The 113,523-nt window shown below is 62.6% G+C and carries 107 protein-coding genes, 2 tRNA genes and 2 pseudogenes (1 of these 111 only partly in view); 37 read left to right on the top strand and 74 right to left on the bottom strand.

Features of this window, described 5'->3' with window-relative positions; all coding sequences use genetic code 11:
• On the bottom strand, positions 1-148 hold the start of the coding sequence (locus IB262_RS14275; RefSeq protein ID WP_192356777.1) for a flagellin. 803 nt of this gene lie to the left of the window's left edge; 148 of the gene's 951 nt are visible here — the first part of the coding sequence; it begins with the start codon at positions 146-148; the stop codon falls past the left edge of the window.
• 288 nt (positions 149-436) lie between these two features.
• Entirely contained in the window at positions 437-1,381 is a 945-nt protein-coding gene (locus tag IB262_RS14270) for a flagellin (protein ID WP_192356775.1), read from the bottom strand.
• A 371-nt stretch (positions 1,382-1,752) separates the two neighbouring features.
• Between IB262_RS14270 and IB262_RS14265 the strand changes: the two genes are divergently transcribed.
• A complete protein-coding gene (locus IB262_RS14265) occupies positions 1,753-3,672 on the top strand; it encodes a glycosyl transferase (protein WP_348646537.1) in 1,920 nt (639 codons plus the stop codon).
• Between the two features lie 212 nt (positions 3,673-3,884).
• On the opposite strand, the gene fliP is transcribed toward IB262_RS14265, so the two are convergent.
• From fliP to IB262_RS14195, 14 genes are all read right to left on the bottom strand, one after another.
• Positions 3,885-4,622: a flagellar type III secretion system pore protein FliP gene (gene fliP / locus IB262_RS14260; protein WP_034796894.1), complete on the bottom strand. Its 738-nt coding sequence runs from the start codon at positions 4,620-4,622 to the stop codon at positions 3,885-3,887.
• Between the two features lie 8 nt (positions 4,623-4,630).
• Positions 4,631-5,125: a flagellar basal body-associated FliL family protein gene (locus IB262_RS14255; protein WP_112975997.1), complete on the bottom strand. Its 495-nt coding sequence runs from the start codon at positions 5,123-5,125 to the stop codon at positions 4,631-4,633.
• An 18-nt stretch (positions 5,126-5,143) separates the two neighbouring features.
• Positions 5,144-5,857 (bottom strand): flagellar basal body L-ring protein FlgH, encoded by a 714-nt coding sequence (flgH, locus tag IB262_RS14250; RefSeq protein ID WP_034796898.1) that lies wholly within the window; start codon positions 5,855-5,857, stop codon positions 5,144-5,146.
• The gene (locus IB262_RS14245) at positions 5,854-6,393 is read right to left on the bottom strand and encodes a MotE family protein (RefSeq protein ID WP_034796899.1); all 540 of its coding nucleotides are present in this window, start codon (positions 6,391-6,393) and stop codon (positions 5,854-5,856) included. The genes flgH and IB262_RS14245 overlap by 4 nt, the downstream gene beginning before the upstream one ends.
• Positions 6,390-7,505 (bottom strand): flagellar basal body P-ring protein FlgI, encoded by a 1,116-nt coding sequence (locus tag IB262_RS14240; RefSeq protein ID WP_043613025.1) that lies wholly within the window; start codon positions 7,503-7,505, stop codon positions 6,390-6,392. Before IB262_RS14240 ends, IB262_RS14245 begins: the two co-directional genes overlap by 4 nt.
• Entirely contained in the window at positions 7,502-8,011 is a 510-nt protein-coding gene (gene flgA, locus IB262_RS14235; RefSeq protein ID WP_112975999.1) for a flagellar basal body P-ring formation chaperone FlgA, read from the bottom strand. The genes IB262_RS14240 and flgA overlap by 4 nt, the downstream gene beginning before the upstream one ends.
• A gap of 17 nt (positions 8,012-8,028) precedes the next feature.
• On the bottom strand, positions 8,029-8,817 hold the full coding sequence (gene flgG / locus IB262_RS14230) for a flagellar basal-body rod protein FlgG (protein WP_034796905.1): 789 nt from the start codon (positions 8,815-8,817) through the stop codon (positions 8,029-8,031).
• 11 nt (positions 8,818-8,828) lie between these two features.
• Entirely contained in the window at positions 8,829-9,170 is a 342-nt protein-coding gene (locus tag IB262_RS14225) for a flagellar hook-basal body complex protein FliE (protein WP_034796908.1), read from the bottom strand.
• Positions 9,170-9,589 (bottom strand): flagellar basal body rod protein FlgC, encoded by a 420-nt coding sequence (gene flgC / locus IB262_RS14220; protein WP_034796910.1) that lies wholly within the window; start codon positions 9,587-9,589, stop codon positions 9,170-9,172. Before flgC ends, IB262_RS14225 begins: the two co-directional genes overlap by 1 nt.
• Before the next feature lie 5 nt (positions 9,590-9,594).
• Complete coding sequence (gene flgB / locus IB262_RS14215) at positions 9,595-9,975, bottom strand: flagellar basal body rod protein FlgB (protein ID WP_034797574.1); 381 nt, start codon at positions 9,973-9,975, stop codon at positions 9,595-9,597.
• Between the two features lie 179 nt (positions 9,976-10,154).
• Entirely contained in the window at positions 10,155-10,709 is a 555-nt protein-coding gene (locus tag IB262_RS14210; RefSeq protein ID WP_060581897.1) for a hypothetical protein, read from the bottom strand.
• Complete coding sequence (gene fliI / locus IB262_RS14205; RefSeq protein WP_192493678.1) at positions 10,709-12,100, bottom strand: flagellar protein export ATPase FliI; 1,392 nt, start codon at positions 12,098-12,100, stop codon at positions 10,709-10,711. Before fliI ends, IB262_RS14210 begins: the two co-directional genes overlap by 1 nt.
• An 18-nt stretch (positions 12,101-12,118) precedes the next feature.
• Positions 12,119-12,844 carry a flagellar basal-body rod protein FlgF gene (gene flgF, locus IB262_RS14200; protein WP_034796916.1) on the bottom strand — a complete coding sequence of 242 codons (726 nt, stop codon included), beginning with the start codon at positions 12,842-12,844 and terminating at the stop codon, positions 12,119-12,121.
• A 2-nt stretch (positions 12,845-12,846) separates the two neighbouring features.
• Complete coding sequence (locus IB262_RS14195; RefSeq protein WP_112976000.1) at positions 12,847-13,626, bottom strand: DUF1217 domain-containing protein; 780 nt, start codon at positions 13,624-13,626, stop codon at positions 12,847-12,849.
• Positions 13,627-13,808: 182 nt separating this feature from the next.
• Here IB262_RS14195 and motA point away from each other — a divergent pair, with 182 nt between their 5' ends.
• The 6 genes from motA (at position 13,809) to IB262_RS14165 (ending at position 19,078) form a co-directional block, all read left to right on the top strand.
• Positions 13,809-14,687 carry a flagellar motor stator protein MotA gene (gene motA, locus IB262_RS14190; RefSeq protein WP_034796921.1) on the top strand — a complete coding sequence of 293 codons (879 nt, stop codon included), beginning with the start codon at positions 13,809-13,811 and terminating at the stop codon, positions 14,685-14,687.
• Between the two features lie 4 nt (positions 14,688-14,691).
• Positions 14,692-15,627 carry a FliM/FliN family flagellar motor switch protein gene (locus IB262_RS14185; protein ID WP_034797578.1) on the top strand — a complete coding sequence of 312 codons (936 nt, stop codon included), beginning with the start codon at positions 14,692-14,694 and terminating at the stop codon, positions 15,625-15,627.
• A 60-nt stretch (positions 15,628-15,687) separates the two neighbouring features.
• Positions 15,688-16,296, top strand: coding sequence for a flagellar motor switch protein FliN (gene fliN / locus IB262_RS14180; protein WP_034796923.1), 609 nt, complete (start codon positions 15,688-15,690; stop codon positions 16,294-16,296).
• A 29-nt stretch (positions 16,297-16,325) separates the two neighbouring features.
• Positions 16,326-17,357, top strand: a complete 1,032-nt coding sequence (fliG, locus tag IB262_RS14175) for a flagellar motor switch protein FliG (RefSeq protein WP_034796925.1) — start codon at positions 16,326-16,328, stop codon at positions 17,355-17,357.
• 198 nt (positions 17,358-17,555) lie between these two features.
• Positions 17,556-18,632 carry a flagellar biosynthesis protein FlhB gene (gene flhB, locus IB262_RS14170; protein WP_034796927.1) on the top strand — a complete coding sequence of 359 codons (1,077 nt, stop codon included), beginning with the start codon at positions 17,556-17,558 and terminating at the stop codon, positions 18,630-18,632.
• 5 nt (positions 18,633-18,637) lie between these two features.
• Positions 18,638-19,078 carry a hypothetical protein gene (locus IB262_RS14165; RefSeq protein ID WP_043613045.1) on the top strand — a complete coding sequence of 147 codons (441 nt, stop codon included), beginning with the start codon at positions 18,638-18,640 and terminating at the stop codon, positions 19,076-19,078.
• 106 nt (positions 19,079-19,184) lie between these two features.
• On the opposite strand, the gene IB262_RS14160 is transcribed toward IB262_RS14165, so the two are convergent.
• From IB262_RS14160 to IB262_RS14100, 13 genes are all read right to left on the bottom strand, one after another.
• Positions 19,185-19,931 carry a helix-turn-helix transcriptional regulator gene (locus tag IB262_RS14160; RefSeq protein WP_060522253.1) on the bottom strand — a complete coding sequence of 249 codons (747 nt, stop codon included), beginning with the start codon at positions 19,929-19,931 and terminating at the stop codon, positions 19,185-19,187.
• Between the two features lie 12 nt (positions 19,932-19,943).
• Positions 19,944-20,684 carry a helix-turn-helix domain-containing protein gene (locus IB262_RS14155; RefSeq protein ID WP_034796931.1) on the bottom strand — a complete coding sequence of 247 codons (741 nt, stop codon included), beginning with the start codon at positions 20,682-20,684 and terminating at the stop codon, positions 19,944-19,946.
• A gap of 842 nt (positions 20,685-21,526) precedes the next feature.
• Positions 21,527-23,197 carry a flagellar basal-body MS-ring/collar protein FliF gene (gene fliF / locus IB262_RS14150; RefSeq protein WP_192493677.1) on the bottom strand — a complete coding sequence of 557 codons (1,671 nt, stop codon included), beginning with the start codon at positions 23,195-23,197 and terminating at the stop codon, positions 21,527-21,529.
• Positions 23,198-23,556: 359 nt separating this feature from the next.
• A complete protein-coding gene (locus tag IB262_RS14145) occupies positions 23,557-23,949 on the bottom strand; it encodes a hypothetical protein (protein WP_034796935.1) in 393 nt (130 codons plus the stop codon).
• Positions 23,950-24,022: 73 nt separating this feature from the next.
• Positions 24,023-24,577: a chemoreceptor glutamine deamidase CheD gene (cheD, locus tag IB262_RS14140; RefSeq protein WP_034796938.1), complete on the bottom strand. Its 555-nt coding sequence runs from the start codon at positions 24,575-24,577 to the stop codon at positions 24,023-24,025.
• Entirely contained in the window at positions 24,574-24,963 is a 390-nt protein-coding gene (locus IB262_RS14135) for a response regulator (protein WP_025425902.1), read from the bottom strand. Before IB262_RS14135 ends, cheD begins: the two co-directional genes overlap by 4 nt.
• Positions 24,963-26,021, bottom strand: a complete 1,059-nt coding sequence (locus IB262_RS14130; RefSeq protein WP_034796943.1) for a chemotaxis response regulator protein-glutamate methylesterase — start codon at positions 26,019-26,021, stop codon at positions 24,963-24,965. The genes IB262_RS14135 and IB262_RS14130 overlap by 1 nt, the downstream gene beginning before the upstream one ends.
• Complete coding sequence (locus IB262_RS14125; RefSeq protein ID WP_060581896.1) at positions 26,018-26,926, bottom strand: protein-glutamate O-methyltransferase; 909 nt, start codon at positions 26,924-26,926, stop codon at positions 26,018-26,020. Before IB262_RS14125 ends, IB262_RS14130 begins: the two co-directional genes overlap by 4 nt.
• On the bottom strand, positions 26,923-27,393 hold the full coding sequence (locus IB262_RS14120; RefSeq protein ID WP_034796948.1) for a chemotaxis protein CheW: 471 nt from the start codon (positions 27,391-27,393) through the stop codon (positions 26,923-26,925). The genes IB262_RS14125 and IB262_RS14120 overlap by 4 nt, the downstream gene beginning before the upstream one ends.
• Before the next feature lie 5 nt (positions 27,394-27,398).
• On the bottom strand, positions 27,399-29,690 hold the full coding sequence (locus tag IB262_RS14115) for a chemotaxis protein CheA (RefSeq protein ID WP_060581895.1): 2,292 nt from the start codon (positions 29,688-29,690) through the stop codon (positions 27,399-27,401).
• 19 nt (positions 29,691-29,709) lie between these two features.
• On the bottom strand, positions 29,710-30,075 hold the full coding sequence (locus IB262_RS14110) for a response regulator (RefSeq protein WP_025425897.1): 366 nt from the start codon (positions 30,073-30,075) through the stop codon (positions 29,710-29,712).
• A 4-nt stretch (positions 30,076-30,079) separates the two neighbouring features.
• A complete protein-coding gene (locus IB262_RS14105) occupies positions 30,080-30,373 on the bottom strand; it encodes an STAS domain-containing protein (RefSeq protein ID WP_034796954.1) in 294 nt (97 codons plus the stop codon).
• Between the two features lie 41 nt (positions 30,374-30,414).
• Positions 30,415-32,031 (bottom strand): globin-coupled sensor protein, encoded by a 1,617-nt coding sequence (locus tag IB262_RS14100; protein ID WP_060581894.1) that lies wholly within the window; start codon positions 32,029-32,031, stop codon positions 30,415-30,417.
• A gap of 395 nt (positions 32,032-32,426) precedes the next feature.
• On the opposite strand from IB262_RS14100, the gene IB262_RS14095 reads away from it, so the two are divergent.
• Positions 32,427-32,669 (top strand): hypothetical protein, encoded by a 243-nt coding sequence (locus IB262_RS14095; RefSeq protein WP_162728773.1) that lies wholly within the window; start codon positions 32,427-32,429, stop codon positions 32,667-32,669.
• 51 nt (positions 32,670-32,720) lie between these two features.
• Here IB262_RS14095 and IB262_RS14090 read toward each other — a convergent pair whose 3' ends face one another.
• The 7 genes from IB262_RS14090 to IB262_RS14060 all read right to left on the bottom strand — a co-directional run bounded on the left by IB262_RS14090 (position 32,721) and on the right by IB262_RS14060 (position 40,100).
• Positions 32,721-34,109 carry an FGGY-family carbohydrate kinase gene (locus IB262_RS14090; protein ID WP_112976002.1) on the bottom strand — a complete coding sequence of 463 codons (1,389 nt, stop codon included), beginning with the start codon at positions 34,107-34,109 and terminating at the stop codon, positions 32,721-32,723.
• Positions 34,110-34,113: 4 nt separating this feature from the next.
• On the bottom strand, positions 34,114-34,428 hold the full coding sequence (gene rhaM, locus IB262_RS14085) for an L-rhamnose mutarotase (protein WP_112976003.1): 315 nt from the start codon (positions 34,426-34,428) through the stop codon (positions 34,114-34,116).
• Positions 34,429-34,435: 7 nt separating this feature from the next.
• Entirely contained in the window at positions 34,436-35,440 is a 1,005-nt protein-coding gene (locus IB262_RS14080) for an ABC transporter permease (protein ID WP_060522257.1), read from the bottom strand.
• On the bottom strand, positions 35,440-36,420 hold the full coding sequence (locus IB262_RS14075) for an ABC transporter permease (RefSeq protein ID WP_060581892.1): 981 nt from the start codon (positions 36,418-36,420) through the stop codon (positions 35,440-35,442). Before IB262_RS14075 ends, IB262_RS14080 begins: the two co-directional genes overlap by 1 nt.
• The gene (locus IB262_RS14070; protein ID WP_112976045.1) at positions 36,417-37,913 is read right to left on the bottom strand and encodes a sugar ABC transporter ATP-binding protein; all 1,497 of its coding nucleotides are present in this window, start codon (positions 37,911-37,913) and stop codon (positions 36,417-36,419) included. The genes IB262_RS14075 and IB262_RS14070 overlap by 4 nt, the downstream gene beginning before the upstream one ends.
• A 267-nt stretch (positions 37,914-38,180) precedes the next feature.
• A complete protein-coding gene (gene rhaS / locus IB262_RS14065) occupies positions 38,181-39,170 on the bottom strand; it encodes a rhamnose ABC transporter substrate-binding protein (RefSeq protein WP_060522260.1) in 990 nt (329 codons plus the stop codon).
• A gap of 117 nt (positions 39,171-39,287) precedes the next feature.
• Positions 39,288-40,100 carry a DeoR/GlpR family DNA-binding transcription regulator gene (locus IB262_RS14060; protein WP_112976004.1) on the bottom strand — a complete coding sequence of 271 codons (813 nt, stop codon included), beginning with the start codon at positions 40,098-40,100 and terminating at the stop codon, positions 39,288-39,290.
• Positions 40,101-40,303: 203 nt separating this feature from the next.
• Here IB262_RS14060 and IB262_RS14055 point away from each other — a divergent pair, with 203 nt between their 5' ends.
• From IB262_RS14055 to IB262_RS14025, 7 genes are all read left to right on the top strand, one after another.
• Entirely contained in the window at positions 40,304-42,403 is a 2,100-nt protein-coding gene (locus tag IB262_RS14055) for a bifunctional rhamnulose-1-phosphate aldolase/short-chain dehydrogenase (RefSeq protein ID WP_112976005.1), read from the top strand.
• A 14-nt stretch (positions 42,404-42,417) separates the two neighbouring features.
• The gene (gene rhaI, locus IB262_RS14050) at positions 42,418-43,713 is read left to right on the top strand and encodes an L-rhamnose catabolism isomerase (protein WP_112976006.1); all 1,296 of its coding nucleotides are present in this window, start codon (positions 42,418-42,420) and stop codon (positions 43,711-43,713) included.
• Between the two features lie 156 nt (positions 43,714-43,869).
• Positions 43,870-44,124, top strand: coding sequence for a GlsB/YeaQ/YmgE family stress response membrane protein (locus IB262_RS14045; protein ID WP_034796969.1), 255 nt, complete (start codon positions 43,870-43,872; stop codon positions 44,122-44,124).
• 127 nt (positions 44,125-44,251) lie between these two features.
• Entirely contained in the window at positions 44,252-44,440 is a 189-nt protein-coding gene (locus IB262_RS14040) for a hypothetical protein (RefSeq protein WP_034796970.1), read from the top strand.
• 89 nt (positions 44,441-44,529) lie between these two features.
• Positions 44,530-44,991: a YbaK/EbsC family protein gene (locus IB262_RS14035; RefSeq protein ID WP_034796972.1), complete on the top strand. Its 462-nt coding sequence runs from the start codon at positions 44,530-44,532 to the stop codon at positions 44,989-44,991.
• 121 nt (positions 44,992-45,112) lie between these two features.
• Positions 45,113-45,499, top strand: a complete 387-nt coding sequence (locus IB262_RS14030; protein ID WP_034796975.1) for a DUF930 domain-containing protein — start codon at positions 45,113-45,115, stop codon at positions 45,497-45,499.
• Between the two features lie 470 nt (positions 45,500-45,969).
• Complete coding sequence (locus IB262_RS14025; RefSeq protein ID WP_112976046.1) at positions 45,970-47,217, top strand: glycosyltransferase family 2 protein; 1,248 nt, start codon at positions 45,970-45,972, stop codon at positions 47,215-47,217.
• Positions 47,218-47,322: 105 nt separating this feature from the next.
• Here IB262_RS14025 and IB262_RS14020 read toward each other — a convergent pair whose 3' ends face one another.
• From IB262_RS14020 to IB262_RS13990, 8 genes and pseudogenes are all read right to left on the bottom strand, one after another.
• Positions 47,323-47,544: a hypothetical protein gene (locus IB262_RS14020; RefSeq protein ID WP_034796981.1), complete on the bottom strand. Its 222-nt coding sequence runs from the start codon at positions 47,542-47,544 to the stop codon at positions 47,323-47,325.
• A 254-nt stretch (positions 47,545-47,798) separates the two neighbouring features.
• Positions 47,799-48,053 (bottom strand): annotated as a pseudogene (locus IB262_RS36695) (flagellin); the annotation flags it as partial.
• Between the two features lie 1,113 nt (positions 48,054-49,166).
• A pseudogene (locus tag IB262_RS36690) lies at positions 49,167-49,562 on the bottom strand (flagellin); the annotation flags it as partial.
• Positions 49,563-49,738: 176 nt separating this feature from the next.
• On the bottom strand, positions 49,739-50,785 hold the full coding sequence (locus IB262_RS14010; protein WP_034796993.1) for an acyltransferase: 1,047 nt from the start codon (positions 50,783-50,785) through the stop codon (positions 49,739-49,741).
• A gap of 194 nt (positions 50,786-50,979) precedes the next feature.
• Positions 50,980-52,485, bottom strand: a complete 1,506-nt coding sequence (locus IB262_RS14005; RefSeq protein ID WP_112770557.1) for a tripartite tricarboxylate transporter permease — start codon at positions 52,483-52,485, stop codon at positions 50,980-50,982.
• Position 52,486: 1 nt separating this feature from the next.
• On the bottom strand, positions 52,487-53,008 hold the full coding sequence (locus IB262_RS14000) for a tripartite tricarboxylate transporter TctB family protein (RefSeq protein WP_082566601.1): 522 nt from the start codon (positions 53,006-53,008) through the stop codon (positions 52,487-52,489).
• A gap of 1 nt (position 53,009) precedes the next feature.
• A complete protein-coding gene (locus IB262_RS13995) occupies positions 53,010-53,990 on the bottom strand; it encodes a tripartite tricarboxylate transporter substrate binding protein (RefSeq protein ID WP_246802645.1) in 981 nt (326 codons plus the stop codon).
• Between the two features lie 54 nt (positions 53,991-54,044).
• The gene (locus tag IB262_RS13990) at positions 54,045-55,115 is read right to left on the bottom strand and encodes a 4-oxalomesaconate tautomerase (RefSeq protein WP_090294987.1); all 1,071 of its coding nucleotides are present in this window, start codon (positions 55,113-55,115) and stop codon (positions 54,045-54,047) included.
• Between the two features lie 98 nt (positions 55,116-55,213).
• Here IB262_RS13990 and IB262_RS13985 point away from each other — a divergent pair, with 98 nt between their 5' ends.
• Entirely contained in the window at positions 55,214-56,113 is a 900-nt protein-coding gene (locus IB262_RS13985; protein ID WP_034796999.1) for a LysR family transcriptional regulator, read from the top strand.
• A gap of 77 nt (positions 56,114-56,190) precedes the next feature.
• On the opposite strand, the gene IB262_RS13980 is transcribed toward IB262_RS13985, so the two are convergent.
• From IB262_RS13980 to IB262_RS13935, 10 genes are all read right to left on the bottom strand, one after another.
• Positions 56,191-56,266 (bottom strand) — tRNA-Phe (locus IB262_RS13980).
• A 341-nt stretch (positions 56,267-56,607) separates the two neighbouring features.
• Positions 56,608-56,856, bottom strand: a complete 249-nt coding sequence (gene yacG / locus IB262_RS13975; RefSeq protein ID WP_051659366.1) for a DNA gyrase inhibitor YacG — start codon at positions 56,854-56,856, stop codon at positions 56,608-56,610.
• Positions 56,825-57,445 (bottom strand): Maf-like protein, encoded by a 621-nt coding sequence (locus tag IB262_RS13970; RefSeq protein WP_034797002.1) that lies wholly within the window; start codon positions 57,443-57,445, stop codon positions 56,825-56,827. The genes yacG and IB262_RS13970 overlap by 32 nt, the downstream gene beginning before the upstream one ends.
• 147 nt (positions 57,446-57,592) lie before the next feature.
• Positions 57,593-57,811 carry a translation initiation factor IF-1 gene (gene infA, locus IB262_RS13965; protein ID WP_004435948.1) on the bottom strand — a complete coding sequence of 73 codons (219 nt, stop codon included), beginning with the start codon at positions 57,809-57,811 and terminating at the stop codon, positions 57,593-57,595.
• 271 nt (positions 57,812-58,082) lie between these two features.
• Complete coding sequence (locus IB262_RS13960; protein ID WP_034797006.1) at positions 58,083-58,550, bottom strand: low molecular weight phosphatase family protein; 468 nt, start codon at positions 58,548-58,550, stop codon at positions 58,083-58,085.
• Between the two features lie 14 nt (positions 58,551-58,564).
• Positions 58,565-59,041, bottom strand: a complete 477-nt coding sequence (locus IB262_RS13955; RefSeq protein ID WP_034797007.1) for a UPF0262 family protein — start codon at positions 59,039-59,041, stop codon at positions 58,565-58,567.
• Entirely contained in the window at positions 59,038-60,342 is a 1,305-nt protein-coding gene (gene hisD, locus IB262_RS13950) for a histidinol dehydrogenase (RefSeq protein ID WP_060522280.1), read from the bottom strand. The genes IB262_RS13955 and hisD overlap by 4 nt, the downstream gene beginning before the upstream one ends.
• A gap of 43 nt (positions 60,343-60,385) precedes the next feature.
• The gene (locus tag IB262_RS13945; RefSeq protein WP_034797590.1) at positions 60,386-60,826 is read right to left on the bottom strand and encodes a DUF2948 family protein; all 441 of its coding nucleotides are present in this window, start codon (positions 60,824-60,826) and stop codon (positions 60,386-60,388) included.
• Between the two features lie 106 nt (positions 60,827-60,932).
• Positions 60,933-62,225 carry a UDP-N-acetylglucosamine 1-carboxyvinyltransferase gene (gene murA / locus IB262_RS13940; RefSeq protein WP_060522281.1) on the bottom strand — a complete coding sequence of 431 codons (1,293 nt, stop codon included), beginning with the start codon at positions 62,223-62,225 and terminating at the stop codon, positions 60,933-60,935.
• A gap of 260 nt (positions 62,226-62,485) precedes the next feature.
• A complete protein-coding gene (locus IB262_RS13935; RefSeq protein ID WP_210333152.1) occupies positions 62,486-62,731 on the bottom strand; it encodes a hypothetical protein in 246 nt (81 codons plus the stop codon).
• A 157-nt stretch (positions 62,732-62,888) separates the two neighbouring features.
• Here IB262_RS13935 and IB262_RS13930 point away from each other — a divergent pair.
• Positions 62,889-62,963, top strand: a tRNA-Thr gene (locus tag IB262_RS13930).
• Between the two features lie 325 nt (positions 62,964-63,288).
• Positions 63,289-64,002: a DNA helicase gene (locus tag IB262_RS13925; protein WP_060522316.1), complete on the top strand. Its 714-nt coding sequence runs from the start codon at positions 63,289-63,291 to the stop codon at positions 64,000-64,002.
• Positions 64,003-64,348: 346 nt separating this feature from the next.
• Here the strand turns inward: IB262_RS13925 and pncB are convergent, their stop codons facing one another.
• From pncB to IB262_RS13910, 3 genes are all read right to left on the bottom strand, one after another.
• Positions 64,349-65,653 carry a nicotinate phosphoribosyltransferase gene (pncB, locus tag IB262_RS13920; RefSeq protein ID WP_034797014.1) on the bottom strand — a complete coding sequence of 435 codons (1,305 nt, stop codon included), beginning with the start codon at positions 65,651-65,653 and terminating at the stop codon, positions 64,349-64,351.
• A gap of 45 nt (positions 65,654-65,698) precedes the next feature.
• Positions 65,699-66,298: a bifunctional nicotinamidase/pyrazinamidase gene (pncA, locus tag IB262_RS13915; RefSeq protein WP_112976047.1), complete on the bottom strand. Its 600-nt coding sequence runs from the start codon at positions 66,296-66,298 to the stop codon at positions 65,699-65,701.
• A 181-nt stretch (positions 66,299-66,479) separates the two neighbouring features.
• A complete protein-coding gene (locus IB262_RS13910; RefSeq protein WP_112976033.1) occupies positions 66,480-67,661 on the bottom strand; it encodes a polysaccharide biosynthesis/export family protein in 1,182 nt (393 codons plus the stop codon).
• 408 nt (positions 67,662-68,069) lie between these two features.
• On the opposite strand from IB262_RS13910, the gene IB262_RS13905 reads away from it, so the two are divergent.
• The 5 genes from IB262_RS13905 (at position 68,070) to IB262_RS13885 (ending at position 80,949) form a co-directional block, all read left to right on the top strand.
• Positions 68,070-75,581, top strand: a complete 7,512-nt coding sequence (locus IB262_RS13905; protein WP_112976034.1) for a type I polyketide synthase — start codon at positions 68,070-68,072, stop codon at positions 75,579-75,581.
• Complete coding sequence (locus IB262_RS13900; RefSeq protein ID WP_060522318.1) at positions 75,578-76,993, top strand: aminotransferase class I/II-fold pyridoxal phosphate-dependent enzyme; 1,416 nt, start codon at positions 75,578-75,580, stop codon at positions 76,991-76,993. The genes IB262_RS13905 and IB262_RS13900 overlap by 4 nt, the downstream gene beginning before the upstream one ends.
• 84 nt (positions 76,994-77,077) lie before the next feature.
• The gene (locus IB262_RS13895) at positions 77,078-77,917 is read left to right on the top strand and encodes an SDR family oxidoreductase (RefSeq protein WP_112976035.1); all 840 of its coding nucleotides are present in this window, start codon (positions 77,078-77,080) and stop codon (positions 77,915-77,917) included.
• 97 nt (positions 77,918-78,014) lie between these two features.
• Complete coding sequence (locus tag IB262_RS13890; protein WP_034797021.1) at positions 78,015-79,607, top strand: LTA synthase family protein; 1,593 nt, start codon at positions 78,015-78,017, stop codon at positions 79,605-79,607.
• Positions 79,608-79,620: 13 nt separating this feature from the next.
• Positions 79,621-80,949, top strand: a complete 1,329-nt coding sequence (locus tag IB262_RS13885; protein WP_089043257.1) for a capsule biosynthesis protein — start codon at positions 79,621-79,623, stop codon at positions 80,947-80,949.
• Between the two features lie 21 nt (positions 80,950-80,970).
• On the opposite strand, the gene IB262_RS13880 is transcribed toward IB262_RS13885, so the two are convergent.
• A complete protein-coding gene (locus IB262_RS13880) occupies positions 80,971-82,158 on the bottom strand; it encodes an MFS transporter (protein ID WP_192356774.1) in 1,188 nt (395 codons plus the stop codon).
• 48 nt (positions 82,159-82,206) lie between these two features.
• On the opposite strand from IB262_RS13880, the gene IB262_RS13875 reads away from it, so the two are divergent.
• The gene (locus tag IB262_RS13875) at positions 82,207-82,731 is read left to right on the top strand and encodes an Lrp/AsnC family transcriptional regulator (protein WP_112976037.1); all 525 of its coding nucleotides are present in this window, start codon (positions 82,207-82,209) and stop codon (positions 82,729-82,731) included.
• Positions 82,732-82,767: 36 nt separating this feature from the next.
• On the opposite strand, the gene IB262_RS13870 is transcribed toward IB262_RS13875, so the two are convergent.
• The 8 genes from IB262_RS13870 to IB262_RS13835 all read right to left on the bottom strand — a co-directional run bounded on the left by IB262_RS13870 (position 82,768) and on the right by IB262_RS13835 (position 91,995).
• A complete protein-coding gene (locus IB262_RS13870; RefSeq protein ID WP_192493675.1) occupies positions 82,768-83,778 on the bottom strand; it encodes a KpsF/GutQ family sugar-phosphate isomerase in 1,011 nt (336 codons plus the stop codon).
• Positions 83,779-83,922: 144 nt separating this feature from the next.
• A complete protein-coding gene (locus tag IB262_RS13865) occupies positions 83,923-84,375 on the bottom strand; it encodes an Rrf2 family transcriptional regulator (RefSeq protein ID WP_034797035.1) in 453 nt (150 codons plus the stop codon).
• 233 nt (positions 84,376-84,608) lie between these two features.
• Positions 84,609-84,821, bottom strand: coding sequence for a hypothetical protein (locus IB262_RS13860; protein ID WP_034797039.1), 213 nt, complete (start codon positions 84,819-84,821; stop codon positions 84,609-84,611).
• Between the two features lie 513 nt (positions 84,822-85,334).
• On the bottom strand, positions 85,335-87,875 hold the full coding sequence (gene secD / locus IB262_RS13855; RefSeq protein WP_112974862.1) for a protein translocase subunit SecD: 2,541 nt from the start codon (positions 87,873-87,875) through the stop codon (positions 85,335-85,337).
• Positions 87,876-87,986: 111 nt separating this feature from the next.
• Complete coding sequence (locus IB262_RS35960) at positions 87,987-88,394, bottom strand: hypothetical protein (RefSeq protein ID WP_226020653.1); 408 nt, start codon at positions 88,392-88,394, stop codon at positions 87,987-87,989.
• Positions 88,395-88,559: 165 nt separating this feature from the next.
• Entirely contained in the window at positions 88,560-90,167 is a 1,608-nt protein-coding gene (locus IB262_RS13845) for a 5-guanidino-2-oxopentanoate decarboxylase (protein WP_112974861.1), read from the bottom strand.
• A complete protein-coding gene (locus tag IB262_RS13840; RefSeq protein ID WP_112974871.1) occupies positions 90,164-91,354 on the bottom strand; it encodes a pyridoxal phosphate-dependent aminotransferase in 1,191 nt (396 codons plus the stop codon). Before IB262_RS13840 ends, IB262_RS13845 begins: the two co-directional genes overlap by 4 nt.
• Positions 91,355-91,371: 17 nt before the next feature.
• Complete coding sequence (locus tag IB262_RS13835) at positions 91,372-91,995, bottom strand: TetR family transcriptional regulator C-terminal domain-containing protein (RefSeq protein ID WP_060581878.1); 624 nt, start codon at positions 91,993-91,995, stop codon at positions 91,372-91,374.
• 285 nt (positions 91,996-92,280) lie between these two features.
• Between IB262_RS13835 and IB262_RS13830 the strand changes: the two genes are divergently transcribed.
• The 8 genes from IB262_RS13830 to IB262_RS13795 all read left to right on the top strand — a co-directional run bounded on the left by IB262_RS13830 (position 92,281) and on the right by IB262_RS13795 (position 100,148).
• Positions 92,281-93,054 (top strand): ABC transporter ATP-binding protein, encoded by a 774-nt coding sequence (locus IB262_RS13830; protein ID WP_112974860.1) that lies wholly within the window; start codon positions 92,281-92,283, stop codon positions 93,052-93,054.
• A 36-nt stretch (positions 93,055-93,090) separates the two neighbouring features.
• On the top strand, positions 93,091-93,873 hold the full coding sequence (locus tag IB262_RS13825) for a transporter substrate-binding domain-containing protein (protein ID WP_034797062.1): 783 nt from the start codon (positions 93,091-93,093) through the stop codon (positions 93,871-93,873).
• A gap of 104 nt (positions 93,874-93,977) precedes the next feature.
• The gene (locus IB262_RS13820; RefSeq protein WP_034797065.1) at positions 93,978-94,703 is read left to right on the top strand and encodes an ABC transporter permease; all 726 of its coding nucleotides are present in this window, start codon (positions 93,978-93,980) and stop codon (positions 94,701-94,703) included.
• Positions 94,700-95,524 carry an ABC transporter permease gene (locus IB262_RS13815; protein WP_112974859.1) on the top strand — a complete coding sequence of 275 codons (825 nt, stop codon included), beginning with the start codon at positions 94,700-94,702 and terminating at the stop codon, positions 95,522-95,524. The genes IB262_RS13820 and IB262_RS13815 overlap by 4 nt, the downstream gene beginning before the upstream one ends.
• Before the next feature lies 1 nt (position 95,525).
• The gene (locus IB262_RS13810) at positions 95,526-96,695 is read left to right on the top strand and encodes a M20 aminoacylase family protein (protein WP_112974858.1); all 1,170 of its coding nucleotides are present in this window, start codon (positions 95,526-95,528) and stop codon (positions 96,693-96,695) included.
• 271 nt (positions 96,696-96,966) lie between these two features.
• Entirely contained in the window at positions 96,967-98,394 is a 1,428-nt protein-coding gene (locus IB262_RS13805; RefSeq protein ID WP_112974857.1) for a cytochrome ubiquinol oxidase subunit I, read from the top strand.
• Positions 98,384-99,388: a cytochrome d ubiquinol oxidase subunit II gene (cydB, locus tag IB262_RS13800; RefSeq protein ID WP_034797073.1), complete on the top strand. Its 1,005-nt coding sequence runs from the start codon at positions 98,384-98,386 to the stop codon at positions 99,386-99,388. The genes IB262_RS13805 and cydB overlap by 11 nt, the downstream gene beginning before the upstream one ends.
• Before the next feature lie 451 nt (positions 99,389-99,839).
• Positions 99,840-100,148, top strand: coding sequence for a chorismate mutase family protein (locus IB262_RS13795; RefSeq protein WP_034797078.1), 309 nt, complete (start codon positions 99,840-99,842; stop codon positions 100,146-100,148).
• 32 nt (positions 100,149-100,180) lie between these two features.
• Here IB262_RS13795 and IB262_RS13790 read toward each other — a convergent pair whose 3' ends face one another.
• Positions 100,181-101,347: a pyridoxal phosphate-dependent aminotransferase gene (locus tag IB262_RS13790; protein ID WP_090295003.1), complete on the bottom strand. Its 1,167-nt coding sequence runs from the start codon at positions 101,345-101,347 to the stop codon at positions 100,181-100,183.
• Positions 101,348-101,552: 205 nt separating this feature from the next.
• Entirely contained in the window at positions 101,553-101,981 is a 429-nt protein-coding gene (gene mscL, locus IB262_RS13785; protein WP_034797082.1) for a large conductance mechanosensitive channel protein MscL, read from the bottom strand.
• A 261-nt stretch (positions 101,982-102,242) separates the two neighbouring features.
• On the opposite strand from mscL, the gene IB262_RS13780 reads away from it, so the two are divergent.
• The gene (locus tag IB262_RS13780; RefSeq protein WP_112974856.1) at positions 102,243-105,746 is read left to right on the top strand and encodes a PAS domain-containing hybrid sensor histidine kinase/response regulator; all 3,504 of its coding nucleotides are present in this window, start codon (positions 102,243-102,245) and stop codon (positions 105,744-105,746) included.
• Positions 105,747-105,809: 63 nt separating this feature from the next.
• Here the strand turns inward: IB262_RS13780 and IB262_RS13775 are convergent, their stop codons facing one another.
• Together IB262_RS13775 and IB262_RS13770 are read right to left on the bottom strand one after the other, a co-directional pair.
• Positions 105,810-106,460, bottom strand: coding sequence for a response regulator transcription factor (locus IB262_RS13775; protein ID WP_034797087.1), 651 nt, complete (start codon positions 106,458-106,460; stop codon positions 105,810-105,812).
• 81 nt (positions 106,461-106,541) lie between these two features.
• Positions 106,542-106,961, bottom strand: coding sequence for a hypothetical protein (locus IB262_RS13770; RefSeq protein WP_112974855.1), 420 nt, complete (start codon positions 106,959-106,961; stop codon positions 106,542-106,544).
• Positions 106,962-107,130: 169 nt separating this feature from the next.
• Here IB262_RS13770 and IB262_RS13765 point away from each other — a divergent pair, with 169 nt between their 5' ends.
• Both IB262_RS13765 and IB262_RS13760 read left to right on the top strand, forming a co-directional pair.
• The gene (locus tag IB262_RS13765) at positions 107,131-107,478 is read left to right on the top strand and encodes a DUF952 domain-containing protein (RefSeq protein WP_112974854.1); all 348 of its coding nucleotides are present in this window, start codon (positions 107,131-107,133) and stop codon (positions 107,476-107,478) included.
• Positions 107,475-108,560, top strand: a complete 1,086-nt coding sequence (locus IB262_RS13760; RefSeq protein WP_060522330.1) for a quinone-dependent dihydroorotate dehydrogenase — start codon at positions 107,475-107,477, stop codon at positions 108,558-108,560. Before IB262_RS13765 ends, IB262_RS13760 begins: the two co-directional genes overlap by 4 nt.
• Here the strand turns inward: IB262_RS13760 and IB262_RS13755 are convergent.
• From IB262_RS13755 to IB262_RS13745, 3 genes are all read right to left on the bottom strand, one after another.
• On the bottom strand, positions 108,536-109,891 hold the full coding sequence (locus IB262_RS13755) for an MATE family efflux transporter (RefSeq protein ID WP_034797107.1): 1,356 nt from the start codon (positions 109,889-109,891) through the stop codon (positions 108,536-108,538). The genes IB262_RS13760 and IB262_RS13755 overlap by 25 nt on opposite strands.
• A 308-nt stretch (positions 109,892-110,199) precedes the next feature.
• Positions 110,200-110,703, bottom strand: coding sequence for a CAP domain-containing protein (locus IB262_RS13750; protein WP_112974853.1), 504 nt, complete (start codon positions 110,701-110,703; stop codon positions 110,200-110,202).
• A gap of 2 nt (positions 110,704-110,705) precedes the next feature.
• Positions 110,706-110,972 carry a DUF6460 domain-containing protein gene (locus IB262_RS13745; RefSeq protein ID WP_034797119.1) on the bottom strand — a complete coding sequence of 89 codons (267 nt, stop codon included), beginning with the start codon at positions 110,970-110,972 and terminating at the stop codon, positions 110,706-110,708.
• A 162-nt stretch (positions 110,973-111,134) separates the two neighbouring features.
• Between IB262_RS13745 and IB262_RS13740 the strand changes: the two genes are divergently transcribed.
• Entirely contained in the window at positions 111,135-112,088 is a 954-nt protein-coding gene (locus tag IB262_RS13740; protein ID WP_112974852.1) for a methyltransferase, read from the top strand.
• Positions 112,089-112,194: 106 nt separating this feature from the next.
• Entirely contained in the window at positions 112,195-112,830 is a 636-nt protein-coding gene (locus tag IB262_RS13735; protein WP_034797123.1) for a YitT family protein, read from the top strand.
• A gap of 96 nt (positions 112,831-112,926) precedes the next feature.
• On the opposite strand, the gene IB262_RS13730 is transcribed toward IB262_RS13735, so the two are convergent.
• Positions 112,927-113,391 (bottom strand): carboxymuconolactone decarboxylase family protein, encoded by a 465-nt coding sequence (locus IB262_RS13730; RefSeq protein WP_034797125.1) that lies wholly within the window; start codon positions 113,389-113,391, stop codon positions 112,927-112,929.
• Between the last annotated feature and the right edge of the window lie 132 nt (positions 113,392-113,523).

The following is a 113,523-nucleotide window of genomic DNA, read 5'->3' as shown; positions in this document are numbered from 1 at the left end:
CGATCGACCAGTAAGCAGCGTTGTCAGCTGCGGTGCCGACGCGCAGACCCGACGAAATGCGCTCCTGGGTGGTTTCCATCGAGGAGTTGATCGAACGCAGGGTGGCGAGTGCGCCCATGGCGGAAGAGTTGGTCAGAATGCTCGTCATTGGCTGAGTGCCCCTTGTTGGCAAAGATGGAATGGAAAGGGACATTCCGGGATTACCGGGAAACGACGGTCAGCCTCATGCCTGCTGACGCTTTAATCTGTTCGGGTCAACCCGTCGTTTCGATGGTTACAACAAACACCATCGTGGTTAACGAACCCTAAAATCCGCAGAAACTTTTCGAAGATTTCTCAGTGCATTGGCGACAAAGAAAAACCGCGCCTCTTGCGAAGCGCGGTTTCGTATCTTGCATCGAGGGCGGGCCGTAACCCGCCCTTCTCAACCTGCCGATTAACGGAACAGCGACAGGATGTTCTGCGAGTTCGAGTTGGCGATCGAGAGCGCCTGGATGCCGAGCTGCTGCTGCGTCTGCAGAGCCTTCAGGCGGGTCGATTCCTCGTTCATGTCGGCATCGACGAGACGGCCAACGCCCTTCTCGATCGAGTCCGAGAGGTTTTCGACGAAGCCCTTCTGCAGATCGATACGGCTGTTGAGCGCACCGAGGTCGGCAGCTGCGTCGGTCATCTGGGTCAGGACCGAGTCAACACCCGACAGAGCCTGCGACAGAGCGCCGGTCGTCATGTTGGTGATGTCGAGCGTCAGGACGCTGAAGGACAGCGATACGGTCGCGCCGGTCGTGTCGGAATAGGAGATATTGCTGGAGAGCAGGCCCGTGCCGGCCGTCGATGCATAGTTGCCGGAGGCGTCGACTTCGATCAGCGAGCTCTTGTTGGTGTCGTACTGCAGCGTCGTCAGGCTGACATTGCCCTTGGCGTCTCGGTTGAACGAACCGACAACCGACTTCGTGCCGGCAGCGTTGTTCGGGTCGGTGTAAACCCAGTTTTCGCCGGAGAACGAAGCCGACTTGGCAATGCTCACGAGCTGGTTCTGAAGCTCCTTGATTTCCTTCTGGATCTTGCTCTTGTCAACGCCCGGCTCGCTGGCGGTTACCAGCTTCTTCTTGATTTCGTCGACGACGTCCTTGGAGTTTTCCATGGCCGACGAAGCAACGTCGGTCTTGGCAGCGCCGAGGCCGAGGGCGTCCTGAACGGCCGAGAGGGCCTTGTTGTCCGAACGCATGGTGGTCGCGATCGACCAGTAAGCAGCGTTGTCAGCCGCGGTGCCGACGCGCAGACCCGACGAAATACGCTCCTGGGTGGTTTCCATCGAGGAGTTGATCGAACGCAGGGTGGCGAGTGCGCCCATGGCGGAAGAATTGGTGATGATGCTCGTCATTAGAGTGTCCCTTGATTACTTTAGACGATTTAGGGGACATACCGGACTTCCCGGTGATGGCGGATCGGCTTCATGCCACTCGGTTCCAACTATCTCGGAAGAAACCAAACCCGTCATGTGAAAGGGACTATCGCCGGCAAAGCTTGCAAATTGATTAAGCGCGATCGGGCAATCGAGCCGAGGTCATCTATACTTAACAAGACTTTAACTCAGCGTTCAGGTACGCTTTCGCCCCGCTTGATGTGGCACGGACGGACACCGCCGAGCGCGGGATCTCTCATGCCTGAGGCAAGCTCCCCCGGGTAGGCTCGACGGCAAACAAGGTCTAGCAAGCCGGCGCCGGTCGCCGCGCAACTTCGACGGAGCCCTGAGTGAACGCCCAAGCCATTTTTTCGACAGCTTCCCGTCACTACCAGAAAGGGCAGTACACGGACGCGCTCAATCAGTTGAACGCCCTGATGGAGCTTAACCGCGACTCCAAGACCTATGTGCTCCTGGCAAAGGTACTCTCCAAGCTGGGCTTCAAGCCGGAAGCGGCGCGCGCCTACCAGCTCGCTGGCGAGGCCGGCGGCTCACGCGCAGAAGACTACCTGACGGAGGCAATGAAGCTATACTTCGCCAACGGAAACGAAGACGAGGCGCTGAGCATCGGCCTGCCGCTCCTGGAGAAGGCAAAGACCGACCCCGACATCGCCTTCATCATTGCATCGATTTTCCTCAAGCGGGGTGAAAAAGCGATCCTCGCCCTCTTCAAGGCGCCCCTGACGCTCAGCACCAACCGCGTGCACAACGCGCTTGCCTACAAGCTGCTGACCGCAGAGATCAACGACCTGCAGGATCGTGATGCGCTCGCCAATCTCTTCCGCAACAATCCGAAAAACGCGACGTTGCGGTCGGCCTATCTCGTCTATGCGCGCGAAGCCAATGATTTTGCCGATGTCGAGAAACATGATCGCGACATCCAGAAAGCGCTGAAGGCAGGGCAGACCGATTTTCTCGCCGCCGAGGCGCCGTATTATCATGCGACCTGGTGCGGCGACGAACGCCTGAACCGCCTTGCCGGCGCCCAAGTGAATCCATTTCCCACGGGCCTGACGGAAACGCGCCGCAGTGCGCCGCACAGCTGGAACAAACGCATCCGCATCGGCTACGTCTCCTCAGACTTCTGGGACGAACACGCAACGATGAAGCTTCTGAAGTCGGTGCTGATGGCGCATGACAAGAGCCGCTTCGAGGTAACCCTGTTTTGCCATACCGGCAGCGTGCACGCGATCCGCGACAAGGAGATCCGCGAAAAATGGGGCCGGGTCGTCGAGATCGGTGATCTCAGCGACGAACAGGTGGCCGAGGTCATTCGCCAGGAAAACATCGACATCCTCGTCGACCTAAAGGGCCATACGCTGGACAGTCGCGTTTCGATCTTCAATCACCTGGCGGCCCCCGTCCAGGTCGGATGGCTCGGCTTTCCCGGAACGACCGTCAACGTCGATCTCGACTACATCATCGGCGATCCATACGTCCTTCCTGATGCCAGCAAGGCGTTCTACCGCGAGAAATATTGCCGCCTGCCGGAGACCTACCAGCCGAACGATCCCTACGAACGGCCGCGTGCCGGTTCCATCTCCATCACCCGGCAGATGGTGGGCCTTCGCGAAGATGCGTTTGTCTTTGCGTCCTTCAACACAAACCGCAAGATCTCTCTGCAGACGATCAATCTCTGGATCGACATCCTCCGCCAAACGCCGGACAGCCTGCTGTGGATCATGTGCGACCGCAAGGATGCGCGCGCGAACCTCTTGGCCAAGTTCAAGAGCGGCGGCATCGACACCAAACGCATCATCCTGTGCAACAAGGCGCAGTACCAGGAGCATATCAATCGTATTCCGCTCGCCGACGTCGGCCTCGACACCTACCCTTACAACGGCCACACCACCACATCCGAACAGCTCTGGGCAGGCCTGCCGGTGCTGTCCTTCAAGGGCACGAACTTCGCTTCACGCGTGAGCGAGAGCCTGCTGAACGCCATCGGCGTGCCGGAACTCGTGGCCACGGGGCCGGAGGACTATGTCAAGGAAGCTGTCGCGCTCTACAACAACCGTGACAAGATCGCCGACTATCGAAAGAGGCTGGACGAGAACCGGTTCCGGATGCCGCTATTCGATGCGGAGCGTTTCTGCCAGCACCTGGAAACGGGCTACGAAATGATGGCCGACCGCGCCAAGCGCGGACTGGCACCTGATCACATCGACGTTCCGGCATTGCCGCCGCGCATCGGGTCGTTCGAACGCTGAACGGCGATCATCCCGGAAAGACAAAAGGCAGCGCCGCGGCGCTGCCTTTTTTGTTGTCCCGTTTCGAGGATCGCAAAGCCCGATGGCGCGGATGATCCGGAGCGCCATGCGCCGAGGGCAAGCGCATCGCGGTTTTCGGGATGCGCGTCTTCTCTTTGAGCTTTTGATTTGTCGCCGTCGCTAGCGCGCCGCGCACTCTCCGTGCGACAGCTCTAACTGAAGGAGCGCACCAGACTGCCGACGAGGAGGTTCCAGCCGTCAATCAAGACGAAGAAGAGAATCTTGAACGGCAGCGAGATCGCCGTCGGCGGCAGCATCATCATACCCATGGCCATGGTGATGGTAGCGACGATCAGATCGATCACCAGGAACGGCAGCATGATAAGGAAGCCGATTTCGAAGCCGCGGCGAATTTCCGAGATCATGAAGGCCGGCACGACCGCGCGCAGATCGACCTTGTCGTCGACGACGACCGTCTGGCCCTTTTCCTTGGCGATGTCGATGAAGAGCTGCAGGTCCTTGTCGCGCGTGTTGGCGAGCATGAAGTCGCGGAAAGGCTCGGTGATCCGGGGGATCGCCTCCGCCTCGGTGATCTGGTTCTTCATCAGCGGGTCGATGCCGTCCCGCCAGGCGCGATCGAAGGTCGGCCCCATGACATAGAAGGTCATGAACAGCGCCAGCGAAACCATGATCATGTTGGATGGCGTGGTCGCCAGGCCCATGCCGGTGCGCAGGATCGCAAAGGCGATCACGAAGCGCGGAAAGCTGGTGACCATGATCAGGATGCCGGGGGCCACCGACAGCACGGTCAGAAGACCGAAGGTGCGGATGATCCACGAGGCGGCAGAGCCGTCGATAGGCGTATTCAGGATATCAGAGGGGAAGCTCTGGGCGCCGGCAATACCGGACATCGCCATCATGGCAACTATAAAGGCGACTAGCCGGACCATTTATCGAATCATTGGATGACGAAGGTTCTGAACATCACATTGGTTACGCGCCCATCGGAGCGCAGGTCAACCCGCTCCTGGATGTCATCCCGGAGATATTGAAAGCCGCGTGGTCCCTGGATTTGTTGCAGGGAAACGGTCTTCAGGTAGGCGGCGATATCCTGGTGGATCTGCTCGGCGAGTTTGGGGTCAGGCACACCGTCGAACTGCAGCGCCACTTCCAGGCGGATCCAGTTTTCAGAGGGATAGGCAAGGTTGGTGGTGATCGGGTCGAGCTGGACGACGCCGTTCGCTTCGGTCGCTACCTTCGGCAGGCCTTCTTCGCCGGTCGCATTGGCGGCCGGCTCCTTGGTCGCTTCCACCTGCTCCTTCGGAGGCGGTGGTGCGAGCAGGCCGCCGACCAGCCAGCCGCCGCCGCCGGCAACCAGCGTCAGCACGGCGATGGCCGCGACGGTCAGCACCTTCGACGGCGGCTTCGGAGCGTTGGAATCGAGTTCTTCCATCTTGCCGTTCCCTGCCGATCAGATCGGCGAAAATAGATCCATGAACTGCTGGCCGTAGGGCGGCTGCTGCACTTCGGTCAGGCGACCACGGCCGCCATAGGAGATGCGCGCCTCGGCAATGCGGTCGTAGGAGATGACGTTGTCGGCATCGACGTCCCGCGGCCTGACGATACCGGCGACGTTCAGGATGCGCAGCTCGTGGTTGACGCGCACTTCCTGCGAACCGCTGATCAACAGGTTGCCGTTTTCGAGAACACCGGTGACAACGGCGGCAACGAGCACCCGCAGCTTTTCCGAACGCTCCGTCGTGCCGTCACCTTCGGTCTTGGTATTCGAGCCGTATTTCAGGTCGCCGGACCAGCCGAAATCGCTCGTCTGAGACTTGCCGCTGGCGCCGACGTTGAAGCCACTCGAGTTCTTGCGGCTACGGTCCGTCTTGTTGTCGAAGGTTGCGCCTTCGTTGATCTTGATGTCGACCGTCAGGATATCGCCGACATTGATCGCGCGCGCGTCCTTGAAGAGCGCTGCCTGCTGGTCGTTCCACAACGAATAGCCATTCACCATCTGGCGCGGCTGCTTCGGATACATGGCGAGCTGCGGCGTCTGCGAATATTGCAGACCGCTGCCGATCGGGCTCATCGACGGCGCGCGGCCGATTTCGTTGAGCGCTTGGTTCTGACATCCCGCAAGGAGGGCGGCCCCGGTCAGTATAGCCGTTAGACGCGTTTTCATGATGGTTCCTTCGAGGTGTTCGGGTCGCTGGCGCTCGAGATGATGTTGGTAAGGATCGCCGCCTTCTCATCGCTCATTTCGCTCAGGATCAGCGATGACTGGCGCGGTGGCAGCTGCATGACGATGGCGGCGGCAATCTCGGGCCTCACCATCTCAAGCTTGCCGGCGGCTGCGTCCGGCTTCATCGTCTTGTAGATACCGACGAGGTTGAGTTCCGCCTGTTTCAGGAAATCGTTGCGGCGGTTCAGCCAGTCTTCGTATTCCTCGCGGCGCTTTTCGAGCGTGGCGATGCGCTCGTCGATGCTTGCCTGCAGCGTTTCGAGATCCTTGCGCTGCAGCACATAACGCTGGTCGCGCGCGGCGTCGGCGATGTTGGTGCAGAACTGCTGGATCTCGTTCTGGGTCGCGTCGCTTGCGGGCGGCGCCGTGACGTCCTGGGCAAAGGCGCCCGGCATCGAAAGCATGGACGCGACAGCCGCCGCAGCGAGCAGCAGCCTGCGGGTCCGGCCGAGAGAATGATTGTCGTTTGCGATCATTGCAGCACGAGCTCCGCCTGGAGGGCACCGGCCGTCTTGATGCTCTGCAGGATGGCGATGATGCCGTCCGGCTTGACGCCGATGTTGTTGAGGCCGGCGACGAGCGAGCGAAGGCTCGAACCGTTGAGGATCGCCACCGTGCCGCCGTCGGACTGCGCGTTGATCGTCGTGTTCGGTTCCATCGCCGTCTGCCCGCGCGAGAAGGGCAGCGGCTGCACCACTGTCGGCGTCTCGCTGACTTCCACGGTCAATGTTCCGTAGCTGACCGCCACCTCGTTGACCCGGACATCCTGGCCGATGACGATCGTGCCCGTGCGTTCGTTGATGACGACGCGCGCAGGCACGTCGGTCTCGATGACGATGTTTTCGATGTCGGCCATCAGCCGCGCGAGGTCCGCCATCTTCGGCTTTTCGACGAGAACGGCCTGGCTGTCGCGCGCTTCCGCAATGCGACCGCCATATTGCTGGGCCGCGTATTTGTTGATCGCTGCGGCCATGCCGACGGCGGTCGAGAAATCAGGATTGCGCAGCTGCAGCACGAGGTTGAAGCCGTCCTTGAACTTCGACGGCAGCTCGCGCTCGATGATGGCGCCGTTCGGCACGCGACCGGACGTCGTGACACCCTGGTTGAGGGTTGCGGCGTCGCCCTGCGCGTTGAAGCCGGTGACGACGACGGAGCCTTGCGCGACCGCATAGATCTGGCCGTCCGCACCCGAAAGCGAGGTCATGACCAGCGTGCCGCCGCGCAGCGACGTGCTGTCGCCGAGCGAGCCGACGGTCACGTCGACGCGGCTGCCGGGGCTGGCGAAAGGCGGCAGGTTCGCCGTCACCAGTACGGCCGCGACGTTGCGCGTCCGGGACTCGCCGCCCTGGGTGGAGATGCCGAGATTTTGCAGCATCGCGCGGATCGACTGGTCGGTGAACGGCGACGAGCGCAGGCTGTCGCCCGTGCCCTGCAGGCCGACGACGAGGCCGTATCCGATAAGCTGGTTGTCACGTCCCGCCTGAAGCGAGGCGACGTCCTTGATCCTGGATGCGCCGAAGGCGGGCGTCAGCGCCATGGAGAACGCGACAGCCAGCGACAGGAACCATTTGCATGCAAGCATTTTCATTTCGCCACCACATGGACAGTGCCGTCTGCCATCACCGTTCCGGAAACGATGACGCCGGTATCGATGTTGCGCGCCCGGATCAGTTCGCCGACGGCGGCGTCCTGGAGCGGCGATCCGGCAGCGCTGATGGTCAGGCCGCCATTGCTAAAGACGAGGCGCACGGTCGAACCGCGCTCGACGGCATATTGCTCGCGAAGCGCGCTCGCGAGGATCACCCGGCCGGGAAGAAGCGTGCGCTTGGTGACCTTGCCGTCGATCTCGCCCAGGGTTCTGATGTAGCCGTCGGCGAGATCAGGGTTGGTGACGTCGACGACTTCGACGCGGCTCGCATCGACGGTTTCGCCCGGATAGATGGTCTGCGTGGGGATCACCGCCGTCAACCGTTCCGCATAACCTGCCAAAGGCAACAGGAAAGCGGCGGCGAAGAGCGCGCCAGCCACCAGCCGCCGCGCGCTGGCGCGGCCGGCCTTCGAAGCCTTGATGTCTGCGGATCGGCGAAACGTCATGTTTGCCCCCTCTTTCGTTACCTGAGGTTCTTGCTCACCGTGGCCGCCATTTCATCGGCGGCCTGAATGATCTTGGAGTTCATCTCGTAGGCGCGCTGCGCAGAGATCAGGTCGGTGATTTCCTTGACCGGATCGACGTTGGACGCTTCGAGATACTTCTGCTTGATCTGCGCGAAGCCCGGATCGGCAGGCGTACCGACGATCGCGTCGCCGGAGGCCGGCGTCTGCTTGAAGAGGTTTTCGCCCTGCGGCTCGAGGCCCGCCTCGTTGACGAAGTTGGCGATCGTCAGCTGGCCAATTTCCTGCATGGCGGGGTCGTTGCCGATGCGCACCATCACCTGGCCGGAGCTCGTGAAGACGATGTCGGTCGCGTCCTGCGGAACGGTGATGCCCGGAACAACGGTGTAGCCGTCGATCGTCACGAGCTGGCCTTGCGCATTCTTGTTGAAGGCGCCGGCACGGGTATAGACCGTCTCGCCATCGGGCGTCTCGACCTGGAACCAGCCGCGACCGATCAGCGCCAGGTCGTACTCGTTGCCGGTCGAAACCATGCTGCCCTGGATGTGAAGGTTGCGTACGGCCGCCGTCTGCACGCCGAGACCGATGATCGCGCCTTCCGGAACGATCGCCTGGTTGGAGCGGTTCGGCACGCCCTGGGCGCGTTCGGTTTGATAAAGCAGATCGGAGAACTCGGCGCGCGCGCGCTTGTAACCCGTCGTGTTGATGTTCGCGATGTTGTTCGCGATGACTTCGAGGTTCAGCTGCTGGGCGTTCATGCCAGTGGCGGCAATGGAAAGGGCCTTCATGTCTCGTTCCTTCAGATCTGCATGCGCGCGATTTCGAGGTAGGCGGTGACCACCTTGTCGCGGATCGCGATCGCGGTCTGCAGCGACTGTTCGGCGCTCATCACCGCATCGACGACCTCACGGGTGTTTGCCTGGCCGCGAATGCCGTCGAGTGACATGCCTTCGGCCTTCTTCATGGCGCCGATGGCGTCGCTCGCCATGTCGCCGAGAACCGAAGCGAAGCTCTGCCCCTGCGGCACGCCCTGGGTGGCGGCCGGCATGCCGAAGATCGACGACGAGGATGACGTGGAGTGGGTGCCGTCGGTCTCTTTGGTGACCGAGAAGGCGCCGAGGGATTTAACTGCATCGATCATTATTGCGAGGCTCTCAACAGGTCGATTGTCTGGGAAATCAGGTCGCGCGACTGCTTGATGGTCTGGAGGTTAGCCTCATAGGCGCGGTTGGCTTCGCGCATATCCGCCATCTCCACCAGGATGTTGACGTTCGGCAGCTTGACCATGCCCTTTTCGTTGGCGGCCGGATTGCCCGGATCGAACTCGATGTTGAAATCCGAATCGTCCGTGCCCTGCCGCTCGATCTCGACCAACGAGGCGCCGCTTGCGCGGTCCACTTCGGCAGCAAAGCTGATGGTCTTGCGGCGATAGGGATCCGCGCCCGGCGTATCGCCGGTGGAGCGGGCGTTGGCGATGTTTTCGGAGACGATGCGCAGGCGGGTCGATTCCGCCTGCAGGCCGGAGGCCGATACCTTGAGGGCCGAGGTCAATGGATCCATGGTTCTTACTTCCGTACCGCCATTAGCATCATTCGGTGAAAGGCCTTCACAAGGCCGGCGGAGAGCTCGTAGTCGCGCTTGATTTCGCCGGTCTTCATCATTTCCTGCTCGATCGCGACGCTGTTGCCGGATTGCTGGATCTGCACACCGTCGACCATGCCGACTTCAGCCACCTGAGAGGCTGCGAGGCCGTCCGTGAAGTGCATCTTGTTGGTCGCCGCCATCTGGATGCCGGCGTCCTGCAGCACGCTTTCGAACGGCTTGACGTCCTTGGCCTTGTAGTGCGGCGTATTCGCATTGGCGATGTTGCCGGCCACCACGTTCTGGCGAACGGTCAGCCACTGGGCCTGCCGGGACGCGAGTTCGAAAAGCTGAATCGGTTGCATCAAAAGCTCCATGCTTGGTGATGCGAACCTAGGCCGGTAATCTTGCGTGGGACTTTCGTCGGAAAGCGATGCCCAAGGGATCGGGGCCTCTGCTGCCGGAGATTGCCTGCAAAAGACGGAAAGCCGCGTCATCCGTCAGAGATGGCGCGGCGGTCACGGGCAAGGAATGCGGGTCTACGTCAGTTGGCCTGGTACATTTCGCCGGACGAGGTGATCATGACCCAATGGCCATCCCGCTGCTCGAGCGTGGCAAGACGCGTGTTGTCGGGCAGAACCGAGCCGATGCGCACGATATACATGCCGCTCGCATCCTCGATCAGCGCCCGGCCGTTGGCGACATGCATCAGCTTGAAGCCGGACTTGCCGGGAAAGGGCTGCGACAGCCCCTCTTCGGCAGCCGTACCTTCCGGTCCCGGACCAGCGCCGATGCCCGGCACGGTCGCCGTCGTCAACTGGTCGATGGCGGCCACGGTGTCGCCGTCCGCGTCGGGCATGGCGAGCGGAGAAACCGAGACGACGTTGCGCGCGGCGCGTTCCGGCAGATCACGGGTCGAGCCCTGCCACAAAGGCGGCATGGTGAACTTGTCCTGGTGGAAGAAGGCATACCAGGGAAAGAAGGTCGCGAAAGCGGCAAGCGCCACGCCGGTCGCGGCCAGGAACTTGTCGGTCATCGGCATGCGGCTGCGCTTGCGCTGATGCACCATCTCGTCCGCATCATAATCGGTCATGGTCATCACCTCGCTCTCGCACCCGGCTGATTGCCCATCGCCGCCGCCTTCAGCGCGTTGGCGAGATCGGAAAAGGCATCCTGTGCCGGGCGCTCACCGGCGGTCTGCGTCAGTACCTCGTAGATGACCGGCACCTGCTTGATCGCCATGTCGAGATCCGGATCGCCACCCGGGCGATAGCCGCCGATCAGGCGAAGGTCGCGGGTCTCTTCGAAGCGGTGGATCAGCGCCTTCAGGCGCGAGACCAGCTTCTCCTGGTCGGGGGTCCAGGCCTTGCGCGCCAGGCGCGAGATAGAGGCGAGCGGATTGATCGGCGGATACCGCCCCTCCTCCGCAAGACTGCGCTCGAGCACGATGTGCCCATCGAGGATACCGCGCGTCGAGTCGGCGACGGGATCGTTGTGGTTGTCGCCGTCGACGAGGATGGAGATGATCGCCGTGATCGTGCCGGCGCCTTCGGTGCCGGGGCCGGCGCGCTCCAGAAGGCGCGGCAGTTCGGTGAAGACCGAGGCCGGATAGCCGCGCGCGATCGGCGGCTCGCCGGACGCGGTTGCGACCTCGCGAATCGCGTGGGCGAAGCGGGTGACGCTGTCGACGATCAGAAGAACATTGTCGCCGTTGTCACGATAATGCTCGGCGATGGTGACGGCGGTCAGCGGCGCCATCTTGCGCAGCATCGGGCTTTCGTCGCTGGTCGCGACGACCGCGACGGACTTCGCCAGATTATCGCCCAGCGTATCCTCGATGAATTCGCGCACTTCACGGCCACGTTCGCCGACCAGCGCGATCACCACCTTGTCGAAGGCATCGGCGCGCGCCAGCATGGAGAGCAGCGTCGACTTACCGACGCCCGAACCGGCAAAGATGCCGAGACGCTGGCCAAGGCAGAGCGGCGAAAAAATGTCGATCGCGCGCACGCCGGTCAGGAAGCCCTTTTCGACTCGCTTGCGCGTCATCGACGGCGGCGCGGTATTGGTGATCGAGCGGCGCAGGTCGCCCTGCTGGAGAGGTCCGAGACCATCGATCGGCTCGCCGAGCGCATTGATCGCGCGGCCGCACCATTGGTCGGTCGGCGCGACACGGAAGGCGCCCTTGCGGATGACCGTGTCGTGGATGCCGATCGGATCGCCGGGCTCGATCGGGCAGACGACCACCCGCTCCGGCTCGACCCGAACGACCTCGCCGAGATGGGCTCCGGTGACGCTCTTGTGGGCGACGAAATCGCCGAGCCGGACATGCCGCGACAGGCCAGTCACCGTATAGTGGCCAGGCGAGATCGTCTGGACGTGACCGCCGGGCGCGATCGAGAATTCGGGTTTGGCATAGCGTTCGACCAGGCCGGCAAGTGCCGCCAGAGATGTCGATCCTGTGCTCGTTTTCTGGCCTTCGCTTTGCATGCCGATGTCCGTCACAGATTAGCGGCTGCCGCCAAGCGTCTTGACCGCTTCTTCGAGCGATCCTTCGCTGTCGCGCAGCAGGGCGGTGATGTTGTCGAAGGCGCGGGTGACCATGATCAGCTGCGACATTTCCTGAATGGCATTGACGTTGGACTCCTCGAGGAAGCCCTGCATGACGCCGACATCGAAACGGTCGACGACCGGCTCGACCTGTGCCGCCGGCTGAACGGCGCTGTTGTCGAGACGGATGAAACCCTTGCTGAAATCGGCCTCGTAAAGGCCGAGCGAGGCGACCGCGACACCGTTCTGGTGAAGCGCACCATCGGCGCCGACGGTGATGTCGCCGCCGTTGCCGTTGAGCTGGATCGGCGCGCCGCCGGCGTCGAGCACCGGATAGCCGCGAATGGTGACGAGTTCGCCGGTATCCGTCAGCGTGAACCGCCCGTCGCGCGTCAGCGCCGGGCCGGCGGGCGTCTCGATCTGGAACCAGGCATCGCCCTTGACGGCGAAGTCGAGCGCCGAGCCGGTGCGCGTCAGCGAACCGTTGCTGGTGTTCAGGAACTCCTCGCCCTTGTTGACGTAGGCAACCTTGGTCGGCTTCGTGTCGCCGAGCATCTCGTTGAACTTCACCTCGGTGCCGCGGAAGCCGACGGTGTTGGCGTTCGCGATGTTGTCGGCAAGCGTATTGAGGCGCTTTTCAAGCGCCATCTGCGACGAAATCGCGACGTAAAGACCGGTTTGCACGCTCAGTTTCCCCCGAGTTTCAGGCTGTTGATGGACAGGAGAAGATCGGAAGAAATGCCGTAGCCGCTCGATGAGCCGAAGACCGCGAGCGGATCATAACCGTCCGTTGAATTTTTGGTTTCCCAGAGCGCGGTGAACCGGTCGAGAAACTCGGCTACCTTGGTCGGGTCCTGGAAGTCCTTGAAATCGAGCGCCTGTTCATAGGTCTCGGCCTGGCGATCGACATTGGTCGCTGCGAATTCGTCGGGCAGCTGCAGCGCCGTGCGCGCCACCTGGGCAATCGCCTCATCGGCGATGATGGCGTAGCCGCTGCCGATCGTCGGCGCCATGCGCGAAAAATAAAGGGCAAGCCTGACGCCGGCATTCTCTTCGCCTGCGTCCTGTTCCAGGGTCTGGCGCGTGTATTTTTCTGCGACGCCCTTCTGCGCACGGTCGAAGGATGTGGCGGCCGCGCCGTGGGCGGCAAAATTCAGCGATTCGACGAGCTGCTTGTAGCGGTTGTCGGTCAGCTTGTTGGCAAAGGCATCTTCGTTGTCGACGCCTTCGGTCAGCACCTTGCGCATGAAGGCCTTGGCATAGGCCATGTCTTCCAGGCCATGCGCCTTCATCGCGTAATTGTAGAGGCGGGTATCGGCAAAGAAGTCGTCGATCGTTTTGACGTCGCCGATCTTCGACAGATAGTACGCGGTCTCGCGCGCCACATCCGGCTGCTCGGCAACGCGGGCCAGCGACTTCGTCAAGTCGGCCGTAATCAGCTTGTAGCTCGTATAGGTCGTGGTCACGATCGCTCCGCCCCTGCCGGAATGAGACAGGCAGCCCCTGAGCCTGCCCTGACAAATCCTGACCGGACAGCCTTGCGCGAACCTGTTCCGCCAGGTGGCCTTGTCGCCAGGACCGGCCAGCCTCACGCAAGGATGAAACCGTATCCCGTTAGCGGAAAATAAGATCGCGGCAGGTATCGAAAATGAATATCATCATCGGGCTTCTTGTGACGTTCGGCTGTATCCTCGGCGGCTATCTGGCGATGGGCGGCCACATGGAAGTCCTCAACCAGCCCTTCGAACTGTTGATCATCGGTGGCGCCGGCGTCGGCGGTTTCATCATGGCCAACTCCATGAAGGTGGTGAAGGATACCGGCAAGGCGCTCGGCGAAGCCTTTCGCCACAAAGTGCCGAAAGAGCGCGAATATCTCGACACGCTCGGCGTTCTCTATTCGCTGATGCGCGACCTGCGCACCAAGTCGCGCAACGAGATCGAAAGCCACATCGACAACCCCGAGGAATCTTCGATCTTCCAGTCGGCCCCGACGGTTCTGAAGAACAAGGAACTGACCGCTTTCATCTGCGATTACGTGCGCCTGATCATCATCGGCAACGCCCGTTCGCACGAGATCGAAGCGCTGATGGACGAGGAAATCCAGACCATCACCCACGACAAGATGAAGTGCTATCACGCGCTGAACACGATGGGCGACGCCTTCCCGGCGATCGGTATCGTCGCAGCCGTTCTCGGCGTCATCAAGGCGATGGGTGCTATCAGCGAGGCGCCGGAAGTTCTGGGCGCCAAGATCGCGGCTGCCCTCGTCGGCACCCTGCTCGGCGTGTTTCTCTCCTATTCGATCGTCGCGCCGCTGGTCGCCAACGTCAAATCGGTGCGCGAAAAGCAGAACCGCCTCTACATCATCGTCAAGCAGACGCTGCTTGCCTACATGAACGGTTCGGTTCCGCAGGTTGCTCTCGAATATGGCCGCAAGACCATCTCGGCCTACGAGCGTCCGTCGATCGACGCAGTCGAGCAGGAAATGATGAACCCCGGTGGCGGCGGCGAAAGCAAGGCGGCTTGATCTGATGACCTCCAACGTTCACGCATTCGACCGTAAACTTCTGGCGCGCATGACCGGCGCGCTCGGCGACGACCGGGTGATCGGCCGATTGGCCCTCGAACTCGGCCAGGTCTTCGGCGAATTCCTGCCGGATATCTGCCGAGCGGAGACGGGTCTCGACATCACCATCGGCTATGCCGGCCATCGGACAGGCATGCGCCGCGAATTGATCGCGTCGATGGGCACCGGCGTGCTCATCAGCGAAGTTTCGCTGCGTAACTGGTGCACGGACTTTCAGATCGGCTGCGACAGCCCGATCATCATCGCTCTGGTGGAGGCGCTGCTCGGCGCCGAGCCCGCCGGCATCGAAGAGCCGCAGCCGCGCGCGCTCTCCCAGATCGAGATCGACGTGGCCGTGCCGCTGTTCGAGAAGATCGCCGACGTGCTCAGGACCGCCGTCAATGCCCCCGGCGGTTTCGAGCCGATCGTCGAACGCCCGCTCAACAGCGTGGCGCGCGCCAAGCCCGATCCGATGATCGAGGACGTTCACGCCGGCGCCATCGACATGACGATCGGCTTCGGCCCCGTGCTTTCCACCTTCTCGATCATCGTTCCGCAAAGCGTGCTTCTGAAGACAACGATCGTCTTCCCCAAGGGAAGCGGACAGCAGCGCAAGGCGAAGGCCGAGTGGACGGAGCAGCTGGAAGAACAGGTTCGCCGTTCGGCGGTGACGATCGAGGCGCGCATCCGGCTCGAAAGCCTGACGCTCGACACGATCAGCCGCCTGCAACCGGGCGACGTCATTCCCTTCCTCGACGCCCAGGACGTTCGCGTCGACGTCAACGCCAATGGCCGCGACCTCTATGTCTGCGAATTCGGGCGCGCCGGATCGAAATACACGGTTCGGGTCAAGGATACGCACGGATCCGAACAGGACATCCTTCGCCACATCATGAGTTAAATCGGCCTGCCGCGCGCTCGCAGCATGCCTGAGGCAAGCTTCAACTGGAATAGTTCTCACATGGCACCCAAAAAAGCACCCATCAACGAACAGGCCGAAGTCGCTGTCGGAGACATGGAACTCGACCAGGCGATCAATGACCTGCGCGGTGTCCTGAAGCAGGATTCCGACACGCCTGATGCTTTCGGCTCCGAATTCGGCGCCGAAACGCTTGGCACGACCGATTTCGGCAGTGATTTTGGCGCACCGGCCGCTGGCGGCCTCGACGCATTCGGCGGCGATTTCGGCTCCAGCGACTTCGGCGCCGACCTCGGCGGCGCGGCCGCGACGAGCGACTTCGGCGGCACGGATTTTGCCGCGACGTCCTTCGACAGCGCTGATGTGGCCGTCGATACACCGCCCGGCAGCGGCATGAACGCCAATCTCGACCTGATCATGGACATTCCGATCGACGTCCAGATCGTGCTCGGCTCGAGCCGGATGCAGGTTTCGGGCCTCATGAACCTCAGCGAAGGCGCAACGATCGCGCTGGATCGCCGCATCGGCGAGCCGGTGGAGATCATGGTCAACGGTCGCGTGATCGGCCGTGGCGAAATTACCGTTCTCGAAGGCGACGATACCCGCTTCGGCGTCAAACTCATCGAGATCAAGGGCAATAAGAAGTCGTAGGGCCCAATGATTGGGCGAAGGATGAATCCATGATGGATTTCGAAAGTTTCGAGGCTCAGGCGCTATCAAGGCCGCTCAGCCAGACGGACAAGGCAGCGGCCGTTCTGCTTGCCATGGGCAAGGGCGTCGCCAGCAAGCTGTTGAAGTTCTTCACCCAGAGCGAGCTGCAGTCGATCATCGCCTCGGCGCAGTCGCTGCGCGCCATTCCGCCGCATGAGCTCGAAGCGCTCGTCAACGAGTTCGAAGACCTCTTCACCGAGGGTGCCGGCCTCATGGACAACGCCAAGGCGATCGAGAGCATTCTCGAAGAAGGCCTGACGCCGGACGAAGTCGATGGCCTGCTCGGCCGACGCGCCACCTTCCAGTCCTACGAAGCCAACATCTGGGATCGCCTGCAGGAGTGCGACCCGGTTGCCGTTTCCGTCCAGCTTGCCAAGGAACATGCGCAGACGATCGCTTACGTGCTGTCGATGATGCCTTCCAGCTTCGGCGCCAAGGTGCTGCTGCAGCTGTCGGAAGAACAGCGCCCGGACATCCTGAAGCGCGCCGTCAACATGAAGGACGTCAACCCGAAGGCCGCTGCGATCATCGAAAACCGCGTCATGGAAATGATCGGCGAGATGGAAGCGGAACGCAATTCGGCGGGCCCGGCCAAGATCGCCGAGGTGATGAACGAACTCGACAAGCCGCAGGTCGATACGCTGCTCGCCTCGCTCGAATCCCTCAGCACCGCCTCCGCCAACAAGGTACGCCCGAAGATCTTCCTCTTCGATGACGTGCTCTACATGCCGCAGCGCAGCCGCGTTCAGCTCTTCAACGACGTGTCGACCGACATCATCACGATGGCGCTGCGCGGCTCGACGTCGGAACTGCGCGAATCGGTACTCGCCTCGATCGGCGCGCGCCAGCGCCGCATGATCGAGTCCGATCTCGCCATGGGCGATGCCGGCATCAACCCGCGCGATATCGCCATCGCACGCCGCTCGATCACGCAGGAAGCCATCAGGTTGGCTGCGAACGGACAGCTCGAGCTCAAGGAAAAGGACGTGCAGGCGGCCTGAGGCCTGCCTCCGTCTGACGAGCCGCACAAAGCGGCCGGGCTACCGCTCCCCAAAGGGTAATTTCTGTTGAGCCCCGGCGAATGCCGGGGCTCAACTCTTGCCTGGTTCCCGCGCTCGGTCCACTACAGGAGGCACAATGCAGGGCGTATGTCCGCCGGACGCGCGTCGCTGTAGAGGAACCGGGAGCCGTCCTGTCTCATGTCGGACGATCAGGATAAAGACAGCAAAACAGAAGCCCCGTCAGAGAAGAAGATCTCCGACGCCGCCGAAAAGGGTAACGTGCCCTTTTCTCGTGAAGCCACGATGTTCGCATCGACGCTCGCGATCTACATTTTCTTCGTCTTCTTCCTGACCGACGGCGTCGCCACCCTCACCGAGGCGCTCAAGGATATCTTCGAGCAACCGGAGGCCTGGCGGCTGGAAAACGCCACCGACGTCGTGGCACTGATCACCCATCTTATCTGGAAATCGACAGCCCTGGTTGTCCCGGCTTTCGTCCTGCTCATCGTCTTCGGCGTCGGCGCCTCCATCTTCCAGAACCTGCCCGTGCCGGTTCTCGACCGCATCCAGCCAAAGCTCAATCGGGTTTCGCCGATGGCGGGGCTCAAGCGGATCTTCGGCATCCAGGGCCTGGTCGAATTCGGCAAGTCGCTGTTCAAGATCATCATCGTGTCAGTCGTCGTCGTTCTGGTGCTCTGGAACGACTATTTCGCCACGCTCGACCTGATGTTTTCCGATCCGGTCACGATGTTCTCGACGATGGCGAGCGACCTCAACGAGATCATGATCGTCATTCTGCTGTCGACCGCTGTGCTGGCGATCGCCGACCTCTTCTGGTCGCGGCACCATTGGTACACCGAACTGATGATGACCAAGCAGGAAGTGAAGGAGGAAATGAAACAGGCGCAGGGCGACCCGATCGTCAAATCGCGCCTGCGCTCGATGCAGCGCGACCGGGCGCGCAAGCGCATGATCTCGTCTGTGCCGCGCGCCACGCTCGTCATCGCCAACCCGACCCACTATGCCGTCGCCTTGCGTTATGTCCGCGAGGAGAGCGACGCCCCCGTGGTCGTCGCAATGGGCCAGGACCTGGTTGCCCTCAAAATCCGTGAAATTGCAGAGAAAAACGGTGTTCCGGTCTTCGAAGATCCGCCGCTTGCACGCTCCATGTTTGCACAAGTCTCGGTCGATAGTGTGATTCCACCGGTGTTTTACAAGGCTGTTGCCGAACTCATTCACCGGGTGCATGCGTCGCAACCAAAACGGATGACATAACTCCGATGAAAAAGTGCGAATTCTCCGAGAAGCGGGAACAGATCGTAGCTGAAGCAATTCGCCCCGTGGCGACCGAACTGCGTCTCATCGACGCCGCCGATTTCATCGCGCTATTGCGGTTCGAGTCCTATGCCAGCCTCGCTGACCTCGTCGAATCGGCAGCGGAGCTCTATTTTCTGCCCGGCACGGTCAATTTCGGCCTCGGCGGCAACTACAATCTGGATTGGGACAGCGAGCCGGAAATCGTGCTCGACCTCGAACTGAAACCCCGCGGCGTGACCATCTATGTCCGCCTGTCGCTCGGCAACGAGACGGCCGGGATCGAGATCAGCCACATCAATTTCCAGAACCCCTCGTCCGACCCGGACGAGAACACGGCCTTCCTGGCTCGGAGCCTGGCAGAGGCGAAATTCATCAAGTCCTATGAGTTGCCGCTGGCGAGCTGAAAGCACCGCTCGGACGGGTCTCGTGCGGACGTGCGATTGACGCTGGCAGGTTAAATTCCGTCGGCGCCGCTGCTCAAAAGGCCGGAGCGATCCGTCTAGTTCAGAGTCAGCTGATGTAGCCGAGGCGGATTGCCTTGGCGATCGCCTGGATGCGGTTGACCGAATCGAGCTTCGTCGTCGCCGCGCCCAGATAGGCGTTGACCGTGTGGACCGAAAGTCCCATGCGCTCGGCGATCTCTTCGCTGATGTGACCGTCGCCCGCCATCTGCAGGCAGGCGATCTCGCGGTCGCTCAAGGTTTCCGCCGGTGCGACACGCTTCTCGTCGGCCGCCAGCAGATCGGTCATGATCATGCAGCTGCGGCCGTGCAGATCGACCACCTGCTCGGTGGAGGCATCCACATAACTGCCTGCGAAGACGACATAGCCGTTGCCCTGGGCGCCGAGCCTGACGGGAAAGGCGATGCCGGAATAGGGAAGCTTGCGGCCCTTCAGGCGATGCGCGAAAGGCGCCAGCTCGGAAAGCTCTGCCGCCTGGTGCTCGCCGGCGCCGTCCCAAAGGACCGGCAGCAGCGACTGGTCGAGATGAGCGACGAGTTCTTCGCCATAGGCATTGACGAGATCATGGGCGTTCGCTTCGGCAGCGACGCCCCAGTTGTCGAGGACGCAAGTGAGCTTTCGGGCGCTGCCGGTTCCCTTGCCGTTGAGCCGCAGGACTGCAAAGTGCTTGGCGTTGATCTGACGCTGCATGGCTTGCAGGCGCGTGACCAAGGTGGCCGCTCGCGCGGCGCGGTTGCCGTTCCTCGCGAGCTTCTGCTCGTCCTCGATCCGCCCGCCGCCAAGAAAATGCGTCATCGCGCCCGTCCCTTACACAAGATTGTTGCGCACCGCGTAGGCAATCGCTTCCGACCGCGTCCTGGTCGCAGTCTTGCGCATGACGCTGGTGATGTAGTTGTTGATGGTGTTGCGCGAAATGCCGAGGATCACCGCGATCTCTTCGCTCGTCTTGCCTTCGGCAATCCAGAACAGGCACTCGAGTTCGCGCTCCGTAAGCTCGAAATCGCGGTCATGGCGGACTTCGGCGCGCGTGGTGAAGCTTGCAAGATAGCCCGCCAGCAACGTCACGTCACGCAGGCTCTCCTGCGACAGGATCACGTCTTCCGGGACCAGGAGCATCAGGGAGAAACGCAGGCGCCCGACATTGAAGGTGATCGCGCAATATTCGCGGCTGATGCCGCGCGGAAGCTCGGTATTGTCTGGCAGCGCATGAAAACACGGCTGCAACACCGCGAGGCACTTTTCCAGTTCGGTGGTCTTGGCATGAAGCGCGGTGATCACGCCGGAAAGCCGCCGGACGACGTCGAAAGGCCAGTCCGAGCAGACCACATGGTCGAGACCGCTGTCCTGTGACAGATCATAGCGCGCCAACAGATAATGGCTTGCGCCGACATATTCCGTCAGCGCCGAAAGGCCGCTTCCGAGAGCACCGCGCCCGGCGACTTCGCCCAGTCGTCGCAAAAGCTGCTCGCGCGAAAACCCGCCGCCGCGTGCGCGTGTCGGTGCCGTCGGCAAAGGCCAGACAGCAATGTCTGCTTGCGAAATGTCCATGAGTTCAGCCCCTGTGCCGGATCCACATCCCGGAACTGCATTTGCGCTGCCGCCGCCAACAGCCGGCCGAAGCCGAATATCACCACCAGTCGCAGATCAGGACACGAATCAACTGCTAAAAATGTACATCGACGCGAGAAAAAAAACATCGCCGTCTTCTGGCTATTTACTTCGTGCCGCTGGCATGTCGCGATTCGCGATCAGTCACCCCTGCCAACGCCCCTGCGCCACTGCCAGAACCGGCGCGGCATCGCAACACATTGAAAAACAGAGATTTTTCTCCTGAAAATCCGCAATTTCCGCGCCTCAGGCGGGATCCAATGCAGCGTTGCAAGTGGAAAATACCGGAATTTCATCCCAAAAAAGGACGGTTCTTCGCGTACAGAGAATTTCGAATTCGCGCGATATTATACTTTGTTTTCATAGCTGTTGCTCAAATGCACCAGCCTATTTTCAGACAACGCTCATTTTACCGATATATAAATTGTGAAGGACATAGAATTAATTTCGACCATAACAAAGATATATTTCGATTGAACTCTGTATTGCTCGAATCCGTCATAGTAGATGACACAGCACAATGCACGTCATGCGGGCGCGCGGAATCTATAAATTAAGATATCGTTAAAATATTACCATCCGGGATTCCACCGGGACTCACGCGAGCTCCCTTCGAAACTTGAAGCAATTTTGAAGCCAGATGAAAACCGGCGGCCGGACTCCCGCAATATTTGCTCCGAACATCGAAATCCACCGCAAGCGCGATCACAGGCAGCGGGGACAAGAAAAATCCCGCCACGAGGGCGGGATTTGCAAGAAATTCCAAAGCTGTTTTCTGAGTGTCAGGCCGCCTTGTCGAGTGCCCACTTGCGCAGGATCTTCGCCGCGCGCTCTTCGCTGATCTCGACCATGCGGGCCAGGCGCCGCTCCGGCCCTTCCTTGACGCGGCGGTTGAAGCCGCCGCTGTCGTCGCCCATGCTGAGCAGGTCGTCGGTGCTGTCGAAGCCGAAGTCCGAGCCGAAGCCGTCCATGAGCGCGCCACCGGCACCGGCATTGGCCGGAGAGAAGTCGGGCAGTTCGAGGCCGGCTGCTTCGCCCTGGATCTGACCGGCACCGAGACCGAGCTGGCGTGCCAGCGGCCGCATGCCCATCCAGACCACCAGGAAGGCGACGACGATGAAGGCGAGCGCGTTGATGATACCGCCGAGATTGCGAGTGAGCGTCTCCATCACACCCGGACCGGCAACCGCCTGGTCGAGCAGCTGCGTCTCGACGAAGTCCATGGCGGTCAGGGTCACGACGTCGCCGCGGTTGGTATCGAGTCCGGCAGCCGAAGCGACGATCTTCTGCATGTCAGCGAGATAGGCGTCGATCTTGGCCTGATCGGCCGGTTCGCCGACCATCGCTGCCAGGCGGCCGCGGTTGACGACGACGGCAACGGAGAGCCGCTCGACCGTATAGCTGTTCTTGACGGTGGCGATCGTCTTGCTGTTGATCTCGTAGTTGGTCTGCTCTTCCTTCTTCTCGGCCTGGTCGCTCGACTGCGGGCCGGCACCGCCCTTCGGGGCGGCCTGAGGAATGTTCTGCTGCACCGTCGCTGCATTGTCCGGTTGCTGCTGGCTGGACTTCTGCTCTTCCTTGGTCACGCGGGTAGAGCGTTCGACCCGCGATTCCGGATCGAACACCGTTTCCTGGATCTGCTGCGTGTCGGTGTTCAGACGTGCCGTGACGCTCGAACGGAAGTTGTCCATGCCGAGGAACGGAGCGAGCGCGTTGTCGATCTTCTTCTCAAGCTCGGTCTGGACGTTCTGGACGACGCCGAGCGACTGGTTGAGGGCGCTGTTGGCCGGATCGTCGCCCGATGCGAGAAGCTGCCCGGTCGAATCGAGCACGGTCACGTCATCGACGTCGAGCCCCGGCACGGACGAGGCGACGAGATGACGGATCGAAGCGGCGGCGCTGCGGCCGACCGTGGCGCTGGCGCGAATCATGACCGAGGCGGTGGGGTTCTGGTCTGCCTTGCGGAAGCTGCCGCGCTCCGGCATCACGATGTGGACGCGGGCGGCGGCGATACCGGAAATCTGCTGGATGGTGCGGCCGATTTCGCCTTCGAGGGCACGCACGCGGGTCACTTCCTGCATGAAGGAGGTGAGGCCGAGCGAGCCGACATTGTCGAAGAGTTCATAACCGGCATTGGCGCTGCTCGGCAGGCCACGCTCGGCGAGCAGCAGGCGCGCCTTGCTGGTCATGCCAACGGGAACCTGCAGACTAGCGCCGTCAGCCCCGACATTGAAGTCGATGTTGGCCTCGGCCAGCGCGATGCTGATCTGGGTGACATCACTGCGTTCGAGCCCGACATAGAGCGTCTCGAACGAGGGTCTGTTGACGTAAATTCCGGCCCCGAGCACCATGCCGACCGCGACAATGCCAGCCGCCGCCAACGCGATAAGCTTGCCTTGCCCGAGACTGCTCAGGTTCTTCGTGAACGTCGAGAGTTGATCCAACAGACTCATTCTGTTTCCGCACCCAGTATCGCAAGGTCAACGGGCCGATCATCGGCCGAGCGCCCTGCGCAGTTCCAACATTCGGGTTTTCTGGGTATCGACATGCCGAGTATCGACTTCCAATGCGCGCGAATCCACCAGTCCCGATCCGGACCGTAGGAAACGAAACTTGCGCGAACTTGGCTTGATGCGCCCGACCGAAGCGGCGGAGGCGCCGCCGCAAAACTTATCCACTGGGGCGAAAAGGACCGTCGGACGCAGCCAAACCTGCGCGCAAAGTCGCGGCCGCGTCAGAATTCTGTACAGCAAGCCATTGATTTTAATAGGATGTTTCTTGAACCCGCGTCCTGCGAGGCTCTCTGGGAGCGTCAGAACGCTTCGAAATCACCGGCCGCCTTCGTCAGCGGTTGGGAGTGGCCGTGGCGCAACATGCCGTTGCCAAGTGCCTTTTTCATATCGGCAAGCTTTACCAGATTGACGGCCGTGGTGACGTCGACCATCCAGGCGTCCGGGATCGATGCGGTAATCGTGTCGATGAACTCGGCCAGCCCGCGGGTCTTCTGCACGGCAAGGTCGATGCCCTGCAGCACCATCATCTTGTCGGGATTGGCAAGCGCATCGGCGCCGTGGTCACCGGCCAGTTGCGGCTCGATCCGCTCGATCAGATAGGCGACGTCATGCAATTCGGTGACGATGCGCATCAGCACTTCGGGGAGCGCTTCTTCCACGTGCGGCATGTGGCCCAGGTAGTCGGTCTGCATGTGTATGTCTCACGTGGCTCGGGGCTGCGGTAGAAGTCGTATTTCAGGCCTGCGAGGCGTCTGCCTCGCAGCATCAGAAGAATTCGATGGAGCTTTCGGCCGGCTTCGGCGCGACGATCGGGCGTTCCTCCAGTTGCACCGTGCGCTGCGTCTCGACGCCGGTCAGGGCGTATTGCCGGGCGCGGCCAGACGACGGCCAGTATTCGAGCTTGCGGCCGTGCTCGCCGCCCGTGCTCTCGCCGACGATGCGTATGCCCTCGTCGAGCAGGAACTGGCGCGCGAAGGCGGCGTTCTGTTCGCCGACATTGGAAAACCGCGCGATCGTCTTGGCGCCGCCGAAGATCTTGGCTTCGAGACGATCTCGCCGGGCGCCCTGTTTCAGGAGACCGTTGATGAGCAATTCCATGAGGTGGACCCCGTAGCGGGTCGCGTCGCCGCCGGACATGGGCGACGTCGCGGAACCTGGCAGCAGGAAGTGATTCATGCCGCCGACGCCGGCCACGGGATCGCGCATGCAGGCTGCCACACAGGAACCGAGAATGGTCGACAGCACGATGTTCGGATCGTTGAAGACCTTGTACTCACCCTGGATGACATGCACGCGCTTGCCGGCGGCTTCCATGTTCATTTGAGCGCCCCGAATACGGCTTCGATCGCAGCCTTCATCTTTTCGATGGTGAAGGGCTTGGCCAGAACGTTGTTGGCACCGAGGGCCGCTGCCTTCTGAACCAGGGCACGGTCGCCCTGGGCCGTCAGGATGATGAAGGCCGCCTTCTTGGTCGCCGGGTTGGAGCGGACCGCCTGCAGCAGGCCGAGCCCGTCCATCTTCGGCATGTTGAAGTCGGAGATCACCAGGTGGTGCGGGTTCTGAGCCATGATCTTCATGCCCTGCTCCCCGTCACCGGCGGCGGTGATCTGCTTGAAGCCGAGCTGCTGCAGGGCGTCACCCAGGAGCAGGCGGCTCGTCACCTGATCGTCGACGATCAGAACTTTGATTTTTTCGGCGATGGACATTATTCGCTTCCTTCCTTGCGGAGCGCCGCTGCTTTCAGGACCTCCTCCCCGATGGATCCGAGGGGGAGCTGGGTTTCAACGGCGCCCAATTCATAGGCGACTCTCGGCATGCCGTAGACGACACATGTCTTTTCGTTCTGGCCGAAGGTCTTTGCTCCGGCATGCCGCATTTTCAGGAGACCGGAGGCGCCGTCGCGCCCCATGCCGGTCAGAATGACACCGATCGCATTGCGTCCGGCAAGCTCGGCGACCGAATCGAACAGCACGTCGACCGAAGGCCGATGCCCGTTGACCGGGTCGCGGTCCACCAGGCGGCAGCAGGGTGCCGTCGGGTTGGCGACCTGCAGATGGCGCTCGCCACCGGGCGCCAGGTAGACCTTGCCGATTTCGAGCCGCGCGCCGTCCGTCGCTTCCTGCACCGCCGGCGCGCAGAGACGGTTCAGCCGCTCCGCGAAGCTCTTGGTGAAGGTGTGCGGCATGTGCTGCGTGATGACCGTCGGCGGGCAATTGGCCGGGAACTTCTGGAGCACCGTGATCAGGGCTTCAACGCCGCCTGTCGAGGCGCCGATGGCGATGATCTTGCGGCCGGCCCGGTACTCGGACGCCGTATTCGCATTGGCCGGAGCCGGCGCCGCGACCTTATTGCCGGTGATGATGAACTTGCGCTGCGAGCGGGCGGCCGCCTTTACCTTGTCGACGAGGCCGGCAAAGGGATGGGGATCGCCCGGATGCGGCTTGCCGACACAATCGAAGGCGCCGATCTCGAGTGCTGCGATCGTGGCTTCAGCGCCCTTGTGGGTAAGCGTCGAGACCATGATGACCGGCATCGGCCGCAACCGCATGATCTTGTCGAGGAATTCGAGGCCGTTCATGTTCGGCATTTCGATGTCGAGGGTGACGACATCGGGATCGAGTTGCTTGATCGCCTGGCGCGCTTCCATGGCGTCGGCCGCCTGGCCGACGACGGTCACGTCTGGATCCGCGTTGAGCACGGCTGTAATCAGGCCACGCATCGTGGCGGAGTCGTCAACGACGAGAACGCGAGCGGGAGTGGTCATGCCCGTCCTCCATGAAATTTGCCGGTGTGGCGGTAGGTGGTGATGCCGATGTTGTCGAAGTGCGCCTTCGCGTCACCGGACACCCGTTCGGAATGGCCGATATAAAGGTGACCATCGGTGTTCAGCATGCCGGCGAAGCGCGACCAGATCTTCATCTGCGTCGGCTCGTCGAAATAGATGACGACGTTGCGGCAGAAGATAACGTCGAACGGCCCCTTGAACGGCCATTGCGCCATCAGGTTCAGTTCGTTGAAGGTGATCAGCCGCTTGACCCGATCGTCGACCTGCCACTTGAAGCGGCCGCCGCTGTTGACCTCGGAGAAATATTGCTTCCGCATGGCCGGATTGACGGTTTCGAGCGCAGTTGCGTCGTAGGCACCGGCGCGGGCGAGCGCCAGGATCTTCGGGTCGATGTCGGTTGCCAGGATCCGGAAGTCGTAGTCGGCCGCATTCGGCAGCAGCGACAGGACAGTCAGTGCGATCGAATAGGGCTCCTGGCCGTCCGAGCAGGCGGCCGACCAGATGCGCACCCGGCCGCCGGCCTTAGCGCGCGCGATCAGCTCCGGCAGCACGTCGGTCTTCAGGTGCTCGAAGTGATGGTTCTCGCGGAAGAACCGCGTGAAGTTGGTGGTCAGATGCGAAAGCATGTCGCGCCGCGCGGCCGCACCGGCGGGCGAAGCGACCAGCTGGCAATATTCGCGGAAGCCCTTGAGCCCGAGATTACGGATATGCTTCGACAGCCGCGAATAAACAAGCGACGCCTTGGTCTCGTTGAGATAGATGCCGGCATCCGCATAGATCATCGCAGCGATCTCGGTAAGATCGCGGCGGGTCAACGGATACTCGCCGCTCGCCAGGCACTCGTCCGGCGACAGTTTCTGTTCAGCGATGGGCTGACTTCTCATGCGGCTTCCCTTTCTTCCTGCGGGAAGATCGCTTCGAGTTCAATGAGACAGATCATCCGGCCTTCGATCGCAAGCACACCGCGCGCGAAGCTCTTTTCGAACTCCGACGAGATGACATCCGGCGTCGGCTGGATCTTGTCGTCTGTAATCGTCAGGATGTCGGAGACGGCGTCGACCAGAAGGCCGACGACCTGGCTCTTGACCTGCGCGACGATGATGACGTGACGCACGGTCGGGTCGGCCGGTGTCATGCCGAGCCGGGCCGAGAGATCGACGATCGGCAACACCGCACCGCGAAGGTTGATGACACCGAGCACATAAGATGGCGCATGCGGCATGGATGTCGCAGGCGTCCAGCCACGGATCTCGCGCACCTGCATGATGTTTACGCAGAATTCCTGATCGCCGACGCGGAAAGCGATCAGCTCCCGTCCGTCCGTGGTCAGATTTTTTGCGGCATAGGTCATTGTCATTATCCGACTGCAGCCAGTGACATTTCAGGTTTCAGCGAATGCCCGCGCGAGGCGGCGACGATCGCGTCGACATCGAGGATGAGCGCCACGCGGCCGTCACCGAGAATGGTCGCGGCGGCGATACCCGGCACGTGGGTGTAGTTGGCCTCGAGGCTCTTGATCACCACCTGGCGCTGCCCCTGGATCGCATCGACCATCAGGGCGCGTTGGCCGCCACCTTCCGATTCGACGAGCAGGGCGACGCCTTCGACCGGGTTCGCCTGGATGGCACGGAAATTCAGGATCCGGCCGACGTCGACGAGCGGGCAGAAGGAGTTGCGGATCGAGATCAGCCGTTGGTTGGAGCCGAAGGAATGGATCGCTGCGGCTTCCGGCTGCAGCGTTTCGACGATCGCAGTTAGCGGCACGACGAGTGTCTGGTTGGCGACGGTGACCACCATGCCGTCGAGAACGGCGAGCGTCAGCGGCAGGCTCATGGTGAAGACCGAACCGTGGCCCGGCTTCGAGGAGATGTTGATGCGACCGCCGAGCGCCTGGATCGAGCGCTTGACCACGTCCATGCCGACGCCGCGGCCGGAGATGTCGGAGATCTTGTCGGCCGTCGAGAAGCCGGCGTGGAAGATCAGGTTGTCGATCTCTTCGTCCGAGAGGTTGGCGTCGGCGGCGATCAGGTCGTTGTCGATCGCCTTCTGGCGCACCTTCTCGCGGTTGATGCCGGCGCCGTCGTCGGCAAGCTCGATGACGATGCGGCCGGAACGGTGCTTTGCCGTCAGGCGCACAGTGCCTTCGGCGCTCTTGCCGGCGGCAAGGCGCTTCTCCGGCGTTTCGAGGCCGTGGTCGACCGCGTTGCGGATCATGTGGGTCAGCGGCTCGGCGAGCTTGTCGATGACCGTCTTGTCGACTTCGGTGTTCTCGCCTTCGGTGATCAGGCGGACCGACTTGCCGGTCATGTCGGCGATTTCGCGAACGATACGCGACATGCGCTGGAAGACAGGCTTCACCGGCTGGGCGCGGATCGCCATCACCGAATCCTGGATCTCGCGGGTGAGCTGCTGCAGCTCTTCGAGGCCCATGTTGATCGAGGACGTGCCGTTGGTGTCGTTCTCGACGACGCTCTGCGAGAGCATCGCCTGGTTGATCACGAGTTCGCCGACAAGGTTGATCAGGCGGTCGACGCGATCGAGATCGACGCGAATGGTCGGCGTTGCAGCCGACGCGGCGGCCTGCTGGGCGGCAGCGCTCTGGGCGGCGGCGCTGGCCGCGGGAGCTGCCTTCTCAGCCGGTGCGCGGGCGGCGGACTGCGCCATCTGCAGCACGTTGCTGGCCGTGCCGGCGGCTGAAACCGCGGCGTCGCGATCCTGCTGCTGGGAGGCAAGCTGTTCTTCTTCCTCGACGACACCGACCGATACCGCCGGTTCGTCGTCAAGGATCGACAGGTCGAAGGGAACGGGCTGCATCGGCAGCTCTTCGCCCGACTGCGTCGCCTCGTCTTCGACCAGCGAAGTTTCCAGGTCGCAATCCCACTCGGCGAATTCGAAAACCGTGCGGATCGCGTCCTCGCCCTTGTCGGTCTTGAGCGAGATCTTCCAGAAGAAATAGGCGCTCTCCGGGCTCAGCCGATCGAGCGTCGGCAGTGCGCCCATGTCGCAATGGATGCTCATCTCGCCAAGGCGCGAGAGGTCGCGCAGAAGCAGCGTTGCCTCGTTGCCCTTGGCGTAGAGATCGGACTTCGGCTTGAAGACGATCTCATATGTGGGCATTTCCATCAGCGGCGGCTCTTCAGCCGCGTCGAAGTCATCGAAGGAGAAGGCGACCGGCTGGAAGCCTTCGTCGTTGACCGGCGGCGGAGCCACGGCAGCGACGGGCTTGGCAACCGGTTCGGCCGGCGCTGCCGACGCCTGTGGAACTTCGCCGTTTGCGAGCGCCTCGAGTTCCTTGATCAGCTGGCGGCTGCGCGCCTCGTCGACGCTGCCGCCATCGCGCGCAGCGTTGGTGAGGTCGGCGAGTACGTCGGCCGACTTCAGCATCACCTTCAGAACTTCCGGTCCGGGATCGAGCCTATTGGAACGAACGCAATCAAGGGTCGTCTCGAACACGTGCGCGAAGGAGACGAGGTCGTCCAGCCCGAAGGCGCCGGCGCCACCCTTGATGGAGTGCACCGCACGGAAAACGGCATTGACCGTTTCCGGGTCGCGGTCGCCATCATTGAGCTTCAGCAGACCCGATTCCAGTTCGGCGAGTTGTTCCTCGCATTCCTGGAAGAAGATCTCTTTGATTTCGTTCATATCCATTGGAGGCTATCCCCGGACTTCAGGCCGTTACGCGCTCGATTGCATCGATGAGTTTGGTCGGGTCGAACGGCTTGACGATCCAGCCGGTTGCACCCGCCTGACGCGCGCGGTTCTTCTTCTCCGCGTCGCTTTCGGTGGTCAGTACCAGGATCGGAATGGCGCGGTAGCGATCGTTCTTGCGCACGCCTTCGATGAAGCCGAAGCCGTCGAGACGCGGCATGTTGATGTCGGTGACGATCACGTCCGGATTGGCTTCTTCCAGGACCTCAAGACCCTCGACGCCGTCCTCGGCCTGAATCGTTTCGAAACCGGCATTGTTCAGCGTGACCAGCAGCATGTTTCGGATCGTCCGGGAGTCGTCGACCGTCAGAACTCGCTTCTTCATTTTCTCAAATCTCCTTTGCCATCAGGTGGTCGATCTCGACCCCGATGAGCTGTGTCGTTTTCTCGAAAGCGTCCGACACCTTGCTGAAGGTGAAAGACAAATGTTCCTCTTCCCAGGTCTTGGCGCCGGCCATCAGCACCTGGACACAAAGCGTCCCGACCCGCTCGACCGCGGAAGCGTCGATCACGATATCGCTGCCCTTGAGCGCGAGCAGCTTCTCGTGCAGTGCCGTTGCCTCATTCAGGTCCAAAACCGGAGCGAGGCTAAGCGTCTTCTGGGCGGTCTTCTTGCTGGCCATTTCTGTCTTCCTCGACTGCTAACTCTCTACTGCCCTTGATATCAGCGCTGCCAACCGGCAAGCTGCCGCTGCAGCCCGTCGTCAAACAACGGTGCGGCCGGCTCTTCGGCAACGACGGCGGATGTGTGACGGAAGGGCTCGCGGCCGGCGCGCGCCGATGCGGCCGGATGGCGACGCTCCAGGCGGAACTGGCGGATGGTCTCGCCGAGCTCGACGATGACCGTATGAAGATCGTCCGACGAACGGACGGTATCGCCGGCCAGCGCGGCACTTGCCTCGACACCCCTGGAGATCGTGCCGATCTCGGTCGCGACGCCGCGGAGGTCGCCGACCTGCTGCTCCGCCTCGCGGGCGATGCCGGAGACGGCGGAATTGATCGACGTGACCTGCTCGACGATGCTGCTGATCGCGTCCTGGGTGCGGCCGACAATCTCGACGCCGGTCTCGACCTGCGCCTTCGTGCCGGAAACGAGCTGCTTGATTTCGCGCGCCGCTTCGCCGGAGCGCTGTGCCAGCGCACGCACTTCCTGGGCGACGACGGCAAAACCGCGACCGCTGTCGCCGGCGCGCGCCGCTTCGATGCCGGCGTTGAGCGCCAAAAGATTGGTCTGGAAGGCGATCTCGTCGATGACGCCGATGATCTGGCCGATCTTTTCGGCCGACGCCTCGATGTCGGCCATGGCGGAAATCGCCTGGCCTGCGATCTCGCCGCTGCGCTCGACGGCAATGCGGGTCTCGTTGGCCTTCGTTTCCGTGGCGCTGATCCGGCCCGAACCGGTCGCCATGCGTCCGGCCATGTCGGAGAGCACGGCAAGCTGCCCGGAAAGCGCGTCGGCTTCAGCGCTCGCCTTGTCCGTGAAGGCTGTCGCGCCGTCGCGCATGCGGTCGACCAGTACCCCGGCAGCCTGGCTGCGCTGATCGGAGGCCTGAAGACTTTGCTGGATCTGTTCGAGTGCCGCGTTCAGGCTCGCCACGATCGGCTGATAGGCTTCGACCGCCGTTTCCGGTAACCGCGCGCCGAGATCACCCTGGCTCACGCCTTCGGCAAAGTCGCCGAAGAGCGCCTTGACCTCCAGCTCGTCGGCGCTGCGCTGCTCGGCGAGCTGCCGCTGGTGCTGTTGGCGGAGGGCGTTGAAGCGGAGCGAAACGCCGATCTCGCTGTCGACGAAGGTCGTGCGCACCAGAGCGGCGACGAGGTCGCAAAGTTCGCGGCGGCGCGCCTTGCCCATCGGCAGGAAGGATCGCGGCCAGGCGTCTTCGATCAGTCCGACGATGAGATGTTCGAGCACGACGGCATGGCTTGCCATCTGCCAGCGCGGGTCGAGGCCCATGCGGCTTGCGGTGTCTGCGAGCACCTTGATGCGCTCGGCATAAAGCCCGTCAAAGCGTGCGTCGGTCAGCACGTTCCAGTGCGACGACTGAAGATCCTGAAGGCGGTCGATCTGGCGGTCGCTGTCGAAATGGCGGGCGGCGTCGGGATAGGTCTGGAGGCGCTGGAAGAGGTCGCGAAGCGCCTGATCAATCCGGGGAGAAAGCTTTTGCCTGTGATCGCGGACGCGGTTGCAGCTCTCGTCGTCGAGCCCGGCAAAGCGCAGGCGCTCCAGCAGGCTGCCTGCCTGGCCCTTTTTTGCCTGTTCTGACGATGCTTCCTGCCTCAACGCTGATCCCCGGTGCTGCACGTTCGGAACTTGCCTGGGGAGCATCAGGGAGAGCCACGGTCCACCGGACGTGCACGCCACATCGATGAGATCAGCCTCCGCCGAAAAGCGTCTGCTGTCGTTCATCCCGCAAGTAAATTCGGTGAAGAATGGATACCGGACCGGAACCGGTACGGCGGGGCGGCATCATGCCTTGAGGAGACTTGTGAATTATCCCATTCCGACGTGTGGGACCATGTTTATGGTTAATTCCTTGCTTGAAGGTTAACGGTCCCTCGCCTCTAATCGGAATCACTAAAATTCACAGGGTGTTTTCATGCGCCATTTTTGCGCTGCAACAAAACTGTAATAAACACGCCTGAAACCAACAGGTTCTCAATCACAAGAGTTTAGAATTGTACTTCGACTTGCGCTCGCGTATCGAAGCGAAAGTGAAGTGGGCGCTGCATGCGCGAAGAAACCTTCGCATCACGCAAAGCGACATCATGACGATGCGCTTACAGGAAACGAACAATGATTGTTCTTGGCATTGGCGCCGCACTCACAGCAATCCTGACAATGATGGCAGTATCGATCGTGCTCAACATCGAGCACAACCGATCGGCAAAGCGCAGCTCTGTGTTTTGATCGGACTTTAGCCCGTCTCTTACTGACACAACCAGGCATCTCTGCGGCCGGGGACGGATGTTCTACGGCCGCTTTTCTTTGCACACATGGTCCTGCGTCGCCTTTTGCCATGCCTGCGCATAGGCGGCGAGGCTCTCCGCGATCTCGCCCGCAAGCGGCTCGACCCCGGTCCTGACCGCGGATCCCTTAACCAGACACGCAGCACCGAGGCTCGTACCCGTGATATTGTGGGGATCGGCAAAGACCGGCCGGCCCGTCGCTGCGGCGAGCATGCGCAGATAGGTCCTGTTGGAAGCAAAGGGCCCTTCGACGACGATATCGCCGCGCGCGCCGATCAGGTCGAGACAGGTGGCTGTCATCAGCGCCAGATGGAACGAGACGACGACAAAGCGTTCGGCGGGGCCAAGCTCCCGTTCGTCCGTTGTCCAGATCGCTTTTGCGGCCGGAAAGGGACCGGATCCCTCGGGAATGGACGGCAGCAGCATGTGGCCGGCCCCGGCCACGGCCTCTTCCGTTTGCGGCGACACAGGGGGCGCCCCCTCCCCCAACAGAAGCTGGAAGGCGCGGCCGCCCATGAAGCGGGCGGAGGGTACGGGATCGCCAAGCGCGTTGACGTTGATCAGCGTGTCGCGGTGTTCATCGAGCACCTTCGCCTCGGCACCGACCGCAAGCATCACCACCCAGGTGCCGGTTGAGATCACCGAGAAGGGCGAGGTACGTGTCAGGAGATGCGGCAGCAGCGAGGCGTTGGAATCGTGAATGCCGCAATAGACGGGGGTCCCTGATGCAATGCCCGTTGCCGAACAAAGCTCTGGCAGTAGCGTTCCGGCGATATCGCTCGCCTTCAACACCGGTGCGAAGAGGGGCGTCCAGCCCTGGCTTTCGACAAGAGACGAGAATGTCCCTGCCCGTGGGTTCCAGAGATCCGTGTGGCAGCCGAGCGAGGTCAGCTCGTTACAGAGCGTACCTGTCAGTCGATAGGTCCAATATTGCGCATAGGTCAGGACCGAGGCGACCCTGGCGAAGTCGTCGGGAAAGGTCTTCTGCTGCCAATAGAGCTGGGCGCCGACATTGAGGCCCATCGGCAGGCGCGCGGAGCCGGTCTCGGAAAAGGGCGGCCTGACATTATCATACTCGGCGGCGAGGCCGTCGGGACCGGCGTGCTCATAGTCCAACACCGGAAGCGCCAGGTTGCCTGATGCGTCGAGCACGACGGCGGTCGCGCCGTGGGTGGTGATCGAGATCGCCTCGAAGACGTGTTCGGCATGGAGTGACGCGAGGCTTTCGAGCAGGAAGGCCCAGAGACGCTCGACATCGAAATGCGGATAAGGACCATCAATCAGCACCGCATTCGCCGTCTTGCGGACGGCGATCTCCTCGAAACGGTCGAGATCAACGGCTGCGACCTTGGCATTGGTCTTGCCGATATCGATAACGCCAACAACCCGCATCTTATCAGTCCAAATGGAAAACGGTCGTCAGCGGCACCGCCACCGGTTCGTTATCGCCATGGGTTTCCATGATATCTGCCATATAGGCCCACCATTTCTGCATGATGGGATGGGACGGCAGGTCGGCCATGCGGTGATCGTCAGTCCGCCAGAGCACACCGAAAAGCAGACTGGTCTCCTCGTCCAGATGGATGGAGTAGTCGGAAACGCCGGCCTCCTTCAGCAGGATGGCCAGTTCCGGCCAGATGGCATCGTGCCGTGCCCTGTATTCGGCGGCCATGCCTGGGTTCAGGCGCATGCGGAACGCGTATTTTTCCATCGGATCCTCAATGTGCGAGACGCTGACGGGCGCGCCGCCAGAGAATGGGGAGCGCGATCACCGAGATCAGCAGCAGGCCGATGAAGATCGACATGACGATGCCCGGCACGTTGAGCAGGCCGAAACCGAAGGTCACCATACCCATGATCAGGGCGGCCAGCACGACGCCCGGGATGGTGCCGGAGCCACCGAGAATGTTGACGCCGCCGAGTACCACCATCGTTACCACCTCCAGCTCCCAGCCGAGCGCGATCGACGGGCGCGTCGAGCCGAGGCGCGAGGTCAGGCAGATCGAGGCAAGCCCGGCCATCAACCCCGTCAGGAGGAAGAGGATGAATTTGATGCGCGCAACGCGGATGCCGGAGAAGAGCGCCGCCGTCTGATTGTTGCCGATGGCATAGACCGCGCGGCCGAAATTGGTCTTGTGCAAGACGACGCCGTAGACGACCGCGAGGGAAACGAAGAGCGTGAACTCGAAGGAGAACACCCACCAGACATAGCCTTGGCCGAACCACGAGAAGCTGTCGGGATAACCGGTGAAAGCCTGGTCGCCGAGGATGATAAAGGAGAGACCGCGGAAGAGGCTCATGGTGCCGATGGTCACCACGATCGAGGGCAACCCGAGACCGGTGATCAAGAGGCCGTTGATCGCACCGCAAAGAAGCCCGACAGAGAGACCGATCACCACCAGCGCCGGCGTGTCGAAGCCAAGTTGCACGGCATAGCCCATCGCCGTCGAGGCGAGCGCGATGATCGAGGCCACCGACAGATCGATCTCGCCGGAAATGATCACCAGCGCCATGGCGAAGGCAATCATCGCCTTTTCGGTGAAGTTGAAGGTCGCGTCCGAGAGGTTCCACGGGTCGAGGAAGTAGGGCGAGGCCAGCGAGTTGCCGAGAAAGATGAGGCAGGCGACGACAAGCAGCAGGCTTTCCCAGCTCTTCAGCAGGCGCGCGCCGCGGCCTTCCAGCCGATCGGGGATATGTCGTGGGGTAAGGTGGGTCTCGGCCATCAGACAGCCTCCGCCTTTCTCAAGATGACGCGGCCCTTACGCCGCTCGGCGCGGGCGTTGACGGCAACAGCGACAATGATGACCAAGCCCGAAATCGCCAATTGGGCGAAGGGCGAGATATTGACGACCGGCAAGGCGTTCTTGATCACGCCAAGGAACAGCGCACCGAGCACCGCGCCTGCTACCGTGCCGATGCCGCCGGCGATCGATATGCCGCCGATGACGCAGGCTGCGATGATGTCGAGTTCGAAGCCGGCGGCGATGTCGACATAGGCGACGGCATAACGCGACACCCAAAGATAGCCCGAGAGCCCGGCAAGCGCGCCGGATATGCAATAGGCCGAGAAGCGGGTGCGGCCGACATCGATGCCGGTATAGACCGCCGCGTGCGGATTGCCGCCGACCGCATAAAAGGCGCGTCCGAGCGCCGTGCGGCTCATCAGCAGGAAAACGAGCGCGATCATCACCAGCGAGAGCCAGGAGAGAACCGGGAAACCAAAGAGCTCGTCGCGCGGCAATGCCTTGAAGGCGTCGCTCATCTGGTGGGCATTGATCCACTTGCCGCCGCTCAAGAGAAAGATCAGGCCGCGATAGATGGTGAGCGTGCCGAGGGTTACGACGATCGGCGGAATGTCGAGCTTCCAGACGAGCGCGCCGTTGATCATGCCGAGCAAAGTGCCGAGCGCAACTGCCGCAAGGATGATCAGCGGGATCGGCAGGCCCGGAAAGGCGGCGTTCAGCATCGCCGCCACCATGCCCGAGAGCGCGAGGTTGGCGGCCATCGAAAGATCGATGCAGCGCGTCAGGATCACCGCCATCTGGCCAAGCGCCAGAATGATCAGGATCGACGTGTCGTTGTAGACGCGCCCGAGGTTCGCGGGCGCGACGAAGGGCGGGAAACGCCAGGTGATCAGCGCCAGCAGCACGGCGATCGCGCCGACCAGCAGCAGTTCGCGATTCCTGAGGATGTTTGCCATCACGCGGCCTCCTGAATGCCGGCTGCGGCACGCACCAGCTTTTCCGCCGTCAGTTCGGCGCGCTCGAACCGCCCGGCGATCCGCCCCTCGCGCATCACGATGACGCGGTCGGACATGCCCATGATCTCCGGGATTTCCGAGGAGACCATGATGACGCTCAGGCCCTGTGCCGCCAACTCGCTCATGAAGGCGTGCACGGCGGCCTTGGAGCCGATGTCGATGCCTTTGGTCGGCTCGTCGAGAATGATCACCTTCGGCTTCGTCGCCAGCCACTTGGCGATAACGACCTTCTGCTGGTTGCCGCCTGAAAGCGTGCCGACATCCTGATCGAGCGAGGCGGCGCGCAAATCGAGGCGCGCGGTATATTCGCGGGCGAGCGCGAACTCGTTGGCAAGCTTCAGGAAGCCCGAGCGCGAGGTGCGCGACAACGACGGCAGCGTGACGTTCTGAAAGATCGGCAGGCCAATGATCGCACCCTGGCGGCCGCGCTCTTCGGGCACATAGACGATGCCAGCCCGGATCGCTTCGGACGGGCTGCGGATCACCAGCACCTCGCCATCGAGCCGGACAGCACCGGCCGATGGCCGGGTGACGCCGATCAGCGACTGCATGAACTCGGAACGGCCGGCGCCGACCAGGCCGTAGAAGCCGAGGATCTCGCCGCGGCGAAGCTCGAAGTTGATGTCCTCGAACTCGGTCGGGTGGCGGTAACCGGAGACCGTGAGCACCGGTTCGCCGATCGCCACGTCCTTCTTCGGGTAAACCGAACCGACAGCGCGGCCAACCATGAGGCGCACCAGTTCGTCCTGGCTGACATCGGCGATCAGCCCTTCGTCGACCATCGTTCCGTCGCGAAACACCGTGTAGCGGTCGGCGATGCGGAAGATTTCATCGAACTTGTGGCTGATGAACAGGATCGCCTTGCCGTCTGCCTTCAGCCGTTCGACGAGGGCATAGAGTTCGTGGATTTCCTTGTGCGACAAGGCGGCCGTGGGCTCGTCCATGATCACCACCTGCGCATCGATCGACAGCGCGCGGGCGATCGCGACCAGATGTTTCTTGGCGATACCGAGATCGCGCAGGCGGATGGTCGGATCGAGATCGGCACCGGCGCGCGAAAGCAAGGCACGCGCATCGGCATTGAGCTTCTTCCAGTCGATCAGCCCGAAGCGATTGCGCGGGGCGTGGCCGAGGAAAATGTTCTCGGCGACCGAGAGCTCATCGAAGAGCACGGTTTCCTGATGGATCGCGGTGACGCCGGCGCGTGCGGCCGCCAGCGCTGTCGGCAAATGAACCTCCTGATCACCGACGGAGATCGTGCCCTCGTCCGGTTGGTAGATGCCGGTCAGGATCTTCACCAGCGTCGATTTCCCGGCGCCGTTTTCGCCGATCAGCGCGGTCACCGACCCCGGATAGAGCGCCAGCGAAACATCGGAGAGCGCCTTCACCCCGGGAAAGGACTTCGAGATCCCTTCGAGCGCAATGGCGGGCTTCATCCGCGATGTGAGCGTATCCTGCAGCAAGAGACAGTCCACCATTCAGTCGTTTCGATAACGCGAAGTCGTTCGGGCCTCGTATGCCCTCGTATCCGCCCGCGCGGGTTGCCCCTCACCCTAACCTTCTCCCCGCATGCGGTGAGAAGGCACCGGCATGCCGCTCTCTTCCCTCCTCGTCGGGAAGGGGGGGCAAACCGTTGCCGCTTGTCCCTTCTCCCCGCAAGCGGGGAGAAGGGACCGGCAGGCGGATGAGGGGCTTTCGCCGGATCAGAAGATCTTGGCGAATTCCTCGACATTCTTGGCATCGTAGACGAACGGGTCGGCCATCGCGCCTTCGTTGTTGTCGTCGAGCTTGACGGCACCCATGCGGCCCATCTTCAGTTCAGCACCCGGCTTGGCTTCGGCACCGTTGATCAGGTCGTAGGCGACCATCGTTGCGGAGTAGCCGAGGTCGATCGGGTTCCAGATCGCGAAAGACTTGGAGGCGCCCGACTTCACGTGGCCGGCCATTTCCGAGGGAAGGCCGAGACCGGTGACGTTGATCTGGCCGATCTTGCCGGCGTCGGTGACGGCCTGGGCGGCGGCAACGATACCGACCGAGGTCGGCGCGATGATCGCCTTCAGGTTCGGATAGGACTGAATAAGGCCCTGCGTTTCGCGGTAGGACTTGTCGGCGAGGTCGTCACCATAAACGGTCGCGACGACATTGATGCCCTTGTAGTTGCCCTGGACCTTCTTCATCTCGGCGATCCAGGTGTTCTGGTTGGTCGAGGTCGCCGTTGCTGAAAGCACCGCGACATCGCCGCCCTCAGGCAGGTTGTCGGCGGCGAGCTTGATGATCATGTTGCCGATCAGCGGGCTCGACGATGGGTTCAGGTGCATCAGGCGACCATCCTTGGCGACGCCTGAGTCCCAGGAGATGACCTTGATGCCGCGATCCATCGCCTTCTTCAACGCCGGAACGAGGGCGTCGGTGTCGTTCGCGGAAACGGCGATGGCGTCAACCTTCTGGGCGATCAACGAGTTGATCACCTCGATCTGGCCTTCGGCGGTCGTCGTCGTCGGGCCGGTATAGATCACCTCGACGTCGCCCAGCTCCTTGGCGGCTTCCTGCGCGCCCTTGTTGGCGGCTTCGAAGAAGCCGATGCCGAGCGCCTTGACCACGAGCGCGATCTTCTTGTTTTCCGCATGCGCGGCATTGGCCATCAGCGCCAGCGAAACGGCGGCCGTGACCATCAGTGACTTCAGGATCTTCATGCTCATTTCCTCCCAATGACCGGCACGCGACAAGCGTCGCCGGCGCGATTTCCTCCATTGGCGATGCCCCGGCCCCTCCGGCCGTGAGCGTCACCTTCCCCTCTCCTCGCCCACCCCTCAGGCGGACGAGGACATGTTCTCCGCATCTGTGCCGGCACTCGAGCTGGCAACGACCAGCCGCACACCGGCATTTTCAAGCATCGCGGCATGCCTGTCCTCGATGCCCGAATCCGTAATGACAGTGGCGATCCGCTTCAGCCCGCAAAGGATGAGGCTCGACCGCTTGTGAAACTTCGAGGAGTCAACCAGCACGACGAGTTCGTCGGCCTGGTCGATCAGTTTCTGCTCCGCCTGGATCAACAGCGGATCCGCCTCCATCAGGCCGAGCGGGCCTAAGCCCTGCGCCCCCATGAACATGCGGCGCGCATAGAAATTGCGCGTCACGTCATTGTCGAAGGGGCTGAGGATAATGTTCTGCTCGCGGTAGATCGTGCCGCCCGACAGCATCACCGTGTTCTTCGAATGCTTCAAAAGATGCTCGGCGATCGGGAAGGAATTGGTGAAAACCTGCATTCGCCGATTGCTGAGGAAATGCACCATCTGAAAGGTCGTGGTCCCGCCATTGATGATGATCGGCTCGCCATCCTCGCAGAGCGCCACCGCCTCCTTGGCGATCGCCTGCTTTTCGCGGGCGTGCAGGCCCTCGTTGACCTTGAACGGACGACCGGCAAGGCCGACGAATTGCGGCGGATTGATCGCCTCGGCGCCGCCGCGCACCCGTCGCAGCTTCTTCTGCACGTGGAGGGCTGCAATATCGCGCCGGATCGTCGCCTCGGAACTGTCGGTCAGATCGACCAGCTCCTGGACGGTGACGACGGGTTTTTCCTGAACCGCCGACTGAATGATCCGGTGTCTTTCTTTCTCGTGCATGCGTTCCTCCGATGGCGTTCATGCTTCCATCACGATCGACCATTGTCAATCACAAACAATCATGTTTTTTCATTGTGCAGCGCAATATGCGCGAACTTGATCGTTTTTGATTGACTTTAACGCTCAAGTCCTGTGATCTGATGCCAACCACATCTCTGCGCGGTCGCCAAGCCGCGCGATATCAGACCGGGAGGAAATTCGAGATGCTCGACAAGCAGCAGGGTGCGCGACTTGCAAACCTTTGGGACGAGGCAAAGGCTGCCGGCATGAGCGAATCCGAGCGCCTGCTCTATCGCTCCAACCTGCTCGGCTCCGACAAGCGCATCACCAACTACGGCGGCGGTAACACCTCGGCCAAGGTGATGGAGAAGGATCCGCTTGGGGGCGGCACGGTCGAGGTGCTCTGGGTCAAGGGTTCGGGCGGCGACGTCGGAACGATCAAGCTCGACGGTTTTGCTACTCTCTATATGGACAAGCTCAACGCGCTGAAGTCGATTTATCGCGGTGTCGCGTTCGAAGACGAGATGGTCGGCTACCTGCCGCACTGCACTTTCAACCTCAATCCACGCGCCGCTTCGATCGACACGCCACTGCATGCCTACGTGCCGAAGAAGCATGTCGACCACATGCATCCCGACGCAATCATCGCGATTGCCGCGGCCAAGAACAGCCGCGAGCTGACGGCAAAGATCTTCGGCGACGACATCGGCTGGCTGCCGTGGAAGCGCCCGGGCTACGAGCTCGGCCTGTGGCTGGAAAAGTTCTGCCTGGAAAACCCGCGCGCACGCGGTGTGGTGCTTGAAAGCCATGGCCTCTTCACCTGGGGCGACACGGCGAAAGAAGCCTACGAGACGACGGTCGAGATCATCAACAAGGCGATCGCCTGGTTCGAGGCCGAGAACACCAAGCCTGCTTTTGGCGGCGCGGTGAAGCCGGCGCTCGACGCGGCCGCCCGCGCCGACGTCGCCCGCAAGCTGATGCCGGTCATCCGCGGGCTGATCAGCGCCGACGAGAAGAAGGTCGGCCATTTCGACGACAGCCAGGCCGTGCTCGATTTCGTCACGTCGAAGGATCTGAAGCCGCTGGCCGCTCTTGGCACCAGCTGCCCCGATCATTTCCTGCGCACCAAGATCCGGCCGCTGGTGGTCGATTTCGATCCGGCCAGTCCCGATGTCGACAAGACGCTGGCAACGCTGCCCGAAGCGATCGCCGCCTATCGCGCCGACTATGCGGCCTACTACGAGCGCTGCAAGCACGAAGATAGCCCCGCCATACGCGACCCGAACGCGGTCGTCTATCTCGTGCCCGGCGTCGGTATGATCACCTTTGCCAAGGACAAGGCGACCGCCCGCATCTCCGGCGAGTTCTACGTGAACGCCATCAACGTCATGCGCGGCGCCTCCGGCGTTTCCACCTATGTCGGCCTGCCGGAACAGGAAGCCTTCGACATCGAATACTGGCTGCTGGAGGAAGCAAAGCTGCAGCGCATGCCGAAGCCGAAGAGCCTCGCCGGCCGCATCGCGCTCGTTACCGGCGGCGCCGGCGGTATCGGCAAGGCGACGGCCAACCGGCTGATGCAGGAAGGCGCCTGCGTCGTGCTCGCCGATATCGATGAGACCGCGCTTGCGGCGGCCGAAGGCGAACTGTCCAAGCGCTACGGCAAGGATTTCGTCCGCTCCGTCCGCATGAACGTCACCAGCGAAGCGGCGGTCGAGGGCGGTTTTGCCGACGCTCTGCTCGCCTTCGGCGGCCTCGATATCCTGGTCTCCAATGCCGGCCTCGCCTCGTCGGCCGCCATCGAAGACACGACGCTGGCGCTCTGGACCAAGAACATCGACATCCTGACGACCGGCTACTTCCTCGTCTCGCGTGAAGCCTTCCGCATCTTCCGCCAGCAGAAGGCCGGCGGCAACGTCGTCTTCGTCGCCTCCAAGAACGGTCTTGCCGCCTCCCCCGGCGCATCTGCCTATTGCACCGCCAAGGCGGCCGAAATCCACCTCGCCCGCTGCCTGGCGCTCGAAGGGGCTGGCGCGCAGATCCGCGTCAACGTCGTGAACCCCGACGCGGTGTTGCGCGGCTCGAAGATCTGGACTGGCGAGTGGAAGGAACAGCGCGCCGCCGCCTACAAGATGGATGTGGACGACCTCGAGGCGCATTATCGCGAGCGCTCGATGCTGAAGCTCAGCGTCTTCCCCGAGGATATTGCGGAGGCGATCTATTTCCTCGCCTCCGACATGTCGGCGAAATCGACCGGCAACATTATCAATGTCGACGCGGGCAACGCCCAGTCCTTCACCCGCTGATCGAGGAGAGTTTCATGACGACCACCATGATCAGCCAGGCGACCGTCGAGGCCGAGAACGAAAGCCGGCTCACCGCACTTCGCCGGGATTATGAGAGCCTCGGCGAAAGGCTCAGCCGGCGCGGCATCGCGATCGACGAGATCAAACGGAAGGTCGCCGCCTACGGTGTTGCCGTCCCTTCCTGGGGTGTCGGCACCGGCGGCACGCGCTTTGCCCGCTTCCCCGGCAAGGGCGAACCGCGCAACATCTTCGACAAGCTCGAGGATTGCGCGGTCATCCAGCAGCTGACCCGGGCGACGCCGACCGTCTCGCTGCATATCCCGTGGGACAAGGTGAGCGACATTTCCGAGCTAAAGGAGAAGGGCACGTCGCTCGGCCTCGGTTTCGATGCGATGAACTCCAACACCTTCTCCGACGCGCCGGGCCAGGAACATTCCTACAAGTTCGGCTCGCTGTCGCATGCCGACGCCGCCACGCGCGCCCAAGCGGTGGAGCACAATCTCGAATGCATCGAGATCGGCCGGCAGCTTGGGTCCAAGGCGCTGACGGTCTGGGTCGGCGACGGCTCCAACTTCCCCGGCCAGAGCAACTTCACCCGCGCTTTCGAGCGTTATCTCGACGCGATGAAATCGGTCTACGCGGCGCTGCCGGATGACTGGCGCGTCTACACCGAACACAAGATGTTCGAGCCGGCCTTCTATTCGACCGTCGTCCAGGACTGGGGCAGCAACTACCTGATCGCCCAGGAGCTCGGCCCCAAGGCCTTCTGCCTTGTCGACCTTGGCCACCATGCGCCGAACGTCAACATCGAGATGATCGTCGCCCGCCTCATCCAGTTCGGCAAGCTCGGCGGCTTCCACTTCAACGATTCGAAGTATGGTGACGACGATCTCGACACCGGTTCGATCGATCCCTACCGGCTGTTCCTCGTCTTCAACGAACTCGTCGATGCGGAGACCCGCAAGGCCAAGGGGTTCGAGCCGGCGCACATGCTCGACCAGAGCCACAACGTCACCGACCCGATCGAAAGCCTGATGACGAGTGCCACCGAGGTCTGCCGCGCCTATGCCCAGGCGCTGATTGTCGACCGCCAGGCGCTCGCGGGCTACCAGGACGACAACGACGCGCTGATGGCGAGCGAGACGCTGAAGGTAGCCTTCCGCACCGACGTCGAGCCTATTCTCGCAATGGCGCGGCTCGAAAGCGGCGGCGCAATCGCACCTGTCGCGGCCTATCGCAAGAGCGGTTACCGCGCGAAAGTCGCGGCTGAGCGCCCGGCCGTTGCCGGCGGCGGGGGCGGTATCGTCTGACCCTGAAACGAGCGGCGCCGGGCTGCCATTTGAGGCCCGGCGCCGCATCCCACGCTCGACAGCTCAAAAAATCGCTGCGCGATGAAATTGCCCCCTATCTGATTTCAATTCCTGATCTATCTTTCCCTTGGAGATTCAACGGAAAGGGACCCGTTCATGGGCATTGAAAGCATTCTCGTCTTCCTGATCGTCGGCGCGGTCGCCGGCTGGCTCGCCGGCCTCATTGTCAAGGGCGGCGGTTTCGGCCTCATCGGCAATATGGTCGTCGGCATCATCGGCGCCTTCATCGCCGGCTTCCTCTTTCCGGCGATCGGCATCAGCCTCGGCACCGGCATCCTTTCAGCGATCCTGCACGCGACGATCGGTGCCGTCATCCTTCTGGTGCTGATCCGCATTGTCAAACAGGCCTGACCCAACGCCGGCGGCAGTACCCTTCGCGCCCGGGATATCCCCGGCCGTTCCATCTGGACGCGCGAAGGGGGCTGTAGCACTGTGATCTGCTGGACGGGACATCGCACATAGCCAGACGGAGGCGAGCATGAACGCTCTTTACACCGACAAGATCGAAACGGCGCTCAAGTCGTTCATTGCGGATCACCCGGGAATGCAGACACGGGATCAGGCGATCATCGCGATCCTCGAAAACTGGTTCACCAATCACGGCTACCTGCCACCGCAGCAGGAAGGTCTGCGCCCGGAAGACCTTGACGCTTCCAACGACGATTGAGAGATTTGCGCGCCCGGCACGAAGGACCATAGCGCTCCTTGCGCCGCGGCGGCCACCCCTTGCTTTTTCAATAGCGTGAACTGTTCGCCATGAGCCTGACCTCCGTCAAAGACTTCTTCTCCCAGCACGCCCCAGATATCGACGTCATCGAGCTACAACAAAGCACCGCCACGGTTGCTCTTGCGGCCGAGGGCCACGGCGTCGAGCCCGCCCAGATCGCCAAGACGCTGGCGCTTCGCGTCGGCGACGACGTGATCCTGATCGTCACGCGCGGCGACGCCCGCCTCGACAACAAGAAGTACAAGGCCCGCTTCGGCACAAAGGCCCGCATGCTTGGTTTCGACGAGGTGGAAGCCGAGACCGGCCACCCGGTCGGCGGCGTCTGCCCCTTCGGTCTCGCCAAGCCGCACAGCATCTATTGCGACCTGTCGCTCAAGGCCTACGACATCGTCGTGCCGGCCGCCGGTGCCACCAATGCGGCTGTGCACATCAGCCCGACCCGCATCGCCGAGCTGACCGGCGCCGAGTGGATCGACGTATCGGAAGCGTAGCTTGCCGTTGCGGATACGGGGCATGCCTTGGAATGGCCACAAAGCTTAACTGAAACCGCAAGCGCGCGCCCGGCAGTGATTTGCCGGGTTGGTCCTTTCCGTTCCCAGGAGTCCGTCAAGCATGAAGCTACTCGCGTACCCGCTCGTCTTCACCGCCACATTCTCCCCGGCGCTGGCGATGGATCAGTCCCTGGTACGTCAGTTCGAGAAGCTCGACCCGCAGACCCGCCTGGAGCAGCGCTGCGACACCGAAGCGATGGAGCGCATCAACGCCGACAAGTCGAGCTTCAAACCGGACAAGGTGATTGCCTATACTTTCGCCGAACCGGTCGTGAAGGAAGACAAGATGAAGGCGCCGGGCGCCGTGTTCCGCAGCAAGGGCGAATGGTACAAGCTGAAGTTCAAGTGCCGCACCGACGCCGAGCACCTGGATGTCCTGTCCTTCGAATACAAGATCGGTGAGCTTGTGCCGCACGAGAGCTGGGACGAATTCTACCTTTATCCCTGACAGGCGTCGAAGGACGCGGTGGCCTTGAGGGCAGAGAGCCCTAGAGGATGGCCACGAGAAAGAGCAGGGAGCCGAACGAGAGCGCGGCCATGATGCTCATCAGCATTTTCATCATGTGCTCTGCCATATCGTACACCCTTACCTCGGCTCCATCGGAACGAACGCGACGGCGTATCCCGTCCGGCAGCTCCGGTCCGTCGCACAAGGGGCGGCGTGAGCCTGATCCGAGAGTGCTCCAGCATGGTTAACAAAGCGTTAACTGCGCTCGACCGGCGCCGTGAGGGGGCCGACATCGCCTATCCAAGACAAGGCTCACACAAGATCGAAGCGGAATAAGGAATGTGCAGGGGGCGTTCCCTGTATGCGCGGAACACCTGCGCCGTGCGGGCAGCGCCAGGGCTGGCGATGCGGGCAACGGCAACGTCCGAAGAGACTGGAAACCGCGCGAGAAAAGCACCATGGAGAGGCGCGTGAGCCAGGTTAAGCTGAGCATTTGCATTCCAACCTACAATCGCGCAGCCTTTCTCGAGAAGTCGCTCGGCTACTTCGTCGACCTTTACCAATTCTCCTATAAGTACGAGATCATCATCTCCGACAACGCGTCTACGGACGACACGCGCGACGTGGCCGAGCGTTTCATCGCCAAGGGCCTGCCGATCCGCTACCTCAGGCAGGCGGAGAACTACGGTTCCGGCGCCAACGTCGTCAGCGCCTTCAGCCGCGCGACCGGCGAATATGTGCTCTATCTCGCCGACGACGACATCCTGATCAACGAAGGCATGCGCGAGGCGATCCGCTACCTGGATCTCAATCCGGAAGTCACCGCTTGCTACGCGCCCTGGTACACGCATGACGAAGTCGAGGAGCGCGACGATCCGCCGTTCTACATCGTCGACAAGGACACGAAGTTCAAGAAGCGCGCTTCCGAGGAAGTGTTCGACTTCCTCTGCGAGCGACACGTGTTTCCGGAAATCGGCATCTACCGGGCGTCGGCGCTACGGTCGGCCTGGGTGCCCAGGAACTTCGCCTACTGGGCCTTCGCCTATCTCGCCCATTTTCTGGAGCAGGGCGCCGTCGCCTTCCTGAGAAAGCCGTTCTACCGACAGGTCACCCGTTCGAAGATTGCCCGCGACCGGCCGCAAGCCGGCCATGCCGACGTGCTCACCGCCTGGGACAGCTACCGCGGCGGCCTTGAATATTTTCTCTATTCCGGTGCCAAGCGCGGCGCCGTGCGGCTAACACCGGAGCGCCGGGCCTATCTCGATGCGCAGGTGAGGGATTTCACCATGCTGCGCATGACGGTCGCCCTGCGCATGTGGCTCGCGAAGAAGGACTACATCCGCGCCTATGAGCTTTATACTCGCCTGATGCTCGGCGGCTTCGAACACCATCCCGAACTGCAGCGATCAAAGGGCGTTCTGCCGCTCATGGTCGCCCTGCAGACGGTGATGTGGCACACGAACGCGGTCGCCGAGATCGATCGTCTGGTGCTGCACGGCGTCGAAGACCATGGTGCGATCGAAGAGCTGTTGCGTGACCTTGGCCTGCGCTCCCATATCGCCGTCGTTCCCGGCACAACGGAACTCACGCAGGACGAAATTGCCCGCACCGCCGTCTTCGTCACGGCCGACAGCGATCGCAAGCACTATCTTCGCAAGGGGCACCTGCCGAACCTAGTGGTCAGCGAAAGCGACATCCTGAACCACGTTCTGCTTTAAAATATAAAAGGGCGCCGCTGGCGCCCTCGCTTGCTTCGCAGGTTATGCCGGGTAGCGCGACGGGCAAAAAGGCCGCTTGGCCACGCACGCCCCACGGATACCGCATTACTTGCGCATGATGCCCTTGTAATAGGCGCCGTTGCGCGGCGGCGGGCGGTTCACGACCTTGGCCTCAGGGTTGTACTTCTCGCTCTTGTGGCCTTCGTTGATGGGCGTTGTCGATACGCCCTTGTAGTAGCTTCCGCCGGCAAATGCCGGAGCAACGCCGCCCACGGCGACCGTCGCAGTCACCAAAGCTGCTAGAGAGAGTGTCGCAAGTTTACGCATGTCTAATCCTCGTTGACCCGGCCGCGCCCCCGTTTTTTCCGGATGTCGCGGCCTAAATTGTGCGGCGACGAACTGCGCCGCTCAGGTCCTCCCGGGCGCCAGAATAGGCAGAAGCTGCGACACGCCTGTAACGCAGGTGACAGCCGAGGAGTCTCGGATGGGTTAAGTTCCAGGGTCAGTCGAGGCAGGTCCGCAGAGCGGACGCCGTTCTCCCCTCTTAATCGCGCCCTCCAAATCCACCTCTGCGGCTTGTCTTAGCGGAAGAGCTGCAGGATGTTCTGAGCGTCGGAGTTGGCGATCTGCAAAGCCTGAATGCCGAGCTGCTCCTGCGACTGCAAGGCCTTCAGCCGCGTCGATGTCTCGTTCATGTCGGCATCCACCAGGCGCCCGACCCCCTTGTCGATCGTCGCCATCAGCGTTTGAGCGAAGGTCGTTTGCATGTCGATGCGCGACAGCAGCGAACCGAGCGCCGCTGCACCGTCGATGGTCCGCTGCAGGACGACTTCGATGTAGTGGAGATAGGAATCGACCGATTGCGGGTTGGCCGCGATATCGACGTCAAGGAAGTTTCTGCGGGCGATCGGTTCGATGTTCACGTCAATGTTGGTGAAGCCGATAAAGGTTCCGGCACCGGATTTCCGATCGACGGCCGGATCGGACTTTATCAGGATGCCGCCTGAGCCGTTGTTCTGAATGATGGTGTTCGGCCGGGTGATGAGCGACTGAAGCACCGTCACCATCTCGTCGACCGTTTCGATCTTGCCGGTATCCTTGCCCAGCAGCGCGTTCACCTGATTGCGGTCGAAGGAATGGGTGCTGGGAGCTTCGCCGTTCACCGAAAAATTGAAGGATATGACGACGTCCTTGTAGACCTCGAACTGCTCGAACGTCAGCGTCATCTCCGATCCGCGCTCGCCGAAATCCGAGTTTTCAACGAGGCCAGCTCCGCCGCCGCTCGACGTGCTGACGACCAGATTGGCGACCTCGACATAGGACCCGTCGAGGCCGGAATTCTGCTGTGTCATGAAGCCGATTTGATTGATAATGGGGGCGTAAGGCTCATAGGGGTGCCTATATGTCTTGACCGTGGCGCCGGCCCCCGCCTGTTTGACTGCGTGGTCGAGCACTGCTGCATATTGCGTGTAGTCCGATATCACGCCGTTGGCAGCGGCGCCGAGCACCGTATCGACGGTGGTGCGATCGACGGTGACCGAGGTCGTCTTTCCGGCGTGTAGCGGCAGCGAGAGACCTTGAGAGCTGCTGTCCTTGTCGACGATGACGTCAAACGTGATTTTGTCGCCCGCGTTCGAAAAACTGAGCGGCCCCGTGAAATGGAACACGAATTCGCCAGCCTGACCCGCCCGGTTGTTGTAGTTGCTGTTGGTGGTGTAGCCGTCGACATCGACCGAGGTCAAGAAGCGGATCCCGCCGACGGTCCTCAGATCCCGCGTGTCGGCCTGCAGGATGCCGCCGCCGGTGCTGTTGAACAGCGAGGAGTCCCGCAGGAAAAAGTCGGCCGTGTTCAGCGACACGCCGTTTCGGGCGTCTCTCGAAAACGAGGAGGCGACGGACGTGCGATTCAGATCGCTGTCATAGATGTCGGAGACATTGGTTCTCAGCCAGTTCTGTCCGCTGAAGCTCGCCGAATCCACGATGCTCAGGATCTGCTGCTTGAGCTGGTCGAGCTCCTTCTGGAGCTTGCCCTTGTCGACGCCGGGCTCCCTCGCCGTCACCAGCCTGGCCTTGAACTCGCTGAGAATACCGGTAACGGCATCCATCGCCGCATAGGCCGTCTCGACCTTGGCCGCTCCCAGCCCGAGCGCGTCCTGGACCGCAGACACGGCCTTGGCGTCGGAGCGCATGGTTGTCGAGATCGACCAATAGGCCGCGTTGTCGGCCGCCGTCTGAATTCTCAGGCCCGAGTTCAGTTGCCCGCGGACCTGAGCCATGTCGGAGTTAATCGTACGCAGAGTCTGGAGCGCAGAAATCGCTCCAGCGTTCGTGAGAATGCTGACCATATTAGTGACATCTTAAAATTGAAAAATGCCCTTCATGGGCCGCTGTGATTGTGGCGATACAACCAAATACGTGGTTAACACCGACTTAAGAACTTCGCCTCGGGGCGCAAATATTGCGTCAGCCCTTCCGATGGTTGGCAATAATTGCGCCCTTGCTCCTCGCCCTGCAGGCGGGGTCAGGCACGCTCGGCCGCCAGCGGCACCGGTTGGGTTACGGGGAACAGGGCTTTCAGGGCGTCGAAGTGCTTTTCCACCAGATGCCAGGAAATCGTCGCGACGATGACCGTGATGGTGCTCATGATGAGGAACGTCATCGGCCCCGCCCTGTAGAGCGCCGGCCACTGTTCTGCGACCAGCCACCAGAGCGCCATGTGGTACACATAGGTCGCGTAACTGACGCGGCTGAGGAAGCGCGTGACGGGGTTTGCCAGGAGATAGGCCGACACGCCCTTGTATCCGATGTAGGAACTCAGAACGATCGAGGCCAGCGCGTAGATGCAAAGCAACTTATAGGTTTCCGAATGGCCGAACTTGAAACCGACGAAGAGAGGTGACGCGATGATCGCGACAGACGCGAGGTTGTTGAGCTTGCTCGTCAGAACCGCCCGCACATCGGCATTGTCCTTGACCAGCGCCAGGATCGCCCCTGCCGCCACCGGGTCAAAGGCAAGAACGATGTTTGACCAGGCGAGAAGACCGAGCTCGTCGCTATAGGTTCGGGCGATCACCGACATCGTGAAGATGAGGACATAAGCCACGAATATGTGCCGCCGGCTCAGGAAGATGATGATCAGCGGAGCGGTAAGGTAGAACTGCTCGACGATGTTGAGGCTCCAGAGATGCGCGGCAACCCAGGGCTCCCAGTCCTGAGTGATGGCGAAATACAGGCTCGACATCTGAAACGTGTGCCACGCCAGGCTGTTGCGTATGCCATCCATGTTGAACAGTGCCGCCACGAACAGCATCAGGAACAGCGCCGGAAGCAGGCGAAGCGAGCGGCGAATGTAGAAATTGGTGACGTTGATCGTTGCCTGGGTGTCTTTTGCCGACAGCAGGATCACCCCGATCAAGAAGCCGCTGATGATGAAGAAGAGTGAAACTCGAACAGATTCAAGTGTGGGATGCTCGTTCCAGTAATGAACGTACAATACCCCCGTCATGGCGATCACGCGAAGCCCGTCAATTTGCTCCCGCCTGTCGCCGCGCGCTCCCGTCGCAGCCATTCCTTTGTCCCCGCAGGATCTATTACTTAAATTATTTCTACTTAAGAATATCCTTGGAGATTACGCCGCTTCCGCGCACTTGTGAAGAGGAGCGATGTTCTTGACCGATCGGCGACGATACCTCGCCCGCCAGCCCAACAGAAAGGCCACGGGCGCGGCGTGCCCGTGGCCTTTCCAACGTTTAGAAGCAAACCTTAGGCTTCCTTGAAGACCTCGTCGCGGTTTCGCCGCATCGACGGCGAGATGGCGATCACAAGCGCCATGACGGCGATCGCCAGCAGAATTGCCGACAGCGGCGATTGCAGGAAGGTCAGCGGGCTGCCGCCGGAGATAATCAGCGACTGGCGCAGCTTCTCCTCTAGCAAGCGGCCCAGCACGAAGCCGAGCGCCAGCGGCGCAGGCTCGAATTCGAGCTTGTAGAGGGCGTAGCCGATGATCCCGAACAGGGCGGCCATCATTACCTGGGCCGCATCGTTGGCGATCGAGTAGAGGCCGATGCAGCAGAAGCAGACGATGGCCGGAAACAGGAGGCGATAGGGCACGCGCAGCAGCTTCACCCACAGACCGATCAGCGGCAGGTTGATGATGACCAGCATGAGGTTGCCGATCCACATCGAGGCGATGAGCCCCCAGAACAGTTCCGGATTGCGCTCGATCACCTGTGGCCCGGGCACGATCCCCTGGATCATCATCGCGCCGACCATCAGCGCCATCACCGCATTCGGCGGCAGGCCGAGGGTGAGAAGCGGGATGAACGAGGTCTGCGCGCCGGCATTGTTGGCGCTTTCCGGGCCGGCGACGGCCGCCGGTGCGCCATGGCCGAAGTCCTGCGGCCGCTTCGACATACGCTTTTCCACCGCATAGCTGGCAAAGGGGCCGAGGATCGCGCCGTTGCCCGGCAGAACGCCAAGGACAGAGCCGAGGAAGGTGCCGCGCAGGATCGGCGGGAAGTTATCCTTCAGCTCCTTCAGCGTCGGCCACAGGCGGCCGATGCGGCTGCGCACGACATCGCGGGATTCCGGATCGGCAAGGTTCTTGAAGATCTCGCCGAAGCCGAAGATGCCCATGGCCAGCACGACGAATTCGATGCCGTCTTGAAGCATTTCAAGGCCGAAGGTCATGCGCTCGCGACCCGTTTCCATATCGGCGCCGACACAGGAGAGCAGCACGCCGACGAGGATCATCGACACCGCCTTCAGAAGCGAGCCGTGCGCCAGCACGACGGCAAAGACGAGGCCCATGATCATCAGCGAAAAATACTCGGTCGGGCCGAAGAGAAGGCCCATGCGTGTCATCGGAACGCCGAGAGCGGCAATCACGATGGTGGCAACCGTGCCGGCAAAGAACGAACCGATCGCCGCCAGGCCGAGCGCAAGCCCCGCCTGGCCCTTCTGGGCCATCTTGTGGCCGTCGATCGCGGTGACGACCGCGGTCGCTTCCCCGGGAATGTTGACGAGGATGGCCGTGGTCGAGCCGCCGTACTGGGCGCCGTAATAGATGCCGGCGAGCATGATCAACGAGCCGGTCGGATCGAGCGAGAGGGTGACCGGCAGCAGGATCGCGATTGTGGCAACCGGGCCGACGCCGGGCAACACGCCCACCAGCGTGCCGATGAGACAGCCGATGAAGCAGAGTGCGATGTTCTGCAGGGTGAACGCCACGGTCATGCCGAGGCCGAGATTGATAAAGACGTCCAGCATCTCAGTATCCTAGAAGCCAGGGCGCAACGGGAACCGAAAGCCCGAGCGCATAGCGAAAGAGGCCGATGCAGAAGGCTGTTAGCACGGCGGCAAAGACAAGAAGTTCGCCAAGGCGCGCATCGCGCGCGGCCAGGCCGGAAGCGACGACCGCCAGCGGACAGGCGATCGAGAGGCCGAGACCGGGAATGGTAACCGGACCGAGATGATAGCCACGCACCGTAACGGCAAAGAGAACGACGCCGAGGATGACGGGGATCGTCTCGCGGATCGCCCAGCGGCCTGTCGAAGGCCCCGGATCCTTTCGGCTCAGCACCAGTTGCAGGAGCCCGAGCCCCAGGATGACGAGGGAAAGCAGCCGCGGCATCAGCCCCGAGCCGACGCCTTCCGAGGTCATGAAGGGCAGATCGGAGCCGGCCCACAGGCCAAGCCCGCCGAGGCCGACCAGCACGATGCCGGCAAGCCTCTCCCGCCCGAGCCCTCCCGCAGAGGGCTCGGTTTCAGTGTTCGTGGACGTGGCTTCCATCTTACTCGACCTTGATGTCGGCCGCTTTCACCACGTCGCCCCAGCGCGCGCGCTCCTTGGCCATGAAATCGGCAAAGGCCTGGGGGCCCATGGAGGACGGCACGGCGCCGTCGTTCTTCAGCTTGTCGAGCACGTCGGCATCGCTGAGCGTCTCGGTCGTCGCCGCCTCGAGCTTCGACTTTACGTCCGCCGGCATGCCCTTCGGACCGACGAGGCCATACCAGGCCGAGGCCGTGTAGCCCGGAACGCCGGCTTCAATGGCGGTCGGCACATTCGGCAGGCTCGCAAAGCGCTTGTCGCCGGTGACGGCAAGCGCCTTCAGCGTGCCGCTCTCGATCAGCCCGATCGCCGAGGGAATGGTGGTGACCATGAAGTCAATGTGGCCGCCGACGAGGTCGTTCACCGCCGGGCCTGCGCCCTTGTAAGGAACGTGCCTGACCTTGATGCCGGCGGTCTGGCCGAGCAGCAGCGCGCCGAGATGGCTGGCCGAGGCGTTGCCGGCCGAACCATAGACCAGCTCGCCGGACTTGGCCGCCTCGACCAGTTCGCCGAGCGTGTTGACCTTGAGCGATGGTCCGACAACGACGACGAGGGACGCATCCGCGATCATCGCGATCGGATCGAGGTCCGTGCCCGGATCGGCCTTCAGCTTGAAGATATGCGGGTTGACGACCATCGGGCCCTGATTGCCGATCAGCAGGGTGTAGCCGTCGGGATCAGCCGCAGCGGCGACTTCGGTTCCAAGGTTGGCGGCGGCACCCGGCCGGTTTTCGACGATGACGCGACCGCCGAGCGCCTTTTCAAGCCGCGCGGCAAAGACGCGGGCGATGGCATCTGTGCCGCCGCCGGCGGCATAGGAAACCACCAGCGTGATCGGCTTGGACGGATAGGCTTCCTGCGCCATCACAGGGGCTGCGACCGACATGGTCATGGCGGCCCCGCACAGGGCCAGGGCGACGCGACGGGTAAATTTCATGGGCATTTTGTTCTCCTCCCAGTTCGTTAATGCATTCGCGACACGTTGCTCTGCAAGACCCTAAGCGTCTTTGCGAACAAGAGCCGCACCTTCAAACAGCCGACGCGTGGTGCGCATCACAGACACAGTCGGGCTATTGTCTCCTATGGCCTTCTCGACCCTTACCCGCAGTTCACCGGTCGGGTGCTCGAAGGCGAGCGTCGCCGGCAGCGAAAGCTCCGGAAAACGCCGACCCACCAGGCCGGTCGGGATCGTTGCCGCCAAACCGAGGCTTACGGCACCGGTCGTTGCAAGCGCGGTGTGGCAATTGGCGGGCGTGAAATAGCGTACGGCCAGATCGCCGCCGTTCGCGGGCGCCCCGATCAGCACCGGCTTCGGCAGAACCGACTGGCTGACATCCCCCATCCCCATCAGCCTTCCGGCCTCCCGCCGGATTTCCTCGAGCCGGGCCATGAAATCCGTATCGGCGTCGAAAGCCGCAGCGGGCTCCGAGCCGCTGTAGCCCATATCCTCCGCGGTGATGATCACCACCGGCGTTGCGCCGTCCAGCAGCGTCACTTCAAGACCGAGAATGACATCGGTCGCCTTGCCGCTCGGCAGCAGTCGGCCGGTCTTGGCGCCGATCGCATCGCGAAAGGCCAGATAGACAGGGGCGGCCTTGCCCGGCACGCCGTCGATGGCGGCCTCTCCCTGATAGGCGATCGCGCCGCCGGGGGTCTGAATGCGGGCGTCGATGATCTTGCCGGTGTTGACGTTGTGAACCTTGATGACCGTTTCGTCGCCGGTCGGCAGAACCAGGCCGGCCTCGATGGCGAAAGGGCCGACGGCCGAGAGCATGTTGCCGCAGTTCGGCGCCGTATCGACGCTGCGCTCCAGCACCTTCACCTGGGCGAAGAGATAATCGACATCAGCTTCCGGACGGCTCGACGGACCGACGATCGCGACCTTGCTCGTCAGCGAGTTGCCGCCGCCGAGACCGTCGATCTGCAGCGGGTGGCCGGAGCCCATGATTTCGATCAGCAGGCGGTCGCGCTCGACGGGATCAGCCGGAAGATCGCGAGACAGAAAAAACGGTCCCTTCGACGTTCCGCCGCGCATCATCACGCAGGGTATCCTGATCAAGTCATCCATTCCGCATGCTCCTTCGGACCGGCCGCAACCGGCTGATCGGAGGGATCTCACGGATCAAATCTGTTGTGAAATGCAAAGAATGGCGTAATTATTCCGATATGCGCAATAATTTCGAATTCCTCGACCTCAAGGCTTTCCTCGCCGTACTCGACCTCGGCTCGTTCAACGAAGCTGCCCGCCAGCTCAATCTTTCACAACCTGCGCTTTCACGGCGGATCAAGGGCTTTGAAGCCTCCGTCGGCGCGCAGTTGATCGAACGCACGACCCGGCACGTGGCGCCGACGCAGGTCGGGCGGGAGCTTCTGCCGCTGGTCCGGCGTCTGGTCGACGAATTCGAGGAATCGATCCTCTCGATCAGCGACCTCGGCGGGCGACACCGCGCCCAGGTCACCATCGCTTCGGTCCCGACCGCGGCCTTCTATTTTCTTCCCAGGGTTGTGCAATCCTTCAACGAGAAATTCCCGGGCATCCGCTTCCGCATCCTCGATCTCTCGGCCAATGAGGGGCTTGATGCGGTCGCCAACGGCGAGGTCGAATTCGGCATCAACATCACTGGGGCGGCGCGCCCTGATCTCAGCTTCACGCCGCTTGTCGACGACCCGTTCGTGCTCGCCTGCCGCCGCGATCATCCGCTGGCGACCTCGAAGCAACTGACCTGGGCGGATCTGACCGGCCACCCGCTGATCGGGGTCAGCAAGACCAGCGGCAACCGTGCCGTGCTCGACCGGGCGCTGACAACGGCCCAGGTGCAGCTCAACTGGTTCTACGAGGTCAACCACCTGTCGACCTCGCTCGGCCTCGTCGAGGCGGGCCTCGGCATCTCCGTGATGCCGCGGCTGGCCACACCCCAGGTCGAACACCCTGTGATCGCCACCGTGCCGCTGACCGCCCCCACCGTCAGCCGCACCATCGGCCTTGTCGAACGCCGCGGCGGCAGACTATCACCGGCCGCCATCCGCTTTCGCGAGATGCTGGTGCAGGAGTGGACGACGTATTGAGGGAGCGCAGCCGCATAGCGGACGCAAGGAAACGACACGGCAGCGCTTGAAGGAACCAAGATCTTCGAGAAGAAAGATGGTGCCCGGAGGCGGATTTGAACCACCGACACGCGGATTTTCAATCCGCTGCTCTACCAACTGAGCTATCCGGGCATCCTGCCGTTTCGGGCATCGGCTCCTTTCGGAACCATCGGGGCGCTTGTGTTTGCCCCGGGAACGAGCGGGGTTATAGCATCTTGTTCGGCGGTGTCCAGCGCCAAATGAAAGTTTTTTGACCGAAATCCTGTGGACAATCGAGAAGCCGAAAAAGCGAGGAGTTTCAGAGAGATCGCATTCTCTCCCTGGTCCATTTTTCGTGGAAAGTGGCCGTTGGAAGCCGAAAAAGATGATCGCACGCATCCGGTGACGCGCGAGGATCTTCGAGGCGTCGTTCGCGGCAAAGAGGATGTGGGGAAGGAAAAGCCGGACCGGCCGGTCCGGCCGCAGCGGTACGCCTAGCGGTCGTCGCCGTCGTCGGCCTTCGCCTCGTCGTCGGCGACCGGAATAGCGTAGGAGCCGGAGAGCCAGCGATTGAGGTCGACGTTGCGGCAGCGGTCGGAGCAGAAGGGATAGTGTTCCCGATGCGACGGCCGGCCACATTCCGGACATGGGCGCGGTGCGCGCAGGGGCGCAACGTTCGAAGCGCTTTTCTTCGTTTCGTCGGTCACTCGTTCAGCCTTCCAGCCAACGATTGTGCACGTCATAGCCTTCGCCGACAAGCAGGCTGACGGTTTCGTAAAGCGGCAGGCCAACGACGTTGCTGTAGGAGCCGACGAGCTTGACCACGAAGCTGCCGGCGATGCCCTGGATGCCGTAGCCGCCCGCCTTGCCGCGCCATTGGCCCGAGGCGAGATAGCTCTCGATATCGAAACCGGACAGGCGCTTGAAGCGCACCTTGGTGTCGACGACCTTCTGGCGCACGGTCTTGTCCGGGGTGATCAGGCAGACGCCGGTGTAGACGCGATGACTGCGGCCGGAAAGAAGATGCAGCGCGCTCGAGGCTTCGCTGACGAGTTCCGGTTTCGGCAGGATGCGGCGGCCAACGCAAACGACCGTATCGGCTGCCAGAATGTAGCTTCCGTCCCAGCCGGCCTCGCCCTTGACTGCAGCAAGCGCCGCTCGCGCCTTTTCTGCCGACAGGCGCCTTGCGAGCGAACGCGGATGTTCGGCACGCTTCGGCGTCTCATCGAGATCCATCGGCATCAGGCGCGCGGGCTCGATGCCGGCTTGCGCCAGAAGCTCGACGCGACGCGGCGAACCGGACGCAAGTATCAGTTTCTTGGCCACTGTCATCGGAACGAGCCGTCACTCCAGAGCAATTCCAGCAAAATGCGATAGGCGGTTTACGTCTGGAATTGCAATCCAACCAAAGGTTAGAGCGTTTTCGCGATTCGAAGAAGAAGCGGAAATGCTCCAGGAATTGCTAAGAGCCGGAGCGGCTTACTTGAAGCGGTAGGTGATACGGCCCTTGGTAAGGTCGTACGGGGTCATTTCAACGAGAACCTTGTCGCCGGCAAGCACGCGAATGCGGTTCTTGCGCATACGACCAGCAGTGTGAGCGATGATCTCATGCTCGTTTTCGAGCTTCACGCGGAAGGTCGCATTCGGAAGCAATTCGGTGACCACGCCCGGAAATTCAAGGACTTCTTCTTTCGCCATGTAGGACTGTTCTTTCTATCTTTGTTTAGGGAACCGTCAGGTATCCCGAAAAATTCGCCGGAAACTACACAATCGACGAGGATTTGTGAACCATCTAAGACCGGCTTTTGCGCTTTTGTGACGGGCTACTGTGCCGCGCGTCGGATCAGAAGCGCGAAGCCGCTATAGCACTTCGCACCGCTCCATGTCTCTAGTCTTAAATCGATCGAGATTTACGCCGGCATGGAAGCGACGGAGACTGCGGACCGCGCGGGGATTTTTCGCAACACTCTCAAGCGTCTTCCGACTTCCTGGAGCCGATCAACCGATGATTGATCAGCGTCGACAGGTGATCGCGCACGGCGCGGTAGGCATCGACGATCTGCTCGCGCGTGCCGGCAGCCACCGTCGGATCCGGCGTCGGCCAGTAGACCACGTCGACGGCCATGGAGCGCGTCAATTCGAGCGCCTTGTGATGCGCCTCCGGCGCCAGCGTGACGATAAGGTCGAAATAGTCATCCTCGAGTTCATCGAGCGTATGCGGCTGGTGGCGACCGAGGCTCAGGCCCACTTCGGCCATGACCACGTCGACGAAGGGGTCGCGTTCGCCATGCCGCACGCCGGCGGAGGCGACATAGGTTCCGGCCGGCAGCGCCGCCTTGGCGAGCGCTTCGGCCATCGGCGAGCGAATAGCGTTCATGCCGCACATGAAGAGGACCGAGCGGGGCATTTTCAAGCGCTGAGCCTCGGTTCCCGCCATGCCGGTCGCCGCCCTCACCCGCGCCAGTAGAGCACGCAGACGAGCGTGAACAGGCGGCGGGCGGTATCGAAGTCCAGCCGGATCTTGCCGGAGAGGCGATCCATCAGCGTCTGCGAACCCTCGTTGTGAATGCCGCGGCGCCCCATGTCGATCGCCTCGATCTGGCTCGGCGTCGCCGAGCGGATCGCTTCGTAGTAACTCTCGCAGATCATGAAGTAGTCCTTCACGATCCGGCGGAACGGCGTCAGCGACAGAATATGGGTGGCGACGTCGCTGCCCTTGTCGGTCGAGATCGCAAAGACGAGCTTGGCGTCGACGAGCGAGAGATTGAGCTTATAGGGGCCGCCTGGATGGCCGACCGGCTCGAACAGGTTTTCTTCGAGCAGGTCGAAGATCGCAACCGCGCGCTCATGCTCCACGTCAGGGGTCGAGCGGCCGATGGTCTCGTCCAGAACGACATCGCAGAGACGCTGGTTGCGGTCCGCCTTCATCCAGCGTCCCCGAGATTGAGGCGAATGGCGACGGACCGCGCATGGGCCTCAAGGCCTTCGGATTTTGCCAGCACGATGGCCGCCGGTCCGAGGATCCGCAATTGTTCGGCATCAAGCCGCAGGATCGACGTGCGCTTCATGTAATCCAGCACGCCAAGGCCGGAGGAGAAGCGCGCGGAGCGGGCGGTCGGCAGCACGTGGTTGGAGCCGCCGACATAGTCGCCGATGACCTCGGGCGTGTGGCGACCGACGAAGATCGCGCCGGCATTGCGGATCTTGGCCACCATCGGTTCGGGGTCGGCAAGCGCCAGCTCCAAGTGTTCGGCAGCGATGCGGTTCGCGAGCGGCACGGCCTTCTCAAGATCGGGCACGAGGATGACGGCGCCGAAATCGCGCCAGCTTGCCGACGCCGTTTCGGCGCGTGGCAGCGTTTTCAGCTGCCGCTCGACCGCGCTCTCGACCGCCTGGCCGAAATCCGCATCGTCGGTGATCAGGATCGACTGGGCGCCGACATCGTGCTCGGCCTGGGCGAGAAGATCGGCAGCGATCCAGTCCGGATCGTTGTGCTTGTCGGCAATAACAAGCACTTCGGAGGGGCCGGCGATCATGTCGATGCCGACCGTGCCGAAGACCTGGCGCTTGGCCGCAGCCACATAGGCATTGCCCGGGCCGACGATCTTGGCAACCGGTGCAATCGTCTCGGTGCCATAGGCAAGGGCGGCCACAGCCTGCGCGCCGCCGATGCGGTAGATTTCCTCGACGCCGGCAAGGCGTGCAGCAGCCAGCACCGCCGGGTTGATCTTGCCGCCGGTTGCCGGCACCACCATGACGATGCGGGACACGCCGGCAACCTTTGCCGGCAGCGCGTTCATCAGCACCGAGCTCGGATAGCTCGCGGTGCCGCCGGGCACATAGAGGCCGACGGCATCGACCGCCGTCCAGCGCGAGCCGAGGCCCACGCCCATGGCGTCCTGGTAGATATCGTCCTTCGGGCGCTGGCGGGCATGGTGCGCCTCGATGCGGGTGGCGGCGACCTTTAGCGCGCCGAGAACTTCCGGCTCGACCGCCTGGATCGCCGCATCGATCTCGGCGGCGCTGACCGCCATCGGCGTCGTCTGGAAATCGACGCCATCAAAACGCTTGGAGTATTCGGCGAGCGCCGCGTCACCGTGTGCCCGCACGTCGTCGATGATCGCCTTGACCACCGCATTGACGTCCTCGGACACCTCTCGCTTGGTCGTCAGGAATGCCGCGAACTTTTGTTCGAAGTCACCGTCGAGAAAATTGAGCCTGATTGCCAAAGGGGACGTCCTCGTATGCCTGTGTCGGTCGGGTCGATCAGCGTCAAGCGCCTTCGGGATGCTTGGGCTTGAAAGCGGTTTCCCACGCCCCGCCGGTATCCGCAAGCTGCGTTTCGATGCATTCGACGTCAAGCGCGATCGAGGCGTCGCCAGCCAGAACCAACTCCAGCGTGCCTTCCGGCCCCTCGCCCTGCAGCGCGAACTTCAGCGTCAGCAGATCGAGCACCGCCTCGCCGTCACGCCGGTCGAAGCCGACGGAGCGCACCGCATTCACACGCTTGAAGAGGAGAGCCGCACGCCGGCGCTCAAAGGAGCGGCGCTTGCCATCGGCCGTCTCCCAGACGAAGCGGTTGACGATGAGAGAAAACTGCTTGCGACGCGCGTCGTATTCCAGGCCCGAAACCTTGAACACGGCATCCTGGACGTGGGCGGAGACGACAGCGAGATCCTCCTCGTCGAGCGCCAGCAGCTTCAATCCGGTCATGCCATCCATTCCTTTCGTTTCGCCGCACATCTTGCCGTGCCACAATTGAAATGGACATAGGATGTTGCGCCTGAAACCGCAACGGTATCAGGCGCAACCGTTCAAATCAGTCGCTGACGCGCTCGACGTGCGCGCCGCACCGGGTAAGCTTCTCTTCGAGCCGCTCGAAGCCGCGGTCGAGATGATAGACGCGCGAGACCATGGTCTCGCCTTCGGCGGCTAGGCCGGCGATGACGAGCGAGACGGAGGCGCGAAGGTCGGTCGCCATAACAGGCGCGCCCTTCAGGCGGCTGACGCCCTCGATTTTCGCCGTCTGGCCGGAAAGCGAGATCTTGGCGCCGAGACGGGCGAGTTCCTGCACGTGCATGAAGCGGTTCTCGAAGATCGTCTCGGTGATGTGCGAGGTGCCCTTCGCCATGGTCATCAGACCCATGAACTGCGCCTGCAGGTCGGTCGGGAAGCCCGGGAAGGGATCAGTGACGATATCGACCGGCTTAATGCCGGCGCCATTGCGCACGACGCGGATGCCGCTGTTGGTCTCGGTGATCTCGGCGCCGGCGCGGCGGATCGCTTCCAGCGCCGTGTCGAGCAGCGCCATGTCGGTGTCTTCGAGAATGACGTCGCCGCCGGTCATGGCAACGGCCATGGCGTAGGTGCCGGTCTCGATGCGATCAGGAAGAACGCGGTGACGGGCGCCGGAGAGCGAGCGAACGCCCTCGATGGTGATCGTCGAGGTGCCCTGGCCGGTAATCTTGGCGCCCATGGCGTTCAGGCAGTTGGCGAGGTCGACGACTTCAGGCTCGCGCGCGGCGTTGCCGAGCACCGTGGTGCCGTTGGCAAGCGTCGCTGCCATCATCAGCACATGGGTGGCGCCGACCGACACCTTCGGGAAGGTGTAGCGCGCGCCGATCAGGCCGCCAGCCGGCGCCGTCGCGTTGACGTAACCGCTGTCGATCTCGATGTTGGCGGAAAGCGCCTGCAGGCCTTCGATGAAGAGATCGACCGGACGCGTGCCGATGGCGCAACCGCCCGGCAGCGATACCCGCGCCTTGCCTTCACGGGCAAGCAACGGGCCGATAACCCAGAAGCTCGCGCGCATCTTCGAGACCAACTCGTAAGGGGCGGTCGTGTCGACGATGTTGCGGCAGGTGAAATGGATGGTGCGGGCGTAGCTCTCGCCCTGGCGCTCGCGGCGACCGTTGACGGAGATATCCGCGCCATGGTTGCCGAGGATACGGATCAGCTGCTCGACGTCGGCCAGATGCGGCACGTTTTCGAGCGTCAGCGTGTCGTCGGTCAGAAGCGACGCAATCATCAGCGGCAGGGCCGCGTTCTTGGCGCCCGAAATCGGGATGACGCCGTTGAGCTTGTTGCCGCCTACAATCCTGATGCGATCCATGAGGCCTCTCGAACGGGCTTGGCCCGCCTTTCCAAAATAATCCGATGTTGTCTGAAGGCGCCTCTTTAGTGGAGACGCCGCGAAATTAGAAGTGCCTTGAACGCCGCGCATCCCTTCGGACGCCTGGCGCTGTAACATTTAGGTCGCTGCACGGCTTTCCCCCGCGATCGGTCCCGATTTACGGACCTGTGCAATCGAACGCCGGCGGGCATGCCACCGGCAAATTGAGAACGAAGCGGCGATGCCGCTTCCTGCCCGTACTAATCTTGGGATTCGTCCGTTTTTGCGGCAGGAAGACCGCTGACGTCATCGGCAGCGCCAGATCGGCGCGCCCGCATCTGCTGCTTGCGGCGCATGAGGTTGTCGCGCAAGTTCCTGGCAAGACGCGCCTTTTTCAGGTCTGCCTCGGTCGTATCCTTTATCTTTTTCTGGCGCACCTTGCCATCCGCCTGCCGTTCGTCAGGCGGAGGCACGGCTTTGCCGCCTTCTTCGTCGTCTGTTTGCATGCCCATGCCATAGCGCAAAACCAGGGTCTTCGGAAGCACCGGTGACTTTTCTCACAGCTCTTCGCGAAAAACTTCGAATTGCGGCTTGCACTCGCCGCTGAGCTATGGCAATAGCCCCCTCGCTTGATGCGGCTGACACACGAACCGGCCGCCAGATGCTGCTATAGCTCAGGGGTAGAGCACTCCCTTGGTAAGGGAGAGGCCGAGAGTTCAAATCTCTCTAGCAGCACCAGTTTTCTCTTAAAGAAATCAAATTGATACTCGCTCGTAGCACCGCGTGCTTTTGCGGTCCGCGAATGTTTTCGCCTGTCCTATCGCCCCAAACGAGCAGGATCTACGGCGCCCGCGAAAGACGCGCCCTAGGCCGCAGAATTTCTCATCGGATGCAATTTTCGCCTGCTGCCATCTGCGTTATGCTGCGATTCGGGCGCGCCCACGCCTCCCCCCTCCGATCGGGAAAGTAGATTCCATACCGGGCACTCTCATCATCGAACCGACTGTTGGGGCAATGCGCACAAGGAGGGACTGCGACGATCGCTCGTACCAGGAGGTTGCCGATGAAACTGACTGCACCGATCTACCATTTGAAACGCAGGGCGAAACGCCTGTGCCGTGAAGAAGCCATCCCGCTCCATGAAGCGCTTGATCGCATTGCCGTTCAGGAGGGCTACTCCACTTGGAGCCTGCTTGCGGCACGACAAACGACTGCCGGCACCGCGGCGAGTATGCTTGCCCAGCTCGCTCCCGGAGATCTCGTGGTCCTCGGCGCACGCCCCGGCCAGGGCAAGACGCTGAAGAGCCTCGAGCTTGCCGTAGAGGCGATGAGGGCCGGCCATCGCGCCTACTTCTTCACACTGGAATATACCGTGACGGACGTCATCGAGCGTTTTGCGACCATCAGGGCCGACCATGGCCGGTTTGCCCCGCTGTTCGAGATCGATTGCTCCGACACGATCAGCGCCGACCATATCGTCGGTAAGCTGTCCAAGGCCGATCCCGGCACGCTGGTGGTCGTCGATTACCTCCAGCTTCTCGATCAGCGACGTGACAACCCCGCTCTTGGCGATCAGGTGCGCAAATTGAGGGCATTCGCGCGGCAACGCGGGCTGATCATCATCTTCATCTCGCAGATCGATCGATCCTTCGAAGCCGCCGTGAAACCACTTCCGGACCTGGACGATATCCGGATGCCGAACCCCGTCGATCTCCGGCTTTTCGACAAGGCCTACTTCTTGAACAAGGGCGAAGCGAGGCTACTGGCGATAAACTGAAACAAGAGCCTGCCTCGCTGACACCCGGAACGTATTTCCCGATGCTGCGTTATCGTTTCAAAGGCAGCAACGCGGAGGCTTCTCAATGAAAGGTATCGTTCTCTGGCTTATGGGCGTGCCGCTCATCGTCATCATCCTTCTCTACATGTTCGTATTCTAGAGAAGCAAAATGCAACGGCAGGTTGGCAGATTAACGCAACCTTAAGATTCCACTGCCAGATTTGATATTGCGATGATGGACAATCGCAACATCTTTGATCCCCTTTTGAAACCGGCTCCTGCCGGTTTCTTTTTTTGCAAGATCGCTGAGCACGCGGCGTCGTTTGACTTAGGCGTTACTTGGCGGTCAGACCTTAACCGCCTGCTCAACGAAATCCTGCGAGCCAAAGAACTTGAGGTAGCGCTCGACCTCGGCCGGGTCACCGGTCGCCTTGCGCGGATTGTCGGAGAGTTTTACAGCCGGCCGGCCATCCGCCTCGCTGACCTTGCAGACGATCGAGATCGGACTGAGGCCGCTGATTTCCGTCGGCGCGCAACCGGCAAAATCATTGGTGAGGTTGGTGCCCCAGCCGAAGCTCATGCGCACGCGCCCCTCGAAGTGGCGGTACGTCTCGATGATCGTGTCGACGTCGAGACCATCGGAGAAGATCAGCAGCTTTTCCCGGGGATCCCGTCCCATCTTCTTCCACCAGGCGACGATTTTTTCGCCACCTTCGATCGGCGGCGCGCTGTCCGGCCGAAAGCCCGTCCAGTCCGCCACCCATTTCGGCGCGTCGCGCAGGAACGCCGCTGTGCCGAAGGCATCGGGCAGCACGATCAGGAGATTGCCGCCATAGAGTTGGTTCCAGTCCTGCAGCACCTTGTAGGGGGCGGCGGCCAGTTCCTTGTCGTTGCGGGCAAGGGCCGCGGCCACCATCGGCAATTCGTGTGCGTTGGTACCAAGCGCCTCCAGATCGTTGTCCATGGCGAGCAAGACATTGCTGGTCCCGGAAAACGAACTGCCAATCCCTTCCTTCAACGCCTCGACGCACCAGCGCTGCCAAAGGAAGCTGTGGCGGCGGCGCGTGCCGAAATCGGAGATCCTGAGGTTAGGGTACTGCCGCAGCCGCTCGACTTTGGACCACATCTTGGCCTTGGCGCGGGCATAGAGCACATCGAGGGTAAAGGGACCGAGGCCCTTCATCGCCGAGCGCGAGCGCAGCTCGTTGATGATCGCCAGCGCCGGGATCTCCCACATGGTGGTCTCTGCCCAGCGGCCGCGGAAGGTCAGCTCGAACTGGCCGTCGCTGCGTTTCAGCTCATAATCCGGCAGGCGGAACTTGGCGAGCCAGGCGAGAAACTCCGGCGAGAAGATCTGCTTGCGGCCATAGAAGGTATTACCCGCAAGCCAGATCATTTCCTTCTTGGAGAAACGCAGTTCGCGCGCGTGATCGAGTTGCTCGCGCAGTTCCTGCTCATCGATCTCGTCGGCGAGCCGCACCGTCTTCGTGCGGTTGATCAGCGAGAAGGTCGCATCGACATCCGGATAGAGCTGCCAGATCATCTGCAGCATCAGGAGCTTGTAAAAATCCGTGTCCAGCAGGCTGCGTACGATCGGGTCGAGTTTCCAGGCATGATTGTAGACGCGCCTGGCGATATCGGTCTTCGTCATCGGTGAAATTGCTCCTTCCTCTTGGGCGAGGCTAGATCATCTCGGCTAGTTCAGCTCGACGCCGGCATCACGCATACGCGTCACCATGGCATGAAGCGAGCCGTTGAGGTCGATGCCCCGACAGGCATCGAGAACGACCGTGGTCGAGAATCCCTGCGCGACCGCGTCGAGCGCGGAGAAGGCGACGCAGAAATCGGTCGCGAGCCCGCAGAGCGTCACCTTTTTGATACCGCGGTCCCTGAGATAGCCGGAAAGGCCGGTCGGCGTCCGGCGGTCGTTTTCAAAGAAGGCGGAATAGCTGTCGATTTGCGCGCGGAAACCCTTGCGGATCAAAAGTTCGGCGCGGGTCCATTCGAGCGCCGGATGGAAATCAGCACCGGCGCTGCCCTGCACGCAATGATCCGGCCAGAGCGTCTGCGCGCCATAGGGCATGGCGATCATTTCGAAGGGATTTTTGCCGGGATGGCTGGAGGCAAAGCTGGAGTGGCCGGCCGGATGCCAATCCTGGGTCAGAACCACATGCTCGAAGCGGTCGATCAGCCCGTTAATCATCGGCACGATCTCGTCGCCGCCCGCAACACCAAGCGCTCCGCCCGGGCAGAAATCGTTCTGCACATCCACGACGATCAACGCTTTATCCGCCATCATTCACCTCTGGACGATCAACTGCTTATCGATCACCAAAATCGATTTAAGTCCAAGATCAATCACAGAATTTGAGCGACGACAAGCCAGTTCCGCAGGCTTCCGAGATCGGAAGGGCAGATAAGCAAAAAGGGCGTCGGCCATGGCCGACGCCCCCCCCTTGAAAAACTATTGAACACGATCAGTTGCCGTTGAGATTGTCCGCGATCGCAAAACCGGAATTGGCGATTCCGACCGGTTGGGCGACGAAGTTCAGGAACTTCGAGAAATCGACCGACGGGTGACGCGAGGCATAGATGACGTCGCGGTTCTTGACCGGGAAGGTCTGGCCGACAATCAGGCTGTCCGGCTTGCTCATGTCGAAGCGGTAGACGATCGGGTAGCGACCGACGCTGTCGGTCTTCATGCCCTTACGCAGCATCTCGCTGAAACGCTGCTGGCCGAGCAGGCTCATGACCACATCAGGCTCTTCGTAACGGAAAATGAAGTAGCCCTTCATGTCGAGCGTGTAGTCCGAGCCACCGCCAGCAAGGCCCATCGCCTCGAGCAGATTGAGATCGTTGGCGCCGAATTCGACGCGCTGGTTGGCCTTGACCGCACCGAGGATCGTGAAGCGGCGCGGATCGCGCGTCACGAAGATCTGGTCGCCCGGCTTGACGTGAATATTTTCCGACGGGTTCTCGATGATCGATTTCAGGAGAACCGTTCCGGTCTTCTTGCCGCGCACCAGCGTGACGAAGGTCTCGTAGGGCTGCGCGACCGGGCCACCGGCCTTGGCGATGACCTCATTGATCGTTTCGTCGACGAGGCTCAGTGGCACCACCGACGATTTGCCGACGGCACCCGAAACCGTAACGTTGCGCGACGCGGTGCTCATGCTCGTGACGATGACGTCGGGCTCAACGGCCTTCTGCTTCAGCGCTTCCAGAATTTCCTGGCGCGCCTGCTCCAGCGTCAGGCCGGCAAACTTGACCGGGCCGACATAGGGGATGGCAGCCTTGCCATCCGGCTGAACGACGAGATCGATGCTCGTCTGCTTGGAATCCTGCGTCGAGAACAAGCCGTCGCTGCCGGCTTCGAAGATCGAGACCTTAAGCTGGTCGCCAACGCCGATGACGACGCGGCCAACACCGCCGCCAATGCCGAAACGGCGATTAAGCGTCGAGGAGACATAATCGGAAACGAGACGCGCGGAGCGTCCGTCCACATCGACGATGTCGAAAACCGTTGCATTCTGGCGGCCGATCTCGGCGCCTGACTGGCCGGCGTCCTTGACGATCGCTCCGGCCAGCGGCCCTTCACCAGGCACAGCCTGACACCCGACGAGGGCGGAACAAAGCAGAAGGGCACTGACTCGTTTCAACTACGACACTCCACATTCGGCACAGCCATGATTTTGCTCATGGTTCCGCGCCGCATCATCCCCCGGCAGGGAATTTCGCCGGTCTCTGAAAAGCACAATCGCCGTCCCACAACAAGTCATCCCAAGACCAAGACGGGCAATTTATTTGAGCCCGCGTCTTTCTGGTCATACCTTCGATACCTTGAGCGTGGTTTGTCGCCCGATCCGACTTGGACTGGCGTTGACAGCGTGTATATCTTCAGTCTTTGGGGTTGAAAGCTAGGGACTTTAAGTTAAAAGCTGACTAATGAGGCGGAACGAATATAGCTGGGGATAGCCCGCAAGCATGACGATTGGCGATTGCATTTCAACTTCCGCCGCGCAATCGCAGGTGCAACTTTAACGGCATTTTAGAGCGTTCGATCATACATGGCTGTTGAGATTATTGGGCGTGCATGCCTCGCCCCTGGAGCAGAATCGCCCTCGGCGTTGTTCAAACTTCTACGTCAGGGCAAGTGCACCGTCACCAGCATTCCATCGGATCGCTGGGACGTGGCGCGATTCTGGCATCCCGTCATGGGCACGCAGGGGAAGACCTATTCCTTCGCGGCCGGCGTGCTGGATCAACTCTATGATTTCGATCCGGCCGTCTTCGGCATGTCGCAGCGCGAGGCCATGTATATGGACCCGCAGCAGCGCGTGCTGCTCCAGCTCGCCTGGCGGGCGCTTGAAGACGCCAACATCTCGGCGACGTCGCTGCACGGCGAAAACGTCGGTGTCTATATCGGCGCATCGAGCCTCGACCACGCCAACCTGACGGTCGAGGATCCGGCCGCGGCTGGCCCGTACTTCATGACCGGCAACACCCTGTCGATCGTCTCCAACCGCATCTCGCACATCTTCGGCCTCAGCGGCCCGAGCATGACGGTCGACACCGCCTGTTCCTCCTCGCTGGTCGCCCTCGACCAGGCGATGCGGGCGCTCAACGCCGGGGAGATCGACACGGCGATCGTCGGCGGCGTCAACATCCTTGCCCACCCCCTGCCCTTCGTCGGCTTCGCCCAGGCACGCATGCTGTCGCCGGAAGGCCTCTGCCGCGCCTATGACAACGACGGCGCCGGCTACGTGCGCGCCGAAGGCGGCGTGGTCTTCGTGCTGCGCCGTTCCGATCGGGCGCGCCGCGAGAAAGACCGCAGCTATGCGCGCATCGTCGCGACCGGCGTGAATTCAGCCGGCCGCACCAACGGCATTTCGCTGCCGTCGCGCGAAGCCCAGGCCAACCTGCTGAGAGCGATCTACGAAGGAAACGGCATCGACGCCAATCAGGTGGCCTTCGTCGAAGGCCACGGTACCGGCACCAAGGTCGGCGACCCGGCGGAAGTCTGGTCGATCGGAACGGTCATCGGCGCCAAGCGCCGGGCGCCTGTGCCGATCGGCTCGATCAAGTCGAACATCGGCCATACGGAACCCGCCTCCGGCCTCTTCGGCATGCTGAAGGCCATGATGGCGCTTGAGAACAACTACCTGCCGGCTTCGTTGCACTTCGACACGCCGAACGAGCATATCGATTTCGACGGCCTGAACGTCCGTGTCACGGCAAACCCGATCGAGCTTCTGCGCGGCAAACGCGCGCGTCTTGCCGGCATCAACTCGTTCGGCTTCGGCGGCGCCAATGCGCACGTCGTTATCAGCGACCCGGAACCGGCCGCCGATGAAAAGGCCGCAAACCCGTCGTCTTCGGGACATGTGTTCCTCGCAAGCGCTCATACGCAGTCGAGCCTGGAAGCCCTTCTCAAGGATTACAAGACCGCTTTCGCGCATGCTTCCAAGGGTGAAGCCCGTGCGATGATCGCCGCATCGGGTGCCAACCGCACCCATATGCGCCATCGGTTTGCCGCTCGCAGCGACCAGCCCGAAGATATCGTCCGTGCGATCGCCAGCCACCTGGAAAAGCCCGGCTCGGATATCGGTGAGGTCGGCGAGGCCGTCGTTCGCGACGCCAAGGTCGCGTTCGTGTTCTCCGGCAACGGCTCGCAATGGGCCGGCATGGGTGTGGAAGCCTTCCGCGAAAACCTGCATTTCCGCCAGTGTTTCACCTCGGTCAGCGCGCTGTTCAAGTTCCATTCGGATATCGCGCTCACCGATCTCCTGACCGATCCTGATCTCGACAAGAAGCTTGCCGACACCAAGATCGCCCAGCCGCTGCTGTTTGCGGTGCAGGCCGCCCTGTCGGATTCGCTGGTTGCCATGGGCATCAAGCCGGTCGCCGTCTTCGGTCACTCCGTCGGCGAAATCGCCGCGGCCTATGCCGCCGGCGCGCTGTCGCTCGTCGATGCCGTTTCGATCGTTGCGAAACGTTCGCTGCATCAGGACCTGCTTGCCGGCCACGGCACGATGGCGGCCGTCATGCTCGGTGAAGAGGCTGCTCGCGCCTTTGCCGAGGCTCGCGGTCTTGACGAACTCTGCGTTGCTGCGGTCAACGCCCATAATTCCGTGACGATCTCGGGCCCGGCCGACCAGATCTCGGCCTTCCGCGATGCCGCCCGCAAGGCGAAGATCCCGGTCCAGATCCTCGACATCAACTATCCGTTCCATCATCCGATCATCGATCGGGCGAAGGATGCCTTCCTCTCGGACATCCCCGATATCGCACCGCGCCGCACCGAACTCGCCTATCTTTCGACGGTCACTGGTGCCGCGCTCGAGGGCACGCAGCTCGATCCGGATTACTGGTGGAAGAACGTTCGCGAGCCGGTCCGCTTCCAGGCGGCTGCGGAAGCCGCGATCGAAATGGGCTGCCGCCTGTTCATCGAGATTTCGCCGCGCCCGATCCTGTCGTCCTACGTCAAGGAGACGATCAAGCAGGCAGCAGCCCCCGGCATGGTGGTGCCCACGCTGCTCAGAGACGTCGCCGAAAGCGGCCAGGATCCGATCTCGGCCGCGATGGCACGTGCCGTTGCGCACGGCGCCGTCGTGGATACGACCCGGGTATTCGGCAAGCGCAATGCATCGATCGCCCTGCCAAGCCTGCCCTTCGAGCCCGTCGAGCTGCGCCCAGCGGCAACAACTGATGCCACCGACCTGTTCGGCCGGATTGCCAGACCATACCGCCTGACCGGCTGGCGCAGCGATCCGAACAGCGGCAGCTGGAAAAACCATATCGACGCCCATCTCTTCCCGGATCTTGCCGAACACGTGGTGGACGGCAAGGCGATCCTGCCGGGCAGCGGCTTCATCGAGATCGCCGTTGCTGCGGCACAGCAGTTCTATGGCAGCGAAGAAGTCGAGATCGCCAATCTCGAAATCGTCCGGCCGCTGGAACTCAGCGACACAAAAATCATGGAGCTGTCGACCGTCCTTTCGCCAGAGACCGGCGACCTCGAAATCCGCTCGCGTGAACGGCTGTCGGAAGACGACTGGGCCGTGCACGCGGTTGCCCGCTGCCGCAAGCCGCTGCCGGCCGGGGACCGCGCCTATCCGTCGCTCGCAGGCCTCGCCAAGACGGCAACGGTGGCACCGGGTCGCGCCTATGAGACGGCGCGGCAATTCGGCCTCGACTACGGTCCTCGCTTCCAGCTGCTCGCAAAAGCGGTTGCCTATGGCGACCGCCTGGTCGATGTCGAGCTGAAGACGGCCGAAGCCACCGGACACCCGCTGGTCAGCTATGCCCTGAACCCGATCTCGGTCGATGCGACCTTCCACGGGCTGGTGGCGCTCTTCGACCGATTCACCGGCGACAAGAGCGGCGCACCCTATATTCCCGTCCGCTTCGGTTCGGTTCGTGTCGTCAATGGCGGCCTGCCGATCGCGCGCGCGACGATCGAAATTGAACGCGTCAGCACCAATTCGATCAAGGCGAAGTTCCACTTCTTCGGCCAGTCGGGCGAGCCGATCGCGCATTTCGAGGATTGCCGTTTCCGCCGCACCTATCTGCGCAAGCACAAGACGCTCGATGCGCTGTCCTTCCACTACGAGGCAGTACAATCGGAAGCCGCCCTGCCAGGCCTTCTGCGCAACAGCCTTGCGCCGGTATCGATCGCAATGCCGGCCCCCGGCGAGGCTGGTGTCGACAATGCGACGCTGCTCTTCAATGCCGCGATCTACCGCGCCTGCCAGGAGATCGCCCTCAAGCTCGGTAAGGGGCGTTCCACGATCCAGGGCGGCAATCTGCCTGGCGATTTCGCCTTCCAGTGTTTTCTGACGAGCTGCCTCTACGTGCTCGAAGATGCCGGGCTCTGTGAGCACAAGGATGGTGTGTGGACCGTCGCGCAGGAATTCAACCTGCCGAGCGTGCCTGAAATTCTGAGCGAACTTTACGGCGAGCGGCCTGACCGCGCCGTCGAGGCCGTGCTGATCAACAACGCCTATGCGGAAGCCCTTGCCCGCATCGATGCCTTGCATGCGGGCGACGAAGCGGCCTCGGGATCGAGCTTCATCAGCGACGCCACGATCGACCATCAGGCGGTTCATTCGGAGGCAAGCCGCCAGCGCATGACCTTCGTGCTGGAGGCTGTCGAAACGGCCCTATCGGCACAGTCCGCCGGAGCGCGCCTGCGCATCGTCGAACTCGGCAGCGTATCCGCCGGTTTCACTAAGCGTCTGGCCACTCTTGCCGAAAAGCATGGTGCAAGCCTCACCGTGTTCGAAGCACGCGATAACGCCCAGCGCGGCCTTGAGCTGGCCTTCGAAAACGACGCCCATGTACACATCCTCAAGAAGGGCGAACTCGCGACGCTTGCGGCCTTCGATCTTGCTGTCAGCGCGTCCGACGGGTTCTACGGCCTGATCGAGGACGATGTGGCGGTTCGCACAGCGTTGCGCACGGCACTGCGCCCTACGGGTGGGCTGATTGCCGCGGTCAGCGCGCCATCGCTGTTCAACGACTTCGCGCTTGGCCTGTCCGAAGGCTGGTTCGCGCGCAGCCAGACGGCGGAGTTTCCGATCGGCAACCTCGCGGCGGCGCCGCACTGGCAGAAATGCCTCGACGATCTCGACCTGCGGGACACCGACATTGCCGACCGCGAATGTGCAAGCGGCAACGTCATCCTGCTCGAAGCGCGTGGCGCAGCAACTGCTTCCGCAGACGCGGCGGTGCCGGCATCCGTCCCCCACCTGCTGCTGGAGATCGCGGGGCACGAACAGCGCGAGCCCTCTGGTTCAGCCATTCGCGTCAGCCTGACCGGCGACGCGGCTGCGGACAAGGCCGCGCTCCTGCCAGCCTTCGAGACGCTGGGGGGCCAACCGCTTCGGGCAGTCTTCCTTGCCTTGCCGGCGGCCGCGTCGCGCACCGACGATTCCGCCTCTCTACAAACACAGATCCTCGCGCTCGGCACGTTTGCCGAAGCATTGCGCCAGCATATCGGCGGTGCGGAGCCAGCGGAGGACAAACGGCCCCGTCTCCTGCTTGTCGCGCCCGGCGGCGCACCGATCGCCAGCCGGACGGTCGGCGAGGCGGTCGCAAGCGACGGCGTCAATGCCGGCCTCTGGGCTTTCGCACGCGTGCTTCAGAACGAATACGAGTTCCTCGACGTCCACTCGCTCGACATCGACGGTTCACCGACGACGGATGCTCAGATGGCTGCGGCATTGCCGCTGCTTGGCGCGATGGGAGTAAACCGCGAATGGCTGCTCGAAGGCGAGGCTGGCGCTGCGCTTTCGGAGATCCGCGCCGTGCCCGGCCCAGTCGACAATGCGCACGCGGCAACGGCTGCCTTCAAGGCTGCAACCATCCGCCAGCGCGTCAGCTCTCAGGTGGGCAGCATCGTCTGGGAAGAAAGCGACATCCCCTCGGCAGGCCCGGGTGAAGTCGTCGTCGCGGTCGCAGCCACCGGCCTCAACTTCCGTGACGTAATGTGGGCGATGGGCCTTCTGCCGGAAGAGGCGCTCGAAGACGGCTTCGCAGGCGCGACGATCGGCATGGAGCTTTCCGGCCACGTGGTCGCGGTCGGCGACGGCGTCGATGACCTCGCCGTGGGCGATGCCGTCATGGCGATTGCATCCTCCGCCTTCTCGACCCACGCAGTCGTTTCGCGCGCCGGCGTCGCCAGGTTGCCGCAATCGGTCAGCCCCGTCGCCGCGGCGACGGTTCCGGTCGCGTTCCTGACTGCCTATTACGCGATGGTCGAGCTTGGACGGATCCAGCCTGACGAAACGATCCTCATCCATGGCGCCGCCGGCGGCGTCGGCCTTGCCGCGCTGCAGGTCGCAAAGCTGAAGGGCGCCAGGATCATCGCCACGGCAGGATCGCGCGAGAAGCGTCGCTTCCTGTCGATGCTGGGTGCCGATCACGTCTTCGATTCCCGTTCGCTCGATTTCGTCAACGACGTTCGCGCCGTGACGGGCGGTGAAGGCGTCGATCTCGTGCTCAACTCGCTGTTCGCCGAGGCCATGGAGCAGAGCCTGGCGCTGGTGAAGCCCTTTGGCCGCTTCCTTGAGCTTGGCAAGCGCGACTATTACGCCGACAGCAAGATCGGCCTTCGGCCGTTCCGCCGCAATGTCAGCTATTTCGGCATCGACGCCGACCAGTTGCTGGTCAATCAGCCGAAGCTGACCAAGCGGATCTTCACCGAGATCGGTGCGCTGTTCGAAGACGGCAAGCTGACGCCGCTTCCCTATCGCGCCTTCGACTTCGACGAGATCGGCAACGCCTTCCGACTGATGCAGAATGCCGGGCATATCGGCAAGATCGTCGTGCTTCCTCCGGTCGCCGGCACGCATCGCGTTGCCAAGCGTCCGCATGGCGGCATGAAGGTCGATCCGAACGGCATGCATCTCGTCGTCGGCGGCATCGGCGGTTTCGGCCTGGCTGCCGCCAACTGGCTCGTCGAAAAGGGTGCGACGAAGGTCGCGCTCTGCTCACGCCGCGGCCTGGCGGACGCCGAAACGACGGCAATGATCGAAGCTTGGACGAAGGCTGGCGTATCCGCCACGGTTCATGCCTGCGACGTCACCGATCCGGCAGCGACGGAGCGCCTGCTCAAGACGTTGCGCGCCGTGGCACCGCTGCGCTCGATCGTCCATGCCGCGATGGTGCTCGACGACGCGCTGATCAGCAACCTCAACCGCGAGCGAAACCGGCCGGTCATCGACACCAAGGCCAAGGGTGCCGCGGTTCTCGATCAACTGACCAGCAACGACAAGATCGACAACTTCATCCTGTTCTCGTCGGCGACGACACTCGTCGGCAACCCCGGACAGGCGAATTACGTCGCAGCCAACGGCTATCTCGAAGGTCTCGCCCGCGCCCGTCGCGCACGCGGCCTTGCGGGTCTCGCCGTCGGGTTCGGCGCCATCGCCGACAGGGGCTATCTGGTCCAGAACACGGATGTGAACGACATCCTCGCCAAGCGCATCGGCAAGACGGCGCTGAAGGCGCAGACGGCACTCGACATGGTCGAGAGCCACCTGGCCTTCGATCCAGGCACCGTCGATGCGGCAACCGTGATGATCTCGGAGATCGACTGGTCGGCGGCACGCAATCTGCCTGTCGCCAAGAACGCGCTCTTCGAAGTCATCCTGCGTAGCGCCGACCAGCATGCGACGGGCGGCGAAGGCACCAAGATGGACCTCGTCGCGATGATCGAGGGCAAGTCGCCGCAGGAAGCCGAAGACATTCTCTTCGACCTCGTCGCCGGCGAGATCGCCGCAATCCTGCGCGTATCGAAGGATACGGTCACGCGCAGCAAGGTTCTGAAGGAAATCGGCCTCGACAGCCTCATGGCCGTCGAACTCGGCATGAGCTTCCAGCAGAACACCGGCTTCGACATGCCGCTCAGCGGCGTCGCCGACAACACGACGGTTGGCGATGTCGCCCGCAAGCTCTATGAGAAGGTGAGCAAGCGCGACCAGAGCGACGATGCCGAGCCCGCCGACGACAAGATTGTCAGCGAACTTGCGCAGCGGCACGTCGGAACGGCGAAGGAAAAAGCACAAGGCCAATGAGCACGAACGGAAACGGTCCAGGCGCATCCAAGATGACCAGCAGCCTCAAAGAGAACCTGCTGGACCGGATGAGAAACACGCATCAATCCTCCGAGCGCAACCGCATGGCGCGCTCGGAGCGGGAGATGCCGCCGCCGGCACGCCGGCAGCAGGCCCGTTTCGAAGACCTGCCGGAATACAAGCAGGTGATGACCCAGAAGTTCGCAAGCGAGCAGCTCGGCATCGCCAATCCGTTCTATCGTGCGCACCAGACGGCGGCGGGCGCGACCACCGTCATCGACGGCCGGAAGCTGATCAACTTCGCCTCCTATGACTATCTTGGCCTCAATCGCCATGCGGAGGTGCTTGCGCGGGCACGCGATACCATCGGCACCTTCGGCATTTCCGCCTCGGCGAGCCGCCTCGTCGCCGGCGAGCGTCCGGTGCATGTGGCGCTGGAAGAGAAGATCGCCGGCTTCTATGGCGTCGATGCCGCCGTCTGTTTCGTCAGCGGCTATCTCACCAATGTCGCCGCCATCAGCTGCCTGATGGGACCGAAGGACCTCGTCGTCCACGACGAGTTCATCCACAACAGCGCCCTTGCCGGCGTCAAGCTCTCGGGCGCGACACGACGCCTGTTCAAGCACAATGACGTCGCCGACCTCGAACACGTGCTGCGCACGGTCGCCGGCGACTATCGCCGCATCATGGTCATCGTCGAGGGCATCTACTCGATGGACGGCGACGTCGCCGACCTGCCGGCGCTTCTGAAGCTCCGGGCCGAATATGGCTTCTGGCTGATGGTCGACGAAGCGCATTCGCTCGGCGTTCTCGGCAAGACCGGCCGCGGGCTTGCAGAGCATTTCGGCGTCGATCCCCGCGAGATCGACATCTGGATGGGCACGCTCTCCAAGACCACGTCGAGCTGCGGCGGCTACATCGCCGGCAGCGAAGCGCTGGTCGAGGTGCTGAAGGCATCGGCCGGCGGCTTCGTCTACAGCGTCGGCCTTGCGCCGGTGCTGGCGGCCGCGGCAACCACAAGCCTGGAGGTGCTGGAACGGGAGCCGACGCGCACGGCGGCGCTGCGCCGCAACGGCGCGCTCTTCCTCAAGCTTGCCAAGGAAGCGGGGCTCGACACCGGCCTCAGCAGCGGATTTTCCGTGGTTCCGGTTCTGGTTGGTGATTCCCTGCGTGCGGTGCAGCTGTCGAACGACCTGCTTGCCGAAGGGGTCAATGCGCTGCCGATCATCCACCCGGCGGTCCCGGAAGGCCTGGCTCGGCTGCGCTTCTTCATCACCAGCGACCACACGGAAGAGCAGATCCGGCGCACGGTAACACTCACGGCCGAGCGTCTGGCCGACCTTACCGAACGCAACTTCGGCCTTGGCGGCATCGACATCGACCAGATGATGAAAGCGCTCTCGGCGCGCTGACCCGATCGCATTTGCTGCCGGGTCAGGTGGTCGCGGAAGCAGAGCCGCTTCGCACTCTCCCGAACTCTGGAGCGGAATACCAGCATGGCGCATGTGATCATTACCGGTGGCTCGAGCGGTATCGGATTTGCGGTCGCATCGATCTACGCGGCGCGCGGGGCGCGCCTCTCGCTGATTGCCCGCTCCCGTGGCCTCCTGGAAGGCGCGCAGGCAAAACTTATCGCATCCAGTGGGGCGAACGCCGACAGCATCCGGATCGAGGCCGCCGACGTCGCGGTGGAAAACGATGTCGAAGCGGCCATCCGTCGGTGCGAACAGGCCTTCGGCCCCTGCGATATCCTGGTAGCATCGGCCGGCATCGTCGAACCCGGCCGGTTCGAGGAGCTCGACAGCGCCTCGTTCCGGCAGCAGATGGACACTAATTTCTCCGGCACGGTGCATGCTGTCCGGGCGGTCTATGACAGCATGAAGCGGCGCCGTCGGGGCCGGATCATGATGATCTCGTCCGGCGCAGGGCTACTCGGCATCTATGGTTATTCGGCCTATTGCGCCTCCAAGTTCGCCGTGCACGGCTTCGCCCAGGCGCTGCGTTCAGAAGCCCGTCCGCACGGCGTCAGTGTCTCCGTCTGTTTTCCGCCGGATACGGAAACGCCGCAGTTTCAGCGCGAGCTGGCGGCTCGCCCGCCGGAAGCCGCCAGGATCATGGGCACGGTCCGGCCCTGGCCGGCCGAAGCGGTGGCCAAGCGGATCGTCAAGGGAACCGACCGCGGCCGGTTCGAAGTCTATTTCGGCACGACATTGTTTCTACTTGGACGCTTCGCTCCCGCCGTTCGTCCCCTGCTCAACTGGTGGTTCGACCGGGCGATTGTGCGGTGCAGCAACACGGCGACGCATAATCGTGGAGTGTCCGAGCACCGGACCTGACGGCGCTTGTACCTAGCATCGATAAGATCTAAGTGTCGGGCGGACGCTGTGCCGCATAAAGCGGCATCGGCCGGCATGAAGACATGAAGGTTTCCGCTTGGCGTTGCTTCCCTTTCAGCTGCACGACTATCCGATAACACTGACGCTTAGTTGTTATCTGCTGTCCTGCGCGGTGATCTTCTTCACCGACCGTTTCGCCCTGCCGAAGCGGGAGCGGCGCGCCAATCCTTCGCCTTTCGGACGCACGCAGGACGTGATCGACGTGCTTGCCCGCCTGCCTGTCATCGCTCTGGTCTTTGCCGGTTTCTTCGCCGGATCCTGGCGTCCGCTCTATGCGGCGGCGGGCACGATGAGCTTCTTCATCATCTTCACCGGCATTTCCCGCGCCAAGTTCAAGTTCATCCGTGAACCGCTGATCTTTTCCGACATCGCGCTGGTCGTCGACGTGTTCAAGTACAAGACGATCTTCTATGCGAGCTCGCTGAACGTCGTCTTCTGGACCGTCGCCTTCCTCTACGTCTTTGGCGTTTCCGGCCTCTACATGTATTTCGAGCCGGCGATTCTGCCGGACCGGGGCAAAGCCTTCTGGATCCTCGTGATGCTCGGCATCGCCTATGGTCCCTGGCTCCTGCTCTTCTACGGCCCGGTGAACCGCCCGACGGCCGCGCTGGTACAGCGGCTGCTCAAGGTTCTCGACGTCAAGATGAACACGGTGCGCTTCGGTACCTTCGGCTCGGTCGTCTTCCGTTTCATCATCTGGCTCGGTGTGCGTCGCGAAAAGATCGTCGCGGATCTCTCCAAGATCGTCCGGGCCGCCGTGCAGGATCTGATCGGTGACGACGGCTCGCCGCTGATCGTCGTCTGGCAATCGGAATCCTTCATCGACATGCGGCACTTCGGCGTCGATACGCTGAAACTGCCGACGCTCGACCGGCTGCGGCGCGAGGCGGTTCAGTGGGGCCGGCTCAGCAGCGTGTTCGAAGGCGGCTATACGCTGCGCACCGAATTCGCCGTCATCAGCGGCCTGGTGCCCGACGATATTCATGTCGACGCCAGCTATCCCTATCTGCGCGCATCGCACTATGCCGACGTCGTCTGGCCCGGAAAGTTGAAGCGTGCCGGCTGGAATACCCACTTCATCCATCCTTATGACCGGACCTTCTTCCTCAGGCACAAGGCGATGCCGCAGCTCGGCTTCTCAAAGCTGACGATGCTCGACGGTTTCGACCATCGCCCAGAGCGAGACGGACCCTACGTCTCCGACGAGAAGCTCGCGGCGAAGGTGATCGACGCAAGCGAGAAGCTGCCCGAAGACGAAAGCGGCTTCATCTTCGTCGCATCCATGGCCAATCACGGCCCATGGGAGCCGGGCCGCGTCGGAGACCTCACCAATCCCGTCGACATCTATCTGGCCATCCTCGAGCAGTCCGATGCGGCGCTCAACACATTGAGCGAACACCTCGACAAGCTCGACCGTCCAGTCTGGCTCGTCTTCTACGGCGATCACGCACCGCTGCTCAAATCCTTCGCCGACCCCTTCCCGGATCCGCGCACCGACTATCTGATCGTGCCGCTCGCCAAGGCAAAGCGGTCGTCCCACAAGCCGGCCGAACCGAGCAGCGTCGAGGCCTGGAACCTGATCGAGGCGCTTCTCAACCACGCGAACCTGAGAAAGGATACGCTGCGCTAGCGGCGGTCTGCGGATGGAGAACGCTTCGACGACATCGGCCGGTGGGGCCGCACGGCCGAGACAGCGGGTCTTCCTGTTCCTGCAGGGCCCCTCCTCGCCGATCTTCCGCAAGATCGCCGACCGGCTCGAAGCCCTTGGCCACCGCTGTCTCAGGATCAACCTGAACGTCGGCGACCAGATCTTCTGGCGCCGCAAGGGAGGCTTCAACTATCGCGGTACGGCGGCCGCCTGGCCCGGCTATCTCGAGACATTCATCGCCACCCACGGCGTCACCGACATGCTGCTGCTTGGCGAAGAGCGGCCTTATCATCAGGCAGCGACTGCCGTCGCCCATCGCGCCGGCGTCAGTGTCGCGATTATCGAAATGGGCTATCTGCGGCCGGACTGGCTGACGCTCGAGCGCAACGGCATGTCGTCGAACTCCCATTTTCCGAACGACGCCGGTCAGATCCTTTCAGCAGCGTCAAACCTGCCGGAGCCGGACTGGCGCAAGCGCTACAGCCAGACGTTCCTCGCCGATGCGAGCTACGATCTGCTCTACAATCTGCCGAACGTCTTTTTCTGGTTCCTGTTTCCGCACTACCGCCGGCACGGGATTTTCCATCCGCTCGCCGAATATGCGGGCTGGGTGCGCCGGCTGCTCTCCGAGAAGCGGCGCAACGCGGAAGCGGTGGCGACCGTTGCGCAGCTCCTTTCGGACGATGCCCCCTACTTCGTCTATCCGCTTCAGCTCGAAACCGACTTTCAGCTCAGGGCGCATTCGCCCTTCCACAGCCAGAAGGATGCAATCGCTGACGTCCTGACCTCGTTCGGCGCCTTTGCCGCGCCGAATGCACGCCTGGTCTTCAAGGTGCATCCGCTCGACAACGACCTGATCCCGTGGCGCAGCTTCATCGAGCAGCGAGCAGCGGCGCTTGGCTTGAGCGGGCGCGTCTTCTACCTGGACGGCGGAAATCTCGATACGCTTGGCGAGGCGAGCGCCGGCATGGTCACGGTGAATTCGACGGCCGGATTGCACGCCCTGAAGCAAGGGCGGCCGGTCAAGGTGCTCGGCACTGCCGTCTTCGATATTGCCGGTCTGACCGACCAGCAGCCACTCGACGGTTTCTGGCAGGCGCCCCAGGCGCCGGAGCCTGAACTTAGTGTCGCAATGTTCCGCCTGCTTGCCGCGTCGATCCAGGTGCGCGGCAACCTTTATTCCCGCGCCGGAACCGATGCCGGCGCGGAAGCGATTGCCCGGCGGCTGAACGAAAGCAGCCTCAACGAACCTGGCGCCTTTATTGACCCCGCGCCGCGCCAAAAGCCTGCGAAACGCGCGCCTTCCGCTTCCCGCCAAGGGTAGCCGTTTTCACATCGCGGGGAGCTAGCGCGGCGCGAGCGCTGCGGCGATGGCGGCGACCAGCATCAGGCCGGTCGCGGCCAAGGGCAGCGCGGAAAAACCGGCCCCGCCATAAACCACGCCGAAACCAAGCGTTCCCAAAAAGAGCGACAGATAGGTGACGCCGCTGTTCAGCCCCATGATCGCGCCACGCCTTGTGGGATCGAGCCCCGTTAGCCGCATGATCAGCACGTTGAGACCGAAATGGTTGGCAAGGCCCCAGAAAAAGACGACGACCAGCATGGCCGTGTAGGAGCTACTCACGGCGGCCATCGCCGCATAGACGCCGGCGACGACGAGAAAAATCAGAGGCAGCAACCTGCCAGCGCCGAAGCGGTCGATCAGCCGGTCGAGTAGTGCCGCCGCACCGAAGCCGAAGCCGTAGGAAACGGCCACGAGGCCATTGGCGCTGAGGGGCAATCCGAGCGCTGTGTGCAGGTGTTCGCCGATATAGGCATAAACGCCGTAGAAGGCGGCCATGAAGGCGGCACAGGCGATCAACAGCGGTCCGGCGCCACGCACGCCAAGCGCCGCGAGCGGCGACGTCGTCTTGCCGGCCAGACCTTCCCGCACCGGCGCGAGCCTGACGGCAGCGCAAGCAACCAGCGTGGCTACGGCAACGACGAAGTAAACGGCACGCCATCCTCCAAAGTCAGCAATCGCTGCCGATAGCGGCACGCCGGCCACCATGCTCAGCGTCCAGCCGGTCAGCACCAGGCCGATCGTCTCGCTCTCCCGTCCGGCCGGCGCGATGACCGAGGCCAGCGTGTAGATCGAAGGAAGCGCAATGCCGGTGGCGACGCCGACAACGAGTTGGGCGGCGACCAGGAACGCCAGCATGGGCGCAAGCGCGCTACCGGTGAGCCCGGCGGCCAGAAGCAACAGCGCGGCAGCCAGAATGCGATGAGAGCCGTACCGGTCGATGAAGCGGCCAAGGAAGATGGCGCTGACGGCCGTGCCTAGTCCGAAGGCGGCCGAAGCGACCATTACCGATGGAACATCCGTGCCGAGGCTCCGCGCCACCTCCGGCGCGATTGGTCCGAGCGCCAGCGAGTTGGAGCCGATGACGCCGATGCAGACGGTCAGGACATAGGCGAAGGGCGGGATGCGCGCCCTGTCGATCGAGGTCCTGTCGATCGAATCTGGCGAAATTTGTTGATTGATATTCGTCATTCCTTCATTTTTGCAGAATGAAATTCAACAACAAGAGGAATTCTCGGTATGGACCAAAATACAGATGACGTTCGGCGGAAGCGTCCGCCGGAGCGCGACCTCGACGCTATGGACCGAAAACTATTAGGCGTCCTCGTCGAGGACGCGTCCACGAGCTATGCCGAGCTTGGCGAACGCGTCGGACTTTCGCCGCCGGCGGCGCATGAACGGGTGAAGCGGCTCCGGCGTTCGGGCGCGATCCGCCGCGTGTCGGCGCTCATCGATCCGGACGCGGTCGGAAAGACGCTGCTTGCCTTCGTCCATGTCGACACGACCGGCTGGGGCAAGACGCAGGCGCTGCTTGCGATCGAGGAATGCCCTGAAGTGGAAGAGATCCACTCGGTCGCCGGCGACGCCTGCATGCTGCTCAAGGTGCGCACAGAAAGCACGCATGCGCTCGAAGGGCTTCTGGCGCGGCTCTACGACACGCCCGGCGTCAAGGCGACGCGCAGCTATGTGGTGCTTTCCACCTATCTGGAACGGCCGGTGCAGCCGGGCACGACGAGCGACTGGCCCGCCGTGGTGAAGGGGTAGGCTGCTCTCGCCAGGCGGAGGGCCGCCTTGGCAGTCTCAGACGACGCCGGCGCGCAGCAGGTCGTGAATATGCAGGATGCTGACCGGCGCCCCGCCGTCGTCGACGACGAAGAGCACGGTCACCTTATGCTGCTGCATGAATTCCATGGCGCCGCTTGCAAGCATGTCGCCGCGGATCACGCGCGGATTGCGCGACATCACCGCCTCGACCGGTTGCAGCAGCAGGTCGCCGGACATGTGACGACGCAGGTCGCCGTCGGTGATCACGCCGGCCAGCTTGCCGCCATCGTCGACGATGCCGACGACACCGAAACCCTTGGACGACATCTCGATCAGCGCCTCGCTCATCGGGCGTCCGACGCTGAGAAGCGGCATCTGGGCGCCGTCATGCGCCAGCTCGCGAACAAGCCGCAACTGCGCGCCGAGCTTGCCGCCCGGATGAAAAGTCTTGAAATCCTCGGCCGAAAAGCCGCGCCGCTCCAAAAGCGCGATGGCGAGCGCGTCGCCGATGGCGAGTTGCAGCATGGCCGAGGTCGTCGGCGCGAGGCCGTGCGGACAGCCTTCCTGAACCTTCGGCAAGACGATCGGCACTTCCGAGTTGCGGGCAAGCACGCTGTCGCGGTTGGCGCAGATCGAGACGATCGGCACGTTGAAGCGCTTGGCATAGGTGAGCATGTTGGCAAGCTCGGCCGTCTCGCCCGACCAGGAGAGCAGGATCAGCACGTCCTGCGAGGTGACCATGCCGAGGTCGCCATGGCTCGCTTCGGTCGGGTGCACGAAGTAGGCGGATGTTCCGGTCGATGCCAGCGTGGCTGCAATCTTGCGGCCGATATGGCCGCTCTTGCCGACGCCGGAGACGACGACGCGCCCCTGGCTTTCGCCGATCAGTTCGACGGCTTCGACGACGCTGCGCGCAAAAACTTCGTCAGCGCCAAATTGGTCCGCCAGCGCCTTGATGCCGGCCATCGCGGTCGTCAGCGTCCGGCCGATCGACTCCAAAGCCGCAAGTGCAGTGCGATCATCCGCCGATGCATGTCTCAAACCCATGATGACCCCAATTCTGCGAAGACTTAAGCAACAGGCACGAATTTGCCCGCCAGACCATTGACGGCAGATAAGCGCTTTTTCTTGGCAAACCAAGTCTTGGAAGCAGAGTTCGGGGGAAAACTGGCGTGAACCGCGGCGTTTTCGTCAGCCGGCGCGCTTTTCTTCCATTTCCAGCGGCATCGACTTGTCGGCCGCGAATTCTTCGAGCGTCATCGAATCAAGAATGGCGGCAACGGCATCACGGACCGTCGTCATCGACACCCGCACCTGACAGGTCTCGGGATCGTTACAATCTTCGCAGACCTCGTAGGCCGTGCGGCTCGCACAGCGGATCGGCGCAAGCGGCCCGTCCAGCGTGCGGATCACGTGACCGATACGGATTTCCGAAGCGGGCCGCGAGAGCGAGTAGCCGCCGCCAGGCCCCTTTTTCGAGCGCAGCATGCCGGCGTTGCGCAGCTCAAGCAGGATCGTGTCCAGGAACTTCTTCGGGATATTGTTGCGCTGCGCGATCTCGGTAATGAAGGCAGTTTCCCCCGGCTCCAGCCGAGCAAGATCGACCAAGGCCTTCAGTCCGTACTTTCCCTTCTTCGTCAGCATTCCGGCACGCTTTCCCTGCGGCGGCACCCCAGAAAACGGGAATCATCCGCGCAAATACAAATATATATTGGCATAGCACAAGAAACGTACTGCCAACATATAATTATAGTGGGGAATTGACCGATGTCGCGGGCAATTGCGTGCGGCCGATGCGCCAAGATTTGCGGACGTCTTCGCGGTGGATGCGGGAGAAAAGCCGAAACCGGCTTTTCTCATCCGCTTCAAGTGCGGCTTCAGGCAGCGGCGCTGTGGTTCTGCCGCTTGGCCTGGACGGCCTGGTGGGCCAACAGCTGCCGGATTGCGGCGCGCGCTTCATCGGCCGAGCCGAAGCGCTTCGCGTCCAGGTCCCAGACGTGATACTTCACCGCCAGGAACTTGAAGCGATCTTCATCCGGGACAACAACGCCGACGGCTTCGCCGCCAAATTCGATAACCTGCTTGCTCATACAAATAACGCTCCATCCACGCTGTCGGCGCGGAAACTTTCAATTTCGGCAAAAGATAAAGTTCGAGGGGTTCGAAGGTCACATTCGGCAAAGATTGCGAATGAGCCATTTTTTCTCTGTTGCGCGACAAAGGAGACGCGTGCCGAAGAAGGCGGCGGTCGAGACGGTTTCGGACATGTCACACTCCTTTGGCTGGCCCGGCATCAGCAATGCCGGAGCGTTCGATGAACAACCGTGAGGCGGACTCCCCGCGTTCACGTAGTGGCAAACTAGAATAATCTACCAATTCCGTCAATTAAAAAGATGAAGACGCAGAAAAAATTTCTTCACCCTTTAAATTCAAGGGGCGATGTACGCAAAATCCATCTACCCGTTCCGGAGCCGGAGACCTACGCTATTTAGGAAGCGAAGAATCAGTCTGCAAGGCACGGGTGGATAAAGACAGCACATTCGGACAAAAAAGGGGCGGCCCGTCGGGCCGCCCCTTCACGTTTTGTGTTCCAGTGCCGGATGTCAGGCAGCAGGCGTGCCCGCCTGCGGCGTGGTTGTGCCACCGCGGGATGCTTCGCGATCCTTCCACCAGCGATTGAGGAACAGCAGGATCGGGCCGCCGATATAGATCGACGAGGTCGTTGCCACGATCACGCCGAAGATCATCGGCCAGGCGAAGCTCTTGACGGCATCGCCGCCCCAGATCGCCATCGGCACCAGCGAGAAGGCCGTGGCCATCGAGGTGAAGATGCATCGCGCGATCACCTGGTTGATGCTCATGTCGATGAGATCCGAGAACGGCATCGACTTGTACTTCCTGAGGTTCTCGCGCATGCGGTCATAAACCACGACCTTGTCGTTGACCGAGTAGCCGATCATCGTCAGGAGCGCGGCGATGGCCGTCAGGTTGAAGTCGATGCCTGTCAGCGCAAAGAAGCCAATCGTCTTGGTGATGTCGAGCAAGAGGACCGCGATCGCGCCGACGGCGAAGTGCCATTCGAAGCGGAACCAGATGTAAAGCAGGATCGCCACCATCGCGAGGCCAACGGCGAGGAAGCCCGAGCGGGCAAGCTCGGTGCTGACGGTCGGACCGACGACTTCGGTTCGCTCGAAGCTCGCGTCCGGGATCGTCTGGACGACGGCATCCTTGATGCGGTTGAGCGCTACGGTCTGCTCCTGCTCGCCGCCCGGCTGGCGCTGGACGCGGATCAGGACCGATTTGTCCTGGCCGAATTCCTGCAGCGCCACTTCGCCGATGTTGAGCGCTTCGAGATTGTGGCGAAGCGTCGGAAGGTCGAGCGTGTTCTTCGAGGTGGTCTCGACCTGGATACCGCCGACGAAGTCGATGCCGTAGTTGAGGCCCGGCGTGAAGAACAGCACGACGGAGCTGACCGACAGGAAGGCGGACATGCCGATGGCGACGAAGCGGCCCTTCATGAAGGAGAAGGACGGAAGCTTCGGAACCTTGCCGAACAGCGACGGGATCTCGAGCTTCTTCATCTTCCGGCGAACGACGACCTCGCGCATCATCAGGCGCACGACGGTGATCGAGGTGAACATCGAGATGATGATGCCGAGCATCATGGTGACGGCAAATCCCTTGACCGGACCGGAGCCGAAGGCGAACAAGAGCACGGTGCCCGAAAGCGTCGTGACGTTACTATCGATGATGGTCGCGTAGGCCTTGTTGAAGCCGATATCGAGGGCCTTCATCGCGCCGGCGCCCGCTTCCGTTTCTTCGCGGATGCGCGCGTTGATCAGGATGTTGGCGTCCACGGCCATACCGATGCCGAGAATGATACCGGCGATACCGGGCAGGGTCAGCGTTGAGCCGAGCATGGCCAGAAGCGCGATCGTCAGGATCGTGTGCAGCACCAGGCCGACATTGGCGATCATGCCCCATGCACCGTAGAGAACGACCATCAGCGTAACGACGAGGGCGAAGCCGGCAAGACCGGTGTAGATGCCCATGCGGATCGAATCCGAGCCGAGGTTCGGACCGACGGAGCGTTCTTCGATGACGGTGAGCGGTGCTGGCAGAGCGCCCGATCGCAGCAGCGCCGAGAGAACGGTTGCTTCCTTCGAGGTGAAGTTGCCGCTGATCTGCCCCTGACCGCCAATGATCGGTTCGCGGATGACCGGTGCGGTCAGAACCTTGCCGTCGAGAACGATGGCGAAGGGCCGGCCGACTGCGGCCTGAGTGATTTCCGCAAACTGGCGCGCGCCAAGCGCGTCGAAGGTGAAGGAAACGATCGGTTCGTTGGTGCGCTGGTCGAAGCCGGCCTTGGCATCGGCCAGCCGTTCGCCGGAGATCGCGACGCGGCTTTCGACCGCATATTTGTTGGTGTCGTGGGCGCCCGGCAGAATGTCGACGCCGCGCGGCGGCGGCTGGTTTGGATCCACCGTCTGGTCGACCATGTGGAAGCTCATCTGCGCGGTCGAGCCGAGAAGCTGACGCAGAGCCGTCGGATCTTCGAGACCGGGAAGCTGGACGAGAATACGGTCGGAGCCGACGCGCTGGATCAAAGGTTCGGCAACGCCGACGGTATCGACGCGCTGGCGGATGATTTCCAGACTCTGCTCGACCGCCTTGGTCGTGCGGTCGGCAAGGCCGGCTTCGGTCATTGCCAGGGTGATGGTGTCACTATCCTCGGTCACGTCGATGTCGGACGCCGAGCTGCCGAAGCCGAGCGTGCCGACGGGGGCAGCGAGTTCCTTCAGCTTCGGCAGAACTTTTTCGCGGTCGGCCGGATCTTCGATCTTCACGGTAACGGTATCACCGGCAATACGTGCCGAAGAGGCCGAAATGCGCTCAGTGCGGAGCGCCCGGCGCGTATCGTCAAGCAGCGTTTCGAGACGAGCTTTGCGAAGGCCGGCGGCATCGACTTCGAGCACGAGGTGCGAGCCGCCCTTGAGGTCGAGGCCGAGGGTCACCGGCTTGACCGGCAGCCAGCCTGCAAATTGTTCACGTTGTGCCGGCGTCAGCACGTTCGGAAGCGCCGCGATACATCCGAAGATGATCACGACGACATAGACGAGAATCGCCCATTTCGATGTACGCATGTTGTGGTTCCAGAAGAGCCTGCGCGGGCACGGGGCGCGTCGTCAGGGCTTGTTTCATAAAGGGCAGAGCTGCAGCCGAAGCCGCCAGCCAGCCAAAATCCGCGTTGTGGATCAGGCGCCGGGAGGCGCGCGAATATGGGGGCCAGGGTTCGAGGCCCCGCCAAGATACGCAGCGAACTCGCGGAAAATCCGCCCGTCCGACGAACGGGGAAGTTCGAGTTCGAGCGATGCCGGCAAGAGCGCCGGCAAGCCATCATCGGCCGCGGACTTGGCGTCCTTGCGCTCGGCCGTAAACCGAAGGTCTGAAAGCGGTGTCGCCCGCGAGAGCTGCCGGGCGGCGGGACGGTCAGTCGAACCGGTGTCGGTGACGTTGCCGGCCTGGGCACCGGAGGCCGAACGGGACGGGATGCTCTGTCCGACCGAGATGACCTGCATTGCGAAGGAGGCGCAGAACAGCCACAGCACAGCGAGAAGCCGGCCGGCCTGTATGTTCTTGCTGCCACCACTCATGCGGTCCATCGAGGACGCGGTCCCTTTCCCTGGCGATTGCACGCCAGCGAGACGAAAATTGAGCCCGAATGCCCGATCTTACCTAGAGAACGTGGCCGGAATCGAGCATGGGCGCCTTTAACACCATTCCGGGCCGGAAAAGTCAAATCCGGCCCGTTTCGTGGTTGTCGTTGCTCAGGCCGTGATGCCGCTCGTTCGCCGCTCGTGGATCTCGATAAGCGACGGTCCCTTGCGCTTCGCCGCCTCGGCGAGCGCCTGTGAGAGATCGGCGACGGAAGCAAGCCGCCGTCCCTCGACGCCATAGGCCTTCGCCGCCATCAGGAAGTCCGGCGCCGAAGGCTTGACGCCCTCCGGCGTAACGCCGGCATCGACCATGTAGCTTTCGATTTCCTGGTAACCGTCATTGTTCCAGACGAGGAAGATGACCTGCGCCTGCGCATCGACGGCAGACCCGATTTCAGCGAGCGAAAACTGGAAGCCACCGTCGCCGACGAGGCAGACGACCGGCCGAGACGGATCGGCGACGGCTGCACCGACGGCTGCTGGCGGCGCATAGCCCAGAGAACCGTAACCGGTCGCCGAATTGAACCAGCTACGCTGCCGCGGTGCATCACAGTAGAGGTTGCCGGCATAGACGGCCTGGGTCGAGTCGCCGACGACGGTGCAATCCGGCAGAGACTTGTAGATGGTGTCGATGATGCCGATCTCGGCCCGCATCTTCGGCGTCAGTTCCTTCAGCGCCGCCCTCCGCGCCGTTTCGGCCCGTCCCGCGCCATCCTTCGCAGCATGACCGGGGAGAAAGGCGAGGATGCCCGCCGTCGCCGCCTTGGCGCCGGAGAGGATGGAGAGCGCGGCATGCGGCCCGCGCGCGAGCTGCGCCGCGTCGATGTCGGTGCGGATCAGGTTGCGCAGGGCCGGAAAACCGCCATCGGCATACATGTCGTAGTCGGTCTGGCCCATTTCGGTGCCGAGCGCCAGCACCAGGTCGGCCTCCTTCAGCAGCGACCGCACCGCCTTCAGGCTGGGGCTCGCGGGAACCCTCAAGGGACTGCCCGAGAACATGCCGCGAGCATTGACAGTGGTGACGACGGGCGCACCGATCTTTTCGGCAAGGTCCGCAACTTCCGCCTCCGCCGTCAGCGCGCCGCCGCCGCAGATGATGACCGGGCGCGAGGCGTCGGCACACAGGATCGCCGCGCGCTGCAGCGTCTCGCTGTCGGAGCGCGGCCGGGTGGCCGTTGCCGGCCGCAGCGCCTCCGGCGTGATCTTCGCCGACATCACGTCGGTCGGGATCTCGATATGCACCGGTCCCGGCCGACCGGAGACGAGCACCGAGAAGGCGCGGTCGACGACGAAAGGCAGGTCTTCTGGATTGAGGAGCGTGTGCGAATAGAGCGCCAGCGTCTTCATCATGCCGTGCTGGTCGGGCAGCTCGTGCAGCAGGCCGCGCCCATGGCCGAGCGAATCGCGGCGATTGACGCCTGAAATCACCAGCATCGGGATCGAATCCTGGCGCGCCTGCGCCATCGCCGTGATGGTGTTCGTGAGGCCGGGCCCGGTGATGACGAGGGCAACGCCCGGCTTGCCGCTGACGCGGGCATAGCCGTCGGCCATGAAGCCGGCGCCCTGTTCATGCCGTGGCGTCACGTGGCGGATCTTGGATGCCGCGAGGCCCCGGTAGAGCTCGACCGTGTGCACGCCGGGAATGCCGAAAACCACCTCGACGCCATTGGCCTCGAGCAGGTCGACCAGGACTTCTCCAACCGTTCTTTCCATGGTCATGCGCGGCGCTCCTTGCGCAGGCTGGCCCGCTCGGCAAGTGCGGAGATGCGGCGGCAGGCCTCGTCGATGGCACCATCGGGCACGGTCAGGCTGACGCGCAGATAGTTCTGTGCTTCATCGCCAAAGGACGATCCGGGCATGACGGCAACCCCCTCTTCTTCAAGCAGCGCCCAGGCAAACGCATCGCCGTCGAGACCGGTTCCGGAAACATCGATTAAGATGAACATGCCGGCTTCCGGCGCGAACACCTCGATGCCGGGCGCCCCGGCAAGGCCGGCGACGATCTGCGCGGCGCGCGACTTATAGGACAAGCGCATCCGGCGCGCAGTATCGATGTCATGCGTCAGGGCATAGGCGGTCATGTCGGCGATGAAGGGCTGCGTGCCGAAAAGCATCGTTTCGGAGACCGGCAGCAGCCGCTCGGTGAACTCGACCGGGCCGACCGCCCAGCCGCTGCGGAAGCCGGGTGCGGCGTGCGATTTGGAGATCGACGAGACGACGATCGTGCGTTCGGCGAGATCCGAATTGTCGAAGGGCGAGGCAAAGACGGCGTCGAACACCAGCTCCTCATAGACCTCGTCGCAGACGATCCAGAGATCGTGACGGCGCGCGACCTCGCCGATCGCGGCAATTTCTTCCGCCGTCAGCACGGCGCCGGTCGGATTGTGTGGCGTATTCAGCAGCAGCACGCGGCTCTCCGGCGTGATCGCCGTTTCGAGATCTTCGGCCTGCATGTGGAAGCCGAATTCCGGCTTCAGCGGCACCAGCACCGGATGCGCGCCGGTCGAGCGGATCACACCTTCATAGGTCGCATAGAGCGGATCGCCGACGAGAACGGCATCGCCGGCCTCCGCCAACCCGAGAATCACGGCGAAGAGCGCCGTCTGCGTGCCGGGGAAGCAGAGCACGTTCTCGTTCGTCACATCGGCACGGCGACGACGGTATTTCTCCGCGACGGCCGCCACGACCGTCGGTTCACCGCGGCCGTTGGAATAGCGGTAACGCCCCGCATTCATCGCGCGCTGGCATTCATCGAGCAGGGCGCGGTCCGGCGGAAGATCCGGTTCGCCGATCGTCAGTTCGATGATGTCGGCACCACTCGCCTTCAATTGGCGGGCACGGATATGCAGCGACCATTTGCCCGAACCAAGATCGGCAAGACGTTCGGTGATGGACGCGTAGCGCATGGTGCTTTCTCCCGTTTTCATTGTTTTGCAGTTCCGATCTTCGTGCCGAGCAGCGCTTCGACCGAAGACATGGCGATGGCGACGAGCTCGCCTTCGCGAAAGAGATCGCCGGCAAGGCAGCCCTCGACCCAGAGGCCGTCGACCAACCCATTGATGGCGATGGCGAAGGCCCGGCAGGTTTCGGCGTCGGCCGGCTTGCCTTTGGTCGCAAGGAAATCGGCAAGCAGTTCCTGCAGCGAATTGCGAAAGGCAAGATAGCCTTCGCGATGGATCTCCGACAGCACCGGATCGACCCGGACCTGGCTGATGAAGGCGGCCCAGAGCGAGATGCTGCGGCTGTCGGCCACCGGCTCGGTGAGGTTGATGGCGATGAAATCGCGGAGCCGGGTTTCCGGATCGCCCTCGACCTTGCTCGCCTTTTCGGTGAGCGAGGCGATGACGGCGCGATAGGCCTCGGCAACCATCTGGTCCTTCGATTCGAAGTAGTGGCGCACCAGCCCGGCGGTCACGCCGGCGCGGATTGCGATCTGCCGAACGGTCGCGCCCTTCAGCCCGAATTCCGAGATGCAGTCGAGCGTCGCTTCGATCAATTCCTGGCGGCGCTCGCCTTCCGGCGCGCGGTGAAAACTGCGTCTGTTCATGCGGCACTCTGCTCTCGAGCCAGCCCAAAATGCTGTTCAGGCGCGGTCGGCAAAGGCTTCGGCCAGAACGGCGGCATGGGCGGCTCCTTCGGGAAATCGAACGATCGGCGGGCGTCAAAAAATCGACGACGTCTATTATTATACGCTTGAACAATAGCGGCACAAGTGCAACCATGCCGGCCAACAAAAACCCGTGACAGGCCAAAGATGCCGCACGGAAGACGACAGGGGAACTGTTTCGATGCTGACAGAAAAAGCTCGCAGAGCCATGGGAGCGGCGCGCCGATGACGGATGCGGCCCAGGCAATCGCGGTCACTGACCTGCACAAGCGTTTCGGGCCATTGGAAGTGCTGAAGGGAGTTTCGCTCACAGCGAAGCAGGGCGACGTGATCGCCATCATCGGCGGCAGCGGTTCCGGAAAATCCACTTTCCTTCGCTGCATCAACCTCCTCGAACTCCCCTCCGCCGGTAGCGTCAGCGTGCATGGCGAAAAGATCCGGATGAAATCCGACGGTCGCGGCGGCCTGGTGCCGGAGGACCGCAAACAGGTCCAGCGCATCCGCAGCCAGCTCGGCATGGTGTTCCAGAGCTTCAACCTCTGGCAGCACATGACCATCCTTGAAAACGTCATCGAAGCGCCGATCCATGTGCTCGGCAAGCCGAAGGCGGAAGCGGTCGCCACCGCCGAATCCCTGCTGAAACGCGTCGGCCTCTACGAGAAACGCGACGCCTACCCGGCCTTCCTTTCCGGCGGCCAGCAGCAACGCGCCGCGATCGCCCGGGCGCTTGCCATCCAGCCGCTCGTCATGCTCTTCGACGAGCCGACCTCGGCACTCGATCCCGAACTCGTCGGCGAAGTTCTCACTGTCATCGGGGACCTCGCGCGCGAAAAGCGCACGATGATCCTCGTCACCCACGAGATGAAGTTTGCGCGCGACGTCGCCAACCACATCGTCTTCCTCCACAACGGCGTGATCGAAGAACAGGGTCCGCCTGAGGCGATCTTCGGCGCACCGAAATCGGAAAGGCTCAAGAAGTTCATCAGTTCCATTCACTGAATTCCTGAATGCTAAACAACCAAAAAGGGGAACAGCATGAAGAAGGCATTGAAAGTCCTGGCCGTTGCGGCGGCGATCGCCGTGAGCGGCGGCGTCGCGGCGTCGGCGGAAGCGCTGAAGGTCGGCGTCGCAGCGGAGCCCTATCCGCCGTTCACAGCGCCTGACGCCAGCGGCAAATGGGAAGGCTGGGAAGTCGAGTTCATGAACGCAATGTGCGCCGAGGCCAAGCTCGAATGCGTGCTGACGCCGGTTGCCTGGGACGGCATCATCCCGGCACTGACGTCGAAGAAGATCGACATGATCATCAGTTCGATGTCGATCACCGACGAGCGCCTGAAGACCATCGATTTCTCCGACAAGTACTACAACACTCCGACCGGCATCATCGGCACCAAGGGCGTCGAGATGAACTCCTCGCCGGAAGGGCTGAAGGGCAAGACGCTCGGCGTCCAGGTCTCGACGGTCCACCAGGCCTATGCCGCAAAGCACTTCGCGCCGGCGGGCGTCGAGGTCAAGGAATACCAGACGCAGGACGAGGCCAACAACGACCTCGCCGCCGGCCGCCTCGATGCGGTGCAGGCGGATGCCATCGCGCTCAAGGCGTTTCTGGCGACCGACCAGGGCAAGGAATGCTGTGAATACAAGGGCGACGTTGCCGAAGACGTCGCCGTGATCGGCCCGGGTGTCGGCGTCGGCCTGCGCAAGGGCGAAACCGAGCTCAAGGACAAGATCAACGCCGCCATCAAGGCGATCCGCGACAACGGCACCTACGATACGTTCTCGAAGAAGTACTTCGACTTCGACATCTACGGCGGATAAGGCGCGATCGGCCGGCGATCGAACTGCCGCAGCGCTTGTCGCGTCTGACAAAGACCGCAGCGCTGTAGCGATCGCCGGCCGGCGCCATCGGAGCTCGACGACGCATGGCTGCGGATTCCCTCATCAATTGGGGCCTGCTCTCGCTTTCAGCACCCGGCTGGGGCGGCGTATTGCTGCAAGGCTTTTTCAATTCCATCCAGATCGCCGTCGGCGGCTTCACGCTCGGCCTGGCGCTCGGCATCGGCGGTGCATTCGGCAAGCTCTATGGCGGCCCGGTTCTGCGCGATCTGCTCGAATGCTACACCACGGTCGTGCGTGCAGTGCCCGAGTTGGTGCTGATCCTCTTGCTCTATTATGCCGGCACCGACCTGCTCAATCAGGTTCTGGCGTTGTTTTCGGTTGGCCCGGTCGACATCAGCGGCCTGATGGCCGGCATCTTCGTCATCGGCGTCGTCCAGGGCGCCTATTCGACCGAAGTGTTGCGCGGCGCGATCAAGGCGGTGCCCGCCGGGCAGATCGAGGCGGCGCGCGCCTATGGCATGTCGCCGGCCATGGTTCTGCGCCGCATCACCCTGCCGGCGATGTTGCCCTATGCCATTCCCGGCCTCTCCAATCTCTGGTTGATCGCCACCAAGGACACCGCCCTTCTCGCCGTCGTCGGCTTCAGCGAGTTGACTCTGGTCACCCGCCAGGCGGCCGGCACGACCAAGGCCTATCTCCTGTTCTTCCTGGCGGCTGGCGCGCTCTACCTGGCGCTGACGCTCATCTCCAACGTCTTCATCGGCATGCTCGAACGCCATGCCCGACGCGGTTTTGCGGAGAGCCGATGACCGACGAAACCACCCACGCCGTTGCGTTTACGCCCGAAGACCTGCCGACGGCGAAGAGCTTCTTCCTGCCGCACCGCATCCTCATGATGCTGGTCTTTGCCGCCTTCGTCGTCGCCGTCGCCGTCTTCATGCGCTGGGACTGGCTGCCGCGCTACCTGCCACGGCTTGGCTGGGGCATCCTCGTCAGCCTGATGATGCTGTTCAGCACCGCCATCCTCGGCTTCCTGCTGGCGGTGCCGATCGGCCTCGTGCAGGTCACCGGCCCCTGGTTCCTGAAACTGCCGGCCAAGGTGTTTTGTACCGTGATCCGCGGCACGCCGCTGCTGTTGCAGCTCTGGCTGCTCTATTACGGTCTCGGCTCGCTGTTCCCGCAATTTCCGGCGATCCGCCAATCCTTCCTCTGGCCTTACCTGCGCGAAGCGTGGCCCTATGGCGTGGCGGCGTTGACCATTTCGTTTGCGGCCTACGAGGGCGAGGTCATGCGCGGCGCTTTTGCCGGCGTTCCGAACGGCGAGCTTGAGGCGGCGAAGGCCTATGGCATGGGCCGCTGGACGACGTTCCGCCGCATCTGGCTGCCGCGCGCCATCCATCGGGCTCTGCCAACGCTCAACGGCGAAACGGTGCTGCAGCTGAAATCGACCCCACTTGTCGCGACCGTGACTGTCGTCGACGTCTATGCGGTCATCTCCAAGGTGCGGCAGGAAACCTTCCTCACCTACGAGCCGCTGTTGCTGCTCGCACTCATCTACATGTGCCTCACCGGAATTCTAGTGGTGGCCTTCCGCACCTTCGAAAATCGCATCCCAACCCGCGGTGCCTGACATGAAGCTTTCCCCATCGATCACCAACGCCATGCCGGAACTCGTCGCCATCCGCCACGACCTGCATGCCCATCCGGAACTCGGACTGGAGGAGACGCGCACTTCCGCCTTCATTGCGAAACACCTGGAAGGTCTCGGCTACGAGGTGACGACGGGGCTTGCGAAAACCGGTGTCGTCGGCACGCTCAGGAACGGCAACGGCAAGCGCTCGATCGGCATCCGCGCCGACATCGATGCGCTGCCGATCCTGGAAGAAACCGGGCTGGACTATGCCAGCAAGACCTCGGGCCTCATGCATGCCTGCGGCCACGACGGCCACACGACGATGCTGCTGGGTGCTGCCCGCGCGCTTGCCGAGCGGCGCAATTTCGACGGCACCATCCACCTGATCTTCCAGCCGGCCGAGGAGAATTTCGGCGGCGCCAAGATCATGATGGACGAGGGCCTGTTCGATCAGTTTCCCTGCGACGCCGTGTTCGCGCTTCACAACGAGCCGGGTCTGCCTTTCGGCCAGTTCGCCCTTAGGGAGGGCCCGATCATGGCCGCCGTCGACGAGGCGCGCATCACCGTGCATGGACGCGGCGGGCATGGCGCGGAGCCGCAGGAAACAGCAGATCCCATCGTCTGCGGCGCCTCGATCGTCATGGCGCTGCAATCGATCGTCTCGCGCAACATCCATCCGATGGATCCGACTGTGGTCACCGTCGGCGCCTTCCATGCGGGCTCGGCCAGCAACATCATTCCCGAACGCGCCGAGATCGTCGTCGGTATCCGCTCCTTCGAGCCCGATGTGCGCGACGAACTCGAACGCCGCATCCGCATGATCGCCGAGGCGCAGGCGACGAGCTTCGGCATGCGCGCGACCGTCGACTACCAGCGCAGCTACGATGCGACGATCAACCACAAGGCCGAGACGGACTTCGTCCGCGATCTCGCGGTCCGCTTCGCCGGCGCCGACAAGGTGGTCGATCTCGCCCGCCCCTTCATGGGCAGCGAGGATTTCGCCTATATGCTGAAGGAGCGGCCGGGGACCTACTTCTTCCTCGGCTCGAAGGTCAGCGACGACGACAGGCCGCTGCATCACCCCGGCTACAACTTCAACGACGACCTGCTGCCGATCGGCGCGGCTTTCTGGACGGAGTTGGCCGAGGCCTATCTCGCGCGCCGCTGATATCCCGCTCACCTTTCGCCAATATGCCGCAGCGCAACATTGCCGCAGTGTGACAACGTGGCGGACGCGCTGTCATTGACGTTTGGCAAATTTGGCGCAGATTCAAGTGCATGCTGAAAAGCCGGTGCAACCCCAGGATTTGCCTCGGCCAGAGGCCAAGACAGGTTCCCTGATCGACGATCGGTCACCGGACAAATGATGCAGCAGCCAGAGCATTGCGGCCTACGCTTCCGTGAGGCGTCGCATCCGCGTGTCTGAAAGGATTGCGCCCGTGTTTGAGAGTTTCGATGCGACCCTGCTCGCTCGCTTCCAGTTCGCCTTCACCGTTTCCTTCCACATCATCTTCCCCGCCTTTTCCATCGGGCTTGCGAGTTACCTCGCGGTGCTCGAAGGGTTGTGGCTGTGGAAGAAGGACGAGGTCTATCTCGAACTCTTCAATTTCTGGAAGACGATCTTTGCCGTCGCCTTCGGCATGGGCGTCGTTTCCGGCATCGTCATGTCCTATCAGTTCGGCACCAACTGGAGCGTCTTTTCCGACAAGGCCGGGCCGATCATCGGGCCGCTGATGGGCTACGAGGTGCTGACCGCCTTCTTCCTCGAAGCGGGCTTCCTCGGTGTCATGCTGTTCGGCCTCAACCGCGTCGGGCCGAAGCTGCATTTCTTGGCAACCGTCATGGTCGCCGTCGGCACGCTGATCTCGGCCACCTGGATCCTTTCGGCGAACTCGTGGATGCAGACGCCGGCCGGTTTCGCGATGAACGAGGCGGGCCAGTTCGTCCCGGTCGACTGGTGGGCGATCGTCTTCAACCCCTCCTTCCCCTATCGCCTCACCCACATGGTGCTGGCGGCCTATCTCACGACCGCCTTCGTCGTCGGCGCCTGCGGCGCCTGGCACCTCATCCGCAAGACGGCGCCGCGGCGGGCGCGAAAGATGTTTTCGATGGCAATGTGGATGGCGGCGATCGTCGCGCCGATCCAGATCTTCGCCGGCGACATGCATGGTCTCAACACGCTGGAGCACCAGCCGGCCAAGGTGATGGCGATGGAGGGGCACTACCAGAGCCATCCGGACGGCGCGCCGCTCATCCTCTTCGGCATTCCGAACTCGCCTGAAAAGCGCGTCGATTACGCGATCGAGATCCCGAAGCTTTCGAGCCTCATCCTGAAGCATGATCTGAACGCGCCGTTTGCCGGTCTCGATACGATCCCGGAAGAACTTCACCCGCCTGTTGGTATCGTGTTCTGGTCATTCCGGGTGATGGTCGGCATCGGCTTCGCCATGCTCGGCATCGGGCTCTGGTCGCTCTGGTGTCGCTATCGCGGCACGCTCGACAGCAATGTCTGGCTGCACCGTGCCGCGATCGCCATGGGGCCCGCCGGCTTCGTCGCCGTGCTCGCAGGCTGGGTCACGACCGAAGTCGGCCGTCAGCCCTATACCGTCTACGGCCATCTGCTGACGGCAAACTCGGTGGCGCCGATCGCGGCACCCGCGGTCGCTGCCTCGCTGATCGCCTTCATCATCGTCTATTTCTTCGTCTTCGGTGCCGGCACCTTCTACATCCTCCGGCTGATGGCGCGATTGCCGCGCGATCCGATGCCGGAACTCGGCGAAGGACCATTGCGCAGTTCCGGCATCATGCCGGGCCCCGCCATCCACAGCAGCCATGCGAACACCAAGGGAGGCCATCATGGAGTTTGATCTGCCGTTCATCTGGGCCGGCATCATCGCCTTTGCGGTGCTCGCCTATGTCATTCTCGACGGCTTCGACCTCGGTGTCGGCATCCTCTTCCCGTTCTTCCCGGAGAAGCACGACCGTGACGTGATGATGAATTCCGTCGCCCCGGTCTGGGACGGCAACGAGACCTGGCTGGTTCTTGGCGGCGGCGGCCTGATGGCGGTGTTTCCGCTGGCCTACGCCACCATCCTGCCCGCACTTTACGCGCCCATCATCGCCATGGTGATCGGCCTCATCTTCCGCGGCGTCGCCTTCGAGTATCGCTGGCGCACGCGGCGGGCCGAATATCTCTGGAACTGGGCCTTCTCCGGCGGCTCGATGCTGGCCGCCTTCGCGCAAGGGATCACGCTCGGCGCCCTCGTCCAGGGCATCCCGGTCGAGAACCGTGCCTATGTCGGCGGCTGGTGGGATTGGCTGACGCCGTTCTCGATCATGACCGGCATCGCCGTCGTCGTCGGCTATGCGCTGCTCGGCGCCACCTGGCTTGTGATGAAGACCCACGGCGACCTTGCCGACCGGGCCCGCGACCTCGCGCTCAAATGCTCCTTCGCCACCGTCGCCGCCATGGGCATCGTCAGCCTGTGGACGCCGTTCCTGGAGCCGCAGTATCTGGACCGCTGGTTCGGCTATCCGACGGCGATCTTCAGCGTCGTCGTGCCGGCGCTCGTTCTCGGCTGCCTTTATGCGCTGATCACGGGTATCCGCAAGCGCCACGACAGCCGGCCGTTCATTGCCGCACTCGGCCTCTTCGTGCTCGGCTATGCCGGCATCGGCATCAGTTTCTACCCCTACATGGTGCCGCCTTCGCTGACGATCTGGGACGCGGCCGCGCCTGAAGAAAGCCTCTCCTTCCTGCTTGCCGGCGCTTTGGTGCTGGTGCCGATCATTCTCGCCTACACCGCCTATTCCTACTGGGTGTTCCGCGGCAAGGTCGATCCGGAGGAGGGCTACCATTGACCAGCGAAACAGGAACCGGCCGCAAGCTTCTCTGGTTCGTTGGCCTCTGGTGCGCGGGGGTGGCGGCCGTCACCCTCGTCGGCCTTGCGATCAAGCTGATGATCGGAACGTAGTCGATCCATTGGAGCGGGATGCGGGCGGAAAACCGCAGACACTTTTCCTCATCCCGTTCTAAAAAGCCTCGCTCAAGCTTGGCCAGCTAACTTCCCTTAACACGTCAGCAGGCGATCGCCGCAGACGGAGACAGGACCGCACCCTCCTCCCCTGCAAAACGATCGCCTGCTGAGGTGACCACCTCAAGGGTCGCCGGCTGCGACCCTGTTGCCCCTTCCAAGATAGCTCGCCGTTTGTTAGCAGTGCGCCGCAGAAGCGCCCCGCTTGCTGAGAGCCGAGGGACGCTCGAACATCCTGGGCCCGCGCTTGGCCGCATCCAGGCAATTGGACGAGACAGATGCAGAAAACCCCCGCGCAATGCGAAACCATGGCCGACGTGCGTGCCGAGATCGACCGTCTCGACCAGGCGCTGATGGCGCTGTTTGCCGAGCGCTGGGGCTATATTGACCGCGCGGCCGAGATCAAGGCGCCGCTGAAACTGAAGGCCGACATTCCGGCGCGGGTGATGGAAGTGCGCGAGAATGCCCGCAAGAACGCTGCCCGCGTCAACCTCGATCCTGATTTTTACGAAGACATCTGGGCGCGGCTGATCGGCCACGCGATCGCTCATGAGCAGAAGCTGCTTGGCGAAACCGGCGACGAATAACGTCGCCGCCTCGCTCTTTCAATCTACGGCCGTCAGCGCCCGAGAATGTAACCCTGGAGACGGTCCGCCGCTTCCCTCACATGGTCCGGATCGCGCAGGAAGCAGGCGCGCATGAACAGCGAGCCGCCGTCGCCGAACGCCGTTCCCGGCGCCAGGCCAACGCCGGTCTTGTCGACGATGTCGATCGCCGCCGCGCGCGAATCGGTGACGCCGTCGATCTTCAGGAACGCATAGAGCGCGCCGTCGGGTTTGAGCGTTTCCACCCGGTTGGTGGCGATCAACGCGTCGCAGAAGACGTCCCGGTTCTTCGCCGCCTTGGCGACATTGGCATCGACGAAGGCGTCGCCCTCGTCGAGCGCCACGACGGCACCGCGCTGCATGAACTGGGCGACACCCGAGGTCGAGTATTGCACCAGGTTTTCGAGCACCTGGCCGATCGCGGGCGGAGCCACGATCCAGCCGACACGCCACCCGGTCATCGACCAGTTCTTCGAGAAGGAATTGACGAAGAGGATGCGGTCGCCTTCCTCCATCACGTCGAGGAAGGACGGCGCGCGGGCGCCGCCATAATAATAGAGCGCGTAGATCTCATCGGCGATGATCCAGAGCCCCTGCCTGCGCGCCAGCGTCAGGATCGCGGCCAACTCCTCGCGGGTCGCGGTCCAGCCGGTCGGGTTCGACGGCGTGTTGATGAACAGCGCCTTGGTCTTCGGACCGATCGCCGCCTGCAGCCGATCGAGATCGAGTTGCCATTTGCCGTGTTCGAAACGAAGCTCCACCGAGACCGGGCGAACGCCGGAGAGATCGGCGGCGGCGGCAAAGTTCGGCCACGCCGGCGTCAGAAGCACCATCTCGTCGCCGGGCGAGGCGATCGCCTCGATCGAGAGCTTGATCGCCTGCATGCCGGAGCCGACGACGTAGAAATTCTCGGGCGAAAGCGACTTCTGAAAGCGCCTTTGATAGTAGCGCGACAGTGCCTCGCGCAGCGGCGGGATACCGCGCTGCCAGGTGTAGAAGGTCTCGCCGCCGGCAAGCGCATCGCGCGCAACGTCGCTGATGAAGGCAGGCGTCGGCAGGTCGCCTTCTCCGACCCACAGCGGGATCAGGCCATCGCGCCCGCGTGCATAGTTCACCACCTCGACGATGCCGCTTTCAGGTGCCGAAAGCGCACGGGGACTGATGGTGCTGAGGATGGTCATCGGCGGGCTCCGGATGCACGACGTTAAAGGCCGCGGCCTTTAGATCATCGTAAAAGATTCCAATGGACTAGAGCGACATGGACCGCTCCAGCTTGCCCGTTGCTTCTAGCCGCTTTCGCCAAGGCGATCACGCGACTTTATCTGACCGGTTTATCGATTTTTGTGATGTTTCGCGGCCCCGGCGAAGCCAGGGCCGCGAGGAAAATCACGCGCGCTGCTTCAGCAGGTCGCGGATTTCACCGAGAAGCAGAATGTCTTCCGGCGGGGGCGCGGCCGGTGCTTCGTCCTTCTTCTTCTCCATCGAAGCGCGCATGCGATTCACCGCCTTGATCATCAGGAAGATGATCCAGGCAAGGATCAGGAAGTTGATGAGCACGGTGATGAAGTTGCCATAGGCAAAGACGGCACCCTGTTGACGGGCGGCGGCGAGAGACGTCGCCGTCACGTTCGCCGAGAGCGGCAGGAAATAATTGGAGAAATCGAAACCGCCGCCGGTCAGCGCACCGACGATTGGCATCACCAGGTCCTCGACGACCGACGTTACGATCTTGTTGAAGGCGGCGCCGATGATGACACCGACCGCGAGATCCATCACGTTCCCGCGGGCAATAAACTCCTTGAACTCATTCAGCATAAATCTCTCCGTATTATCCCCGTTTGAAAACGGCTGGCGGCGCTGTCCCGCGCTGCAAGCGTTTACGGAAACTAAACCAAAGCGGGCAGCGAGAAAACCTTTCTTTGCCTTTGGTCAATTGGCAGCGGATGGAGCAGGAACGGGAAGGCAGCCTGTGCTGTACACCGATTTCTCGTGTCGAGCCTTGAACTTAAGACTCATGCGGCAGGCAATTCTCAACCCGGCGGACTTGTCCTATGCTCCGCCCTGGAGGAATGAGGCATGCTTTCGGGTTCGGTCATCTTTGCCTCGGCCTTCGCCTATCTGCTGCTGCTGTTTGCAGTGGCTAGCTATGGCGACCGGCGGGCCAGGAGGAACAGCGCTGCGCTGAAGGGCAGACCGCTCGTCTATGCGCTGAGCCTTGCCATCTATTGCACCTCCTGGACCTATTTCGGCGGCATCGGCCTTGCTGCCGAACGCGGACTCGAGTTCACCGGCATCTATATCGGCCCGATCCTGATGTTCACGCTCGGCATGCCGCTGATCCGCAAGATCATCCGCCTTGCCAAAACCGAGAAGCTGACCTCCGTCGCCGACTTCATCGCCGCGCGTTACGGCAAGAACCCGGCGGTGGCCGCCATCGTCGCGCTGATCTCGCTGGTCGGCGCCATTCCCTATATCGCGCTGCAGCTGAAGGCGATTTCGAGCTCGGTCGCAGCGATGATCAACACCAGCGACTACGGCATCGGCGCCGGGCAGAGCTACGTCGATCTTCCCCTGCTCGTCACATTGTTTCTCGCCTGCTTCGCCATCGTCTTCGGCACGCGCCATACGGACGCAACGGAGCACCAGGACGGCCTGATCCTTGCGATCGCGATGGAATCGCTGGTCAAGTTGGTGGCGCTCGTCACCGCCGGCTTCTACATCGTCTTCGTCATCTTCAACGGACCGGCTCACCTGTGGTCGCTGGCTGCAGAGAGCCCCGCCGTGCAGTCGGCGCTCTCCTACGAGACCCCTATCGCCCGTTGGGTGCTGTTGATCGTCACGTCGGCTTTCGCGATCATCATGCTGCCCAGGCAGTTCCACGTGACGGTCGTCGAAAACCGCACCGAAGGCGAGCTTCGCACCGCCGGCATCCTCTTTCCGCTCTACCTGATCGGCATCAATCTCTTCGTGCTGCCGATCGCGATAGCCGGCATCCTCACCTTTTCCGGTTCCGGCGACGCGGATCTCTACCTGCTGACCTTGCCGCTCGCCAACGGCCTGCCGGTGCTGACGCTGATCACCTTCATCGGCGGTTTTTCGGCAGCGACCGCGATGGTGATCGTCGCATCCGTGGCGCTGTCGATCATGATCTCCAACGATATCGTCATGCCGGTGTTCCTGCGCCGCAACCTCAGCCAGCGCGGCGGCTTGCAGGAAAACCTCGCGGGAACGCTGCTCAACATTCGCCGTTCGGCGATCTTCGTGGTGTTGTTGCTCGGCTATGGCTACTACCGCTCCGCCGATATCAGCGCCGGCCTCGCCTCGCTCGGCCTTCTGTCTTTCGTCGCCATCTCGCAGATGGCGCCGGCGCTGCTCGGCGGCCTCATCTGGCGACAGGCCAATGCCCGCGGCGCGATCACCGGCATGGTCTCGGGCTTCCTCGTCTGGGCCTATCTGCTCTTCCTGCCGAGCCTTGGCGGACCCGACAATTCCCATGTGGCGACGACGATCTTAAGCTTCCTGTTGCCGTTCACCGACCTCTTCTCCGGCCCCAACGCCGATCCGCTGGTCAACGCGACGGCGCTCAGCCTGCTCGTCAACTGCGCCACCTATGTTCTCGGATCGCTGACCCGCACACCGAAGCCGATCGAACGCTTCCAGGCCGGCGTGTTCATCACCCGGCGGTCGCGAACCGAAGGCGCCTTTCGCGGCCGCAAGACCAAGGTCACGGTGCGCGACCTCAAGGCGACGATCGCCCGTTACATGGGTGCTGAGCGCATGCAGCGCTCGTTCCATACGTACGAGCGCCAGACCGGCCGCTGGCTGGACGACAATGCGCCAGCCGACATGGCCGTAGTGCATTTCTCCGAGCAACTGCTCGGCAGCGCCATCGGCTCGTCCTCCGCCCGGCTGGTGCTTTCCCTGGCGCTGCAGCGCGGCGACGACACATCGTCCGAGACGGCCTGGCTGCTCGACCAGGCGAGTGAGGCGCTGCAATACAATCAGGATATGCTGCAGACTGCGCTCTCGCAGATGGACCAGGGCATCGCCGTCTTCGACAACGCCAACAACCTGATCATCTGGAACCGGCGCTTCCGCCAGCTTCTCGACCTGCCGGAGGCAGCCGGCCAGGTCGGCTTCCCGCTTGCCGATATCGTCTCGATCCTCACCAAGCGCGGCGATATTCGCAAGGATCAGGAAAAGGGGCTGATCGCCAACTTCCTGACGCTCGACAAACCCTTCCTGCTCGAACTGGGCAACGGCGAGCGCATCATCGAAGTGCGCACCAACGCCATGCCCGACAAAGGCATCGTCACCACCTATACCGACATCACCCAGCGCGTCGCCGCCGACATGGCGCTGAAGCAGGCGAACGAGACACTGGAACTGCGCGTGGCCGAGCGCACCGGCGAATTGACCCGGGTGAACCGGGAGCTCGCCGAGGCGCGCGCGGCCGCGGAAGAGGCCAATATCGGCAAGACGCGGTTCTTCGCCGCCGCCGGCCACGATATCCTGCAGCCGCTGAACGCCGCCCGCCTCTATTCCTCGTCGCTCGTCGAGCGGCTCGGCGAGTCCGACAACAGCACGCTGGTCGAAAACATCGATTCCTCGCTGGAATCGGTCGAGGCCATCCTTGGCGCCGTGCTCGACATATCGCGCCTCGACACCGGCGCCATGAAGGCGCGGATACAGTCCGTTCCGCTCAACGAGCTGCTCAGAAGGATCGAGACCGATTTCGCCCCGATGGCGCGGGCCAAGGATCTCGAACTCATTATCATGCCGACATCGCTCGTCGTGCGCAGCGATCCGAACCTGCTGCGCCGCGTCGTCCAGAACCTCGTCTCCAACGCGATCAAATACACCCTGGCCGGCAAGGTGCTCGTCGGGGTGCGCAGGCATGGCGCCATGGCGACGATCGAGGTGCTCGATTCCGGCATCGGCATTCCCCAGTCGAAGTTCCGCACCGTCTTCAAGGAATTCGCCCGGCTCGACGAAGGCGCCCGCACGGCGTCCGGTCTTGGGCTCGGCCTTTCGATCGTCGACCGCATCTCGCGCGTGCTCAACCATCCCGTCAGCCTGCAATCGACTCCCGGCAAGGGCACGGGCTTCAAGGTGACCCTGCCGCTTGATGCCAGCGCCGGCGATCGGGTCGCTGTCCGTCCGGTGCCACAGAGCAAGGCAAGCGAGGCGCTGAACGGCCTGCGGGTGCTCTGCATCGACAACGAACCGCGGATCCTCGAGGGTATGCGGGTGCTGCTGTCAGGCTGGGGCTGTATCGTCAGTACGGCGGAATCGCTTTCTGCCTGTTCCGAATTCGGCATGCAGCCCGGCGAGAAGCCACACGCCGTCATCGCCGATTATCACCTCGACGACGGGACCGGCATCGAGGCGGTCGCCCGCATTCGGGCATCGACCGGCGAAGCGACGCCGGCGCTGCTCGTGACGGCCGACCGCTCGCCGGAAGTGCGCGCCGCGGCCGAACGCGACGGCATCGCGATCCAGAACAAGCCGGTGCGCCCGGCGGCGATGCGCGCCTGGCTGACGCAACTTTCGACAGCGGCACGAACGGCTGCGGAATGAACGGCTCCCACGTTGTGGGGCCGCCTGGGACGAGAGAAAATCACAAAGCCAAGGCCGGCCGCATCAGGCGGCGGCGACGGTGCCGATCTTCGAAAGCTGGATGACCGCCTGGGTGCGGCTGTCGACATTGAGCTTTAGCAGGATCGCCGAGACATGCGCCTTGATCGTCGCCTCGGAGACGCCGAGTTCGTAAGCGATCTGCTTGTTGAGCAGGCCCTCGCCGAGCATGCTGAGCACGCGGGACTGTTGCGGCGTCAACGTTTGCAGGCGCTGAAGCAGATCGGCGACCTCGGGTTCGTATTCCTGGGCCTGGTCGTAGCCCGCGGGAACGAAGACCTCGCCGGCCATCACCTTCTCGATCCCCTCGCGGATTTCCTCGATGCCGGCCGATTTCGAAAGAAAGCCGGACGCGCCGAGATCGAGCGCGCGATGGATCGTCGCCGGGTCGTCATGGGCGGAAACCACCATGACCGGCAGGCTCGGAAATTCGGCGCGAAGTGCAATCAGGCCGGAAAGCCCGCTGACGCCGGGCATGGTCAGGTCAAGCAGCATGAGATCGGCGTCAGGGTTGTCGGCCGCCGCCTTGCGCGCGGCTGCGAAATCGCCGGCCTCGACGATGGCGGGCGCGCCGTCCACGCCGCTCAGTGCCTGGCGCATTGCGCCCCGAAACAGCGGATGGTCGTCCGCGATGATGATGGTCATGTCCGGTGTCATGCTGCTCCCTCCCAAGAGCCCGGGCTGAAATCTGCACGCCCCCACGCGCCGATCCGCATCCCGCATGGCCGATCCGGAAACTCAGGTCTTCTGCGGCTCCTGAGCGGGGTCGCTGCCTTCGAGATCCTTCACGATATCCATGAACCTACGCATCATTCTTTCCATGATGCCCATTGCCCGGTCAATCTCTTCCTCAGCCGGAAGGTCCTGTTTTGCGACACTTTCACCGGCTTTGGCCGCCTTTTCCAAAGCATCGACCCGCTTCGTCAGGAGGTCCAACTCCCGTTCAAAAGCGGCCCGCTCGTCGGCGGCCATGCGGCACACCAACTGGCCGTCCTTCTCCTGGCAGAGCGATACCTCGCCGGTCTGGGTATCGAGCCGGGCGATACCGGTGTCGGACTTCTGCATGCTGTAGCGTCCGGGGGACGGATCCTGCGCGCTGGCGCCGCCGGCCAGAGCCAATCCGGTACCGAACAGAAGTATGGCAGCAGCGTTTTTCATGACATCTTCTCCGTTACGATCCTTGTCGGAACATCACATGCGCGCGAACGAGAAGAGCGAAATCGGTCTTCACCGCCGATTATGCGCGAATCGTCGTCCTTCTGCGATGGACAATCGCCGATATTTACGGCAAGGCCACGACAGAAGATTACGGGGACAGACGGGCACCATGAGTTCCATCATCTACAAAATCGTTCCGGCATTGCTGTGGCAGGAAGCCAAGCGCAGCGGGCGCTTCGACGGCGCGCCGGTCGATCTCGCCGACGGTTACGTCCATTTTTCGACCGGCGAACAGGTGGTCGAGACGGCAGCGCGCTACTTCGAGGGACAGGAAGACCTGCTTCTGGTCGCCGTCGACGGCGACGCACTTGGCGAAGAGCTGGTCTATGAACCCTCGCGCGGCGGCGCCCTCTTCCCACATCTCTATGCCCCCCTCTTCCTGTCGGCCGTTCTCTGGGAAAAGCCCCTGCCGCTCGGCGCCGACGGCGCGCATATCTTCCCGGAACTTGATGCATGAACCCGCTGACCAGCCTTGCCCGCCGCGGCCTTTTCCTCTTCGATCCGGAGGCCGCGCACGGCCTTTCGATCAAGGCGCTGAAGACCGGGCTCGTGCCGAACTGTCCCGCCAGGGCCGACAAGCGGCTTGCGCAGACAGTCGCTGGCATCGTTTTTCCGAACCCGATCGGCATGGCGGCCGGCTACGACAAGAATGCAGAGGTGCCGGAAGCACTTCTGAAGATCGGCTTCGGTTTCACCGAGATCGGCACCGTCACGCCGAAGCCGCAGGCAGGCAACGACAAGCCGCGCATTTTCCGCCTGGTCGAGGACGAAGCGGTGATCAATCGCCTCGGCTTCAACAATGAAGGCCATGGCGCAGCGCTGGCGCGGCTGAAGGCCTGTTCGCGCGATGCGCTGATCGGCGTCAATATCGGCGCCAACAAGGACAGCGCCGACCGCATCGCCGACTATGTCAGCGGCATCCATACGTTCTACTCGGTCGCCCGCTATTTCACCGCCAACATCTCCTCGCCGAACACGCCGGGTCTGCGCGACCTGCAGGCGCGCGAAAGCCTCGCCGCCCTGTTGTCGGCGGTGCTTGCCGCGCGCGACGAAGAGGCGCTGCGCAGCAATCGCCGTGTTCCCGTCTTCCTGAAGATTGCGCCCGATCTCACCGAAGAAGGCATGGACGATATCGCTGCCGAAGTGCTGGCACACAATCTCGACGGCCTGATCGTCTCCAACACGACGCTTTCGCGCGACGGCCTCAAGGATCAGGCCCAAGCGAAGGAGTCCGGTGGCCTCTCGGGCAAGCCACTGTTTGAAAAGTCCACGGCGGTGCTTGCCCGCATGCGCAAGCGTGTCGGCCCGAAGCTGCCGATCATCGGCGTTGGCGGCGTCAGCTCGGCCGAAACCGCGGCCGAAAAGATCCGCGCCGGCGCCGATCTGGTTCAGCTCTATTCCTGCATGGTCTATGAGGGCCCTGCCCTGCCGGGCCGCATCGTACGTGGCCTCTCGGATCTCTGTGAGCGCGAGCGTCTCACCTCGATCCGCGATATCCGCGACAGCCGTCTCGACTACTGGGCCGGCAGGAACGTCTGACGCGCCTTCATCGGGATCCGCGACAAGAGGAACAGCCCGCGCATCAACAGGAACAGGTTGAGCCCCGCCCACAGGCCATGATTGCCGAAGGCGGGGACCAGCACGGCGAGCGCTGCGGCATAACCGACAAAGGCCGCCAGCATCATGTTGCGCATCTCGCGCGACCAGGTGGCGCCGATGAAGACGCCGTCCATCAGGAAGGCGAGCGCGCCGGTCATCGCCGTCACTGCCGCCCAGGGCAGATATTCGTAAGCCGCCGCGCGAACATCCGGGGCCGTCGTCAGAAGATCGATGAGCCTGCCGCCGAACAGCAGGAAGGCAACGGTCGTCACCAGTGCAAGCCCCAGCGACCAGGCCGCCGTCAGCCGCAGCGCACGGTCGAAGGCCGGGCGGTAACCGGCGCCGATCGAGCGGCCGATGAGCTGTTCCGCCGCATTGGCAAGGCCGTCGAGATAGTAGCCGGCAACGAGGAAGATTGTCATCAGCACCGCATTGGCGGCAAGCGTCACAGGCCCGAAGGCGGTGCCGATGCGGGTCATCAGCGTGAAGGCGGCCAGAAGCAGGAACGAGCGGATCATGATGTCGCGGTTGAGGCCGAAGAGCGGCTTCAGCCGCTCGCGATCGAAGATCTCGGCCCAGCTTGGCGCATCCTTTCTGTCGAAACGGCCATAGACGATGGCAAAGCCAGCGAGAGACCCGATCACCTCGCCGGTAACGGTCGCCAGCGCCACCCCCATCACACCCCAGCCGAACACTAGGCCGAGCAGGATCGACAGCACGATGTTGATGCCGTTGATCAGCGTCTGCAGCATCAACCCGATGGTGCCTTCGCCGCGGCCGAGCACGAAGCCAAGGATGGCGTAGTTGGCAAGCGCCGCCGGTGCCGAAAGGATGCGACAGAGAAAGTAGGTGCTGGTGACATCAGCCACTTCAGGCTCCGGTCCCATCAGCCAGAGGCCGCCGGACAAAAGCACCGGCGAAACGAGCAGGCTGATCGTGCCGCAAACGAGCGCGATGATCAGCGAGCGCCAGAACACCGCCTGCTGCTCGCGCCGGTCGCCGCGGCCATAGGCCTGGGCAACCAGGCCCGTGGTCGCTGCCCGCAGGAAGTTGAAGCTGGTGAAGATCAGGTCGAACAGGATGGCGCCGACGGCAAGGCCCGCCAGCAAGGTTGCCTGCCCCATGCGGCCGACAACGGCAGTATCGACGAGGCCAAGCAAAGGCGTCGTCAGAAAGCCGAGCGTCATCGGCAGCGCGATCGCCAGGATCAGCCGATGGGTGACATGGAACGGGCCGGCAGCGTCGCTCGGCGAGGCGGAAGAGGCGGTCATCGAACGGTCCGGGCGTGGTAGGTGAGAGATGACCGTTTTAGGGAATGAGCATGGGGGGATGCAAGCGCGTCGTGCAGCTCGGCGAAAACGTCCCAATGCGGCAAGAGCTCTTCACCCTAGCCCTCTCCCCCGCAAGCGGGGAGAGGGACGTGGCGAACGCAACGTCACCCCCGGCATCGATCGAAGGAAAGTCCGGATATCAGTCACAGTGGATTGGAAGGGCGCGGCAAGCCTCCTACTCCCCGCCTGCGGGGAGTAGGTCCGGGCAGGGGGATGAGGGGCGCAGTTCCATACGAATGCGGACGCTATCAGCCCGAAAGTACCATCGCCCAGAACGGACGGTTGCCGGAGGCTGCGTTCTGCGCGACGGCAACGCCCAGGCCACGGTAATTGCCGAGCATGTTTTCGAGATGCTTGGGCGACCTGTACCACGCGTCATAGGCGCGTTCGGCATCGTCCTGGCCCACGGCGATGTTTTCGGCGGCCGGAAGCGTCACGCCCTGGCCCTTCATGCGGTCGTAGAAACTGTCGTTCCAGCCGATCAGGTGCTGCATCTTGCCGGCCTTGGCCATGCGCGCCGCCTGGTTCATCGCAGCGACGGACGCCGCATGGTCGGCGACGAGCTCGGTCAGGCCCTTGCCCTTGCGCAGCTTGTTGACATAACCGAGGCTCGCTGCGGTCTGGTCGCTGCCGGTGCCGCTTTCGGGCATCAGCACCTTGGACGTCGTGCAGCCGGCAAGGGCGCCGAGCCAGAGGATGGCGGTCGCACGCAGCAGGCCGCGGCGTTCGATCAGAAGAAGGCGGTCCTGCATCGTCAACGCCGAAAGTTCAGGACGCGCAGGATGACGAAGGCCGGCACGACGATCACGGCGCCGAGCAGCAGATAGTCGCCCACCCGACCAAGCGCTGCAAAGCCGGTGTACCAGAGGTCGAGCAGGAAGTTGCGGACGGCGAAGTAGATATCGGTCGGATACCAGCCGAACATCCTCATCACGAAGCCGACGAGGATCGACACCACGATGAGCTTGACCAGCACACGCAGCGGCGAGTCACCCAAGAATCTGTTCATTCCGTCCGACATCAGCGAACTTCTCCTGTTTGTCTTCACATAAGCCGCGATCGGCAGCGTCGCAAGTCACCGGCCCCGGCGGGCACGGCCCGCGCTTCCGATCGCGCCAGATTCCGCTTGTATTTTGCGGCATCCGGCGTCAGAAGCGCTAATCGCAACCAACATCTCACATTGATGACGCTCAACCAGCTCTCCTCCGGCGACCTGATCGCCGACCGCCGCGCCGACTACGCAAAAATGCTTGCCGAGGGCGGCGAGCCCGCAAGTGCGGCCGAACTCATGGCGCAAGCGCTGGAACAGGCACCCAACTGGGCAGCCGGCTGGTTTCGGCTCGCGGACTATGAAGAAAAATCTGGCCGGAAAGAGGCGGCGATCGAAGCGCTGAGGAAAACGCTGGCGCTCAGCCCCCAGGATATCTTCGGCGCCGGCCTCAAACTGGCTCTGCTTGGCGCTGCGGCCATGCCCGAACAGCCCCCGAGCCTCTATGTCGAGCGCCTCTTCGACGACTATGCCGATCGCTTCGACAAGGCCCTGGTGGAAAAGCTCGGCTACACCGTGCCGCAGAAGCTCGCAGCCCTCATTCAAAGTCATATCGGGCAAAGCCACACGGGAGGCCTCATCTTCGAGCATGTGACGGATCTCGGCTGCGGCACCGGCCTCTTCGGCGAGCGCATCCGGGATCAGGCACAGTTCCTCGAAGGTTTCGACATCTCCATCAACATGCTCGCCAAGGCCGAGGCGAAATCCACCTACGATCGGCTGGCGCGCGCCGATCTCTCTCTTTCGCCGGAGGTTTCCGGCATCTTCGGCAACTTCGCCACCGCCCGAGCCGATCTCGTCAGCGCCGCCGACGTTCTCATGTATCTCGGCAATCTCGACAGTGTCTTCGACATCACCACCCGCCTGCTCACCCCTCAGGGCTATTTTGCGTTCTCGGTAGAGGACGCCGGCGAGGGGGAGGAGTTCCTGCTGCGGCCGTCGCTGCGCTACGCTCACAGCGAGACCTATGTCCGCGGCCTCTGCGCAACGCATGGACTGAAGCTTGTGGCCATGGAGCACACGGTCATCCGCATGGATGCGGGAGAGCCAGTCTTCGGCATCCTGTTGCTGGCGCGCAAGCCTGCATAAAACGCAAGGCAGAGTCGCAAAAATAGGTCAGCATAACTGACATATTTTTCTTGATTGTTGTTGTGCATTGCAGCATTGCTCAAGCCATCGCAATCGAGGATTTGCCATGGCCCAGATCAGCAGCGTTTTCGGTCTCTGGAACACCAGCCCGACCCGGCACTCCGCCGTCGAGGACCTGCAGGGCATCTTTACCGGCAGCCTGATTGCGGCGCTCGGCCTCTATTTCCTCGCAAGCGCCGGCCTTTTGACCGGCAGCACGGCGGGCGTCGCCTTCCTCTTGCACTATGCCTTCGGCATCAATTTCGGCCTCGCCTTCTTCCTGCTCAACCTGCCGTTCTTCTACCTGTCGCTGAAGCGGCTGGGCCCGGCCTTCACGGTCAAGACCTTCATCGCCATTGGCGTGACCTCGTTCCTGACGGACATCCAGTCGCGCCTTTTCCAGATCGGCACGATCCAGCCAGCCTGGGCGGCCCTGCTCGGCGGACTTCTGCTCGGCTACGGCCTGCTTGCGCTCTACCGCCACCGCGCCAGCCTCGGCGGCGTCGGTATTCTCGGCATCTATCTGCAGGAGCGCTTCGGCATTCGCGCCGGCCTCGTGCAGCTTGCGATCGACATGGTGGTGCTTGTCTTCGCCTTCGGCGTGACCTCGCCCACCGTCGTTGCCTGGTCGGTGCTCGGTGCTGTCGTCTTGAACCTGTTCGTGGCCATCAACCACCGCGCTGATCGTTACATCGCGCTCTAGAACGCCGTGCGTTCATCTGAACGCGGATGCTCTAGGATGCAGAGCAGCTAGCCCCGAAGCGGACCTCGGGGCTAGCTGGAAGTTCCTCACGCGATATCAGGCGGCCTTGACCGGCTGATCGACCGGATGCTGCGAGCGCAGGCCGACAGCGACACGGTTCCAGACATTGATGACGCCGATCGCCATGGTGATCTTGGTGATTTCAGCCTCGCTGAAGTGCGCGCGCAGCGGCTCGAAATCCGCGTCGGGTGCGCCGGTCTGGGCAAGGTTAGTCAGCGATTCCGTCCAAGCGAGCACGGCGCGCTCACGCGCGTCATAGATCGGCGATTCCCGCCAGGCGCAGATCAGGTGAATCCACTGCTCGCTCATACCGGTGTGGCGCGCCTCTTTCACATGCATGTCGATGCAATAGGCGCAGCCGTTGATCTGCGAGGCGCGCAGCTTGATCAGGTGGATCAGGCGCGGCTCCAGGCCGGATTCCTTGACGATGTAGCTGTCGAAGGCGGCCGCGGCCTTGTAGGCATCGGGAGCGGCTTGAACGAAGTTGAAACGCGGCTGCATGGACTTCTCCAATGAAAGAACGCAAGGGGCAGAACGCCTTGAGTTGGCGGCTTTCCTTGGGTTCGGTTTTGTTCTGACCGGCCTTTTTTGCCGATCGGCTCAATGGTCTTCGTTCCGCTGGACAGGGCCGTC

The organism is Ensifer sp. ENS02 (genome assembly GCF_014851885.1).
GTDB lineage: Bacteria > Pseudomonadota > Alphaproteobacteria > Rhizobiales > Rhizobiaceae > Ensifer > Ensifer adhaerens.
This window is presented reverse-complemented; position numbering and strand designations above follow the sequence as displayed.

What these genes read in the sequence shown, in the direction of transcription:
- IB262_RS14270 (WP_192356775.1), bottom strand. Translation starts at nt 1,381, where the DNA reads ATGACGAGCATCATCACCAATTCTTCCGCCATGGGCGCACTCGCCACC.
- fliP (WP_034796894.1), bottom strand. Translation starts at nt 4,622, where the DNA reads ATGGTCCGGCTAGTCGCCTTTATAGTTGCCATGATGGCGATGTCCGGT.
- IB262_RS14255 (WP_112975997.1), bottom strand. Translation starts at nt 5,125, where the DNA reads ATGGAAGAACTCGATTCCAACGCTCCGAAGCCGCCGTCGAAGGTGCTG.
- flgH (WP_034796898.1), bottom strand. Translation starts at nt 5,857, where the DNA reads ATGAAAACGCGTCTAACGGCTATACTGACCGGGGCCGCCCTCCTTGCG.
- IB262_RS14245 (WP_034796899.1), bottom strand. Translation starts at nt 6,393, where the DNA reads ATGATCGCAAACGACAATCATTCTCTCGGCCGGACCCGCAGGCTGCTG.
- IB262_RS14240 (WP_043613025.1), bottom strand. Translation starts at nt 7,505, where the DNA reads ATGAAAATGCTTGCATGCAAATGGTTCCTGTCGCTGGCTGTCGCGTTC.
- flgA (WP_112975999.1), bottom strand. Translation starts at nt 8,011, where the DNA reads ATGACGTTTCGCCGATCCGCAGACATCAAGGCTTCGAAGGCCGGCCGC.
- flgG (WP_034796905.1), bottom strand. Translation starts at nt 8,817, where the DNA reads ATGAAGGCCCTTTCCATTGCCGCCACTGGCATGAACGCCCAGCAGCTG.
- IB262_RS14225 (WP_034796908.1), bottom strand. Translation starts at nt 9,170, where the DNA reads ATGATCGATGCAGTTAAATCCCTCGGCGCCTTCTCGGTCACCAAAGAG.
- flgC (WP_034796910.1), bottom strand. Translation starts at nt 9,589, where the DNA reads ATGGATCCATTGACCTCGGCCCTCAAGGTATCGGCCTCCGGCCTGCAG.
- flgB (WP_034797574.1), bottom strand. Translation starts at nt 9,975, where the DNA reads ATGCAACCGATTCAGCTTTTCGAACTCGCGTCCCGGCAGGCCCAGTGG.
- IB262_RS14210 (WP_060581897.1), bottom strand. Translation starts at nt 10,709, where the DNA reads ATGACCATGACCGATTATGATGCGGACGAGATGGTGCATCAGCGCAAG.
- fliI (WP_192493678.1), bottom strand. Translation starts at nt 12,100, where the DNA reads ATGCAAAGCGAAGGCCAGAAAACGAGCACAGGATCGACATCTCTGGCG.
- motA (WP_034796921.1), top strand. Translation starts at nt 13,809, where the DNA reads ATGAATATCATCATCGGGCTTCTTGTGACGTTCGGCTGTATCCTCGGC.
- IB262_RS14185 (WP_034797578.1), top strand. Translation starts at nt 14,692, where the DNA reads ATGACCTCCAACGTTCACGCATTCGACCGTAAACTTCTGGCGCGCATG.
- fliN (WP_034796923.1), top strand. Translation starts at nt 15,688, where the DNA reads ATGGCACCCAAAAAAGCACCCATCAACGAACAGGCCGAAGTCGCTGTC.
- fliG (WP_034796925.1), top strand. Translation starts at nt 16,326, where the DNA reads ATGATGGATTTCGAAAGTTTCGAGGCTCAGGCGCTATCAAGGCCGCTC.
- flhB (WP_034796927.1), top strand. Translation starts at nt 17,556, where the DNA reads ATGTCGGACGATCAGGATAAAGACAGCAAAACAGAAGCCCCGTCAGAG.
- IB262_RS14165 (WP_043613045.1), top strand. Translation starts at nt 18,638, where the DNA reads ATGAAAAAGTGCGAATTCTCCGAGAAGCGGGAACAGATCGTAGCTGAA.
- IB262_RS14160 (WP_060522253.1), bottom strand. Translation starts at nt 19,931, where the DNA reads ATGACGCATTTTCTTGGCGGCGGGCGGATCGAGGACGAGCAGAAGCTC.
- IB262_RS14155 (WP_034796931.1), bottom strand. Translation starts at nt 20,684, where the DNA reads ATGGACATTTCGCAAGCAGACATTGCTGTCTGGCCTTTGCCGACGGCA.
- fliF (WP_192493677.1), bottom strand. Translation starts at nt 23,197, where the DNA reads ATGAGTCTGTTGGATCAACTCTCGACGTTCACGAAGAACCTGAGCAGT.
- IB262_RS14145 (WP_034796935.1), bottom strand. Translation starts at nt 23,949, where the DNA reads ATGCAGACCGACTACCTGGGCCACATGCCGCACGTGGAAGAAGCGCTC.
- cheD (WP_034796938.1), bottom strand. Translation starts at nt 24,577, where the DNA reads ATGAACATGGAAGCCGCCGGCAAGCGCGTGCATGTCATCCAGGGTGAG.
- IB262_RS14135 (WP_025425902.1), bottom strand. Translation starts at nt 24,963, where the DNA reads ATGTCCATCGCCGAAAAAATCAAAGTTCTGATCGTCGACGATCAGGTG.
- IB262_RS14130 (WP_034796943.1), bottom strand. Translation starts at nt 26,021, where the DNA reads ATGACCACTCCCGCTCGCGTTCTCGTCGTTGACGACTCCGCCACGATG.
- IB262_RS14125 (WP_060581896.1), bottom strand. Translation starts at nt 26,926, where the DNA reads ATGAGAAGTCAGCCCATCGCTGAACAGAAACTGTCGCCGGACGAGTGC.
- IB262_RS14120 (WP_034796948.1), bottom strand. Translation starts at nt 27,393, where the DNA reads ATGACCTATGCCGCAAAAAATCTGACCACGGACGGACGGGAGCTGATC.
- IB262_RS14115 (WP_060581895.1), bottom strand. Translation starts at nt 29,690, where the DNA reads ATGGATATGAACGAAATCAAAGAGATCTTCTTCCAGGAATGCGAGGAA.
- IB262_RS14110 (WP_025425897.1), bottom strand. Translation starts at nt 30,075, where the DNA reads ATGAAGAAGCGAGTTCTGACGGTCGACGACTCCCGGACGATCCGAAAC.
- IB262_RS14105 (WP_034796954.1), bottom strand. Translation starts at nt 30,373, where the DNA reads ATGGCCAGCAAGAAGACCGCCCAGAAGACGCTTAGCCTCGCTCCGGTT.
- IB262_RS14090 (WP_112976002.1), bottom strand. Translation starts at nt 34,109, where the DNA reads ATGCGGGTTGTTGGCGTTATCGATATCGGCAAGACCAATGCCAAGGTC.
- rhaM (WP_112976003.1), bottom strand. Translation starts at nt 34,428, where the DNA reads ATGGAAAAATACGCGTTCCGCATGCGCCTGAACCCAGGCATGGCCGCC.
- IB262_RS14080 (WP_060522257.1), bottom strand. Translation starts at nt 35,440, where the DNA reads ATGGCCGAGACCCACCTTACCCCACGACATATCCCCGATCGGCTGGAA.
- IB262_RS14070 (WP_112976045.1), bottom strand. Translation starts at nt 37,913, where the DNA reads ATGAAGCCCGCCATTGCGCTCGAAGGGATCTCGAAGTCCTTTCCCGGG.
- rhaS (WP_060522260.1), bottom strand. Translation starts at nt 39,170, where the DNA reads ATGAAGATCCTGAAGTCACTGATGGTCACGGCCGCCGTTTCGCTGGCG.
- IB262_RS14060 (WP_112976004.1), bottom strand. Translation starts at nt 40,100, where the DNA reads ATGCACGAGAAAGAAAGACACCGGATCATTCAGTCGGCGGTTCAGGAA.
- IB262_RS14055 (WP_112976005.1), top strand. Translation starts at nt 40,304, where the DNA reads ATGCTCGACAAGCAGCAGGGTGCGCGACTTGCAAACCTTTGGGACGAG.
- rhaI (WP_112976006.1), top strand. Translation starts at nt 42,418, where the DNA reads ATGACGACCACCATGATCAGCCAGGCGACCGTCGAGGCCGAGAACGAA.
- IB262_RS14045 (WP_034796969.1), top strand. Translation starts at nt 43,870, where the DNA reads ATGGGCATTGAAAGCATTCTCGTCTTCCTGATCGTCGGCGCGGTCGCC.
- IB262_RS14040 (WP_034796970.1), top strand. Translation starts at nt 44,252, where the DNA reads ATGAACGCTCTTTACACCGACAAGATCGAAACGGCGCTCAAGTCGTTC.
- IB262_RS14035 (WP_034796972.1), top strand. Translation starts at nt 44,530, where the DNA reads ATGAGCCTGACCTCCGTCAAAGACTTCTTCTCCCAGCACGCCCCAGAT.
- IB262_RS14030 (WP_034796975.1), top strand. Translation starts at nt 45,113, where the DNA reads ATGAAGCTACTCGCGTACCCGCTCGTCTTCACCGCCACATTCTCCCCG.
- IB262_RS14020 (WP_034796981.1), bottom strand. Translation starts at nt 47,544, where the DNA reads ATGCGTAAACTTGCGACACTCTCTCTAGCAGCTTTGGTGACTGCGACG.
- IB262_RS14010 (WP_034796993.1), bottom strand. Translation starts at nt 50,785, where the DNA reads ATGGCTGCGACGGGAGCGCGCGGCGACAGGCGGGAGCAAATTGACGGG.
- IB262_RS14005 (WP_112770557.1), bottom strand. Translation starts at nt 52,485, where the DNA reads ATGCTGGACGTCTTTATCAATCTCGGCCTCGGCATGACCGTGGCGTTC.
- IB262_RS14000 (WP_082566601.1), bottom strand. Translation starts at nt 53,008, where the DNA reads ATGGAAGCCACGTCCACGAACACTGAAACCGAGCCCTCTGCGGGAGGG.
- IB262_RS13995 (WP_246802645.1), bottom strand. Translation starts at nt 53,990, where the DNA reads ATGCCCATGAAATTTACCCGTCGCGTCGCCCTGGCCCTGTGCGGGGCC.
- IB262_RS13990 (WP_090294987.1), bottom strand. Translation starts at nt 55,115, where the DNA reads ATGGATGACTTGATCAGGATACCCTGCGTGATGATGCGCGGCGGAACG.
- IB262_RS13985 (WP_034796999.1), top strand. Translation starts at nt 55,214, where the DNA reads ATGCGCAATAATTTCGAATTCCTCGACCTCAAGGCTTTCCTCGCCGTA.
- yacG (WP_051659366.1), bottom strand. Translation starts at nt 56,856, where the DNA reads ATGACGTGCACAATCGTTGGCTGGAAGGCTGAACGAGTGACCGACGAA.
- IB262_RS13970 (WP_034797002.1), bottom strand. Translation starts at nt 57,445, where the DNA reads ATGACAGTGGCCAAGAAACTGATACTTGCGTCCGGTTCGCCGCGTCGC.
- infA (WP_004435948.1), bottom strand. Translation starts at nt 57,811, where the DNA reads ATGGCGAAAGAAGAAGTCCTTGAATTTCCGGGCGTGGTCACCGAATTG.
- IB262_RS13960 (WP_034797006.1), bottom strand. Translation starts at nt 58,550, where the DNA reads ATGGCGGGAACCGAGGCTCAGCGCTTGAAAATGCCCCGCTCGGTCCTC.
- IB262_RS13955 (WP_034797007.1), bottom strand. Translation starts at nt 59,041, where the DNA reads ATGAAGGCGGACCGCAACCAGCGTCTCTGCGATGTCGTTCTGGACGAG.
- IB262_RS13945 (WP_034797590.1), bottom strand. Translation starts at nt 60,826, where the DNA reads ATGACCGGATTGAAGCTGCTGGCGCTCGACGAGGAGGATCTCGCTGTC.
- murA (WP_060522281.1), bottom strand. Translation starts at nt 62,225, where the DNA reads ATGGATCGCATCAGGATTGTAGGCGGCAACAAGCTCAACGGCGTCATC.
- IB262_RS13935 (WP_210333152.1), bottom strand. Translation starts at nt 62,731, where the DNA reads ATGCAAACAGACGACGAAGAAGGCGGCAAAGCCGTGCCTCCGCCTGAC.
- IB262_RS13925 (WP_060522316.1), top strand. Translation starts at nt 63,289, where the DNA reads ATGAAACTGACTGCACCGATCTACCATTTGAAACGCAGGGCGAAACGC.
- pncB (WP_034797014.1), bottom strand. Translation starts at nt 65,653, where the DNA reads ATGACGAAGACCGATATCGCCAGGCGCGTCTACAATCATGCCTGGAAA.
- pncA (WP_112976047.1), bottom strand. Translation starts at nt 66,298, where the DNA reads ATGGCGGATAAAGCGTTGATCGTCGTGGATGTGCAGAACGATTTCTGC.
- IB262_RS13905 (WP_112976034.1), top strand. Translation starts at nt 68,070, where the DNA reads ATGGCTGTTGAGATTATTGGGCGTGCATGCCTCGCCCCTGGAGCAGAA.
- IB262_RS13900 (WP_060522318.1), top strand. Translation starts at nt 75,578, where the DNA reads ATGAGCACGAACGGAAACGGTCCAGGCGCATCCAAGATGACCAGCAGC.
- IB262_RS13895 (WP_112976035.1), top strand. Translation starts at nt 77,078, where the DNA reads ATGGCGCATGTGATCATTACCGGTGGCTCGAGCGGTATCGGATTTGCG.
- IB262_RS13885 (WP_089043257.1), top strand. Translation starts at nt 79,621, where the DNA reads ATGGAGAACGCTTCGACGACATCGGCCGGTGGGGCCGCACGGCCGAGA.
- IB262_RS13880 (WP_192356774.1), bottom strand. Translation starts at nt 82,158, where the DNA reads ATGACGAATATCAATCAACAAATTTCGCCAGATTCGATCGACAGGACC.
- IB262_RS13875 (WP_112976037.1), top strand. Translation starts at nt 82,207, where the DNA reads ATGGACCAAAATACAGATGACGTTCGGCGGAAGCGTCCGCCGGAGCGC.
- IB262_RS13870 (WP_192493675.1), bottom strand. Translation starts at nt 83,778, where the DNA reads ATGGGTTTGAGACATGCATCGGCGGATGATCGCACTGCACTTGCGGCT.
- IB262_RS13865 (WP_034797035.1), bottom strand. Translation starts at nt 84,375, where the DNA reads ATGCTGACGAAGAAGGGAAAGTACGGACTGAAGGCCTTGGTCGATCTT.
- IB262_RS13860 (WP_034797039.1), bottom strand. Translation starts at nt 84,821, where the DNA reads ATGAGCAAGCAGGTTATCGAATTTGGCGGCGAAGCCGTCGGCGTTGTT.
- secD (WP_112974862.1), bottom strand. Translation starts at nt 87,875, where the DNA reads ATGCGTACATCGAAATGGGCGATTCTCGTCTATGTCGTCGTGATCATC.
- IB262_RS35960 (WP_226020653.1), bottom strand. Translation starts at nt 88,394, where the DNA reads ATGGACCGCATGAGTGGTGGCAGCAAGAACATACAGGCCGGCCGGCTT.
- IB262_RS13845 (WP_112974861.1), bottom strand. Translation starts at nt 90,167, where the DNA reads ATGACCATGGAAAGAACGGTTGGAGAAGTCCTGGTCGACCTGCTCGAG.
- IB262_RS13840 (WP_112974871.1), bottom strand. Translation starts at nt 91,354, where the DNA reads ATGCGCTACGCGTCCATCACCGAACGTCTTGCCGATCTTGGTTCGGGC.
- IB262_RS13835 (WP_060581878.1), bottom strand. Translation starts at nt 91,995, where the DNA reads ATGAACAGACGCAGTTTTCACCGCGCGCCGGAAGGCGAGCGCCGCCAG.
- IB262_RS13830 (WP_112974860.1), top strand. Translation starts at nt 92,281, where the DNA reads ATGACGGATGCGGCCCAGGCAATCGCGGTCACTGACCTGCACAAGCGT.
- IB262_RS13825 (WP_034797062.1), top strand. Translation starts at nt 93,091, where the DNA reads ATGAAGAAGGCATTGAAAGTCCTGGCCGTTGCGGCGGCGATCGCCGTG.
- IB262_RS13820 (WP_034797065.1), top strand. Translation starts at nt 93,978, where the DNA reads ATGGCTGCGGATTCCCTCATCAATTGGGGCCTGCTCTCGCTTTCAGCA.
- IB262_RS13815 (WP_112974859.1), top strand. Translation starts at nt 94,700, where the DNA reads ATGACCGACGAAACCACCCACGCCGTTGCGTTTACGCCCGAAGACCTG.
- IB262_RS13810 (WP_112974858.1), top strand. Translation starts at nt 95,526, where the DNA reads ATGAAGCTTTCCCCATCGATCACCAACGCCATGCCGGAACTCGTCGCC.
- cydB (WP_034797073.1), top strand. Translation starts at nt 98,384, where the DNA reads ATGGAGTTTGATCTGCCGTTCATCTGGGCCGGCATCATCGCCTTTGCG.
- IB262_RS13795 (WP_034797078.1), top strand. Translation starts at nt 99,840, where the DNA reads ATGCAGAAAACCCCCGCGCAATGCGAAACCATGGCCGACGTGCGTGCC.
- IB262_RS13790 (WP_090295003.1), bottom strand. Translation starts at nt 101,347, where the DNA reads ATGACCATCCTCAGCACCATCAGTCCCCGTGCGCTTTCGGCACCTGAA.
- mscL (WP_034797082.1), bottom strand. Translation starts at nt 101,981, where the DNA reads ATGCTGAATGAGTTCAAGGAGTTTATTGCCCGCGGGAACGTGATGGAT.
- IB262_RS13780 (WP_112974856.1), top strand. Translation starts at nt 102,243, where the DNA reads ATGCTTTCGGGTTCGGTCATCTTTGCCTCGGCCTTCGCCTATCTGCTG.
- IB262_RS13775 (WP_034797087.1), bottom strand. Translation starts at nt 106,460, where the DNA reads ATGACACCGGACATGACCATCATCATCGCGGACGACCATCCGCTGTTT.
- IB262_RS13770 (WP_112974855.1), bottom strand. Translation starts at nt 106,961, where the DNA reads ATGAAAAACGCTGCTGCCATACTTCTGTTCGGTACCGGATTGGCTCTG.
- IB262_RS13765 (WP_112974854.1), top strand. Translation starts at nt 107,131, where the DNA reads ATGAGTTCCATCATCTACAAAATCGTTCCGGCATTGCTGTGGCAGGAA.
- IB262_RS13760 (WP_060522330.1), top strand. Translation starts at nt 107,475, where the DNA reads ATGAACCCGCTGACCAGCCTTGCCCGCCGCGGCCTTTTCCTCTTCGAT.
- IB262_RS13755 (WP_034797107.1), bottom strand. Translation starts at nt 109,891, where the DNA reads ATGACCGCCTCTTCCGCCTCGCCGAGCGACGCTGCCGGCCCGTTCCAT.
- IB262_RS13750 (WP_112974853.1), bottom strand. Translation starts at nt 110,703, where the DNA reads ATGCAGGACCGCCTTCTTCTGATCGAACGCCGCGGCCTGCTGCGTGCG.
- IB262_RS13745 (WP_034797119.1), bottom strand. Translation starts at nt 110,972, where the DNA reads ATGTCGGACGGAATGAACAGATTCTTGGGTGACTCGCCGCTGCGTGTG.
- IB262_RS13740 (WP_112974852.1), top strand. Translation starts at nt 111,135, where the DNA reads ATGACGCTCAACCAGCTCTCCTCCGGCGACCTGATCGCCGACCGCCGC.
- IB262_RS13735 (WP_034797123.1), top strand. Translation starts at nt 112,195, where the DNA reads ATGGCCCAGATCAGCAGCGTTTTCGGTCTCTGGAACACCAGCCCGACC.
- IB262_RS13730 (WP_034797125.1), bottom strand. Translation starts at nt 113,391, where the DNA reads ATGCAGCCGCGTTTCAACTTCGTTCAAGCCGCTCCCGATGCCTACAAG.